Origin of the sequence: Pseudohoeflea suaedae, from assembly GCF_004354915.1 — a bacterium.
Classification (GTDB): Bacteria; Pseudomonadota; Alphaproteobacteria; order Rhizobiales; family Rhizobiaceae; genus Pseudohoeflea; species Pseudohoeflea suaedae.
Genome location: NZ_SMSI01000003.1, coordinates 245,172 through 360,514, shown reverse-complemented (window position 1 = coordinate 360,514; position 115,343 = coordinate 245,172). Strand labels below are relative to the sequence as shown.

The 115,343-nt window shown below is 61.5% G+C and carries 92 protein-coding genes, 1 tRNA gene and 2 pseudogenes (2 of these 95 cut by a window edge); 50 read left to right on the top strand and 45 right to left on the bottom strand.

From position 1 onward, the window contains the following. A protein-coding gene (locus E2A64_RS15315; protein ID WP_133285363.1) for an SGNH/GDSL hydrolase family protein crosses the window boundary here: on the top strand, positions 1–402 show its 3' end. It extends 870 nt beyond the left edge of the window; 402 of the gene's 1,272 nt are visible here — the last part of the coding sequence; its start codon lies off the left edge, out of view; it ends in the stop codon at positions 400–402. Between the two features lie 73 nt (positions 403–475). Here E2A64_RS15315 and E2A64_RS15310 read toward each other — a convergent pair whose 3' ends face one another. Continuing rightward, positions 476–1,930, bottom strand: coding sequence for a glutamate synthase subunit beta (locus E2A64_RS15310; RefSeq protein WP_133285362.1), 1,455 nt, complete (start codon positions 1,928–1,930; stop codon positions 476–478). A 17-nt stretch (positions 1,931–1,947) separates the two neighbouring features. Then, complete coding sequence (gene gltB / locus E2A64_RS15305; RefSeq protein ID WP_133285528.1) at positions 1,948–6,657, bottom strand: glutamate synthase large subunit; 4,710 nt, start codon at positions 6,655–6,657, stop codon at positions 1,948–1,950. 568 nt (positions 6,658–7,225) lie between these two features. Between gltB and E2A64_RS15300 the strand changes: the two genes are divergently transcribed. The 5 genes from E2A64_RS15300 (at position 7,226) to E2A64_RS15280 (ending at position 11,177) form a co-directional block, all read left to right on the top strand. Then, complete coding sequence (locus E2A64_RS15300; protein ID WP_133285361.1) at positions 7,226–8,272, top strand: threonine aldolase family protein; 1,047 nt, start codon at positions 7,226–7,228, stop codon at positions 8,270–8,272. A 215-nt stretch (positions 8,273–8,487) separates the two neighbouring features. Further along, positions 8,488–8,796 (top strand): BufA1 family periplasmic bufferin-type metallophore, encoded by a 309-nt coding sequence (locus E2A64_RS15295; protein ID WP_133285360.1) that lies wholly within the window; start codon positions 8,488–8,490, stop codon positions 8,794–8,796. Positions 8,797–8,848: 52 nt separating this feature from the next. Beyond that, complete coding sequence (bufB, locus tag E2A64_RS15290; protein WP_244598316.1) at positions 8,849–9,778, top strand: MNIO family bufferin maturase; 930 nt, start codon at positions 8,849–8,851, stop codon at positions 9,776–9,778. 5 nt (positions 9,779–9,783) lie between these two features. Beyond that, positions 9,784–10,578, top strand: a complete 795-nt coding sequence (locus E2A64_RS15285; protein WP_244598315.1) for an HvfC/BufC N-terminal domain-containing protein — start codon at positions 9,784–9,786, stop codon at positions 10,576–10,578. A gap of 2 nt (positions 10,579–10,580) precedes the next feature. Beyond that, positions 10,581–11,177, top strand: coding sequence for a DoxX family protein (locus E2A64_RS15280; RefSeq protein ID WP_133285358.1), 597 nt, complete (start codon positions 10,581–10,583; stop codon positions 11,175–11,177). A gap of 85 nt (positions 11,178–11,262) precedes the next feature. Here E2A64_RS15280 and E2A64_RS15275 read toward each other — a convergent pair whose 3' ends face one another. Continuing rightward, positions 11,263–11,727 carry an Hsp20 family protein gene (locus tag E2A64_RS15275; RefSeq protein WP_133285357.1) on the bottom strand — a complete coding sequence of 155 codons (465 nt, stop codon included), beginning with the start codon at positions 11,725–11,727 and terminating at the stop codon, positions 11,263–11,265. Between the two features lie 252 nt (positions 11,728–11,979). On the opposite strand from E2A64_RS15275, the gene E2A64_RS15270 reads away from it, so the two are divergent. Next, on the top strand, positions 11,980–13,047 hold the full coding sequence (locus E2A64_RS15270; protein ID WP_133285356.1) for an alpha/beta fold hydrolase: 1,068 nt from the start codon (positions 11,980–11,982) through the stop codon (positions 13,045–13,047). On the opposite strand, the gene hisN is transcribed toward E2A64_RS15270, so the two are convergent. Beyond that, positions 13,031–13,813, bottom strand: a complete 783-nt coding sequence (gene hisN / locus E2A64_RS15265; RefSeq protein ID WP_133285355.1) for a histidinol-phosphatase — start codon at positions 13,811–13,813, stop codon at positions 13,031–13,033. The two genes, E2A64_RS15270 and hisN, sit on opposite strands and share 17 nt — an antisense overlap. 309 nt (positions 13,814–14,122) lie before the next feature. Further along, a complete protein-coding gene (locus E2A64_RS15260) occupies positions 14,123–15,028 on the bottom strand; it encodes an N-formylglutamate amidohydrolase (protein WP_133285354.1) in 906 nt (301 codons plus the stop codon). Between the two features lie 215 nt (positions 15,029–15,243). Between E2A64_RS15260 and cpdR1 the strand changes: the two genes are divergently transcribed. From cpdR1 to E2A64_RS15210, 10 genes are all read left to right on the top strand, one after another. Then, the gene (gene cpdR1, locus E2A64_RS15255; RefSeq protein ID WP_133285353.1) at positions 15,244–15,609 is read left to right on the top strand and encodes a response regulator CpdR1; all 366 of its coding nucleotides are present in this window, start codon (positions 15,244–15,246) and stop codon (positions 15,607–15,609) included. Positions 15,610–15,716: 107 nt separating this feature from the next. Further along, positions 15,717–15,791 (top strand) — tRNA-Val (locus tag E2A64_RS15250). Positions 15,792–16,017: 226 nt separating this feature from the next. Next, a complete protein-coding gene (locus E2A64_RS15245) occupies positions 16,018–16,419 on the top strand; it encodes a helix-turn-helix domain-containing protein (RefSeq protein WP_133285352.1) in 402 nt (133 codons plus the stop codon). 231 nt (positions 16,420–16,650) lie between these two features. Further along, positions 16,651–17,010, top strand: a complete 360-nt coding sequence (locus E2A64_RS15240; protein ID WP_133285351.1) for a DUF2293 domain-containing protein — start codon at positions 16,651–16,653, stop codon at positions 17,008–17,010. Positions 17,011–17,161: 151 nt separating this feature from the next. Beyond that, entirely contained in the window at positions 17,162–18,184 is a 1,023-nt protein-coding gene (locus E2A64_RS15235) for a hypothetical protein (protein WP_133285350.1), read from the top strand. A 506-nt stretch (positions 18,185–18,690) separates the two neighbouring features. Continuing rightward, positions 18,691–19,527, top strand: coding sequence for a DUF429 domain-containing protein (locus E2A64_RS15230; protein WP_133285349.1), 837 nt, complete (start codon positions 18,691–18,693; stop codon positions 19,525–19,527). 218 nt (positions 19,528–19,745) lie between these two features. Next, positions 19,746–22,475, top strand: a complete 2,730-nt coding sequence (locus E2A64_RS15225) for a class I SAM-dependent DNA methyltransferase (protein WP_133285348.1) — start codon at positions 19,746–19,748, stop codon at positions 22,473–22,475. Beyond that, a complete protein-coding gene (locus E2A64_RS15220; protein ID WP_133285347.1) occupies positions 22,475–24,181 on the top strand; it encodes a DUF262 domain-containing protein in 1,707 nt (568 codons plus the stop codon). The genes E2A64_RS15225 and E2A64_RS15220 overlap by 1 nt, the downstream gene beginning before the upstream one ends. Beyond that, positions 24,178–26,238 (top strand): DEAD/DEAH box helicase, encoded by a 2,061-nt coding sequence (locus tag E2A64_RS15215; RefSeq protein ID WP_133285346.1) that lies wholly within the window; start codon positions 24,178–24,180, stop codon positions 26,236–26,238. The genes E2A64_RS15220 and E2A64_RS15215 overlap by 4 nt, the downstream gene beginning before the upstream one ends. Beyond that, positions 26,231–27,415 carry a GIY-YIG nuclease family protein gene (locus E2A64_RS15210; protein WP_133285345.1) on the top strand — a complete coding sequence of 395 codons (1,185 nt, stop codon included), beginning with the start codon at positions 26,231–26,233 and terminating at the stop codon, positions 27,413–27,415. The genes E2A64_RS15215 and E2A64_RS15210 overlap by 8 nt, the downstream gene beginning before the upstream one ends. A 174-nt stretch (positions 27,416–27,589) precedes the next feature. Here E2A64_RS15210 and E2A64_RS15205 read toward each other — a convergent pair. Beyond that, positions 27,590–28,031 (bottom strand): annotated as a pseudogene (locus E2A64_RS15205) (IS3 family transposase); the annotation flags it as partial. Between the two features lie 312 nt (positions 28,032–28,343). On the opposite strand from E2A64_RS15205, the gene zorA reads away from it, so the two are divergent. The 7 genes and pseudogenes from zorA to E2A64_RS15170 all read left to right on the top strand — a co-directional run bounded on the left by zorA (position 28,344) and on the right by E2A64_RS15170 (position 38,968). Then, a complete protein-coding gene (zorA, locus tag E2A64_RS15200; protein WP_133285344.1) occupies positions 28,344–30,506 on the top strand; it encodes an anti-phage ZorAB system protein ZorA in 2,163 nt (720 codons plus the stop codon). A 7-nt stretch (positions 30,507–30,513) separates the two neighbouring features. Next, entirely contained in the window at positions 30,514–31,422 is a 909-nt protein-coding gene (locus E2A64_RS15195; RefSeq protein WP_133285343.1) for an OmpA family protein, read from the top strand. Between the two features lie 122 nt (positions 31,423–31,544). Further along, positions 31,545–32,840: an EH signature domain-containing protein gene (locus E2A64_RS15190; protein WP_158285776.1), complete on the top strand. Its 1,296-nt coding sequence runs from the start codon at positions 31,545–31,547 to the stop codon at positions 32,838–32,840. A gap of 8 nt (positions 32,841–32,848) precedes the next feature. Further along, the gene (locus E2A64_RS15185) at positions 32,849–35,818 is read left to right on the top strand and encodes a DEAD/DEAH box helicase (protein WP_133285341.1); all 2,970 of its coding nucleotides are present in this window, start codon (positions 32,849–32,851) and stop codon (positions 35,816–35,818) included. 861 nt (positions 35,819–36,679) lie between these two features. After that, positions 36,680–36,847: pseudogene (locus E2A64_RS18200) on the top strand (helix-turn-helix domain-containing protein); the annotation flags it as partial. Positions 36,848–36,861: 14 nt separating this feature from the next. Continuing rightward, positions 36,862–37,842 carry a tyrosine-type recombinase/integrase gene (locus E2A64_RS15175; protein WP_133285340.1) on the top strand — a complete coding sequence of 327 codons (981 nt, stop codon included), beginning with the start codon at positions 36,862–36,864 and terminating at the stop codon, positions 37,840–37,842. Between the two features lie 103 nt (positions 37,843–37,945). Continuing rightward, positions 37,946–38,968 carry a nucleotidyltransferase family protein gene (locus tag E2A64_RS15170; RefSeq protein WP_133285339.1) on the top strand — a complete coding sequence of 341 codons (1,023 nt, stop codon included), beginning with the start codon at positions 37,946–37,948 and terminating at the stop codon, positions 38,966–38,968. Between the two features lie 551 nt (positions 38,969–39,519). On the opposite strand, the gene E2A64_RS15165 is transcribed toward E2A64_RS15170, so the two are convergent. From E2A64_RS15165 to dctP, 6 genes are all read right to left on the bottom strand, one after another. Beyond that, positions 39,520–40,245 (bottom strand): ribonuclease activity regulator RraA, encoded by a 726-nt coding sequence (locus E2A64_RS15165; protein WP_133285338.1) that lies wholly within the window; start codon positions 40,243–40,245, stop codon positions 39,520–39,522. An 8-nt stretch (positions 40,246–40,253) separates the two neighbouring features. Next, positions 40,254–41,981 (bottom strand): L-arabinonate dehydratase, encoded by a 1,728-nt coding sequence (gene araD / locus E2A64_RS15160; RefSeq protein WP_133285337.1) that lies wholly within the window; start codon positions 41,979–41,981, stop codon positions 40,254–40,256. A gap of 4 nt (positions 41,982–41,985) precedes the next feature. After that, complete coding sequence (locus E2A64_RS17930) at positions 41,986–42,153, bottom strand: hypothetical protein (protein WP_174235807.1); 168 nt, start codon at positions 42,151–42,153, stop codon at positions 41,986–41,988. Positions 42,154–42,167: 14 nt separating this feature from the next. Next, positions 42,168–43,484 (bottom strand): TRAP transporter large permease, encoded by a 1,317-nt coding sequence (locus tag E2A64_RS15155; protein WP_133285336.1) that lies wholly within the window; start codon positions 43,482–43,484, stop codon positions 42,168–42,170. Continuing rightward, positions 43,474–43,995: a TRAP transporter small permease subunit gene (locus E2A64_RS15150; protein ID WP_133285335.1), complete on the bottom strand. Its 522-nt coding sequence runs from the start codon at positions 43,993–43,995 to the stop codon at positions 43,474–43,476. The genes E2A64_RS15155 and E2A64_RS15150 overlap by 11 nt, the downstream gene beginning before the upstream one ends. A gap of 70 nt (positions 43,996–44,065) precedes the next feature. Further along, positions 44,066–45,091: a TRAP transporter substrate-binding protein DctP gene (gene dctP, locus E2A64_RS15145; protein ID WP_133285334.1), complete on the bottom strand. Its 1,026-nt coding sequence runs from the start codon at positions 45,089–45,091 to the stop codon at positions 44,066–44,068. Positions 45,092–45,227: 136 nt separating this feature from the next. Here dctP and E2A64_RS15140 point away from each other — a divergent pair, with 136 nt between their 5' ends. The 8 genes from E2A64_RS15140 to E2A64_RS15105 all read left to right on the top strand — a co-directional run bounded on the left by E2A64_RS15140 (position 45,228) and on the right by E2A64_RS15105 (position 57,781). Continuing rightward, on the top strand, positions 45,228–45,950 hold the full coding sequence (locus tag E2A64_RS15140; protein ID WP_244598314.1) for a GntR family transcriptional regulator: 723 nt from the start codon (positions 45,228–45,230) through the stop codon (positions 45,948–45,950). Positions 45,951–46,173: 223 nt separating this feature from the next. After that, positions 46,174–48,642, top strand: a complete 2,469-nt coding sequence (locus E2A64_RS15135; protein ID WP_133285333.1) for a glycogen/starch/alpha-glucan phosphorylase — start codon at positions 46,174–46,176, stop codon at positions 48,640–48,642. Then, positions 48,639–50,864: a 1,4-alpha-glucan branching protein GlgB gene (gene glgB, locus E2A64_RS15130; protein WP_133285332.1), complete on the top strand. Its 2,226-nt coding sequence runs from the start codon at positions 48,639–48,641 to the stop codon at positions 50,862–50,864. Before E2A64_RS15135 ends, glgB begins: the two co-directional genes overlap by 4 nt. 18 nt (positions 50,865–50,882) lie before the next feature. Next, positions 50,883–52,145 carry a glucose-1-phosphate adenylyltransferase gene (gene glgC / locus E2A64_RS15125; protein WP_133285331.1) on the top strand — a complete coding sequence of 421 codons (1,263 nt, stop codon included), beginning with the start codon at positions 50,883–50,885 and terminating at the stop codon, positions 52,143–52,145. 5 nt (positions 52,146–52,150) lie between these two features. Then, positions 52,151–53,590, top strand: coding sequence for a glycogen synthase GlgA (glgA, locus tag E2A64_RS15120; RefSeq protein WP_133285330.1), 1,440 nt, complete (start codon positions 52,151–52,153; stop codon positions 53,588–53,590). Between the two features lie 4 nt (positions 53,591–53,594). Beyond that, complete coding sequence (locus E2A64_RS15115; protein ID WP_133285329.1) at positions 53,595–55,229, top strand: alpha-D-glucose phosphate-specific phosphoglucomutase; 1,635 nt, start codon at positions 53,595–53,597, stop codon at positions 55,227–55,229. Between the two features lie 7 nt (positions 55,230–55,236). Then, complete coding sequence (gene glgX, locus E2A64_RS15110) at positions 55,237–57,207, top strand: glycogen debranching protein GlgX (protein WP_133285328.1); 1,971 nt, start codon at positions 55,237–55,239, stop codon at positions 57,205–57,207. An 85-nt stretch (positions 57,208–57,292) separates the two neighbouring features. After that, entirely contained in the window at positions 57,293–57,781 is a 489-nt protein-coding gene (locus E2A64_RS15105; RefSeq protein WP_133285327.1) for a MaoC family dehydratase, read from the top strand. 27 nt (positions 57,782–57,808) lie between these two features. Here the strand turns inward: E2A64_RS15105 and E2A64_RS15100 are convergent, their stop codons facing one another. The 4 genes from E2A64_RS15100 to E2A64_RS15085 are packed head-to-tail and all read right to left on the bottom strand — an operon-like array spanning position 57,809 to position 62,932. Beyond that, positions 57,809–58,360 (bottom strand): sarcosine oxidase subunit gamma, encoded by a 552-nt coding sequence (locus tag E2A64_RS15100; protein WP_133285326.1) that lies wholly within the window; start codon positions 58,358–58,360, stop codon positions 57,809–57,811. Next, positions 58,353–61,349, bottom strand: coding sequence for a sarcosine oxidase subunit alpha (locus E2A64_RS15095; RefSeq protein WP_133285325.1), 2,997 nt, complete (start codon positions 61,347–61,349; stop codon positions 58,353–58,355). The genes E2A64_RS15100 and E2A64_RS15095 overlap by 8 nt, the downstream gene beginning before the upstream one ends. Beyond that, positions 61,346–61,669, bottom strand: coding sequence for a sarcosine oxidase subunit delta (locus tag E2A64_RS15090; protein WP_133285324.1), 324 nt, complete (start codon positions 61,667–61,669; stop codon positions 61,346–61,348). The genes E2A64_RS15095 and E2A64_RS15090 overlap by 4 nt, the downstream gene beginning before the upstream one ends. A 9-nt stretch (positions 61,670–61,678) precedes the next feature. Continuing rightward, positions 61,679–62,932 (bottom strand): sarcosine oxidase subunit beta, encoded by a 1,254-nt coding sequence (locus E2A64_RS15085; protein WP_133285525.1) that lies wholly within the window; start codon positions 62,930–62,932, stop codon positions 61,679–61,681. A 323-nt stretch (positions 62,933–63,255) separates the two neighbouring features. On the opposite strand from E2A64_RS15085, the gene rpsU reads away from it, so the two are divergent. Together rpsU and E2A64_RS15075 are read left to right on the top strand one after the other, a co-directional pair. Further along, positions 63,256–63,480, top strand: a complete 225-nt coding sequence (gene rpsU, locus E2A64_RS15080; protein WP_133285323.1) for a 30S ribosomal protein S21 — start codon at positions 63,256–63,258, stop codon at positions 63,478–63,480. Positions 63,481–63,642: 162 nt separating this feature from the next. Then, a complete protein-coding gene (locus E2A64_RS15075) occupies positions 63,643–64,476 on the top strand; it encodes a tetratricopeptide repeat protein (protein WP_133285524.1) in 834 nt (277 codons plus the stop codon). A gap of 9 nt (positions 64,477–64,485) precedes the next feature. Here E2A64_RS15075 and E2A64_RS15070 read toward each other — a convergent pair whose 3' ends face one another. From E2A64_RS15070 to E2A64_RS15035, 8 genes are all read right to left on the bottom strand, one after another. Next, positions 64,486–65,037 (bottom strand): methylated-DNA--[protein]-cysteine S-methyltransferase, encoded by a 552-nt coding sequence (locus E2A64_RS15070; RefSeq protein ID WP_133285322.1) that lies wholly within the window; start codon positions 65,035–65,037, stop codon positions 64,486–64,488. A 101-nt stretch (positions 65,038–65,138) separates the two neighbouring features. Further along, positions 65,139–66,536, bottom strand: coding sequence for an NAD(P)(+) transhydrogenase (Re/Si-specific) subunit beta (locus E2A64_RS15065; protein WP_133285321.1), 1,398 nt, complete (start codon positions 66,534–66,536; stop codon positions 65,139–65,141). A 10-nt stretch (positions 66,537–66,546) separates the two neighbouring features. Next, the gene (locus E2A64_RS15060; protein ID WP_133285320.1) at positions 66,547–66,963 is read right to left on the bottom strand and encodes an NAD(P) transhydrogenase subunit alpha part 2; all 417 of its coding nucleotides are present in this window, start codon (positions 66,961–66,963) and stop codon (positions 66,547–66,549) included. Continuing rightward, positions 66,963–68,114 (bottom strand): Re/Si-specific NAD(P)(+) transhydrogenase subunit alpha, encoded by a 1,152-nt coding sequence (locus E2A64_RS15055; RefSeq protein WP_133285319.1) that lies wholly within the window; start codon positions 68,112–68,114, stop codon positions 66,963–66,965. The genes E2A64_RS15060 and E2A64_RS15055 overlap by 1 nt, the downstream gene beginning before the upstream one ends. A 74-nt stretch (positions 68,115–68,188) precedes the next feature. Next, positions 68,189–68,413, bottom strand: coding sequence for an aa3-type cytochrome c oxidase subunit IV (locus tag E2A64_RS15050; RefSeq protein WP_133285318.1), 225 nt, complete (start codon positions 68,411–68,413; stop codon positions 68,189–68,191). 162 nt (positions 68,414–68,575) lie between these two features. Next, positions 68,576–69,268, bottom strand: a complete 693-nt coding sequence (locus E2A64_RS15045; RefSeq protein WP_244598313.1) for an N-acyl amino acid synthase FeeM domain-containing protein — start codon at positions 69,266–69,268, stop codon at positions 68,576–68,578. Between the two features lie 227 nt (positions 69,269–69,495). Continuing rightward, entirely contained in the window at positions 69,496–71,823 is a 2,328-nt protein-coding gene (locus tag E2A64_RS15040) for a putative bifunctional diguanylate cyclase/phosphodiesterase (protein WP_133285316.1), read from the bottom strand. A 156-nt stretch (positions 71,824–71,979) separates the two neighbouring features. Further along, a complete protein-coding gene (locus E2A64_RS15035) occupies positions 71,980–75,459 on the bottom strand; it encodes an indolepyruvate ferredoxin oxidoreductase family protein (RefSeq protein ID WP_133285315.1) in 3,480 nt (1,159 codons plus the stop codon). Between the two features lie 349 nt (positions 75,460–75,808). On the opposite strand from E2A64_RS15035, the gene E2A64_RS15030 reads away from it, so the two are divergent. After that, positions 75,809–76,408 (top strand): TRAP transporter small permease subunit, encoded by a 600-nt coding sequence (locus tag E2A64_RS15030; RefSeq protein WP_133285314.1) that lies wholly within the window; start codon positions 75,809–75,811, stop codon positions 76,406–76,408. Continuing rightward, positions 76,405–78,264, top strand: a complete 1,860-nt coding sequence (locus E2A64_RS15025) for a TRAP transporter large permease (protein ID WP_133285313.1) — start codon at positions 76,405–76,407, stop codon at positions 78,262–78,264. Before E2A64_RS15030 ends, E2A64_RS15025 begins: the two co-directional genes overlap by 4 nt. A 58-nt stretch (positions 78,265–78,322) precedes the next feature. On the opposite strand, the gene E2A64_RS15020 is transcribed toward E2A64_RS15025, so the two are convergent. The 3 genes from E2A64_RS15020 to E2A64_RS15010 all read right to left on the bottom strand — a co-directional run bounded on the left by E2A64_RS15020 (position 78,323) and on the right by E2A64_RS15010 (position 81,896). Next, entirely contained in the window at positions 78,323–79,288 is a 966-nt protein-coding gene (locus E2A64_RS15020) for a zinc-dependent alcohol dehydrogenase family protein (protein WP_133285312.1), read from the bottom strand. 127 nt (positions 79,289–79,415) lie between these two features. Next, positions 79,416–80,522, bottom strand: coding sequence for a TRAP transporter substrate-binding protein (locus E2A64_RS15015; protein ID WP_133285311.1), 1,107 nt, complete (start codon positions 80,520–80,522; stop codon positions 79,416–79,418). Between the two features lie 267 nt (positions 80,523–80,789). After that, positions 80,790–81,896: a TRAP transporter substrate-binding protein gene (locus E2A64_RS15010; RefSeq protein WP_133285310.1), complete on the bottom strand. Its 1,107-nt coding sequence runs from the start codon at positions 81,894–81,896 to the stop codon at positions 80,790–80,792. Positions 81,897–82,207: 311 nt separating this feature from the next. Here E2A64_RS15010 and E2A64_RS15005 point away from each other — a divergent pair, with 311 nt between their 5' ends. After that, complete coding sequence (locus E2A64_RS15005; protein WP_133285309.1) at positions 82,208–82,975, top strand: gamma-glutamyl-gamma-aminobutyrate hydrolase family protein; 768 nt, start codon at positions 82,208–82,210, stop codon at positions 82,973–82,975. A gap of 15 nt (positions 82,976–82,990) precedes the next feature. Here E2A64_RS15005 and E2A64_RS15000 read toward each other — a convergent pair whose 3' ends face one another. The 3 genes from E2A64_RS15000 to E2A64_RS14990 form a co-directional block, all read right to left on the bottom strand. Next, a complete protein-coding gene (locus E2A64_RS15000; RefSeq protein WP_133285308.1) occupies positions 82,991–83,968 on the bottom strand; it encodes a 2-hydroxyacid dehydrogenase in 978 nt (325 codons plus the stop codon). Then, a complete protein-coding gene (locus E2A64_RS14995) occupies positions 83,961–84,992 on the bottom strand; it encodes a LacI family DNA-binding transcriptional regulator (protein ID WP_133285307.1) in 1,032 nt (343 codons plus the stop codon). Before E2A64_RS14995 ends, E2A64_RS15000 begins: the two co-directional genes overlap by 8 nt. Positions 84,993–85,100: 108 nt before the next feature. After that, positions 85,101–85,616: a MarR family winged helix-turn-helix transcriptional regulator gene (locus tag E2A64_RS14990; protein ID WP_133285306.1), complete on the bottom strand. Its 516-nt coding sequence runs from the start codon at positions 85,614–85,616 to the stop codon at positions 85,101–85,103. A 152-nt stretch (positions 85,617–85,768) separates the two neighbouring features. Between E2A64_RS14990 and E2A64_RS14985 the strand changes: the two genes are divergently transcribed. From E2A64_RS14985 to E2A64_RS14975, 3 genes are read left to right on the top strand one after another with little or no spacing between them, the layout of a single operon-like run. Further along, positions 85,769–86,860: a CobW family GTP-binding protein gene (locus E2A64_RS14985; RefSeq protein ID WP_133285305.1), complete on the top strand. Its 1,092-nt coding sequence runs from the start codon at positions 85,769–85,771 to the stop codon at positions 86,858–86,860. 21 nt (positions 86,861–86,881) lie between these two features. Beyond that, positions 86,882–87,871: a WD40 repeat domain-containing protein gene (locus tag E2A64_RS14980; protein WP_133285304.1), complete on the top strand. Its 990-nt coding sequence runs from the start codon at positions 86,882–86,884 to the stop codon at positions 87,869–87,871. Beyond that, on the top strand, positions 87,840–88,265 hold the full coding sequence (locus E2A64_RS14975; RefSeq protein ID WP_133285303.1) for a methyl-accepting chemotaxis protein: 426 nt from the start codon (positions 87,840–87,842) through the stop codon (positions 88,263–88,265). Before E2A64_RS14980 ends, E2A64_RS14975 begins: the two co-directional genes overlap by 32 nt. 37 nt (positions 88,266–88,302) lie before the next feature. Here the strand turns inward: E2A64_RS14975 and E2A64_RS14970 are convergent, their stop codons facing one another. Next, positions 88,303–89,382 carry a helix-turn-helix domain-containing protein gene (locus E2A64_RS14970; RefSeq protein WP_158285774.1) on the bottom strand — a complete coding sequence of 360 codons (1,080 nt, stop codon included), beginning with the start codon at positions 89,380–89,382 and terminating at the stop codon, positions 88,303–88,305. A 243-nt stretch (positions 89,383–89,625) separates the two neighbouring features. Here E2A64_RS14970 and E2A64_RS14965 point away from each other — a divergent pair, with 243 nt between their 5' ends. Then, complete coding sequence (locus E2A64_RS14965; protein ID WP_133285301.1) at positions 89,626–89,859, top strand: hypothetical protein; 234 nt, start codon at positions 89,626–89,628, stop codon at positions 89,857–89,859. Between the two features lie 422 nt (positions 89,860–90,281). Here the strand turns inward: E2A64_RS14965 and E2A64_RS14960 are convergent, their stop codons facing one another. Continuing rightward, the gene (locus E2A64_RS14960) at positions 90,282–90,878 is read right to left on the bottom strand and encodes a GNAT family N-acetyltransferase (protein WP_428977492.1); all 597 of its coding nucleotides are present in this window, start codon (positions 90,876–90,878) and stop codon (positions 90,282–90,284) included. A 69-nt stretch (positions 90,879–90,947) separates the two neighbouring features. Then, the gene (odc2, locus tag E2A64_RS14955) at positions 90,948–92,081 is read right to left on the bottom strand and encodes an ornithine/lysine decarboxylase (protein WP_133285299.1); all 1,134 of its coding nucleotides are present in this window, start codon (positions 92,079–92,081) and stop codon (positions 90,948–90,950) included. A gap of 564 nt (positions 92,082–92,645) precedes the next feature. Here odc2 and E2A64_RS14950 point away from each other — a divergent pair. The 3 genes from E2A64_RS14950 to E2A64_RS14940 all read left to right on the top strand — a co-directional run bounded on the left by E2A64_RS14950 (position 92,646) and on the right by E2A64_RS14940 (position 95,370). Further along, on the top strand, positions 92,646–93,545 hold the full coding sequence (locus E2A64_RS14950; protein ID WP_133285298.1) for a LysR family transcriptional regulator: 900 nt from the start codon (positions 92,646–92,648) through the stop codon (positions 93,543–93,545). Between the two features lie 95 nt (positions 93,546–93,640). Further along, positions 93,641–94,306 (top strand): DUF1007 family protein, encoded by a 666-nt coding sequence (locus E2A64_RS14945; RefSeq protein WP_133285297.1) that lies wholly within the window; start codon positions 93,641–93,643, stop codon positions 94,304–94,306. Next, the gene (locus E2A64_RS14940; protein ID WP_133285296.1) at positions 94,303–95,370 is read left to right on the top strand and encodes a nickel/cobalt transporter; all 1,068 of its coding nucleotides are present in this window, start codon (positions 94,303–94,305) and stop codon (positions 95,368–95,370) included. The genes E2A64_RS14945 and E2A64_RS14940 overlap by 4 nt, the downstream gene beginning before the upstream one ends. Here the strand turns inward: E2A64_RS14940 and E2A64_RS14935 are convergent. Both E2A64_RS14935 and E2A64_RS14930 read right to left on the bottom strand, forming a co-directional pair. Beyond that, the gene (locus E2A64_RS14935; protein ID WP_133285295.1) at positions 95,367–95,579 is read right to left on the bottom strand and encodes a hypothetical protein; all 213 of its coding nucleotides are present in this window, start codon (positions 95,577–95,579) and stop codon (positions 95,367–95,369) included. The two genes, E2A64_RS14940 and E2A64_RS14935, sit on opposite strands and share 4 nt — an antisense overlap. 17 nt (positions 95,580–95,596) lie before the next feature. Beyond that, on the bottom strand, positions 95,597–96,280 hold the full coding sequence (locus E2A64_RS14930) for a GNAT family N-acetyltransferase (RefSeq protein WP_133285294.1): 684 nt from the start codon (positions 96,278–96,280) through the stop codon (positions 95,597–95,599). Positions 96,281–96,382: 102 nt separating this feature from the next. Here E2A64_RS14930 and E2A64_RS14925 point away from each other — a divergent pair, with 102 nt between their 5' ends. Next, positions 96,383–97,564, top strand: a complete 1,182-nt coding sequence (locus tag E2A64_RS14925) for a pyridoxal phosphate-dependent aminotransferase (RefSeq protein ID WP_133285293.1) — start codon at positions 96,383–96,385, stop codon at positions 97,562–97,564. Between the two features lie 223 nt (positions 97,565–97,787). On the opposite strand, the gene E2A64_RS14920 is transcribed toward E2A64_RS14925, so the two are convergent. From E2A64_RS14920 to E2A64_RS14890, 7 genes are all read right to left on the bottom strand, one after another. Beyond that, complete coding sequence (locus E2A64_RS14920; RefSeq protein ID WP_133285292.1) at positions 97,788–99,404, bottom strand: TRAP transporter large permease; 1,617 nt, start codon at positions 99,402–99,404, stop codon at positions 97,788–97,790. 5 nt (positions 99,405–99,409) lie between these two features. After that, positions 99,410–100,090 carry a TRAP transporter small permease gene (locus E2A64_RS14915; RefSeq protein WP_133285291.1) on the bottom strand — a complete coding sequence of 227 codons (681 nt, stop codon included), beginning with the start codon at positions 100,088–100,090 and terminating at the stop codon, positions 99,410–99,412. 111 nt (positions 100,091–100,201) lie between these two features. Next, positions 100,202–101,203: a DctP family TRAP transporter solute-binding subunit gene (locus E2A64_RS14910; RefSeq protein ID WP_133285290.1), complete on the bottom strand. Its 1,002-nt coding sequence runs from the start codon at positions 101,201–101,203 to the stop codon at positions 100,202–100,204. A gap of 257 nt (positions 101,204–101,460) precedes the next feature. Beyond that, a complete protein-coding gene (locus E2A64_RS14905) occupies positions 101,461–102,825 on the bottom strand; it encodes a sigma-54-dependent transcriptional regulator (RefSeq protein ID WP_194086919.1) in 1,365 nt (454 codons plus the stop codon). Between the two features lie 53 nt (positions 102,826–102,878). Next, positions 102,879–104,603: a sensor histidine kinase gene (locus E2A64_RS14900; RefSeq protein ID WP_158285773.1), complete on the bottom strand. Its 1,725-nt coding sequence runs from the start codon at positions 104,601–104,603 to the stop codon at positions 102,879–102,881. A gap of 97 nt (positions 104,604–104,700) precedes the next feature. Next, a complete protein-coding gene (locus E2A64_RS14895) occupies positions 104,701–105,405 on the bottom strand; it encodes a tellurite resistance TerB family protein (protein ID WP_133285288.1) in 705 nt (234 codons plus the stop codon). 97 nt (positions 105,406–105,502) lie between these two features. Beyond that, the gene (locus tag E2A64_RS14890; protein ID WP_133285287.1) at positions 105,503–106,141 is read right to left on the bottom strand and encodes a 2-dehydro-3-deoxy-phosphogluconate aldolase; all 639 of its coding nucleotides are present in this window, start codon (positions 106,139–106,141) and stop codon (positions 105,503–105,505) included. 150 nt (positions 106,142–106,291) lie between these two features. Here E2A64_RS14890 and trhO point away from each other — a divergent pair, with 150 nt between their 5' ends. The 3 genes from trhO to E2A64_RS14875 are packed head-to-tail and all read left to right on the top strand — an operon-like array spanning position 106,292 to position 109,533. Beyond that, positions 106,292–107,248, top strand: coding sequence for an oxygen-dependent tRNA uridine(34) hydroxylase TrhO (gene trhO / locus E2A64_RS14885; RefSeq protein WP_133285286.1), 957 nt, complete (start codon positions 106,292–106,294; stop codon positions 107,246–107,248). Next, entirely contained in the window at positions 107,245–108,495 is a 1,251-nt protein-coding gene (locus E2A64_RS14880) for an NAD(P)/FAD-dependent oxidoreductase (RefSeq protein ID WP_133285285.1), read from the top strand. Before trhO ends, E2A64_RS14880 begins: the two co-directional genes overlap by 4 nt. 33 nt (positions 108,496–108,528) lie before the next feature. Continuing rightward, complete coding sequence (locus E2A64_RS14875; protein ID WP_133285284.1) at positions 108,529–109,533, top strand: 4-hydroxyproline epimerase; 1,005 nt, start codon at positions 108,529–108,531, stop codon at positions 109,531–109,533. Positions 109,534–109,536: 3 nt separating this feature from the next. Here the strand turns inward: E2A64_RS14875 and pcaD are convergent, their stop codons facing one another. Both pcaD and xylB read right to left on the bottom strand, forming a co-directional pair. Next, positions 109,537–110,325 carry a 3-oxoadipate enol-lactonase gene (gene pcaD / locus E2A64_RS14870; protein WP_133285283.1) on the bottom strand — a complete coding sequence of 263 codons (789 nt, stop codon included), beginning with the start codon at positions 110,323–110,325 and terminating at the stop codon, positions 109,537–109,539. Positions 110,326–110,416: 91 nt separating this feature from the next. Continuing rightward, positions 110,417–111,871 (bottom strand): xylulokinase, encoded by a 1,455-nt coding sequence (gene xylB / locus E2A64_RS14865; protein ID WP_133285282.1) that lies wholly within the window; start codon positions 111,869–111,871, stop codon positions 110,417–110,419. 233 nt (positions 111,872–112,104) lie between these two features. On the opposite strand from xylB, the gene gltX reads away from it, so the two are divergent. Further along, complete coding sequence (gltX, locus tag E2A64_RS14860; RefSeq protein ID WP_133285281.1) at positions 112,105–113,559, top strand: glutamate--tRNA ligase; 1,455 nt, start codon at positions 112,105–112,107, stop codon at positions 113,557–113,559. 34 nt (positions 113,560–113,593) lie between these two features. Next, positions 113,594–115,093 carry a lysine--tRNA ligase gene (gene lysS, locus E2A64_RS14855; RefSeq protein WP_133285280.1) on the top strand — a complete coding sequence of 500 codons (1,500 nt, stop codon included), beginning with the start codon at positions 113,594–113,596 and terminating at the stop codon, positions 115,091–115,093. Positions 115,094–115,121: 28 nt separating this feature from the next. On the opposite strand, the gene E2A64_RS14850 is transcribed toward lysS, so the two are convergent. Then, a protein-coding gene (locus tag E2A64_RS14850; protein WP_133285279.1) for a hypothetical protein crosses the window boundary here: on the bottom strand, positions 115,122–115,343 show its final stretch. The gene runs 477 nt beyond the window's last position; 222 of the gene's 699 nt are visible here — the last part of the coding sequence; its start codon lies beyond the right edge, outside the window; it ends in the stop codon at positions 115,122–115,124.

The window sequence follows — 115,343 nt, the reverse complement described above, 5'->3', positions numbered from 1 at the left end:
TTCTACGTGGAGAAGAACATTCGCCGCCTGCTCGGGAGCGCCGCGGAACCCAGCGCCGGTGTCGCCGATCTCGACGATTCCAATCTTCCCGATCTCAGCTTCCCGACTTCGCCGCTCGAAACACAGAACCCGACCCGGACCAACCCCGTGGCGCTCAACGACCCCGACCTCGACGGCGGTTCCGAACTGCTTGGCGGCACGGTGACCTCGGTGAACCTGACGCCTACCCCGCGCGACATACTGGTCAATCAGGGCATCGCCCCGGAGGCCCCGGTCGGACGCGCCGACAATTTCGCCTGGCCGAAATCGACGCCAGCGACGGTGAAACCGGACGAGAAGGTGGAAGCTGACGGCGCGGAGACGGTATCCGCCGCACCCAATTCGCAAAGCACCGCCGAATAGCTGCAACGTCATACAAGAACAAGAAAAGCCGGCGCAGGGCCGGCTTTTCAGTCGTTTCCATCGACCTTGAGGATTACAGCGGCAGGTCGGTTTCGCCCATCAGTTCGAGGTCGATCGCGCGCGCGGCCTGGCGGCCTTCGCGGATCGCCCAGACGACCAGCGACTGGCCACGGCGCACGTCACCCGCCACCCAGAACTTGTCGACGGACGTCTTGTAGTCCTTGTCGTTGGCAACCACGTTCTTCGAACCGCGCTGGTCGGTGTTGATGTTCAGCTTTTCGCCCAGATCGGCCAGCACGCCGTTTTCCATCGGACCGCGGAAACCGATCGCGACGAAGACGAGATCGGCGCGGATGACGAATTCTGATCCGGCAATCGGCTTGCGCTTCTCGTCGACCTTGCAGCACTTCACGCCACCGACAACGCCGTTGTCGCCGACGATCTCGATCGTGCCGACCTGGAACTCGCGCTTCGCACCTTCCGCCTGCGACGAGGAGGTGCGCATCTTGGTTGCCCAGTAGGGCCACACGGCGAGCTTGTCTTCCTTCTCCGGCGGCTGCGGCCGAATGTCGAGTTGGGTGACGCGAACGGCACCCTGACGGAAGGCGGTACCGACGCAGTCGGACGCGGTGTCGCCACCGCCGATGACGACGACATGCTTGCCGCCGGCAAGGATCGGAGCCGCCGGCCAGCCGGTGGAATCGATGGCTTCGCGTGCCACGCGCTTGTTCTGCTGGACGAGATAGGGCATGGCGTCGTGAACGCCCGCGAGATCGGCACCCGGAATGCCCACGTCACGCGGGTTTTCCGAACCGCCGCAATAAAGCACGGCATCGTATTCGGCGGTCAGTTCCTCGACGGTCTTGTCCACGCCCACATGCACGTTGCAGAAGAAGGTAACCCCCTCGCCTTCCATCTGCTCGATGCGGCGGTCGATGAAGTGCTTTTCCATCTTGAAGTCGGGAATGCCGTAGCGCAGCAGACCGCCGGGGCGGCTTTCGCGCTCATAGACATGGACATCGTGACCGGAGCGGCCGAGCTGCTGCGCAGCAGCCATGCCCGCAGGACCGGAGCCGATGATCGCGACGGTCCTGCCGGTCTTCTTTGCCACCGGCTGCGGCACGATGAAGCCCATTTCGTAGGCCTTGTCGGCAAGCGCCTGCTCCACCGTCTTGATCGCCACCGGCGCATCCTCGAGATTGAGCGTGCAGGCCTCCTCGCAAGGTGCGGGGCAGATCCGGCCGGTGAACTCGGGGAAGTTGTTCGTCGAGTGCAGGTTGAGGATCGCCTCTTCCCAGTTCTCGTTATAGACGAGGTCGTTCCAGTCCGGGATCTGGTTGTGGATCGGACAGCCTGTCGGACCGTGGCAATAGGGAATGCCGCAGTCCATGCAGCGCGCGGCCTGCTTCTGCACTTCCTGATCGGTCATCCGGATGGTGAATTCACGGAAGTGGCGGATACGATCCGACGCCGGCTGGTACTTTGCCGTCTGACGGTCGATTTCGAGAAAACCTGTTACCTTACCCATATCTTCGTCAGTCTCTCTTATTCCGCTGCCATGCCAAGGCGGTTGCGTTCCATCTCCTCAAGCGCGCGCCGGTATTCGACCGGCATCACCTTGCGGAATTTCGGACGGTAATCGGCCCAGTGCTCAAGGATTTCCTTGGCGCGTCCCGAACCCGTGTAGTGCATGTGGTTGGAGATCAGCTGGAACAGCCGCTCCTCGTCATGCCGGGTCATGTCGCCGGACACGTCCACGCGCCCCTTGTGCATCAGGTCGCCGCCGTGGTGGTGAAGCTTCTCGAGGATGTCGTCTTCCTCGGGGACCGGTTCCAGTTCCACCATCGCCATGTTGCAGCGCTTGGCGAAGTCACCGCTCTCGTCGAGCACATAGGCCACGCCGCCGGACATGCCGGCCGCGAAGTTGCGCCCGGTCTCGCCGATGACGACCACCAGGCCGCCGGTCATGTATTCGCAACCGTGGTCGCCCACGCCCTCGACGACCGCGATGGCGCCCGAGTTGCGAACGGCGAAACGCTCGCCGGCCACACCGCGGAAATAGCACTCGCCTTCGATCGCACCGTAGAGCACGGTATTGCCGACGATGATCGAGTGTTCCGGAACGATCTGGCTGTCAGCCGCGGGCTTGATGATGATGCGTCCGCCCGACAGGCCCTTGCCGACATAATCATTGGCATCGCCCTCGAGATCGAAGGTCACGCCATGGGCCAGGAAGGCACCGAAAGACTGGCCGGCCGTGCCCTTGAGCTTGACCGTCAGCGTGTCTTCCGGAAGACCGCGGTGATTGTGCTTGCGCGCGATCTCGCCCGAAAGCATCGCACCGGCGGAACGGTCGACGTTCTTGATTTCGGCCTCGATCGTCGTCTTGGTGCGGTCGTTGATCGCCGGTGAAGCTTCCGCGATCAGCCTGCGGTCAAGGACGTCGTCGATCGGATGTTCCTGGCGCTCGGTCCAGTGAATGGCCTGTTTCGGCGCCGAAGGCTTGTAGAAGATCTTCGAGAAATCGAGACCCTTGGCCTTCCAGTGCGCAATCAGTGCATCCTTGTCCAGGAGATCGACTTCACCGACGATCTCGTCGAGCCGGGTATAGCCCATCGAGGCGAGGATCTGACGAACCTCTTCGGCGATGAAGAAGAAGTAGTTGACCACGTGCTCCGGCGCGCCCTTGAAGCGCTTGCGCAGAACCGGGTCCTGCGTTGCCACGCCCACCGGGCAGGTGTTGAGGTGGCACTTGCGCATCATGATGCAGCCGGCTGCGATCAGCGGAGCAGTCGAGAAGCCGAACTCGTCGGCCCCCAGAAGCGCACCGATGATGACGTCGCGACCGGTCTTCAGGCCGCCATCGACCTGCAGCGCGATGCGCGAGCGCAACCCGTTGAGGACGAGCGTCTGCTGGGTCTCCGCCAGGCCCATTTCCCACGGGCTGCCGGCATGTTTCAGGGAGGTGAGCGGCGAAGCCCCCGTTCCGCCGTCGAAACCGGAGATGGTGATGTGGTCGGCACGCGCCTTGGCGACGCCGGCGGCAACGGTTCCCACACCCACCTCGGAGACCAGCTTGACCGAGATATCGGAAACCGGGCTCACATTCTTCAGGTCGAAAATCAGCTGGGCCAGATCTTCGATCGAATAGATGTCATGGTGCGGCGGCGGCGAGATCAGGCCGACACCCGGGGTCGAGTGGCGGGTCTTGGCGATCGTCGCGTCCACCTTGTGACCCGGAAGCTGGCCGCCCTCGCCGGGCTTGGCGCCCTGGGCCACCTTGATCTGGATCATGTCGGCATTGACGAGATATTCCGTCGTCACGCCGAACCGGCCAGACGCGACCTGCTTGATCGCCGAACGTTCCGGGTTGATGTCGGTCGTACCGGGGATCGGCAGATAGCGGTCGGCTTCCTCGCCGCCCTCACCGGTGTTCGATTTGCCGCCGATCTGGTTCATGGCAACGGCAAGCGTCGCATGAGCCTCGCGGCTGATCGAACCGAAGGACATGGCCCCCGTCGAGAAGCGCTTGACGATCTCCGAGGCCGGCTCGACGTCGTCGACGGAAACCGGCTTGCGGCCGATCTCCTCGGCCTTCTTGATCTTGAACAGGCCGCGGATGGTGTTCATCCGTTGCGCGTCGCTGTTCATCATCTCGGCGAATTCGCTGTAGCGGTCCTTGGCGTTGCCGCGCACGGCATGCTGCAGTTTGGCCACCGCATCCGGCGTCCAGCTGTGATGTTCGCCGCGCATGCGATAGGCATATTCGCCGCCGACTTCGAGATTGCGGGCAAGAACCGGATCGTCGCCGAACGCGGCCGCGTGACGCAGCGCGGTTTCCTGCGCGACTTCGGCAAGGCCGACACCTTCGATGGTGGTGGCGGTGCCGGTGAAGAAGTCCTTCACGAAATCCGACGACAGGCCCACGGCGTCGAAGATCTGAGCGCCGCAATAGGACTGGTAGGTCGAGATGCCCATCTTGGACATGACCTTGAGGATGCCCTTGCCGATCGCCTTGATGTAGCGGGTGACAACCTCATGGGTATCCACTTCCGGCGGAAACTCGCCGCGCGAATGCATGTCGAGAAGCGTGTCGAACGCCAGATATGGGTTGATGGCTTCGGCGCCGTAGCCGGCGAGACAGGCGAAGTGATGGACTTCGCGCGGCTCGCCCGATTCCACCACGAGGCCCACCGAGGTGCGAAGCCCCTTGCGGATGAGGTGGTGGTGCACCGCAGCGGTCGCAAGCAGAGCCGGGATCGCGATACGGTCCGGGCCGACCTGGCGGTCGGAGATGATGATGATGTTGTAGCCGCCGCGTACCGCTTCCTCTGCCCGCTCGCAGAGACGGGCGAGTGCGGCCTCCATGCCGTCAGCGCCCTTTTCGGCCGCATAGGTCACGTCGAGCGTCTTGGTGTCGAAACGATCCTCGGTGTGACCGATCGAGCGGATCTTCTCGAGATCGGCATTGGTCAGGATCGGCTGGCGCACTTCAAGCCGCTTGCGCCGCGCCGCGCCGGTGTGATCGAGAATGTTGGGACGCGGACCGATGAAGGAGACGAGGCTCATCACCAGTTCTTCGCGGATCGGGTCGATCGGCGGGTTGGTCACCTGCGCGAAGTTCTGCTTGAAATAGGTGTAAAGCATCTTCGACTTCGACGACATCGCCGAGATCGGGGTATCGGTACCCATCGAACCGATTGCTTCCTGACCGGTAGTCGCCATCGGCGCCATCAGGATGCGGGTATCCTCCATCGAGTAGCCGAATGCCTGCTGGCGGTCGAGAAGCGACACATCGCCGCGCAGCGCGCGCGGAGAGACGGGCTTCAGCTCTTCCAGGATCAGCTGCGTATTGTCGAGCCACTCGCGGTACGGATGGCGCTGGGCGATAGAGGACTTGACCTCCTCGTCGGAAATGATGCGCCCCTCTTCGGTATCGATGAGCAGCATCTTGCCCGGCTGCAGACGCCACTTGCGCAGGATGTTCTTTTCCGGAACCGGCAGCACGCCGGACTCCGAGGCCATGATCACGCGATGATCGTCGGTGACGATGTAGCGGGCCGGACGCAGGCCGTTGCGGTCGAGCGTGGCGCCGATCTGGCGGCCATCGGTGAAGGCAACCGCTGCGGGGCCGTCCCACGGCTCCATGAGGGCTGCGTGATACTCGTAGAATGCCTTGCGGTCGGGATCCATCGACAGGTTTCCGGCCCAGGCTTCCGGCACCAGTGTCATCACGGCGTGCGCCATCGAGTAGCCGCCGCGCACGAGGAATTCGAGCGCATTGTCGAAGCAGGCGGTATCCGACTGGCCTTCATAGGAGATCGGCCAGAGCTTGGAGATATCGTCGCCGAAAAGCGGAGAGGACACCGAAGCCTGACGCGCGGCCATCCAGTTGACGTTGCCGCGCAGCGTGTTGATCTCACCGTTATGCGCCACCATCCGGTAGGGGTGCGCAAGCTTCCACGACGGGAAGGTGTTGGTCGAGAACCGCTGATGGACTAGCGCGATCGCCGAGACGAAGCGCGGATCGCTCAGGTCCTTGTAATAGGCCTTCACCTGGTAGGCGAGAAACATGCCCTTGTAGACGATGGTCTGCGTGGAGAGCGAGACGAAGTAGAAGCCGTTGTCCTCGCCTTCGTTCTCGCCATAGACACGGTTCGAGATCACCTTGCGCAGGATGAAGAGGCGGCGCTCGAAATCCTCGACGTCCGTCACACCCTCGCCACGGCCGATGAAGACCTGCTCGTGATAGGGTTCGGTGGCGGCGATGTCGGGCGCCTTGGAGAGCGAGGAATTGTCGACCGGCACCTTGCGGAAACCGAGCAGCACCTGCCCCTCGGCGGCCACGACTTCGCTGATGATCTCCTTCATGTGCGCGCGCAGATCATCGTCCTGCGGCATGAAGAGGAAGCCTGCCGCGTAATGGCCCGGCTCGGGAAGGTCGATGCCTTCCTTGGCAAGCTCTTCCTTGAAGAACTGGTGCGGGATCTGTGCCGTCAGCCCGGCACCGTCACCCATCAGCGGGTCGGCACCCACCGCGCCGCGGTGGGTCAGGTTTTCAAGGATGAACAGACCATCCTCGATGATCGAGTGCGACGCTTCGCCCTTCATGTGGGCCACGAAGCCCACGCCGCAGGCATCGTGCTCGTTGCGCGGATCGTAAAGGCCCTGCGCGGTCGGGATGCCCGACGCCTTGAAAGGGGTTTCAGGGGTTTTAACGGTGACGGGTCCGGTCACTTTCGCCGCGCTTGCCATCAGCCGCGCAGTCCGAGAAGTCATCATCTCTGTCATCACCATTCTCCCTTGCCCGCCATTCGGCGACGCCTGATCGTGCCTGCCGGAAAAGGCATCGGCACTTCCTTATTCTTCGACCCTGTTTCGGCGGACCGCCCCGATAGGCTTGGCAAATTGCCAACCTTGCGGCGTTCTCCGAATTTAACACAGACCCAACCATGCGGTCACGGTGGCATTGGCTGCCCATGCCGCAGACAATGCCCGGAGGGTGCGGCATCCGCCGACGTCTCCAGGCAAATTAGGACAGGAAGGCTGTCCTATTTACTCTATGGCAGAATGCGTGACCCCATGCAAGACGTCCTGACGAATTTTAGGGCCCTTGCCGCAGCATTATGGCGCCCAAAACGGCAGCCGGGTAATAATATTGCGCAAGCCTGTTGACTAATCGCCACTTTATTCCGTTCGCCCGCTTGCGCCCTCTCAGGCGCCCATCCCGACCGGTGATTTCGCATTTACAGGCTCGGCTCCTGGCCCTAGCTATGGCGCGACCACGAACCGAGCGCGACCGCACTGCATTCCGGAGCATTTCATGATCTTCACGTCCGACAACTGGGCCGGCGCCCACCCGGCCATATCCGAAGCCCTGACCCGGCACGCAACCGGGTTCTCGGCGGCCTACGGCACCGGCGATCTCGATCGCCAGGTGGAGGCGACCTTCAACCAGATCTTCGAACGGGAGGTCGCGGTCTTCTTCGTCGGCACGGGAACCGCCGCCAATTCGATCGGCCTTGCAAGCGTCGCAAAGCCAGGCGGCGTGGCCTTCTGCCACAACCAGGCGCATGTGATCGAGGACGAGTGCGGCGCGCCCGAATTCTTTTCCCAACTGCGCCTCGCCCCCGTCGACGGGCCGGCCGGCAAGATGTCACCGGAGGCGCTGCGCGCCCAGATCGCGCGCTACCCGGCACAATTCGTCCATCACGGCCAGCCGGCTGCCGTCACCATCACACAGGCAACCGAGATCGGAACCGTTTACAGCCACGACGAGATCGAGGCGATTTCTGCGGTGGCGAAGGAAAAGAACCTGCCGCTGCACATGGACGGTGCGCGTTTTGCCAACGCCATGGTCGCACTCAACTCGACACCGGCGAAGATGACCGTCGATCGCGGCGTCGACATCGTCTCCTTCGGCGGCACCAAGAACGGCTGCTGGTGTGCGGAGGCCCTGGTCTTCTTCGATCCGGAAATGGCCCGGCAGGTTCCCTTCATCCGCAAGCGTGGTGCCCATCTCTTCTCCAAGAGCCGCTTCATCGCCGCCCAGTTCGCCGCCTATCTCGAAAACGGCCTCTGGCTCGAACTCGCGGGCCATTCCAACGCCATGGCGAGCCGCCTGCGCGAGGCGATCGCCGCCTCATCGAAGGCACGGCTTGCTTGGAATGGCCAGACAAACGAGGTCTTTGCAATTCTCAAGGCCACCACCGCCGCCGCAGCGCAGGAAAAGGGCGCACGCTTTTATGACTGGCCTGTCCCAAAAGGCATGGAGAATGGCCCCGCCCCGGACGAGACGCTGATCCGCCTCGTCACCAGCTTCGCCACCAGCGAGACCGATATCGACCGATTTGCCGATCTGCTCGGCTGATTGGCCGGATTTCCCCGGCATTCAAATATTACTCCAATATAAAGGAGTGGGCGTCGCTCACTCCTTTCTCACACCGGCGTTATTGCAAGCTGTCTCCCCCCTCACCGCAAGTTGACAGGCAATAACGCCTCGTTGATTTCCACTTTACTGCAGTTTTCTTCAGGTTCTCCTCAGCCGGCCACGCGGTGCGGCACTCAGCAAAACAGGAGAACAGCATGACCCAGAAAACATTTATCGGCGCATCGGCACTGGCTGGCGCGGTTGCCATGGCCCTTTCCGGCACGACGCTCGTCGCATCGACATCCGGCGCAAGCGCTGCCGGCAAGGAAAAGTGCTACGGCGTCTCCATGGCGGGCAAGAACGACTGCGCGGCCGGCCCCGGCACCACCTGCGCCGGCACCTCGAAGGTCGATTACCAGGGCAACGCCTGGAAGTATGTCGAGGAAGGCACCTGCGCCTCGATGGAACTGCCCGACGGCCGCATGGGCTCGCTCGAGCCGCTCACCCGCGACGTCCCGGCCTGATCGGCCCCTGCCGGACGGACCGGACACCGAAACAGCGCGAGGAGACCAGACAATGAGCGAACACTCCCCTTCGACCATGCGGCAATTGCCGGCGGCTGCATCGCGCTTCCCGAACCTGCCGCTCCCGCCACGTGCGGGGGCGGGCCTCAAGCCCGAGCATGTGGATGCCATCCTGGCGGATGATTTCCGCATCGGCTTTCTGGAAGTCCACGCCGAGAACTACATGGGCGACGGCGGCCCCGCCCATCGTGCGCTGGCGGCAATCCGCGAACGCTTTGCGCTGTCCGTCCATGGCGTCGGCCTGTCGATCGGTGCGGAACGCGGCCTCGCCCCCGCCCATCTCGAGCGCCTCGCCCGCGTCGTCGAGCGCTACGAGCCGGCAATGATCTCCGAGCATCTCGCCTGGTCCACCCATACCGATCACTATTACAACGACCTTCTGCCGCTGCCCTATAACAGGCAGACGCTCGACAGGGTCGTCGAACACATCGATCAGGTTCAGACCCGCCTCGGCCGCGCGATCCTGCTCGAAAATCCCTCGACCTATGTCGCGTTCGAACAGTCGACCATGAGCGAGACCGACTTCATTGCCGAGATTGCCCGCCGCGCCGGTTGCGGCCTGCTTCTCGACGTCAACAATGTCCTTGTCTCCGCGGTCAACCACGGCTGGAAGCCGATGTCCTATCTCAAGGATTTTCCGCTCGAGCTGGTCGAGGAAATTCATCTCGCCGGCCACGCCGAGGACACCGACGACGAGGGCGACAGGCTGCTGATCGACGCCCATGACCGCCCGGTCTGCGAGGAAGTCTGGCAGCTCTACGAAGTGGTGATAGCCCAGGCCGGACCGCTGCCGACACTGGTCGAATGGGACAATGACGTGCCGGAATGGCCGGTGCTGCGGCGCGAGGCCCATCTGGCCAACGAGATCCTCTCGCGCCACGACGCGAGCGCCTGGCTCGGCCGGCGCCACGCGGCGGAGTGAGAATGATGGTTTCCGCGCCCCAGACCGACATCAATTGGGCTTTCGGTTCCGCCCTGCTGGACCCGGATATCCCGCTGCCGGTGGGTGTGACCGGCCCGCGCGGCAAGAAGGCGGAGAAACGTTTCGCGGTCTACCGCAACAATGTCGTCGTCAGCCTGGTCAATGCACTCGGCGATATCTTCCCGGCAATCAGGACGCTCGTGGGCCGGAACAATTTCGGCCATATCGCTGGAAAATTCGTGAGAGCCTTCCCGCCCGGCTCCCCCCTTCTGTTCGAGTATGGTCGCGATTTCCCGGACTTCATTGCCGGGCTGGACCCGCTCAGGAAATATGCCTACCTGCCCGACGTGGCGCGGCTCGAGCGGGCCTGGCTGGATGCGTTTCACGCGGCAGATGCCGTTCCGCTCGGCTTCGACGCCCTGGCGGCGATCGAACCGGCGCAGCTTGGCGAGCTGGTTTTTACCGCCCACCCGGCAACGCGGATCGTTGAAAGCGACCATGCGATCGTTGCGATCACGATGCGCTCGCGTGCAGGCGCCTCTCTTGCCGGCATCAAGCCCGACACCCCGGAGACCGCCCTCGTCACGCGGCCCGACGCCGCTGTCGAGCTCCGCGCTCTGGATCGCGCTGGCGGCACATTTTTCCGCTCGCTTCTCCACGGCGAGCCACTTGGAGCAGCCGCCGGACGCGCGACCGAGGCAGACGGGCATTTCGACCTCGCGGCCGCGATTGCCGCGCTCATTGAATCGGGCGCCTTCACCGCGCTCTCGACTGCCCAAACCACAACCGGAGGAGAATGATCATGCCCCCCATCGCACGCCGGGTCCTGAGTTTGCACAACACCGTCTTCGGCACACTCGAAAGATTGACGAACGGCTGGTTTCTGGGCCTGTTCGCACGCTTCATCTTTGCTGCGGTGCTCTGGGCCTATTTTCTCAATTCGGCTTTCACCAAGGTCGGCGAGGGTTTTCTCGGCTTCTTCATGATCGCGCCTGGCGCCTACTACCAGATCGCCCTGCCCGCCGTGGAAGCCGCCGGTGGCGACATCGATCAGGTGGCCCTCTTCCCCTGGGGACTGATCGTCACCCTCGGCACCTATGCGGAATTCATTCTGCCCCTGCTCGTCGTCGCCGGATTGTTCACCCGCATGGCGGCGCTCGGCATGATGGTCTTCATCGCCGTTCAGACCCTGGTGGACATCATGGTCCACATGGTGGAGCCGGAGACTGTCGGGGCGCTGTTCGACCGTTTCCCGGATGCGCTCATTCTCGACCAGCGACTTCTGTGGCTGATGCCTCTCGCCTATCTCACCCTCAAGGGCGCGGGACTTGTCTCGATTGACGGACTGCTGGCAAGCCGCCTGCCGCTACGCACATCTGCACACCCGCAAACCGCCTAGTACGGAAACGAAAAAGGACGCCCGGCTGCCCGGACGCCCCTTCGATGGAGGTCGTTGATCCGCTCAGGCGGCTTTCACACTGGCGTCAGGCGGCAGTGGCCTCGATCTGCTTGGCCTTGGAGGCTTCCGAAGTGATCGCGATCTTCCGCGGCTTCATGGCTTCCGGGATCTCGCGCTTGAGATCGATGTGAAGCAGGCCGTTCCTCAGCGAGGCGCCATTGGCTTCCACATGCTCGGCGAGCTGGAAGCGGCGCTCGAAGGCGCGCTTGGCAATACCGCGGTACAGGAATTCGGCATCGCCATTTTCCTTCTCGTCGGCCTTCTCGCCCTTGACGGTGAGCGTGTGCTCGCGGGTTTCGATGGAAATCTCGCTTTCCTCGAAACCGGCAACCGCCATGGTGATCCGGTAGGTATTCTCGCCCGTCCGCTCGATATTATAGGGCGGATAGGACTGCGACTGGTCCGGCTGGGCCAGGCTGTCGAGCATGTTTGCAAGCCGGTCGAAACCGACGGTGGAACGATAAAGGGGTGCAAAATCGACGTGACGCATCATGGTCCTCCTTGAAGCGACTTGGTTTTCACGTTCGGCTCGTCCGGCGCCCCGATCTTCGGCGGCACCTCGAACCCGCAGACCCGTTCTGGCGCCTGCAAAAATCATGTGGGAATTCGAAATCGGCGGTTCAAGAGGTAAAAATCGGAGCCGTGAGACGCCCCGTGAAACCGCCGTTCCGCACGAATGACCGCAAGGCTTGAGGCGTCTTTTTCTTTGACCTGCGCCACCCGAGCGAATATCGATCTGTCCATGGAACCCGCCACGAAAGATCAGCCCGCAGACGACGCGAAAGAGGCCGCGCCGACCCTTCACGCGACACCGGACAACCCGGTGCCGGAGAACCATGTGGTCGGCTATTTCGAGACCCGGGACAAGCGCAGGCTGCGCTATGCCGTCTTCAAGTCGGAGACGCGGATCGCCAAGGGCACCATCGTGCTGCTTCACGGCCGCAACGAATATATCGAGAAATATTTCGAGACGATCCGGCATTTCACCGGCCTCGGCTTCTGGGTCGCCACGTTCGACTGGCGCGGCCAGGGTGGCTCCGACCGGCTGCTGAAGAGGCCGCTGCGGGGTCATGTGAATCGCTTTTCCGACTTCGAGGACGACCTGTCGATCTTCCTCGAAACCATCGTACTGCCGGAGACCCGCCTGCCCTTCCTGATGGTCGCCCATTCCATGGGCGGCCTGATCGCTCTCTCCGCCGCGCCCACACTCGCCAACCGCATCGACCGGCTGATCTGTCTGGCGCCCTTCCTCGAACTGTCGAACCAGCGCGTCGGCGTCGGCGTCATCCATTTCATGTGCCGGATGCTCACCATCCTCGGGCTCGGCTGGGTCACCTTCGAGCGCGACGCCTTTCCGCGCCCCTTCGAAGGCAATGTGCTGACCTCGGACGCCGCCCGCTTCCGCCGCAACCAGAAGATCTATGAAGCCTGGCCGGACCTGCGCGTCGGCCCGCCGACAGCGCGCTGGATCGCGGCCATGCTCTCGGCCATCAGGACGGTCGGTCGCGTGCGCCATCTCGACCGCATACAGGTGCCGACCTTGCTGATCGCCGCAGGCGCCGACACCATCGTCAGCCAGCGCGCCATAGAAACTGTCGCCAACCGCTTTCGCGCAGGTCATATGCTGACCATCGACGGCGCGCGCCACGAACTTCTGCAAGAGGCCGACCGCTACCGGATCCAGACGCTTGCCGCCATCGATGCGTTTCTGTTGCCCGACGAGGAACCGCCGCTTGAGCGCTTGCTCAGGCGAGCCTCGGACGAAGCCGAAACGGAAATCGGGCGCGAGACGGTCAGCGCGGGCGGTTGATCAGGTCCAGCGCCTCGGCGTGAAGTTCGCGCGAGCCGCAGGCAATCACATTGCCGCCCTGTTCGGGCCTGCCGCCACGCCAGTCGGTCACGATCCCGCCCGCCTGTTCGATCGGCGCAATCAGCCCTGCAATGTCGTAGGCCTGCAGGCCGGATTCCACACAGATATCGATATGGCCGGCAGCCAGCATCGCGAAAGCATAGCAATCGCAGCCATAGCGCGACAGCTTCGTGGCGGCTTCGAGCGCACGGAGAGCCGGAAAATCGGCCTCGCCATAGAGCCATGGCGATGTTGTCATCATGGTCGCGGCTTCAAGCGCCACCGACTTGCGCGTGGCAATCGGCTTGCGGTCACCGCCCCGAAAGCGTGAAAACGCTCCATCCGGCCCGCCGACATAGCGATCTCCGATATAGGGCTGGTCCATCAAGCCCATCACCGCACGTCCGTTCCGGTAGAGCCCCACCAAGGTGCCCCAGACCGGAAGCCCGGAGATGAAGGCTCGCGTGCCGTCGACCGGATCGATCACCCAGACGAATTCCCGGTCGGTGCCCTCCGCACCGTATTCCTCGCCCAGAATGCCGTGATCGGGGTAACGCGCATTGATCAGCGCGCGGATCGCCCGTTCGGCGGCCCGGTCGGCTTCGGTCACCGGATCGAAATCACCGGCCAATTTGTTGTCGACATCTATCCCCATGCGGAATCGCGGAAGCGTTTCGCGCGCCGAGGCTTCGGCGAGTTCGTCGAGAAAATCGAGGTCTGGCAGCAAGGGTCCGGTCTCCGGCTTGAATGTGCGAGGCGGTAAATTGCCAGGACCCTCGCGTCAAGGCTTACGCCCCCGAAAGCCCTGCCCATTCGTAAGGCAACACCTTCGTTCTGCGGAAAAAATTTGCAAAACCGTTTGACTATTGTGCGGCGCACAACTAAAGTACAGATACAGTCTTTGACTGTGAATGCCCTCCTTGGGCGTTTCCTCCCTAGACTTGACCGCGCTCCCGAGCGCGGTTTTTTTTGCACTTGTTCAAGGCGATGGAGTTTCGAGAAATTAGAACCTTGCTTTACCTAAGTGTCGACCGGTTCACTCGGCCGCAAGCAGGTTGTCGCCCATCTCGTCGCGCACGAATTCCATCATCTCTGCCGCGAAATGCGCGAGATCGCCCTGGAGTTGCTGATAGCCGCGCGTCGGCTCCAGGGTCTTCTCGTCGATATAGAGGCCGCGATTGATCTCGATCTGCAGGGCGTGCAGGCCGCGCGCGGGCCGCCCGTAATGTTCGGTGATGAAGCCGCCCGCATAGGGCTTGTTGCGCGCCACCTCATAGCCCAGACCCGACAGGATGCCGACCGCGGCGCGTGACAGATCATGCGCGGCGCTCGAACCGTAGCGGTCGCCGACGATGAAATCGGGCCGGACACTCGACCCGGCAGCCTTCAGTCCCGACGGCATCGAATGACAGTCGATCAGGACCGCGATCCCGAATTTCACATGGGTCTGGGCAATCAGGCGCCGCAGGCAGGCGTGATAGGGCCTGTAGATCCGCTCGATCCGCGCGAGCCCTTCGGCGACCGACAGCCGCCCACGGTAGATCTCGGTATTTTCCGCAACCAGACGCGGGATGGTGCCCAGTCCGCCGGCCACGCGCAGCGAACCGATATTGGCGTGCGCGGGAAGCGGCGAATCGAACATCCGCGGATCGAGCTCGTAGGGCTCGCGGTTGACGTCGAGCCAGGCGCGCGGAAAGTGAGCCTTCAGCATCGGCGCGCCCAGAGCGGTCACCGGCGCGTAGAGCTGATCGACATAATGGTCCTCGGAGCGCCGTATCCCCTTGCGGTCGAGCCGGGTGGCGGCGAGGAAATCATCGCTATAGAGCCGGCCGGAATGCGGCGAATTGAACACGAAGGGCTCGGTCTGGCGCGCCGGACGGATCACCTCGTAATAGGGGTGGCCGCAAGGGCTGGATGGGACCGTGGCCTCGACGTCTTTCATTCGGCACCTGCTGAAGCCGCTTCATTTACCCTGTTATGTTGCCAGTTGGGATGATCACTGTCCAGTGACTGTCCAGCCCGCTCCGGCCTGTGCTAGGGTGACGATGGTTCGCAGGCCGTTAATTCTCTCTGGTCGGTAATTCACCGTATGTTTACCAGATTCATGCACGGTTTCGCATCAAATGCATAATCAGAAGAATCAAGGGTCTCGACGGGATGCTACCGAAAATCCTTCTCGCGGAAGATGACAACGACATGCGCCGGTTTCTGGTCAAGGCACTGGAAAAGGCCGGCTACGACGTGCGCTCCTTCGACAACGGCGCCTCGGCCTATGACCGGCTGCGCGAAGAGCCGTTCACTCTGCTTCTGACCGACATCGTCATGCCCGAGATGGACGGTATCGAGCTGGCGCGCCGCGCCACCGAGCTCGACCCGGACCTCAAGGTGATGTTCATCACCGGCTTCGCGGCCGTGGCCCTCAACCCCGATTCGAAGGCACCGGCGGACGCCAAGGTTCTGTCCAAGCCCTTCCACCTCCGCGACCTCGTCAACGAGGTCAACAAGATGCTCGCGGCCGCCTGAGCCCGGGTTTGAGGGGCGTTTCGCCGGCTTGCCGCGAAGCGATGATATTTCCCCTCAATTACGTGTTGACGCGGCACCGCGATTATGGTGTATGCGCCGCATCGGATGGGCGTGTAGCTCAGCGGGAGAGCACTACGTTGACATCGTAGGGGTCACAGGTTCAATCCCTGTCACGCCCACCATCCTTTCAAAGACTTAGACCGTGTCGGCATAGTTCCCTGAAGGTTCAATGAACCTGACGCGGGATGCTCTCACGGATATCCCACTGAGCTGGTCGACCTGCTGCATACACCCGATGTGCCGAAGCAGGCTGCTTCACTTCCCAACGTCCCTCCGATAATCCCCGTCGTCTCGTCGCTATAGATCACTTAGCAGCAAGCGCGCTGCAGTTTTGCTATGGAGACGACATTGGCCATCAAGCCTTACCAGAACACCCGCCTTGCTGCATTCGTGACGAAACGCGTGCTCGAACTCCGGCATCGGAAGCTTCAGGTGCAGATCGCGCAGGAAGCAGGCTTCAACACCGCCAACATGCTGACGATGATCAAGAACGGGAGCAGCAAGCTACCTCTCGACCGAGTGCCAGCTCTCGCTGCCGCCTTGGAGTGCGACCCGGCCCTTCTTTTCCGAATGGCGCTTGAGCAGCTCGACAGCCCGACAACAGCCTCGGCGATCGATAGTATCTTCGGAGCCGTCGTCACAGAGAACGAACGCGACTGGCTCGAAGCGCTCCGCCAGGCAAGCGATCACTCGGACCCGCGCCTGACGAGCAGGGCACGTAATTCGCTAAATGCGATTTTCGGGAAATAGCGAATTCCGGTTTTAGCGAAATCGGAGTTCGGGGTCGATCTGCACTTCCTGCCTCCCAGCCGCCCAGGAACGGCTGCGTCCGCGCTGGGAAAGGCTGGACGGCGGACCCCTCAAACATTGCCACGAAACGCAAAAAGACGCACCATAAAAACGAATCAAAACAAATAGTTAAGCGCTGACTTAACTCGCCGGGACAATGTGAGATCGGCAGGCGAATATGGAGGCGGCTCGATGGCCGAAGTGCGTTTCAAGCGATCTACGATCCGGAGATTCATGGAAAAGCACTACCCCGGCTGTCCGCCAAGAAATCGGAAAGCGATCGTCTACGCAGTGGGACGGCGGCCTTGGGTCGACGCGACCATCGGCAAAGCTGTCGGCATCGTCGTCACCAACCATGTCAGGCACAAAATGACCCTCTACGAGACCTGGATGCGTGACTATGGGCTCACCCGCGAGGAAGCTCGAGCTGCGGAGGCCAGCACTGTGGGCGACATCGTGCGATCCTGGCGAGAAGCGAAGAGCCCGGCTGATGTGCCGATCACCCGGATTGTTACGATCGTTCGCCGGCCGGGGAGTAATAGTCCGGATTAGAGCCGCCTTGCTTCATCTCATCAAAAAATTTCGGACTTTCTCCGCTTCCCGTTGAAGCGATTGCTATAAATAGCGGTAGCCGTCCCATCGCCACGACTTTCCACCCACCGATCTGATCGAGTGGGGCGGCTCTTTATCACTTGGAGCCCCCATGACCGAAACCGACATCAGGACCAAGAAGCGGCTGGAAGACATCGCCTGGGCCGCAGAGAAGATCGACAGGAAGACGCTCGCGCTTGAGAGTGAGCTGGTGACCACGAAGTGGTTCGATTACCGCTTCCTTTCGCCGCAAGCCTGCACGCGATTGTTTTTGGAAACCTATCAGACAGTGTTCCGTCGTCACTTCGCCGCCGAGGTCGATCGTGATCAAGCCAAGCACGTGTTCGGCGCACATTCCCTTTCCTATCGAAACGATCCGCGGGCGAGGACGCAGATGTGGATGGCGAGGCAGAGAGCGGACGAGCTCGGCATTCCATACGACCTTTATATCCAAGCGTCTTTTGAATTTGCGGTTAAACGCAACCGCAAGCGCCTTCCTCAGCCAAACCAACTTCATCATCCCGGGTCTGCCGCCGAACTGTGGGCAAAGTTTCTAGATGAGCAGTTCAAAGAACATCTGGCAGACGGCCTTTTCACAGTCGAACATGCTTCTTTCCGCGTCGAAAACTATAAAAATCTGCCGGCACAGGACGATTACAGGTCCTTCGTCATTCGCCAGGTGAAAGCCCAGTCGATGCCTCCCCACCGAGCTATGCAGCGCTATTGCTGCGACCAGCGTCAGCTTCCGGTGGAACTGTTCAAAGATGTCATCAACGATGAGATCTACGAACAGGCTTTGACACGCCTTGAATGGGACAACCCACACTTCCCGCCTCCACCGCTTCCGGCCCCTCACCGCACGGATCAGTGGCCCTCATGCCTCGGCATACCTGGAGCGCAGGACGACAGCAGTTCGCCATGTAGCGAATGTCGTCTCGCCGACGACTGCACTCGGCTATCCAACGCAATCCTTAGGCAGGTGATGAATCGAACCGGAAGCGAAGACCCGAGGGCAGATGACAAGCGTGCCAAGGCTAGGGAGCGTCAACGTCGTCGCCGCTCCAGGCTCAATGCTGAGAAGCTGCACGCTATGCACAAACAGCCGGAAGCTGTTGAATTCCGAGCCGGGGAATAGTTCAGGGTATCTGGAACCGGAAGCCTATGGGAAGCGTGACAGAATTTTGGTGTCACGCTTTCCAAGTATTTTAAACACCTAGAAGTATGTAGTATTAGAGAAAATTGGAAAGCGTGACACGCTTCGAAGAAATTCGACGAACCCTTCCCGGTCCGGGAACCGGCAGGCATTTACAACCCTCTCCGGCGAATCTGAATTGGAGTCCGGTATAAGGAATGCCGGCACACAAGTTCCGGGAGACAGCAGCCTCGTCGGAACCTGGCAGATGCAGATTCTGCTTTCAAGCTGGCGAAGCTTCTCGGCTGCTCCCGTGTCAGGCTACGTCTCAGCACCGTCAAGTGCGTATCAGAAACTTCCAAGTAACCGAGGCGGGCGTGCGGCAGTCTTTCGCCGATAGACCAATCCGCACTCGCCACCGACGATCCTTGATCTCAAGCTCGATTGCTTGCCATTACCATGTGAAGCGACCTCCACGAGGTGCAGCAGCAGCTTGGAGAGCGTTCACGATGACCACACAATCGTTCTCGGTGATCGGCTTCGATTCCGCATGGACTGATAAGCCGGAGGCACCAGGCGCTGTCTGCGTCATCCACAGCAACGAGGCGGGAGATGTCTCATTTCGCGAGCCAGAGCTCGCATCTTTCGCTCAAGCTTTGACCGCGATCGACAGCGAAAGAAGTATCTCGCGGATGTGCCTGGTCAGCATCGATCAGCCTACCATTGTCCCGAATGTGACCAGTCTTCGTCCGGTGGACCGCGTAACCGGATCCTTGATTTCATGGATTGGAGGAGGCGTTCAGCCGGCGAACCGCTCTAAGATGGGCATGTTCGACGACGACGCACCAATTTGGAGGTTCAAAGAAAACCTGGCCGCAATCGAAAACCCGGAACAGGCGCGGCACGCCACGGATGGCACATACGTGATGGAAGTGTTTCCGGCGCTGGCTTTGGCCGGGATCAATGCTGACTACTGCGTTAGGCTTGGCGGCCCCCGCTACAACCCGGCGCGCCGGAAAACGTTCGAAATTTCTCATTGGAAGAGCGTCGTGAACCTCGTCACGGATTTTGGCGCGCGTCTGGATGTGCATGACTTGAAGAGTTGGTGCGACGAGCAACTGCAACTGGAGCGGCCAAGAAAGGCAGACCAAGACAAGCTCGACGCTGTGATCTGTGCGCTCATCGGGCTCCATTGGAAAATCGCTCCGCGCCACCAATCGGTGATGATCGGAGACCTGTCCACCGGCTACATGGTCGCTCCAGCACTGAACGGTGTGCACGAGCGATTGAAAACGAAGGGGAGAGAAACAGGAGTGCCGATTGACGGCGTCTTGCCGGCTCAATGACGGTAAGTTGCCAGTGCAGGCAGCGATTGAGTTTTTTCCCTTACAAACCTCCCAGACGAGCGAGGACGTCAAGATGCAGCCCTGACAGCGTCTCGCACGGTGGAGCAAGCCACGGCCGATCCTCGAGTCAAAGAGAACGTATCCTGTGCCACTTTTCATTTAAGCGCGCAGCCGATATTCGGTTCGAGTGTGGTTCGCGAAAGTAAGGGAGGCTGGGAATGAACGCTGTCGAGATCGAAGAAGCCGTATCCGATCTCTCCCAAGAGCCGTTCGACGCCGCCGAGTTTCCTTTCAGCTTCCTGGCCGCCTTCGGAAATAAGGAGGCAACCATAAAGCGCCTCCGGTCCGGCAATACCAACAAGTCCGACGTCGGCGGCGTCCTCCAGCGCAACAATATTCATATCGCCGTGGCGGAACCTGGTCAGACAGTCGAAACACTTGCTCGCCTCAAAGCCAGCCCGCAAACGGAACGCCAGAAGGCCAAGTTCATCCTTGCAACCGATGGCGCTCAGCTCGAGGCCGAGGAGCTCGGCTCCGGCGAGGTCCTGTCTTGCCGCTACGGGGATCTCGGAAACAATTTCGGCTTTTTCCTGCCACTAGCCGGGATATCAACCGTCGCCGAGGTCAAGAACAACCCGATCGATATCAAGGCGACCTCTCGCCTCAATCGCCTCTACGTCCAGCTTTTGAAGGACAACGCCGACTGGGGCAGCCCCGACAAGCGTGGTGACCTGAACCGCTTCATGGCGCGCATGATTTTCTGCTTCTTCGCCGAGGACACGGGCATCTTCCAAGGCGACGACCTCTTCACTTCTACGGTTCAAACGATGACCGAGGCTGATGGCTCGAACACCAGAGACGTTCTTCTGCGGCTCTTCGACGCCATGAACACGCGGGCGCCAGATGGCGCAGCCCGCCCGGGCTTCCCCTCCTGGGCCGACAGGTTCCCCTATGTGAATGGCGGCCTCTTCGCCGATGACATCGGCTGCCCCACCTTCTCGCGCACGTCCCGTGCCTATCTGCTGCGCGCAGGTGAACTCGACTGGAAGACCATCAATCCGGACATCTTCGGGTCCATGATTCAAGCCGTCGCTGACGAGGACGAGCGTGGCGAGCTGGGAATGCACTATACCTCGGTGCCGAATATCCAGAAGGTGCTGGACCCGCTTTTCCTCGACGATCTGCGTGAGCAACTCGAGCAGGCTGGCACCAACAAGCGCATGCTCTTCAACCTGCGCCAGCGCCTGTCGCGCATCCGGGTGTTCGATCCGGCCTGCGGGTCGGGGAATTTCCTCGTCATCGCCTACATTCGCATGCGCGAGATCGAGGATGAGATCATGCGCCGCCGGGGCGAGGCACTGACACGCTCGGCCATCTCCCTTACCCAGTTCTTCGGGATCGAGATCAAGAGCTTCGCGGCCGAGATCGCGCGTCTCTCGCTGCTGATCGCCGAGTTCCAGTGCGACGTGCGCTTTATCGGCCAGGCCGAGGCCCGCGCGCTGGTCCTGCCGCTTCATGCGACTGGGAACATCCGGCAGGGCAATGCGCTAAGGATCGACTGGGAGGAGGTCTGTCCGCCGGCGACGGTCTCGGCCGAGGAACGGGATCTGGGCGGGCCGACGGGGCGACTGAACTTGGAGGGCGGGAGCGAAGAGCGGGAGATCTATATTTGTGGGAACCCGCCTTACCAAGGCAGTGTGAATCAAAGCCAAGCGCAAAAAGCTGATATGGAGAGTATCTTTAAGAAATATCTTAAGACTTACAAAGATCTAGACTATGTTTCTTCGTGGTTTGTGCGGGCGGCAGAATACCTTAAAGGGCGATCTGGGGTAGCCGCCTTCGTTTCCACAAACTCAATATGCCAAGGTGAGCAAGTGGCAATGCTTTGGCCTATCCTTTTCAAACTAGGGTTAGAGATCGATTTCGCTCATACTTCTTTCTTGTGGAAGAACAATGCCTCAAACAATGCCGGCGTCACGTGTATCGTCGTCGGGATCGGCAACCTCACCCGTCAGAAACTTCTTTTTGAAGGCAGTGAAGTTCGGGCTGCACTGGGGATAACGCCTTATCTCACCATCGGCGAGCGAGTTATCGTCCGCAAGCAAACATCGCCGCTCTCACCGATTGCAAAGATGCAGTCAGGCAATAAACCGACAGACAACGGGAACTTTATTCTCGATGGCGAGGACAAGCGTTCTCTAGTTCGCTCTTTTCCCGAAACGGAACGGCTATTTCGACGGTTCGTGGGCTCACGCGAATTGACGCAAGGTGGAGATAGGTATTGCCTTTGGATTAAAGATAACGATCTCGCAGTTGCCTCGGCTAATCCGGAAATTGGTAACCGGATCAGCAACGTTCGAGCCTTCAGATTGGAGAGCCGAGGAAAACAAGCAAACGAAAACGCAGAGACCCCACATCGGTTTGTATTTTCCCCGCACACAGGAGGGAGTTGCATAGCCGTATCCAATGTATCGTCAGAAAGGCGGGAGTATTTACCGGCAAACTACTTTTCTGGCGACACTGTAGTTTCAAATCTTGCCTCAGTCGCATACGATGCGCCATTGTGGAATTTCTCAATTATAGTCTCCAAGTTGCATCTGGCTTGGATTGCGACCATTTGCGGCAAACTGAAAACGGACTATCGCTATTCCAACACCCTAGGGTGGAACACTTTCCCCGTCCCGAAGCTCACCGCGACCGACAAGGCCAGGCTCACCCGCTGCGCCGCGGACATCCTGCTCGCCCGCGAGGCGCATTTCCCCGCCACCATCGCCGAGCTCTACGACCCGGAGATGATGCCTACAGACCTCCGTGCCGCCCATGACTGCAACGACGAAACGCTCGAACGCATCTATATCGGCCGCCGCTTCCGCAACGACACGGAGCGTCTCGAAAAGCTGTTCGAAATGTATACGAAGATGACCACGAAGAAGGAGAGGGCAAACTGATGGAAGCGCGCAGCAAGACGGTCGAGCAATGGTTCTCCATGATCGAACAAGGGCAGATCGTGTTGCCGCGCTTTCAGCGCCACGAAGCCTGGCGACACGCCCAGATCATCGGATTGTTCGAGAACGTCTTCCGCAAGCCTTCCCTCCCAGTCGGCGTCTTGCTTGTGCTCGAAATCGGAAACGACGAGCCGTTCCACTCGCGTCCGATCGTCGGCGCGCCCGAACCGAAGGGCAGACCGTCCATGCACCTTCTTGACGGTCAGCAGCGTATGACCGCGCTTTGGCGCACGCTTTCGGATGACTACGAAGATTTGCAACTCTTCGTTTCGCTCGGGCCATCCGACGAAGAAGAGGATGCAAGTGCTGGAGTTACTCCGCCCGAGCTTCCGCGGATCGATCGCGAAAAGCGATGGTTTCGCAAGGACGTCCGGCAACCCGTCTGGTGCGACGATCCTGGACAAACTTTTGAACGCGATCTCATTCCAATCCGCTGCTTGCGGCCGGGCGCAGTCGGCGAACGAAATCTCGAGAGCTGGCTTGCGAAGGTCAAAGAAGCCGGGAAAGACCCGTCGCCACGCCTGGGACGCATATACGAGCTCCGTCAGAGGCTATCCAGCTACGTGATCCCCTTCCTCTCGCTCGGTGTCGAAACTAGCCGCGAGACGGCGCTGGACGTCTTCATCAAGATGAACACCTCGGCGTCTCCATTGAAGGATTTCGACATCGTCGTCGCGCAGCTCGAGGAGGCATCTGGGGAATCGCTTCATACCCTCGTGGAAGAGCTGATCGACGAGGTGCCGGCGGCGAGCGAATACGGCAAGATCGAGGATATCATTCTTTCTGTCGCTGCCTTGCTGGATGGGAAACCGCCGCTCAAGAAAACCTACTTGGAGAAGGATTTTGGCGAAGCTCTCGGTAGAAACTGGCCTCGCATTAAAAGCGGTTTTCGGCGCGGACTCTCGTTTCTGCGCAACGAGGCGATCATCAACGAGAAGTCACTGCCGAGCGATGTCGTGGTCTATCTTATTTGCGCACTCTGGGCGGATATCCCCGAACATGGCTTTGATGCCGAAGGAAATGCACGATCAATCTTGCGAAAGGTTCTGTGGCGCAGTTGCTTCACTGATCGCTACGGAAAGACGTCGGCCACCCGTTCTTACGCCGATTTTCGCACACTGAGAGAAATCCTGAACGGCGAGGCTGGCGACACACAATGCGAATTGTTCGATGAAACTTATTATCCGCTTCCCGAGCCAGGTGAATTGCTCCTGGCCGGTTGGCCCTCGCGAAAGGATCGATTGCCACGCGCAATCTTAGCCGCATCGCTTCGCGCCGGAGGATACGACTTCGCAGACGGCGCCCCGGCTCACCCGGACAATCTGGCGAAGCGCGAGTATCACCACATCTATCCGGTGGATGTGCTCGGAGGAGACAGGAGCGACGACCGGGTCAATCGCGCTCTCAACTGCGCGTTAATAAGTTGGAAGACGAACCGCAGGATTGCGGCACGAACACCGCGTGAATATGTGGAAAAGCGTGCCGAGGCCGCAAGCCTGGGCGAACCGGAAGTCAGGCAGCGTCTGGCTAGCCACCTCATACCATTCGATGAGCTCGTTGCGGGCGACTATGATGCGTTCCTGCAGAAGCGTGCCGAGATCGTCGCCGACCATTTGAGGCAACTCTGCGACGGAAGGATGCCGTCTTGACCGACCATGTCAAATCCGCGCCCTCCGTCAATGTCGCCTACGCCGCGACAGGCGCATCCAAGAAGTCGAACGAGCTCGGCATGCGCGCCATGCAGGAGCGCGCCTACAACATGCGAGGCGAACAATATCTCCTGATCAAATCGCCGCCGGCATCCGGCAAGTCGCGCGCCCTGATGTTCATCGCCCTCGACAAGATAGAGAACCAAGGCCTCAAACAGGCGCTCATCGTCGTGCCGGAGCGTTCTATCGGCGCTTCATTCAAGAATACGCCGCTTTCAAAATACGGTTTCTGGGCCGACTGGACCGTTGCTCCGCAATGGAACCTGTGCAATGCGCCAGGCGCTGACGATCCGAAGGTTGCCAAGGGCAAGGTCGATGCCGTTCGGGCGTTTCTTGCGTCGGACGAAAAGGTTCTGGTCTGCACGCATGCGACATTCCGTTTTGCCGTTGATGAGCTCGGTATCGCGGCATTCGACGACCGCCTGATTGCCATCGACGAGTTTCATCATGTCAGTGCCAATCCGGACAATAAGCTCGGGTCGCATCTACGCGCTTTCATCGAACGGGACCGTATGCATATCGTTGCAATGACCGGTTCATATTTTCGCGGTGATGCAGAGGCGGTGCTGCTGCCGGAAGACGAGGAGAGGTTCGAAAAGGTGACCTACACCTACTACGAACAGCTCAACGGCTATGATTATCTGAAGTCGCTCGACATCGGCTATTACCTCTACTCGGGGCGCTACATCGATGCTGTCGCGGAAGTCCTCGACCCGGAAAAAAAAACGATCGTTCACATTCCCAATGTGAACGCGCGTGAGAGCCTGGGCGACAAGATCAAGGAGGCGGAGGACATCATGCAGACGCTCGGCACCTGGAAAGGTGCCGATGACGCAACCGGTTTTCAACTCGTGGAACGGCCGGATGGGCAGGTCTTGAAGATCGCGGACCTCGTCGATGACGACAGCGCTCGCCGCGACCGCGTCATCGGCGCACTGAAGGATCCAAAGCATGCCGATGACCGCGATCATGTTGATATCATTATCGCGCTTGGTATGGCGAAGGAGGGATTCGACTGGATTTGGTGCGAGCATGCGTTGACGATCGGATATCGCAGTTCGCTGACCGAAGTGGTGCAGATCATCGGTCGCGCCACACGCGACGCGCCGGGCAAGACAAATGCGCGGTTTACGAACCTGATCGCGGAACCTGACGCCTCGGAGGAAACGGTCAACGAAGCGGTCAACGACACCCTGAAGGCCATCGCCGCCAGCTTGCTCATGGAACAAGTGCTCGCGCCGAAATTCACATTCACGCCGAAATCGGCCGGCGCCAAAGATGGTTTTGAATATGGCGAGGGCGGCTACCAGGAAGGCAGCACGAATGTTGGCTTCAACGAAGCGACCGGTCAATTGCATTTCGAGATTGGCGGACTTGTCGAGCCGAAAAGCGCTGAGGCGAAGCGCATCTGTCAGGAAGATATCAACGAGGTGTTGACCGCCTTCGTGCAGGACCGAACCACAGTGGAGCGGGGTGTCTTTGACGAGGAGACGCCCGCTGAAGAACTCACACAGCTGCGAATGGGAAAGATCATCGCCGAGCGTTATCCCGACCTCTCGGATGAAGATCGCGAGGCCGTTCGGCAGCATGCAATCGCAGCGGTCGCTCTGACACAACAGGCGAAAGCGCACACGGCCGCACACGAGGCCGGAGAAGAGCCACCGTCCAACACTGCTTTTGTCGATGGCGCGCGTCGCTACGTGCTTGAAGTCCGGGAACTCGAAATCGACTTGATTGACAGCATCAATCCGTTTCAGACCGCCCGCTCAATCCTTTCGAAGGCCATGGACGAACCGACGTTGCGGCAAATAGCCGAGATCATCGCAAAGAAACGGATCAGCCTCACCTACGACGAAGCACGCGTTCTTGCCGAGCGCGCAGTGCGTTTTTACAAGGAGACGGGACGACGTCCTTCACTGACCTCGACCGACGCTTGGGAGCGCCAGATGGCCGAAGGTGTTGAATTCATACGACACAGGGCGGCCACGAATGGCTGAACGAAGCGATCTCGATATTCTTGCCGATCTCGATCTTGAGCCGCTGGAAGAGAGGAAGTCGGCAATCTCCTCCCGCGATGCACGTATCATTGCTGGCTTTGAGGACATCCAGAAGTTCGTCGAGCAACATGGGCGCCCACCGCAACATGGCGAAGGAAATGATATCTTCGAGCGCATATATGCAGTGCGCCTCGATAGACTGCGCTCACAACCGGACTGCGTGAAGCTTCTCGCCGATATGGATCACCAAGGACTTCTATCCGATACAGCGATCGTCGAGAATGAGCCGGCAGAGTTGGAAGACGCCGAAATTCTTGCTGCGCTTGGCATAGTGTCGGAAGCCGAGACCGACATCACAACGCTACGCTACGTTCGTTCGGCTGCAGAAATTCAGGCTGCTGAAGAAATTGCTGAACGAACCCGTTGCGAAAACTTTGAGGATTTCGAAGAGCTCTTCAAAGTGGTGAAATCGGACTTGGACAATGGTGAGCGTCAGACCCGGCGTTTCGAGCGTAAATCCGAAATCGAGCAGGGACGCTTCTTCATTCTCGACGGTGTCACGGCCTATGTCGCCGAAGAGGGCGAGGAATTCACCAATGCCTCAGGCAACCGCGACAAGCGGCTGCGCGTAATTTACGACAACGGCACCGAGAGCAATCTTCTGGCGCGATCATTGCAGAAGGCGCTGACGCAGGATCCGGCAGGCCGCCGGATCACCGAACCGGACGCAGGCCCTTTGTTCAACAAGGATGGGCAAATTGATGGGCGCGAAACCGGGACGATATACGTTCTCCGAAGCCTGTCAGAACGTCCTGAGATCGCGGAAATGCACAACGTTCTACACAAAATCGGCGTGACTGGCGGCGACGTCGAGAAGCGCATCGTCAATGCCGCGAAAGACCCGACCTTTCTGATGGCGCCGGTCGAGATTGTAGAGACCTTCAAGCTCTATGACATCAACCGCGTTGCGCTGGAAAACTTGCTGCATCGCTTTTTGGCGACCGCCCGCCTGAACGTCAAAATCACTGACCGTCTGGGGCTGAAGATTCAGCCGCGCGAGTGGTTCGTTGTGCCATTTGACGTAATTGTGGACATTGTCGACCGCATCAAGGATGGCACTCTTCACGAATATGTCTATCGGCCGGACGAAGCTCGCCTGGTGCGATCGGTTCAATAGAACTGCGGCACCGCGACATACACAACGCAACCGGCAGCCTTTGAACCCGCCGTGATGTTAGCCTTGCACGGCGATTGACCGGAGTGACGGCTGACAATCTTCCTCGGATCAACAATACTCAACCAGGGAATCCGCCTGTGCACTATGCGGTGGCAGTGAATTGCTCCGAGTTTCCTAGACGCCATCGGTGCTCATTTCCTGCTGTCTTTCGAACTGGATGGGCGACAGCATCCCGTTCCTCACGTGCCTGCGTTCCGGGTTGTAGAACATCTTGATATATTCGAATACATCCTGCCGGGCTTTGGCTCTGGTCTTGTAGGTCCTTCGCCGTATCCGCTCCCGCTTGAGCAGATTGAAGAAGCTCTCGGCAACCACGTTGTCATGACAGTTTCGGCGTCGGCTCATCCAGTGTTTCAAATTGCAAGCCCTTAGGAAGGAGTCGCAGTCCTGCTGGTGATTGGGAACCCTGATCCGAATTGACCAACACCCGGCTCGTCGGCCTCCGTCTCCATACCGTCATCAGCAATAAATGCAGCAATACGTCCGTTGTCTGACGGCTCTGCATCGACCAGCCCACGATACGCCGCGAATAGAGATCGATGACGACGGCCAGATAAGCGAGGCGTTCCAGTCCTAATTGACCTTCGAACGAATCTCACCGTTGAGCATTGTTTTTCCTTGCAAATCACTTCTCACGCGGAGAATAGGCGCCGCCTCCGGCGCCTACAATCGAAAATCACAAATCACTGGACAATCTGGGAAATACATCCAAGGATGACAACAACTTTAAGGTGGGGATCTTAGCGCGAAATCCTGATTGCCAAGGCATTGAAGATTAGCATATGCGCAAGAGCGCGAAGGGGTCGGGGCGGCCCAACGAGACGCGCTTTGACGGGATGCGCAGAAGACGGGGGGCTTTACAGTCGGCATGAAACAGGTGCGTTTGATAGTATGGAACCCGTTCGTCCGGGCGGGCCTTTTCTGGCTTTTGTTCCTGTTGATCATGGCCGGGCTGGACGCTGTGTCTACGCGGCTCGACACAGGGCTGATCTTCGACCGATTAGGACTCGGAATTGAGCTTCTCAAAGGCAGCTTTGCGGACGCAACGGCCGCGAAGGAAGCGCTCAACCGACTGAGCGAACTGGATTTCATCTTTTCACTGGCCTACGGCATCGGCGCCGTCGCCTTGGCATTCGCTGTCTGCTTCCTGCTCTTGCATGTCGCGACAATTCTTTTCACGCTCTGGTATCTCCGCCGCAAGATCGAACGCCTAGACGGGCTAGAGACCTTCGCTGCCGAGTATGACCGATCCATCTATGACTCCTTCAAGCGGAGCCGCCTCATAGGCAATGCCTGGCGGGAGTTTGACGAAACCCTGGTCAAGCCGGTTGGCGACGAACGCCAGATCATCCGAAACACGGTCCGCCCGCAGAGCTTCCTCAATATCGGCATGGCACGGGAGCGGCTCTTCGGCCTGAAAATGATGGCCGGCATACCCGGCTACTTCGTTGCGGTAGGACTTTTACTGACCTTCATCGGCATCGTGCTGGCACTCTACAAGGCCGGCGAGGCCTCCGGCGGCCAGGATGTCAACGTGATGCAGGCGGCGATGACGGAGCTCTTGCAGATCGCCTCGTTCAAGTTTGCCACGTCGATTGCCGGCCTCGGCGCCTCGCTGTTCCTGTCGATCGTGTTCAAGGCCTATCTGATCTGGATCGAGGGCAGCTTCAGCAAATTCTGTGAGGAGCTAGAGCTGAGGCTGAAATACGTGCCGCCGCAATCGCTTGCAATCGAGATGAACGAAGCGGCCAAGGAACAGCGCGACCAGCTCAAAGAAATCAACAGCGATAAGTTCTTTGCCCAGATGGGCGCCCAGCTCGAACCGCAGATACAGTCCGCGTTCACCACGGCCATGTCACCGATCAATACCAGCATTTCGGCAGCCCTCGACCGGATCTCGGAGACCAGCCAGTCCGGCGTGTCCGACATGCTCAACCAGTTCACCAACAGCGTTCAGGGCAGCGCCGGCACGGAACTGCGCGAACTGGCCGAAACGCTCAAGGCCATGCAGGTGACGCTGGCCGAGACGCAGAACGGCGTCAAAGGCAGTGGCGAGGATTTTGCCCGACGCATGAGCGAATCCGCCGAAAACCTGAACCGTTTGGTGAGCGAAGCAGCCAGCACTCTCGGCGCCGGCGCCGACCAGAACCGCGATCAGCTGACCGAAATCATGGCCGCCATGAAGGCCACCTTCGAAAACGCCAATACTCAGATCGAAACCCAGTTGGGCAATGCCGCCGGCGGCGCTTCGAGCCGCATCGAGGAAGCGATGGGCCGCGTTCTGGAGAAGCTGGAGGGGCAGGTCGGCAACGTGTCCAACAACTTGGCATCCTTCGACACAAAACTGCGCGAAGGTTTGACCCAGACCCAGGAAGAGATCCAGAAGGCGCAACAGAGTGCGGCCGAAACGGTGGCAAGCGTTGCGCAGTCGAGTGCGGAAGCCATACGCGAGGGTCTCGCCGAGGCGATTGCATCGATCCGCGCGGAAGTAGATCGTTTCGAAGGCGCCTTGAGCAAATCCGGCTCGGCCCTGACGTCGCAGGCAAGCGCCATTGGCGACGCAACCACGCAAACGCGCCTAGTCTCCGACGCCTTCGCCAAGACGGCCAACGATGTTCGCGTTGCCGCGGCGCCACTGATCCAGTCCGGGGAAAAGATCGCGAGCGCAACGACCGACTTAGAAAAGTCACTGAAGACCGCAGTCGAGTCCCTTTCCGCAAGCGAGCACGCATCCGGCGAGCTGGCGACCTCCATTCGGGGACAGGGCGAGCAGCTCATCGAAACCTGGCGTGAGTATGAAGAACGGTTCGTCCGAATCGATGAAGCCCTTGCGAAGGCAGTCGGCGATCTGGCCGTTGCTACGGAAAGCCAGGGAGACACGCTGAGCCGCTACGCGTCAGATATCGACAAGGGGCTGGCTCAAGCCGTGACGCAACTCTCGGCGACTTTGAATGACATCCAGGAATCTGTCGAGGAGTTCGGCGAGGCGGTCACGGATCTGAAGAGCGCGATGCGAACCGCAGCGGAATAGGTGATCCATGCTGGCCTTTGACGACAACACAGGACACGAAGCCGAAGAGGCCGAGGAAAACTATTTCGTCTCCATGACCGACATGATGGTCGGCATCCTTTTCATCTTCATAATCATGCTGATGGTCTTTGCCCTGCAGTTCCAGGAGCAGACCGACACGTCCGAAACGCAGATCGAGGAGGTGCTGAAGCGTGTCGAGGAAGTGGCCAACCAACTCAAGATCTTGCGCGACGAAATCGACACCGAACTCGCCTCACTCGATCAGTCACAAAGGGAGCGGACGGAACTGCTCAACGATCTCAAGGATGAATTGAAGGAAGTGGGCCTTGAAGTGCAGATCGATCCCGAGAACGGCGTGCTGAGGCTCACGGACAACGCGATCCGCTTCGATTCGGACAGATCGAACCTGAACGCGGCCGCTGCTGCAAACGTGGCCAAGCTAGCGCAGGTCTTGCAGCGCGTTCTGCCCAGATATGTAAGCTCCTGTGATGAGCTGGAAGCACCGGAATGCGTCGGCGTCAACAAATCGACGTCAACAATCGATACTGTGTTCATTGAGGGCCATACAGACCTGACCGGGACAGATGAACGCAACTGGGCTCTCTCTACAGAGCGGGCAGTTTCGACATACCGCGAAATCACCACGGTTCAGCCGGGTCTTAGGCATCTGAAGAACCGAGGTGAAAAGGAAATCCTCTCCGTATCCGGCTATTCGTCAACTCGACCTATCCCCGCACCAGCAGGCGAAGCCGAGACCGATGACGTGCGGGGCGATCGCCTCGCCGGCAATCGCCGCATCGACATGCGTTTTGTCATGGAGGTCGACAACTCGGTCCGCCTGAATGAAGTCCTTAAGTTGACCGGCGCCATGGAGGAGCAAATCGAGATTCTTCGCAGCGAGGTCATCCCCAGATGACTGGCGTCCTACGACAGGCATGCCAAGACTCCAGCGCGCGCTTCTCCGGCGCACGCGCAGCCACAGTGCTTCCCGCGCAACCGCTAACCGCAAGGGCGGCTGCAAAGATCGGCGCGAGCGAAATGAACATCGCTGAACGTGTAGATGCGGTCTCCATGAATCAGATTGCGATGGACCTACTCAAACTGCTCCATTCCGGAGTCTCGCTGACCAGCAAGCAGCTCCGGGATGCTATATGGTGCTTGTGGGGAACAACGCCAGCACTGGCAGACCATCCGGAAGCCTTTGACGCGATCATGAACATGATCCGCTCGAGCACCAAGCGGAACCCATTTCGCAATCTAGCGGCTGTCTACCTGGTCCAGTTCTCGCCGCGACAACCAGGCTTTGTCGAAGCAAGTTCCGTCCTCCAGAACTTGGCCGTCAGATGGGGTGAGCCGTGGTCCGGCTATCAGCAGGACTACAATCTTTATGATTGTATCGAGGGCCCTCGGATGATTGCCGGAGCGGCGCTTCAACGGAACCAGTCGGCGACCCAGGCACTGCAGGCAGTTGGGCTGGGAGCACTGAATGCGCAGTCAGGCTTCGCCGAGGCGATCACGAGGGAGCTGCTCGTCGGGCTCGCCAACGGAGCGGAACCCGACCACGAGAGTAGGCTCAAGCGGGTCCAAGCCTATGCGCTGGACAGCCACGGCAAGCCGCTGTTCAACACTCTCGATCTTGAGATCGCCGAGGCGCTGATGAAGCCGTTCAACACCCGTCCCCCGGAAAAAAGCATCAAGGATCTCTTCCTCAATCTCATCCTCTCGATATTTGGCGACCCCCGCATTCGCCCGGTGAGGTGGGAGCGTTTCCCGACCATCAAGGCAATGGTGATAGCGTGGTTGACCGAGCAATCGCTCCGTCAATTCCTGGATATCGTAAGCAACTCGATGAGCAGCGAAGCGGACGAGAGAATGTGGAAATACCGACGAGCCTTTTGGGAGGCGGCGCACCACAAAGGACTCATCCGAGGCGCTTGGGTGGTGTTTGCGGAGGAAGGAGCGAAACTGGCACGACGGTCATTTGGAAAGAATTCAGGATTTGCCACGTTCAACAATCACGGCTCCCGTTATGTGCAGAAAACGCATGCCGTTTTGCTCTTAGAGGTCGGCAATGGGATTGTTGCGGACTGGAGTCACAGCGGAAAGGTGAACATCTGGAGCAATGCGCAGAACCGCACCGCCCCTAAAATGTATAAACTCTCCTACAGCTCTGATGACGTGCAGATAAGAAGCGGTAGCGGCGACATGGAAACCGGGGATTACCTGGTTAAATCCCATGTATCGCCAAGCACATACAGCTGGCAACGGGCAGTTGCCCAGCGGCTCTACCTGCTGACAAATATGCGCCTGCAGCAAACCGATTACCTCGCCTGAGAGATGATATGAACTTTTCCTGCACCCCCCTGCCCGACGGCGCCCGGATTGATCTTGAACAACGAGGGCTTCTGGGAAAGAAGCCCGTTCCATTCATCGAGTGGAAGGCAAAAGCCGGACACCTTGCTCCTGCGATACGCTTTATCGAGCACGCCTTGGCGGACGGCGACATCACCCGGGAAGGAAACGGCGTTCATGTTTCCTCTGACTGGATACTCTCTCTCCCAAGCCTGCAGTTGGAGGCTTTGAATATCCCTCCCCTTGCCGGATTGTCTGTCAACGTCTCGATGCGCGGGCGCATCGACGCCGATGACAGCATCCTCCAACTGGTTTGGCAGGATCAGAACCTGCGCGTGATCACACCGGAGATCATGGGACCTTTCATTCGCATCGCCGGAGATTGGCGTCGCCTGTCCCCGGCTCTTCATGAGATCAACATTGCCGCAAGAGCCTTCAATCAAAGCACAGGGAACAACTTTGAAACGCGCCTTCCGTTCTGGCAGGTAGTGCAGGAGATCCTTCAGCAGACGCTCGGTCACGAAATCCGGGCAGATCGGTTTGTTGAGACCTTGACCATCTATCAGGCAGGCGCCTTCGCGCTCGATGTTCGGGAAACTGCGCAGGGACCTGATTTCATACCGATACTGATGGCGAGCGGCTTACCGCCGGAGTTAGGGGAGGTCGATGACACGGCCGACGCTCCGGAGACGGACGGTGAGATTTCCCCTGAGTGGTCTGGAGATGGCAATCAGAAGAGCAATGACAGCGATGCGCTTCTCACACCGTTGCTTCAGTCACGGTTCACCGATGAAGTCTCGAACCGGCCGGGAACGGCCAAGCCGGCCTATGTGCTGGATCGAAACACCTACCTTCTCGTTGATCCGGCACTTCGCACCGCTCTAGATGTAGTGAAGCGTGTCCGCGGTTCGTCCGACGCCGAACGGAAAGCCTTTCTCAGAAATCCACGCACGCTCATCGCTGAATCCCTGGGAGACGAGGGGGATTCTATTGTCGCATCTCTCTTCGTCGAGACACAGCAATACTCGGATCGCATCGAAGGGCTTGGGCTATGGGAAAAACCCAAACTCCCCTGGATCACCCGGAAGTCGAATCAATGGCTTCCGGAACGGTTCACCGTCCAGATCGGGGCCAAAACTCTCGACGCAACACCAGAAAAGATCGAGGAACTTCATTTTCTCTGCGAGCAAGCGGAGTCGGATCTCGCGGACGACATCGCCTTCGACAACGAATTATTCGCAACTTCCGACGTCCGCAACATGCTGGATCGGCTAGAAGCTGAGGGTCCGGAGAAGAAAACCGACCGACCATCTGTCGAAAGCTCAGGACGCCCTGAGCGGGATCAGGATGTCCTTCAGATCAAGCAGAATATCGAAGAGCTCGACTATGCGTCGAACCTTGTCAAACGCGGCCATCTTGTGCCGCTCGAATTTCCGAAAGGCCAAATGAATCAAACGGTGCCGAAAGAGCACCAATTGCAGGGCTTCGAGTGGTTGTGCGAATGCTGGAAGCAAGGCTGGCCCGGCGTTCTGCTTGCGGACGACATGGGCCTGGGCAAGACTTTCCAGGCGCTCGCATTCCTTGCATGGATAAAGGCCAACCAGAGAGCTCGAAAAGGATACTACCGGCCATTGCAGGGTCCTATGTTGATCGTCGCCCCGACAGCGCTCCTGGACAACTGGAAGAAAGAGGCAGACATCCACCTCAAGCCAGACACGCTAGGCTCGCGTGTCGACGCGTTCGGACGCGATCTCAAGCATCTCAAAACCGCTAAACGAGCAGGCTGGACTGAAGAAGACGCGCTCGATGTCGAGCAGCTTCGGCATTCGGACTGGATCCTCACGACTTACGAAACTCTTGCTCTGTATCATCGGAGCTTTGCCAGGGTTGCCTACTCGGTCGCGATTTTCGACGAAATGCAGAAGGTCAAATCCCCTGATTCAATCAACAGCCATGCCGCCCGAACGATGAACATCGACTTCGTCCTTGGCATGACGGGCACACCGATCGAAAACCGCCTTGAAGATTTGTGGTGTTTGATGGATCGCATCGCACCAGGCTATCTCGGAGATCTGAAAACATTCTCGAAGACTTACGGGGAGGAAGAGCCGGGAGCTCTCAAGGAGCTCAAGTCCAAGATGGACCATCCGCAAGGCGAGGCGCCGGCAATCATGCTGCGGCGAATGAAGGATGACGTCGCAAAGGACTTGCCCCGAAAAGATATTCGCACCTATCAGGTCAAAATGCCTGGGGTGCAGGCTACAGCGTATGAGGAGGCCGTAGCGGCAGCCAAGGCCGCGAAAGCTTCTCCCAAATCCATGCTAGAAACGCTTCACCTGCTTCGCGGCATATCGCTTCACCCGCTACGATCATCGGAAATGAATGCATATGATTCCGCATGGCGCCAAAACTGGATAAACGGCTCGGCGCGCGTCCAAAAGACGTTTTCAATCCTGGAGGACATTCGAAGCCGCGGCGAGAAAGCGTTGGTCTTCCTCGAAGATCGAGCGATGCAGAAGATCTTTGCTGCTTGTGTTGCCGAGCATTTCCTTCTTCGCGCCCGGCCGCCCATAATCAATGGAGAAATGTCGGGGCGCCAGCGGCTGCAGACGGTGGATGGGTTCCAGGCAGGACCAACGGGTTTCGACCTGCTCATCCTGTCGCCAAAGGCCGCCGGCATCGGCCTCACAATTACCGCGGCAAACCATGTCGTCCATTTGAGCCGCTGGTGGAACCCGGCTGTAGAGGATCAATGCAACGACCGAGCCTTCCGAATCGGACAGACCAAGGACGTGACAATCCACTTGCCTATGGCAATCCACCCCACCTATGGCCAGGCGTCGTTCGACAACAAGTTACATTCCCTGCTGGAACGAAAACGTTCTCTGTCACGCGACATGCTCGCTCCGCCCACATCGACAGGCGACATCGATGATTTGTTCGCCGAAACGGTCAGATAGGATTTTCCATTAGGCCAATAAAGAGAGGCCTAAACGTCGCCCGATGCACCAGCCAAAGCGAAGTCCTAGACAAAATCCACATATGCCTAGGGGATGCCTTCTGGCGCCACCGAGCTTCCAATCCATATCTACCGCTCCTCATGGGAGGCTCGGAAGTTGACATTACGTCAAGTTCGCAGATGAAAACGTAAAGTTTTCGGGTCTGAAATGTCGGATTTCTTGACGGAAAAGTCGCGCGGTTCTTATTGCCGATAAGACAAACTTGACGCAAACCTTACCGAAACTTGACGCCAAACTCTGTAATTCGTCTTTTTAGGCTGGAGGTAAAGGTCTGATTGTCAAACATCGTGGTCGGGCTGAGCACCCGTGGAGTGAGGGAGGACCAACACGCATTACATCTCGCAGATTGCGGATGATATGTATCTGGCGCGCCATCCATTCCGACAATCCGCTCATCTCGAAAGAGAAGGAAAAGCCTGTCCGGCAAAGACTCCTATAGTTATGGCGATAAGGACTGAACTGTTCCTGGAAAGCACCTTCGGCTGCTCGATAGACGTTGGTCTCACAGACGAGACCACGCCAGTAAGCTCGCCCTAACAGCCCACTGCCGGCGCAAGAGCGAACGAGGACCTCATACAGCTGCCCAGGCGCAAACCTTGCTGCCGAGCTAGCCTTCGATGACCACGCTCTCACCGGCGAGGAAAACTGCTACCGCTCCCTGACAGGCAACCTCCTTAAAAAAATTTTGGGAATTTCTGCATCCCCTCCGAGCGATTGCTATATACAAAATTATCGACGAACTCAGTTGTAATCCAACAGCTTAGCCCGCCCGAGTTCTCTCTGGCGGCAGAGGAGGCTTTTGTGCAAGACCCAGGCAAACCTCAGGTTTCAAGCGAGCCTGAAATCTACACACCAGCATCGCTGGCCGAACGCTGGCAATGCTCAGAACGGCATGTCCGCAACCTTCTCACGAGCGGCGAGCTGGATGGTTTTCGCATTGGCACACCCTGGCGAATTCACCGAAGAACGATCGAGGCATATGAATGCGCGAATGGAAGTTGCAGCAGTATCGAGGCAGCTACTGCATCGTCTGGAACGACGACGGTGGACGTCGACGCTACACTCTCGGAACCGCCGATCATCGTGAAGCCGAGGCCCGCGCTCCGGCGTTCTTCGCAGAGCTTACACGCCCGCGCGGGGAGACCGTCAGAGAGCTGTGGCAAGCCTATCTCTCCGACATGAGCGGACGTGCGGTGACAGAGACCATGAAGTTTACCTGGCGAGCGGTCGAACCCGTATTCGGAACTCTGGATGGCACTGCCGTTACCATCGCTCACTGTCGCGCACATACCGAAGCGAGGCGGGCGGCCGGCATCGGTGACGGGACCATTCACACCGAACTCGGACATCTGCGTATGGTGCTTCTATGGGCGGAGAAGCGAGGTCTTGTCTCCAAGGCGCCGCACATCGAACGTCCGCCGAAGCCCGCCCCCAAGGATGCCTGGCTTACCCGAGAGGAGGCGAACAGCCTGATCAACGCCGCCAAGACGCCGCACATCAAGCTTGCGATCCGGCTGATGCTCGGAACCGCAGCTCGAAACGCCGCCGCTCTCGAGCTGACTTGGGACAGGGTTGATTTCTACCGGAGCACCTTGTCCCTGCGGGATCCTAAAGATCTTACACGGCGCAAGGGTCGGGCAACGGTCCCGCTTTCGGACGGCTTGAAGGCGGCGCTGGTGGAAGCAAAGGCCGGTGCACTCACGAACCATGTCATCGAATGGGCAGGTGCACCGGTCAAATCGATCAAGCGCGGTCTCAAGGCCGCCGGAACTGCGATTGGCAGGCCAGATGTGTCACCTCACATGCTGCGACATTCGGCGGCCGTCTGGTTGGCCGAGGACGGACATTCAATGGAAGAGATCGCCCAGTTTCTGGGACACAAGAATTCTCGTATGACCGCCAACGTCTACGCCCGGTTCTCGCCCACTCACTTGCGAAAGCTCGCCAATTCGCTCGAAATCTAGTCCCCATGCGATCTGTGTGCAGCAAATAATAGTTTGCTGCACACTTGTCATTGTGTGCAGCAAAAGATAAAACGCTGCACACAGTGACAGGAATTACAGCGATATGACTATCGTTTCTCACAGCCGTCCGGCCATCGTCGCCTACCAAGATCTGCTGCGACTGCACCTTGATGAGAGTGCTGCCCGCCTGATAGGGGCGATAGAAGAGCGGAAGCGCAATGGGCGCGTTTATCTTTACGAGAAGTTTCGCATCGGCACCGAAATGGTCAGCCGCTATCTCGGCGAGGACAAGCCAGACCTGCGCGCCCGTCTCGAGCGTGCAGAAGAGTTGAAGGCCGAAGCCGAGGACCGTCGAAAGCGGATGACCCGGCTGACACGAACGCTCCGAGCGGAAGGTTTCATCGCCGCTGACCGAGAGACGGGCTCCTTGCTTCTCGCTTTCTCTAGAGCCGGCGTGTTCCGGCTCGGCGGCACCTTGGTCGGCACGAGCGCCTACAGCCTCTACCAAGGGGAACTCGGCCTACGCATGGACTACGAGGAACTCGCTCAGACGGGAGACGTTGATTTCGCGAGCTTCGAAAGGCTGTCGGTCGCTCTCGAGGACAAAGTGGAGGAAAGCCCCCACGACATCCTCACCTCTCTCAAATTCGATCCGGTCCCTGGCGTCAACGACCGCCAGGTGTGGAAATGGCGCCAGAGCAGTTCAGAGGCGATGGTCGAATTCCTGACACCAGCCTTCGGTGACGAGATCGTCAAGCCGCTGCCGGCTCTGGGTGTAAGCGCCCAGGCACTAAACTATCTGAACTTCCTGATCGCCGATCCCATTCCCGCGGTCGCGCTCTATCGTTCCGGCGTTCTGGTTCAGATCCCACGTCCCGAACGCTTTGCGATCCACAAGCTGATTGTCGCCGACCGACGAAAGGGCGGACCGGATCAGCTCAAGGCTCGCAAGGACCGTGCCCAGGCCAAACTGCTCATCGCCGTCCTCGCAGAAGACCGCCCTGACGAACTCGTCGACGCATACGAGGATGCCATGTCGCGAGGCCCTCGCTGGCGGGAGCGGATCGAGGCAAGCCTCAAGCGCATGCCGGAGACGGCAGAGCAAATTTCGAAATTGACAGGATGACGTCCAGTCGGGTCAGGTCGTTGACGATCCAGGCTTCGGCCGACGCTACCGACAGCTCAGCAGAAATGCACTGCATACGTAGTGCCCCTAAGGTTCACTGAACCTCATTCTGCGAACGAATGCGCAACATCGTGCCGAAAACGGTGAAAAGTGCCGTTATATGTAGTTCCCCTTTCCCGGTATTCCGGGGTTTCCGGCACAGGCGCGATGTTGACATCGTAGGGGTCACAGGTTCAATCCCTGTCACGCCCACCATCCGAACTCCCTGAGATTGCTGGACTTTCTCTCGTCGCGGCGTTCGCGCGATTCCTTCCGAAAATCCTTCCGTCGCACGACTGTCGCTGCCATTCGGCAGGCAAGGCTGAGCATGTCCGCCACATGGCTTCCTCCGCAGGCGGCGCTGCCTGCAGGCCGGAACTGTCGCGATCGCCGCGCCACGGCCGTCCGCAGATCGCGCTTCGGGCGGGCTGGGCAGCGGTCAGGAAGGCAGCGCACAGAAAAGCCGCACGGACGGCGGCCCGCGCGGCTTTCGTCATTTCGTGCGGTCACGCCTACCGGCCGTTGCGCTTGCGCCAGTCCTCGTATTTCTGAAGGTTCTCGTCCTTTGTCGCCGGATAGAGGCCGATGATCGGCGCACCGTCGAGCACCTGTTCGAGGACGAATTCCTCGAAGCTTTCCATGCCGAGGCATTCATCGGCGATCTCCTCGGCGAGATGCGCCGGGATCACCATCACCCCGTCCTTGTCGCCCAGCATCACGTCGCCGGGAAAAACCGGCGCGTCCCCGCAGGCAATCGGCACGTTGATGTCGAGCGCCTCGTGGAGCGTGAGGTTGGTGGGCGCCGAGGGTTTGGCGCAATAGGACGGCATGTCGAGTTTGCCGATCCCCTCGCAATCGCGGAAGCCGCCGTCGGAGACGACACCGGCTGCACCGCGGATCGCCAGGCGCGTGATCAGGATCGAGCCGGCGGTGGCCGCACGCGCATCCTTGCGCGCGTCCATCACCAGCACATGGCCTTCCGGGCAGGTTTCCATCGCCACGCGCTGCGGATGATCGGCATTGCGGAAGACGGTGATCGGATTGCGATCCTCACGCGCCGGGATGTAGCGCAGCGTGAAGGCCTGTCCCACCATGTTCTCCGCCTTTGCAGACACGGGCACGACACCCTGAATGAACTGGTTGCGCAGGCCGCGCTTGAAGAGGGCCGTTGCGACCGATGCGGTCGAGACCTTCTTGAACTTGGCGCGGGTTTCTTCGGAAAGAACGTATTCGGTCATGGGTATCCTCAGAAAATGTCGGGTTCGCCCGGCATGCGGCCGAAATCGGATTGCAGGAAATCGAAGTCACAGCCCTGGTCGGCCTGGGTGACGTGGCGCGAGTACATCCAGCCCCAGCCGCGCTCGAAGCGGGGTTCGGGCTGCTTCCAGGCGGCACGGCGCGTCTCGAGCTCGGCCGCATCGACCAGCATGTCGAGCCTGCGGTTGGGCAGATCGAGCCGCACAGTGTCGCCGGTCTTCAGAAGCGCCAGCGGGCCGCCGACATAGCTTTCGGGCGCCACGTGCAGGACGCAGGCGCCATAGGAGGTGCCGGACATGCGGGCATCCGAGATGCGGAGCATGTCGCGGTGGCCCTGTTTCAGAAGCGCTTTCGGGATCGGCAGCATGCCCCATTCGGGCATGCCCGGCCCGCCGAGCGGACCGGCATTGCGCAGAACCATGACATGGTCCGGCGTGATGTCGAGATCCTCGTCATCGACCGCCGCCTTCATCTCCGGATAGCTGTCGAAGACCAGCGCCGGGCCTTCATGGACATAATATTTCGGATTGCAGGCCGCCGGCTTGATGATGGCTCCGTCGGGGCAGAGATTGCCGCGCAGGACGGCGAGCGATCCCTCATGATAGACCGGGTTCGACAGCGGCCGGATGACATCGTCATTGTAGACTTCGGCACCTTCGAGATTGTCGGCCAGCGTCTTTCCGGTGACGGTCATCACCGAGGTGTCGAGCCGCTCGGAGATCTGCATCATCAACGCGCGCAGACCGCCCGCATAATAGAAGTCCTCCATCAGATAGCCTTCGCCGGAAGGGCGCACATTGGCAATGAGCGGCGTGGTCCGTCCCAGCGCGTCGAGATCGTCGAGCGTGAGCCTGACCCCCGCGCGCCGCGCCATGGCGATGATGTGGACCACCGCATTGGTCGAGCAACCGGTGGCCATCGCCACGGTCGCCGCATTGCGGCAGGCCGCGTCGGTCACGATCCGGTCCGGGGTGAGATCGTCCCACACCATGCCGACGATCCGCCGGCCGCAATCGGCCGCCATCCGCACATGGTTGGAATCGACTGCCGGAATGGAGGATGCACCGGGAAGCGTCAGCCCCATCGCCTCGGCGATGCCCATCATCGTGGCAGCCGTACCCATGGTCATGCACGTGCCTGCCGAACGGGCGATACCGCCCTGAACGCCCAGCCATTCCTCGTCGGAAATGTTTCCGGCGCGGCGCTCGTCCCAGTACTTCCAGGCGTCCGAGCCCGAGCCCAGAACCTTGCCGGCGAAATTGCCGCGCAGCATGGGGCCGGCGGGCAGATAGATCATCGGCACACCCGCCGAGATCGCCCCCATGACGAGGCCCGGCGTGGTCTTGTCGCAGCCGCCCATCAGCACCACGCCGTCGAGCGGATGCGAGCGGATCATCTCCTCGGTCTCCATCGCCAGCATGTTGCGGTAGAGCATCGAGGTCGGCTTGGTGAAACTCTCGTCGACGGAGAGTGCGGGCATTTCGACCGCGAAGCCGCCCGCCTGCGCGACGCCGCGTTTGACGTCCTTCACCCGCTCGGGAAAGTGCGAGTGGCACGTGTTGAGTTCGGACCAGGTGCTCAGCACGCCGATCACCGGCTTGTCGCGGAAGTCCTCTTCCGAATAGCCGAGCTGCATCATCCGCGACCTGTGTCCGAAGCTGCGCAGGTCATCGGGCGCGAACCACCGGGCGGATCTGAGATCTTTGGGGTCTTTCATGTCATTAACCTGTGAATGCGAAGACGAGCCAGATGACGACGACGGCCAGCACCAGGCCGAAGAGTTCGGGCCAATTGCCGAAATCGTGCCTGTCGCGAACCTCTTCCTCGCCGAATTCGGCCGCAGCCAAATCCTCATCCTGCCGGGTAAGTTTGTGTTGATCGTTGGTCATTCAGCCCTCCCGGATCAATCGAGCATCGACGGCAGCCACAACGCGATCTCCGGGAAGAAGAGCACGAGGAACAGACCGATTGCCTGCAAGCCTATGAAGGGAAGCACCGCACGGAAGATCTCCTGCAATTCGATCCCCTTCGGTGCCACCGATTTGAGGAAGAAACACGCTGGCCCGAAAGGCGGTGACAGGTAGTAGATCTGGATGTTCATGGCGAAGAGCACACCGAACCAGACCGGATCGTAGCCGAGGTCGACCACCACCGGCGCGAAGATCGGAACGGTGATGAAGATGATGGCGATCCATTCCAGGAAGGTACCGAGCACCATGACGATCAGCATCATGACGACGATCACCCAGATCGGTGCGATGTCGAGCGCGGTCAGCAGGCCACGCAGGAATTCGCCGCCGCCGATGCGGTTATAGATGCCGATCAGCGAGACGGCGCCCAGCACCAGCCAGATGATCGAACCGACCGTCAGAACCGTCTGGCGCATGGCGTCGCGCGCCATCACCCAGGTGAGTTCCTTGCGCACGGCCGCCACCACGACGGCGCCGACGGCACCGAGGGCTGCGGCTTCCGTCACGGTTGCCACACCGGAATAGATGACGCCCAGAACACCCGCGATCAGCACGCCGGGCAGGATCACGCCCTTGAGGAACCTGAGCCGGCTGAAGAACGGCAGGCCGGTTTCCGGAATGTCGTAGATCGGCGCCAGGCTCGGGTTCATCCGTACGCGCACGAGGATGTAGGCTATGAACAGCGAGGCGAGCAGCAGGCCCGGCACGGCGGACGCCGCGAACAGCTTGGTGATCGAGACCTGGGCGGCAAGACCGTAGATGATGAGCACGACGGAGGGCGGGATCAGCGTCGCCAGCGCGCCGGCGGCGCAGATGATGCCGATCGACAGCTTGCGGTCGTAGCCGAGCCGCAGCATCTGCGGCAGTGCGATGAGGCCCAGCATGACGATTTCGCCGCCCATGATGCCCGACATGGCCGCCAGCACCACGGCGACCACGCAGGTTTGCACCGCGACCGAGCCGCGGAAGCGTCCGCCCATGATGGCCATGGAATCGAAGAGTGATCGCGCGATCCCCGATCGCTCGAGCACATTCGCCATGAACACGAAGAACGGCACGGCGATGAGCTCGTATTTGTGCAGCACCTCGCCGACATTGGCGGCAACCACGAAGAAGCCCGCACGCTCTCCGAAATAGAGGATCGCGGTCGCAAGCGACACGGTGAGAGTGGTGATGCCGAGCGGCACGCCCAGCGCCATCAGCGCCAGAAGCGAGACGACGATCAGCAGTGTGATGTATTCAATGCCCACCGGAGACGTCTCCTTCGGTGTTCTGCACCCAGCGCACCAGATTGGCGGAAAGCTGGAACAGGTAGAGGATGCATCCGACGACGAGCAGGACCTTGAGATAGGTCGGCTGGATCGAGTTCAGCGCCGTGCCGGACGTTTCCATGCGATTGAGCGCCTTGATGGCGGGATCCCACAGCGCCAGCGCGAGAATGAAGATCGCGCCTGCCGCGATCAGCATCTGGACGAGCCTGAGCCTGCGCCAGGTCGTCTCGCTGACGAGCATCTCGATCATCGTGATGGAGATATGCCGATGGCGTTCGGTGACATAGCCGACCGAGAGAACCCAGGCAGTCGCACAAAGCGTCATGGCAAGTTCGGTGGACCAGGACGACGGGCTGTCGAAACCGTAACGCATCACCACTTCAGCCGCGGACACCACGATGCAGGTGAAGAACAGGACGGAACAGCCCTGGCCAATGAACACGCTGATGCGGTCCATCACATCGGCGTAACCGGCAAGGAAGCGCTTCATTGGACACTCCTCATGTTGGACGGGAAGCGCCGCCCCCGCGTGGAGTGGGGGCGGCGTTCTATTTGGCCTGTCAGTTCTTGAACAGGCCGATCTCGGTCATGTACTTGATGTTGGCATCGAGGGCTTCCTTGGCGAGATCGGACTTTTCCGCATAGGCTTCCCACTGCTTGCGAGCGACCTCGCGCAGCTGGTCACGATCTTCCTGAGCCCAGTCGATGACCTCGATCTTGTCGCCGGCCGCGTCACGCTCGGCGAGCTCCTTGTCCTTCTTGTCCACCTCGGCCGCCATCGCGTACATGGCTTCGTACCACCAGTCGCGCAGCGCCTTCTGGTCGTCCTCCGACAGCTCGTCCCACTTCGCCTTGTTGATGGTGAACTGCATCGACGGCATCGAGTGGATGCCCGGATAGAGCGGATAGGGCGCCACGTCGTGGAGGCCGGTCGCGTCGTTATTCACGTAAGCCGAGGCGTCGGCCGCATCGACGATCCCCTTTTCGAGAGCGCCGAAAACCTCCGAGAACGGAATGGAGACAGGTGAAGCACCTGCGGCTTCGAAGACGGCGGCAGCCAGACCTTCAGGCGAGCGGATCTTCTTGCCCTGAAGATCCTCGAACGTACGGATGGGAACACGGGCGGGAAGCGCCTCGCGGGAATACGGGCCGCAGGCCACGACCTTGACTTCGCCGCCGGTCACGGAATCGGCAGCCTTCTGCATCATGGCCTCGCCGCCGCCATCCTTGCAGAAACCGATCATCTGCTCGGGCGTGTCGTAACCGGAAATCAGGTCGCCCATGATGGCATAGGCCGGCTCGAGACCTGCGAAATAGTTCACCGAGGTGAAGTCGCCATCGAGAACGCCGGCGGCAACCGCTTCCGGAGTTTCGCGCGACGGCACGACTGAGCCGTTCGGCGTCAGCGTGATGGAGACGCGGCCGTCGGTCATCTCCTCGATTTTCGGCAGCCAGTTCTCGGTCAGGTACTGGGTCGAGAAATCGCCGGCGTTGAACGAAGTCTGAATGCTGAGATTCTCGGCATGACTTGCTGTCGCGAGCGCCGAGACGGATGCCGCGAGAAGCGCGGTTGCTACGAGTTTCATGGGTTCTCCTCCTCTAAGAAATCCTGACGGGCCTCATCCTCCCGCAATTGATGCACTAATATATTAGTGTATCTTTTGCAAGACCAGCTTATCGTGTAGATGAAGTCACACAGAGGTGCTCCCGGGATTCGCGATGATGACGACGGACAGTATGGCTTTCATGGACGACGACCTGTTGAGCCGCGCGAGGCCCAGGCAGGGCGGCATCAAGCGCGTTTCAGCCAGCCAGCAGATCCACGATGCCTTGCGCGAGCGGATCGTCATGCTGGAATTCAAGCCAGGACAGGCCCTCTCGCGCGCCGAACTCGCCAGGGATTACGGTGTCAGCCAGACCCCCGTCCGCGACGCGATGCTGAAACTGGAGGAAGAAGGGCTTCTGCTCATCTTCCCGCAGTCGAAAACGGAAGTGTCCAAGATCGACCTCGTGCATGCGCGCGAGACGCAATTCTTGAGACTGTCGATCGAACTCGAAGTCGCTCGGAAACTGGCGATGGGCCGCAAGGAGGATATCGCCCCCGCACGCAAGATCCTGATCCGCCAGGAGATGGCGCTCGAAGAGGATAATCTGGATGTCTTCGCACGGCTCGACATGCTGTTTCACCACGCGCTTTGCGAGGCGGCAGGCGTTGCAAATCTCTGGCAGCTCGTGACCTCGCGGTCGGGCCATATCGACCGGCTGCGCAACCTCAACCTGCCGGACCCGGGCAAGCCCGCCAATATCATCCACTATCATCGCGCCATTTTGGACGCGATCGAAGATGGCGATCCGGCCGCAGCCGAAAGGGCCATTCGTGAGCACCTCACGGGCACGCTCTCCCAGGTGCGCGAGATTACCGCACGCTATCCGGAATTCTTCTGACGGCCGCAACCGGGGATACCTGTCCCCAAGCGCTTTCTGAAAAACGTCCAGCTTCCCCTTGCCGCCCTCCCGCAGCGCAACAGATTTAGTTTCGGTCCTCAAAACTTTCGTTGCATCAGCTCTTTGACCCTGATTGACTGCGAAAGGAGGAGAGTTGGACTGGCATGAGGAACAACCGACCGCACAACATGGCCCGGGCGACCGGCCGACGAGGACACTGGCTATGACCAAGCCTATTCAGACCGACGCACTGCCTCCCGAACCCCGCAATTTCACGCCCGAGGATCTCGGCGCCGAGATCGTCCGCCGCCTGACCTACTCCATCGGCAAGGACCCCTCCTCCGCCAAGCCGAACGACTGGATGAAGGCCACCGCCTATGTCATCCGCGACCACATCATCGACAAGTGGATGGAATCCACCAGGCAGACCTACGAATCGGGGGAGAAGCGGGTCTATTATCTCTCGCTTGAGTTCCTGATTGGCCGCCTGATGCGCGATGCCGTCTCCAATCTCGGACTGCTCGACGAAATCCGCGAGGCGCTCGACACGATCGGTGTCGATTTCGACGCGGTCGCATCCCTCGAACCAGACGCGGCACTCGGCAATGGTGGCCTGGGTCGCCTCGCCGCCTGCTTCATGGAATCCATGGCCACTGTCGACGTGCCGGCATACGGCTACGGCATCCGCTATGTCCACGGCCTGTTCCGCCAGCAGATGAGCGACGGCTGGCAGGTGGAATTGCCCGAAACCTGGCTCGCCCACGGAAACCCGTGGGAATTCGAGCGGCAGGAATCCTCCTATGAGGTCGGTTTCGGCGGAACCGTCGAGGCCCTCGGCGAAAATGGCGGCGAGACCCAGCGCTGCAGCTGGAAGCCGCAGGAGCGCGTGATCGCCACCGCCTTCGATACGCCCGTCGTCGGGTGGAAGGCCAAGCGCGTGAACACGCTGCGTCTGTGGACCGCGGAACCGATCGACCCCATCCTCCTCGACGCCTTCAACGCCGGCGACCACATGGGCGCCCTTCGCGAAAGCAACAAGGCCGAGACGCTCGCCCGCGTTCTCTACCCCGCCGACGGCACTCCCGCGGGCCAGGAACTGCGTCTGCGCCAGGAATATTTCTTCTCGGCCGCCTCGCTGCAGGACATTCTGCGCCGTCACATCCAGCAATATGGCGACCTGCGCTCATTGCCCGATAAGGTGGCGATCCAGCTCAACGACACCCACCCCGCCATCGCCGTTGCCGAGATGATGCGGCTCCTCATCGATATCCACGCCTTCGATTTCGACGAGGCATGGGAGATGACGCAGCAGATCTTCTCCTACACCAACCACACGCTTCTGCCCGAAGCGCTCGAAAGCTGGCCGGTACCCTTGTTCGAACGGCTCCTGCCGCGTCACATGCAGCTCGTCTATGCGATCAATGCCAAGATCCTGCGTTACGCCTGGAAAGAGAAGAGCTACAACGACGACCAGATCCGCTCGATCTCGCTGATCCAGGAAGACGGCGAGCGCCGCGTACGCATGGGCAATCTCGCCTTCTTCGGCTCGCACTCTATCAATGGTGTGTCAGCCCTTCACACCGATCTCATGAAGAGAACGGTCTTCCACGACCTGCACACGCTGTTTCCCGACCGCATCAACAACAAGACCAACGGCATCACACCGCGCCGCTGGCTGATGCAGTGCAATCCGGACCTCGTCTCGCTGTTGCGCGAAACGATCGGCGACGGTTTCATGGACGATGCCGGCAAGCTTTCCGAACTCGACAAATATGCCGATGACAGCGAATTCCAGGCCCGCTTCGCCGCGGTCAAACGCGAGAACAAGGTGCGCCTTGCCAACCTCGTCTCCCGGCGGATGGGATTGAGGGTCGATCCCTCGGCCATGTTCGACATCCAGATCAAGCGCATTCATGAATACAAGCGCCAGCTTCTCAACATCGTGGAGGCGATCGCCCATTATTCGCAGATCCGCACCCATCCCGAGCGCGACTGGGTGCCGCGGGTGAAATTCTTCGCGGGCAAGGCGGCGCCGAGCTATCACAACGCCAAGCTGATCATCAAGCTGATCAACGATGTCGCCAGGGTGATCAATAACGACCCGGCCGTCCGGGGGCTTCTGAAGATCGCCTTCGTGCCGAACTACAACGTCTCGCTTGCCGAGGTTATGGTGCCGGCCGCCGACCTCTCCGAACAGATTTCGACCGCCGGCATGGAAGCTTCCGGCACCGGCAACATGAAGTTCGCCCTCAACGGCGCGCTCACCATCGGGACGCTCGACGGCGCCAATGTCGAAATCAAGGAACATGTCGGCGACGACAATATCGTCATTTTCGGCCTGACCGCCGACGAGGTCGCCGAACGTCGCGCCAACGGGCACGACCCGCGCGCCATCATCGAATCCTCGCGCGATCTCGCCCAGGCGCTGGAAGCCATTTCCTCGGGCGTCTTCTCGCAGGACGATCCGGACCGCTTCAAGGATCTGGTCCAGGGCCTCTATGACCACGACTGGTTCATGCTGACCGCCGACTTCGATGCCTACGCGGCAGCACAGCGACGCGTTGACGAACTCTACATGGACGAAGCGGCCTGGTATCCGAAGACGATCCGCAACACGGCCCATACGGGCTGGTTCTCGTCCGACCGGACGATCCGGCAATACGCCTCGGAGATATGGAAGGCGGGTTCATGAACGAACGGGATGCCCCGAGTGCCGGAGAGCCGGTCATCCACCTGACAAGGGATGAAGCCCAGGCCATAGGCGCGGGCACGCATGGCGACCCGTTCTCCGTTCTCGGCATCCATCCCTGCGGCAAGGGCTTTCTTGCGCGTACCTTCATACCCGACGCGGCCGAGGTGGCCGCGTTTACCCTTGACGGCAAGGAGGCCGGGAAACTCGAACCCGGCTTCGCGCCGGGCCTATTCGAGGGCAAGCTCAAACTCCGCAAGAAGCAGCAGCTCGAATACCGTGCGTCCAATTCGGGCGGCGAGTGGACGATCGTCGACCCCTATTGTTTCGGCCCCGTGCTCGGGCCGATGGACGACTACTATATCGGCGAAGGCTCGCACCTCAGGCTGTTCGACAAGATGGGTGCCCATCCGATCCACCACGAGGGTGTGGACGGCACTCACTTCGCCGTCTGGGCGCCGCAGGCCAGGCGCGTGTCGGTGGTGGGCGACTTCAATGTCTGGGACGGCCGCCGCCATGCGATGCGGCGCAGGGTCGACACAGGCATCTGGGAGATATTCCTGCCCGGAGTGAGCGCAGGCCAGCCCTACAAGTTCGAAATCATCGGCGCTGCCGGCAGGAGCCTGCCGCTCAAGGCAGACCCCTTCGCCCGCCGCGCCGAACTGCGCCCTCAGACGGCCTCCATCGTCACGCCGCGGATCGACCACGAGTGGGGCGACAAGGCGCACCGCGCGCATTGGAGCTCGGTCGAGGCGCGCCGCCAGCCGATGACGATCTACGAGGTTCATCCCGGCTCCTGGCGACGCAATGACGACGGCAATTTCCTGTCATGGGACCAGCTTGCAGACGACCTCATTCCCTACTGTGTGGAAATGGGGTTCACCCATATCGAGTTCCTGCCGGTCTCCGAGCACCCCTACGACCCCTCCTGGGGCTACCAGACGACCGGACTTTACGCCCCCAGCGCCCGCTTCGGCGAACCGGAGGGCTTCGCCCGCTTCGTCGATGGCGCGCACCGCGTCGGCATCTCCGTTCTGATCGACTGGGTGCCCGCGCATTTCCCGATGGATCCGCACGGGCTGATCCGCTTCGACGGCACCGCGCTCTACGAGCATGAAGACCCGCGGCAGGGTTTCCACCCCGACTGGAACACCGCGATCTACAATTTCGGGCGCAAGGAGGTGCTCTCCTACCTCGTCAACAACGCGCTCTACTGGGCCGAGGAATTTCATGTCGATGGTCTGCGCGTGGATGCGGTGGCCTCGATGCTCTATCTCGACTATTCGCGGAAAGAGGGCGAGTGGATCCCCAACAAGGACGGCGGGCGAGAGAATCTCGAAGCCGTCCACTTCCTGCGCGAGATGAACAAGGCCGTCTACGGCAGCCACCGCGGCATAATCACCGTGGCCGAGGAATCGACCTCGTGGCCCAAGGTGTCGGCGCCCGTTCACGAGGATGGGCTCGGCTTCGGCTTCAAGTGGAACATGGGTTTCATGAACGACACGCTCGATTATTTCTCGCGTGAACCGATCCACAGGAAACACCACCACGACGCCATCACTTTCGGCCTCGTCTATGCCTTCTCCGAGAATTTCGTTCTGCCGATCTCCCATGACGAGGTCGTTCACGGCAAGGGCTCGATGCTGAACAAGATGCCCGGCGACGAATGGCAGAAATTTGCCAATCTGCGCGCCTATTACGGCTTCATGTGGGGCTATCCGGGCAAGAAACTGCTCTTCATGGGCCAGGAATTCGGCCAGCGCGGCGAGTGGGCGGAAAGCCGCCAGCTCGACTGGGACCATCTCGACGATCCGCGCCATCACGGCGTCCAGCTTCTCGTGCGCGATCTCAACCGCCTCTATACCTCGCTGCCCGCGCTCCACGCGCGCGATTGCGAGGGAGAGGGTTTCGAGTGGATCGTCGCCGACGACAAGGAAAATTCGGTCTTCGCATGGCTGCGAAAGGCGCCGGGGCAAGCACCGGTCGCAGTCATCTGCAACCTGACGCCCGTGCCCCGGTCCAACTACGAGATCAGGCTGCCGGAAGGCGGCCACTGGCGTGAAATCTTCAACTCCGATTCCACCTATTACGGCGGCTCGGGTCAGGGAAACAGCGGCCGTGTACCGGCTGAGGATATGGGCAAGACCCACGTGGCGAGAATACACCTGCCGCCGCTATCCACCCTGATGCTGACGCCGGAACAAGAGGCGGAAGACGGAGCCTGACGAAACTGGGAGGGAAAGATGGAAACGAAACGTACTCAACCGCTCGCCCGTGACGCGATGGCCTACGTGCTTGCGGGCGGACGAGGCAGCCGTCTGAAGGAGCTGACCGATACGCGCGCAAAGCCGGCGGTCTATTTCGGCGGCAAGACCCGCATCATCGACTTTGCGCTCTCCAACGCGATAAATTCCGGCATCCGTCGTATCGGGGTGGCGACGCAGTACAAGGCGCACTCGCTGATCCGCCACCTGCAGCGCGGCTGGAACTTCCTGAGGCCGGAGCGAAACGAGAGCTTCGACATTCTGCCCGCCAGCCAGCGCGTCTCCGAAACACAGTGGTATGAAGGCACCGCCGACGCGGTCTACCAGAACATCGACATCATCGAGGATTACGGGCCCGAATTCATGGTCATCCTGGCCGGGGACCACATCTACAAGATGGACTACGAACTGATGCTCCAGCAGCACGTGGATTCGGGTGCAGATGTCACTATCGGCTGTCTCGAGGTTCCGCGCATGGAAGCGACCGGCTTCGGCGTCATGCATGTCGACGACAAGGATGGCATCATCGCCTTCGTCGAAAAGCCCGCCGATCCACCCGGCATTCCCGGCTCGCCCGACAAGGCCCTGGCCTCGATGGGCATCTACGTGTTCAACACCAAGTTCCTCATGGAAGAACTCCGTCGCGATGCCGCCACGCCCCGCTCCAACCGCGATTTCGGCAAGGACATCATCCCCTACATCGTCAAGAACGGTAAGGCCCAGGCCCACCGCTTCACCGATTCCTGCGTGCGGGCATCGCTCGAATCGGAAGCCTATTGGCGGGATGTGGGAACGGTCGATGCCTATTGGCAGGCCAATGTCGATCTTACCCAGGTGGTCCCCGATCTCGACCTCTACGACCGGTCATGGCCGATCTGGACCTATGCGGAAATCAAGCCGCCTGCGAAATTCGTCCATGACGAGGAGAACCGCCGGGGTTCGGCCGTTTCCTCGCTTGTGTCGGGCGACTGCATCATCTCGGGTGCCGCTCTCATGCGCTCGCTGATCTTCACCGGCACGCGCGCCAATTCCTATTCCAGCCTCACCGATGCCGTGGTGCTTCCCGAATGTGAGATCGGGCGTCACGCGCGGCTTGAAAAGGTGGTACTGGATCGCGGCGTCATCATTCCCGAAGGCCTGGTGGTGGGCGAGGATCCCGAACTCGACGCCAAGCGGTTTCGCCGCACCGAAAACGGTGTGTGCCTGATCACCCAGGCCATGATCGATCGTCTGGAGCTCTGATACGCATGAAAGTCCTTTCCGTCGCCTCCGAGGCCTATCCGCTCATCAAGACCGGCGGACTGGCCGACGTTGCGGGCGCCCTGCCCGCGGCGCTCTCGGCCTTCGGGGTCGACATGAGGGTGCTTCTCCCCGCCTACCCGGCGGTCATGGCAAAGATCAGCAAGCCGCGCAAATCGATCCCGCTGCCGAAACTTCTCGGAGCCGAAGCGCGGCTCTGGCAGGTCAAGGCCGAGGGTATCGACTGGTTCCTGCTCGACGCGCCGGACCTCTTCAACCGTACCGGCGGGCCGTATGTCGACGCCTCCGGCCAGGATTACGGCGACAACTGGCGCCGTTTCGCGGCTTTCTCGAAGGCAGCCGCACTCATTGCGGAGGGCGCTGTCGAACAGTGGAAGCCCGACCTCGTCCACATGCACGACTGGCAGGCGGCTCTCGCGCCGCTCTATCTCGCGCAGGGACCGGCAGCCGGCATGCCGACCGTCATGACGGTTCATAACCTGGCATTCCAGGGCCAGTACGGCGCCGACATCTTCGCCGGTCTGGAACTCGACAGCTCTGCCTTCTCGCTCGACGGCCTCGAATATTACGGCGACGTCTGCTACCTCAAGGCAGGCATGCTCTGGGCCAACGCGATCACCACCGTCAGCCCCACCTATGCGCAGGAAATCCGCACGCCCGAATTCGGCATGGGCCTCGATGGCGTGGTCAACGCCCGCGCCGACGATCTCTACGGCATCGTCAACGGTATCGACACCGATGTCTGGAATCCGGCGACCGACCCGCACATCGCCGAGAATTACGACCTCTCCAGACGCACCGCACGCAAGGCCAATCGGAAGGCTCTCGTCGAGCGCTTCGAACTCGATCCCAGGCACAAGGGCCCGATCTTCACCGTCGTCAGCCGCCTGACCTGGCAAAAGGGCATGGACCTTCTGGTCGAGACCGTCGACGACATTGTCGCGATGGGCGGAAGGCTGGCCATTCTCGGCTCGGGCGACCGTGCGCTCGAAGGTGCGCTTCTGGGCGCTGCGGCGCGCCATCGCGGTCGTGTCGGCATGGTGCTCGGCTATAATGAACCGCTGTCGCACCTGATGCAGGCGGGTGGCGACGCCATACTCGTCCCCTCACGCTTCGAGCCCTGCGGACTTACCCAGCTTTACGGCCTGCGCTACGGCTGCGTCCCGGTGGTAGCCCATACCGGTGGCCTGGCAGACACGGTCATCGACGCCAACGAAGCCGCCCTCGCCGCGGGCGCGGCAACGGGTTTCCACTTCGGCCAGGTGACCGCCGATGCGCTTCGCCGCGCGGTTCACCGCACCGTCCGCGCCTTCGAAGACAAGAAGACCTGGGCGCTGATCCAGAAACAGGGCATGAAGGCGGATGTCAGCTGGGAGCGCAGCGCCCTACGTTATACCGACATCTACAAGAACCTCATCAAGAAGTAGCACCATGAGCCAGACCGAAACCGTTTCCGTCAAAGCCTTCGCCGACCAGAAGCCCGGCACGTCCGGCTTGCGCAAGAAGGTGCCCGTGTTTCAGCAGCCCGGTTATACGGAGGCCTTCATCCAGTCGATCTTCGACAGCCTCGAAAACTATGAGGGCAAGACGCTGGTGATCGGTGGCGACGGGCGCTACTACAACCGCGAGGTCATCCAGATCGCGATCCGCATGGCAGCCGCGAACGGTTTCGGCCGTGTCCTCGTCGGCCAGGGCGGCATTCTCTCGACGCCCGCCGCTTCCAACATCATCCGCAAATACAAGGCCTTTGGCGGGATCATCCTGTCCGCCAGCCATAATCCCGGTGGCCCGAACGAGGACTTCGGGATCAAGTACAACGTCTCCAACGGCGGCCCGGCGCCGGAAAAGATCACCGAGGCGATCTTCGCACGATCGAAGGAGATCGATCGCTACCTCATCGCCGATTTCGACGATGTGGATCTGGAAGAGCTCGGCACGCGGGAAGCCGGCGGCATGACGATAGAGGTCATCGACCCTGTCGCCGATTATGCCGAACTGATGGAAACGCTCTTCGATTTCGATGCCATCCGCGCGCTGATCAGGGACGGGTTCAAGGTCACTTTCGACGCCATGCATGCCGTGACCGGACCCTATGCGCGAGAAATCCTCGTCAATCGGCTCGGAGCGGACCCCAAACTCGTTCTCAACGACACACCGCTGGAAGATTTCGGCGGCCATCATCCGGATCCGAACCTCGTGCATGCCAAGGATCTTCACGACCGGATGATGAGCGACACCGCGCCCGATTTCGGCGCCGCGTCCGATGGCGACGGCGACCGCAACCTCATCATCGGCAAGGGCATCTTCGTCACGCCCTCGGATTCGCTTGCCATGCTGGCAGCCAACGCCCATCTGGCACCGGGCTACAAGGATGGCATCGCCGGCATTGCCCGCTCGATGCCGACATCCGGCGCCGCCGACCGCGTTGCCGAGAAGCTTGGCGTCGAGATGCACGAGACGCCGACCGGCTGGAAGTTCTTCGGAAACCTGCTCGATGCCGGCAAGGTGACGATCTGCGGCGAGGAAAGCGCCGGAACCGGCTCCAGCCATGTCCGCGAAAAGGACGGTCTCTGGGCCGTGCTTCTGTGGCTCAACATTCTCGCCGCCCGCCGCGAAAGCGTGAAGGAGATCGTCGAGGACCACTGGGCGACCTACGGCCGGACCTACTACTCGCGCCATGATTACGAAGGCATCGACACGGACAAGGCCAACCGGCTGATGGATGAGCTGAACGCCAAGCTTGCCACTCTGCCCGGCCAGACGGTGGCGGACATGACAGTCGTGAAGGCCGACAATTTCACCTATCACGACCCTGTCGATGGTTCGGTCAGCAAGAACCAGGGCATCCGCATCTTCTTCGAGGGTGGCGCACGCATCGTCTTCCGGCTTTCCGGAACCGGCACGTCCGGGGCGACGCTCAGGGTCTACATGGAGTTTTTCGAACCCGAGCCGTCCCGCCACGGCGCGGAGACCCAGGCCGCTCTGGCCGGCTTGATCGCAGCCGCCGACGAGGTAGCCCGTATCACGAACATCACCGGTCGCGATGGCCCGACCGTGATCACCTGACACCCGGATGGCACGCGGCGCCACCCACTCCACACCCGGCGTCCGGCTTACCTCGGGCGGCGCGCGCTTTACCGTTCGCGCCCCCGATGCGGAGGCAGTTCACGTGTGCCTCTTCGATCCGGACGACCGGGAGACCACCCGCCACCGGCTGGAGCCGCGCGGCGACGGGCTGTTCGTCTCCGAGATCGTTGGCGTCCGCGCCGGCCACCGCTATGGCCTGCGCGCCGAAGGTCCGTGGGAACCGGAAAACGGCCACCGTTTCGATTCCTCCAAGCTGCTGGTCGATCCCTATGCGATCCGGCTCGACCGGCCATTCCACTACGATCCGCGGCTCGGCGAAAGAGATGTCAACACTGCGGCCATCGTGCCGAAGGCCATCATCGAGCCACCGCAAAAACCCTTTGGCGGCAAGCCGCGTGTGCCCGCGCCAGGCGGGCTGATCTACGAGCTTCCCGTCCGCGCCTTCACGATGCTGCATCCGGACATACCGGAGGAGAAGCGCGGCACTCTGGCCGCCCTCACCCACCCGGCCGTCATCGATCACCTGAAATCGCTGCACGTCGCGGCCATCGAGTTGATGCCCATCGCCGCCTGGATCGACGAGCGCCACCTGCCGCCGCTGGGGCTCGCCAATGCCTGGGGCTACAATTCGGTCACGATGCTGGCGCTGGACCCGCGCCTGGCGCCGGGCGGCATTGCGGAACTGCGCGCGCTGACCACGGAGATGCACAGGCACGGTATCGGAGTTCTGGTCGATGTCGTCTTCAATCACACCGGGGAATCGGATCTCGACGGTCCGACCCTGTCGCTGCGCGGCCTGGGCAACCGCAACTTCTATGCCCATGACCCCAACCGTCCCGGCGAACTCGTCAACGACACGGGGTGCGGCAACACGCTTGCCTGCCACCGTCCGGAAGTCCGGGAACTGGTGATCGCCGCGATGCGGCATCTCGCTCTCCAAGGCGGGGTCGATGGGTTCCGTTTCGATCTGGCGCCAATCCTGGGCCGCGATGGCACCGGGTTCTCACGACACGCGGACATGCTCGCCGCCATGCATGCCGACCCGGCATTGTCCGGCCGCCTGCTCGTGGCCGAACCGTGGGACATCGGACCCGGCGGCTATCAGCTGGGCAATTTCCCGGACCATTGGCGTGAATGGAACGACCGCGCCCGCGACGACATCCGCAGCTTCTGGCGCGGAGATGCCGGCAAGACCGGCGATCTCGCCACCCGGCTCTCCGGCTCCTCCGACATCTTCGGACGCGATGGAGCCACCGCCACGCGAACCGTCAATTTCGTCGCTGCCCATGACGGCTTCCCGCTGGGAGACCTCGTGACCTATGCCGGAAAACACAACGAAGCCAACGGCGAAGACAATCGCGACGGCCATAACGAGAACTATTCGTGGAATTGCGGCGTCGAGGGCGAGACCGACGATCCCTCCATCCGCGCGGCCCGCGAAACCGACGCGACCGCGCTGCTGGCTACGCTTTTCGCCTCGCGCGGCACCCTGCTTCTGACCGCGGGCGACGAGTTCGGCCACAGCCAGCATGGCAACAACAATGCCTATGCGCAGGACAACGAGATCACCTGGCGCGACTGGGCAAATCTCGACGAGGACCGCCTGGCCCACGCCCGGGAGTGGGCCAGGCTCAGGGCTGAGACGCCCCTTTTCACTCGGACGGATTTCCTCGTACCCGCCGATGGGTCGGACAATCCCGACCAGGTGGAATGGCGCGCGCCCGGCGGCGAAGTCTTGGAAGGCGGGGCCTGGAACGACCCGGCCCTGCCGGGCCTCGTGATGGTTCTCGGCGCACCCGGCCAGCGTGTCATGCTGGCCTTCAACCGGAGTTACCACGCGGTAGAGATCGTCCTTCCCGACGCGCCCTCCGGCTGGCACAAGGCGCTCGGCCCCGCCACCGGCAGCAGCCTGCCCCCCAGGTCGGTCAGCTGCTTCAAGGAAAAACCGGGGACATAGCCTGTTTTCGGCGGTGTCCGCCCTGTGATTGAGCATCCAGTGTTCTAGATTGTCTGCATAACGCTGACACATCTACGGACACTCCATGCCCCGGATCATCACCCTCGCAGACATCGAAAACGAAATCGGCAGCGAATATGTCTCGCGCTGGTTTGATATGCCGCAGGAGCGCATTAACCGGTTTGCCGATGCGACCGATGACCACCAGTTCATCCATGTGGATCCGGAAGCCGCCGCCGAGACCGGTTTCGGCGGAACCATCGCGCACGGATTTCTCACACTCTCGATGCTCTCCGCCATGCACGAGGATTGCTCGCCGCGCCTGAAGACCGAGAAGATGGGCATCAATTACGGCTTCAACAAACTGCGCTTCATGAACCCGGTTCCGTCCGGCGCACGCATTCGGGGTCGCTTCCATCTCGATCAGTGCCGCCATCGCGGCCCCAATCTTCTGGGCTTCACCTACAATGTGACAGTCGATATCGAAGATGCTCCGAAACCCGCTCTCACCGCGGTCTGGCTGACACTGCTTCAATATGCGGATGAAAAAGCCCCCGCCGAAAGCGAGGGCTGAAAGCGGAAGCGCTGCTGCCGGGCCTTCTCAGGCCATGCAATCATGCGCGGCGTCGGACAGAAACTCGAAGGCATATTCCGCAAACGAGCGCCAGCATTCGATGCGATAGGCATTGGCGTCCGTGCGCATCAGCACGATCTCGATCTTGCCCATCACCGTCCGCGAGCAGGCCCCGATGGGGAAGGCATCGTCGGTAACGTCCTGCGGACAGCCGGCCTCAAGCGTGGCGCGGGCACCGCGACCAGCAACCTTGATCGCGGTATTGCGGTGAGAGACATCGACCACCGAGAAGAAGGCGTCGACACCGGCCACATCGGCCATCGGGTCGCCCTTCTCGTCGATCACCAGCCATTCGTCCGGTCCGAGCCACAGCGCCATCCGCCCGGACTTCGCCGTCACACTCTTCTTCGGCTCGGTTGGAAGATCGAGACCGAGCGCCTTGTTGAGCGCTGGGATGCCATCGGCGCCGACACGCAGCGAAATCCGGTGCGCGGGCGCCGCCTGCGCGATCGCCACACCGACGGAACCGGCGATCAGCCCGTCGAGCGGGCTGGTGCGGGTTGCTACAGCCTCAGCCATTGATCCTATCCCCTTCCTTGTCGAAGAACACGGTATCCGTCACTTCCACCTTGATGACCTCGTGGGGCATCGGCACGTAAAGCGTCTTGCCCATCAGCGCGCGGCCATCCGCGACCACGGCCATCGCGATCGAGCGACCGCAGTTTTCCGACCAGTAGGACGACGTCACGTGGCCGATCATCTTCATCGGAACCGGCTGGTTCGGGTCGGCGACGATCTGCGCCCCTTCCTCGAGCACCTGTTTCGGGTCGGCGGTGAGAAGTCCGACGAGCTGCTTGCGGCCGGAGGCGACGAGATCGGGCCGCTTCATGCCGCGAATGCCGACGAAATCGGGCTTGGATTTCGCCACCGCCCAGCTGAGGCCCGCGTCATCCGCGGTCACCGTCCCGTCGGTATCCTGACCGACGATGATGTAGCCCTTTTCTGCGCGCAGCACGTGCATCGTCTCCGTGCCATAGGTGCAGGCACCGAGGTCCTGAGCGCGCGCCCAGAGCGCATCCCACACGGCCCGGCCGTAATCGGCCGGCACGTTGACTTCGAAGCCCAGTTCACCGGTGAACGACATGCGGAAGAGCCGCGCCGGCGCACCGCAGACCGTGCCTTCACGCACGCTCATATGAGGGATGGCTTCGTTGGAGATGTCGATGCCTTCCACGAAGGGCGCGATGATCTCGCGCGCCTTCGGTCCCTGCACCGCGATCACCGACCACTGATCGGTCGTCGAGGTCAGCCAGACCCTGAGATCCGGGAACTCGGTCTGGAGGTAGTCTTCCATGTGATGGAGCACCCGCGGCGCTCCGCCTGTAGTCGTGGTGACATGGAACCGGTCCTCGGCAATGCGGCCGACGACGCCGTCATCATAGATGAAACCGTCCTCACGCAGCATGATGCCGTATTTGCAACGGCCCGGGGCGAGCTTCTGCCAGCCATTGGTGTAGATGAGATCGAGAAATTTCGCCGCGTCCGGGCCGACAACCTCGATCTTGCCCAGGGTGGAGGCATCGAAAAGGCCGGCCGTTTCGCGCACGGTCCTGCATTCGCGATCGACGGCGGCATGCATGGTTTCCCCGGCCTTCGGATAGTACCAGGGACGCTTCCACTGGCCGACGTCCTCGAACACAGCGCCGAGCGCTTCGTGGCTCTTGTGGATCGCGGTCTTGCGTGTCGGATCGAAAAGACGGTCGCGGCCGTGATTGACGATCGCGCCGAACGTGACCGGCGTGTAAGGCAGACGGAACGTCGTCAGGCCGACCTGCGGGATCGGCTTGTCGAGCATGTCCGCCGCGATTGCCAGGCCGTGGATGTTGGATGTCTTGCCCTGGTCCGTCGCCATGCCGTTTGTGGTGAAACGCTTGACGTGCTCGATCGAATGCATGCCCTCGCGCACGGCCAGACGAATGTCCTTCGCCGTCACGTCGTTCTGATAATCCACGAAGGCCTTGACCGTGGTCTCGGGCCCCGCGCCCGGCGCGGCTCCCATCAGCGCACCGCGGCGGCTCGTCAGGCTCTCGGCATCGGGCGCGCGATAGCCCGAAGCTCCGGCAAAACCTGCAAGCCGCGCAGCTTCCATACCCGCATTCGCGGCCTCTTCCAGAAGCGCGTCGAGCGCGTCCGTGCCGTTGCACGCGCCGATCGTCACCATCTCCTGCACCGCTTTGCCCGGCAGGAAGCGAGCGCTCTCCTCGTCCCAGACCACTTTCGCGCGGGACTGGGAATACAAGTGCAGCGTCGGCGTCCAGCCCGCGGACATGATCAGCGCGTCGGCCTCGACGGTTCGCGATTTGCCGCCACCGACACGCTCGATCCTGACCGACTTCAGACGGAGCCCGCCCTTGGTGTCGACCACCGCATGATCGGTGAGCACCTGGATACCGAGCGCCTCAGCCTCGGCCAGCAATCCCGCATCGACATCGGAGCGCGCATCGACGATCACCGGCACGGCTATTCCGGCCTGTTTCAGGTCGAAAGCCGCACGATAGGCGGAATCATTGGCCGTGTAGACGGCAACGTTCGACCCCACGGCCACGCCGTAATGGTTGAGGTAGGTGCGCGCGGCGGAAGCGAGCATGATGCCGGGCCGGTCGTTCTGCGCGAACACCATGTGCCGCTCGATCGCGCCGGTCGCCACGATGACCCGCCTGGCCCGCACCTGCCAGAGCCGCTCGCGCGGCACCAGCTTGTCGGGATTGGCGAAATGCTCGCTGACGCGCTCGACGAGGTCGACCATGTTCTGGGCCTGATAGGCAAAGGCCGTTGTACGGGTCAGCACCCGCACATTGTCCATGCCCGCCAGCTCACTGCCGATCTCCTGCGCCCAGACGAAACCCTCCTGCCCGTCGATACGTGTGTCGATCTCGTGATGGAGCGCGCCGCCCAGTTCCGGCTGCTCGTCGCATACAACGACGGACGCGCCGGTTTCGGCCGCCGCCCGCGCCGCTATCAGACCGGCGATACCGCCGCCGACTACCAGCACGTCGCAATGGATGAAGCGGTTGGCGTAACGGTCCGGATCGGGTTCCTTCGGCGAGACGCCGAGCCCGGCTGCCGCGCGGATGTTCGGCTCGTAGAAATGTTTCCAGGCGGCTTTCGGCCACATGAAGGTCTTGTAGTAGAAGCCGGCGGCAAAGATCGGCGAGAACAGGTTGTTGACCGCGCCGACATCGAAGCTGAGCGACGGCCAGCGATTCTGCGACTGCGCCGTCATCCCCTCGAAGACTTCCTGCACGGTCGCCCGCACATTCGGCGTATGGGTGTTGGACGAACGCGAAATATCGATGAGCGCGTTGGGCTCTTCCGGCCCGGCGGAAAGAATGCCGCGCGGACGGTGATACTTGAAGGACCGGCCGGTCAGGTGGATCCCGTTGGCGATCAATGCCGAGGCGAGCGTATCCCCCTCGACGCCGGTCAGCCGGCGTCCGTCGAACGTAAAGGAGACGGTGCGTGCCGGAACGAGCCGGCCCTTGCCCGCGATGCGGTTGGTTCCGCTCATTGGCCATCTCCCTTCACACGCGCGATGCCGTCTTCGCCGCGCTCTATCTCGACCTTCGGGTTTCCGGCCTTGTAGGTGGTGACGAACTTGTCCGAAACCGTGTCGCGCACCGCGTTGAAGAAGCGCGCGCAGCCATGCATGTGGCGCCAGCGTTCGTAGGTGAGGCCCTTCGGATTGTCGCGGATGAAGAAATAGGCCTCGAATTCCTCGTCGCTGATTTCGCTGATCGGGTCGGGACGCACGACATGCGCTTCGCCGGCATGGCGGAATTCGAGTTCCGGCCGGTCCTCTCCGCAATAGGGGCAATGGATGAGAAGCATGACTTTACCTCAGTGCGCCACGGCGGCGGCGGCCGCCTCGTCGATCAGCCGGCCGCTGCGGAACCGGTCGAGCGAGAACGGTGCGTTGATTGCGTGCGGTTCGTCCCGCGCGATGGTATGGGCGAAGACGTGCGCCGAACCGGGCGTGGCCTTGAAGCCGCCCGTTCCCCAGCCGCAATTGACGAAAAGGCCGGGAACCGGCGTCTTCGAGAGGATCGGCGAACGGTCGGGTGTCACGTCGACGATCCCGCCCCAGGATCGCAGCATCCTCATGCGCGTGAAGATCGGGAACATTTCGCAGATCGCATCGAGTGTGTGGCTCAGGATATGAAGCCCGCCCGTCTGCGAATAGGAGGTGTACTGGTCGGTACCCGCCCCGATGACGAGTTCGCCCTTGTCGGACTGCGAGATGTAGGCATGCACCGTGTTCGACATCACGACGCAGGGAAAGATCGGCTTGACCGGCTCGGAGACGAGCGCCTGCAGCGGATAGCTTTCGAGCGGCATGCGTACGCCGGCCATGTCCATGATCGTCGTCGTGTTGCCGGCGGCAACGACACCGACCTTCCTGGCGCCGATAAAGCCGCGCGACGTTTCCACGCCCTCGACCGCGCCGTTGACACCGCGGCGCACGCCGGTAACTTCGCAGTTCTGGATGATGTCGACACCGAGATCGGATGCCGCGCGGGCATAGCCCCAGGCGACCGCATCGTGCCGGGCGGTGCCGCCGCGCCGCTGCAGGGCCGCCCCCATGACCGGATAACGCGCGGTCTTGGAAATATTGAGCGGCGGGCAGTAATCCTTGGCTTCACCGGGCGTCAGCCACTCATTGTCGACACCGTTGAGCCGGTTGGCGTGAATGTGCCGCTTGAAGACCTGTACGTCATGAACATTGTGCGCAAGCATCATCACGCCGCGCGGCGAGTACATGACGTTGTAGTTGAGGTCCTGGGACAACCCGTCCCACAGCTTGACCGCATGATCGTAGAGCGCCGCACTCTCGTCATAGAGATAGTTCGAGCGGATGATGGTGGTGTTGCGGCCGGTATTGCCGCCGCCGAGCCATCCCTTCTCGATCACCGCGACATTGGTGATGCCGTGTTCCTTGGCCAGGTAGTAGGCCGTGCCGAGACCGTGCCCTCCGGCGCCCACAATGATGACGTCATAGGACTTCTTGGGCTCGGGCGAGCGCCATTGCTTGTCCCACCCGCGGTGCCCCCGCATGGCCTCGCGCGCCACAGCGAAAATCGAGTATTTGCGCATCATGTCCTCGCATCCGGATTGCGGTTACGCTTAAATCAAAAACATGCGCTCCGCACCTGTCGCATTGCGACTTCGAAAGCCGCAGACGAGGGCCCATAATGTCGCAGACGCGCCAGATTGTCATTACGGCGTCACAGCGCGACACCAGTCTGCAGAAAAGCCCACAGAACGGCGAAAAAACGCGCGAAAACCTGCTGGACTTGACTTGGGAAAACTGGTAAATGCCCCGCAATCGTGACGTCTGCCGACCGAACGGACCTGTTTTCTTTATGTCGGCCGTCTAGAAAGTTCAGGTTCAACCGCAATTAAGGATCGGGTTTAACGTGCAGGTACTTGTCCGCGACAACAATGTCGATCAGGCGCTCCGCGCTCTCAAGAAAAAGATGCAGCGCGAAGGCATCTTCCGTGAAATGAAGATGCGCGACCACTACGAAAAGCCCTCTCAGAAGCGCGCCCGCGAAAAGGCAGAAGCCGTTCGCCGCGTCCGCAAGCTGGCTCGCAAGCGCGCCCAGCGCGAAGGCCTGATCGGCGGTCGTTCGGGTCGCTGATCCCTGCCGTTTTATTGCCGATTTCGGCGTGTTAATGGAGGCGGAGACGGTATGTCGCCGCCTTTATTCTTTTCCGCACTCCGTTCCGGCATCACATTGCGGGACCATACACAGTCGTCAGAGGGGCAAATCTTGACTTCAGCATTCTCCGGACTTCAGCCGATGTCGCACATCCACGGCAAACTGCGTGGCGCCCTGATGATCGCCGCCGCAAGCGCGTGCCTGGCTGTTGCCGGATGCCAGACGACTGCCCCCATTTCCGCCATCGACATAGACCGCACCCAGGGCAGCGAAGAGAATATCGGCTCACTGACCGCCGTGATCCGCAACAATCCCTCCGACCCGGAACCCTACAACGTCCGCGGCGCGGCCTATGGTCGTGCCGGCGAGTTCCGCAAGGCCATGGATGATTTCAACAAGGCCATCCAGCTCAATCCACGCTTCTACCAGGCCTATGCCAATCGCGCGCTCATCGAGCGCAGCCAGGGCGATCTGACGGCAGCCGCCAACGACTACAACCAGGCACTGTCGCTCAACGCGAACTACGACGCTGCCTATATCGGCCGTGGCAATCTCTACCGTCAGGCTGGCCGCAACGACGAAGCCTTCCGCGACTTCAACAAGGCCATCCAGCTCGACACCACCGACCCGCGTGCCTACCACAATCGCGGCCTGATCTATCAGCTGCGTGGCGATCATGCCCGCGCCATCGACGACTTCTCGACCGCGATCTCGCTGTCGGACGCACCCGAGCCCTATAACGGTCGCGGCCTGTCCTATGTCGCCCTGAACGACGACGAGAACGCCTTTGCCGACTTCAACCACGCCATTCAGCTCGACAACACGAAGGCTGAATCCTGGGCCAACCAGGCGCTGATCTACGAGCGCCGCGGCGAGACGCAGAAGGCGATCCGCTCCTATGCGCGCGCTGCCCAGCTGGACCCGAATTACGGCCCTGCCCGCGACGGCCTCTCGCGCCTGCGCAAGGGCAGCTGATCCCGAAGGTCAGAACCCGAAACTGCGCTGCGCCAGGACAGGGCTCTTGGCGAGCGCTCCCTCGATCTCCAGCATCCTGAGTTTCGTGACCGTGCCGCCCGGCGCGGAGAAACCGCCGATCGCACCATCGGCGGCAAGCACCCTGTGACAGGGTATGATGAGCGGAACCGGATTGCGCCCGAGCGCCTGCCCCACCGCGCGGGACACCCCGACATCCCCGGTCAGCTCACGGGCAAGCACGCCGTAAGAGCTCACATCCCCCCATCCGATCCGACGGGTCGCGAGCAGTATGTCGCGCTCGAAATCCCCGAGCCCCGACAGGTCGACCGGGACATCCGCGAAATCGGTCCGTATCCCGGCGAAATAGTTCCTGACGGCCCTTGTGGATTCGACAATGAAGCGCGGCGGCTGCGATGACTGACGCATCATCCGGCTCCGGTCCATGTCCGGGTCATCGGTCGGCAGTCTGAAATCCGATATCCCGGCATCGGTCCAGCCGATTTCGCACAGGCCGAAATCGGTTTCGAAGAGATGGCGGTGGTCGGCGCTGAAGGATCGCATGGGTGTCGTCCGGGCGGAAATCTGCCGCTACAATACGCCTGCACCCCGAAATGAAAAAGGCCGCGATCGCTCGCGGCCTTCGATTGCTGACGATTTCCGGATCAGTGATCCATCGCCTTGACGATGTCATCGGTCATCTTCTTGGCGTCGCCGAGCAGCATCATCGTGCCGTCCTTGTAGAACAGCGTGTTGTCGATGCCGGCATAGCCCGAACCGAGGGAGCGCTTGACGAACAGGCAGGTCTTGGCCTTGTCCACGTCCAGGATGGGCATGCCGTAGATCGGCGAGGAGGGATCGTCGCGCGCCGCAGGGTTGGTCACGTCGTTGGCGCCGATGACATAGGCCACATCCGCCTGTGCGAACTCGGAGTTGATGTCCTCGAGTTCGAAGACCTCGTCATAGGGCACGTTGGCTTCGGCCAGCAGCACATTCATGTGGCCGGGCATGCGGCCCGCCACCGGATGAATGGCGTATTTCACCTCGACATCGTTGGCCTTGAGCTTGTCGGCGAGCTCGCGCAAGGCATGCTGGGCCTGTGCCACGGCCATGCCGTAGCCCGGCACGATGATGACCTTCGAGGCGTTCGCCATCAGGTAAGCCGCGTCTTCGGCCGAGCCCTGCTTGACGGTGCGGTCTATGTCGTCTGCCTGGCCCGCGGCCTGTTCGCCGCCGAAGCCGCCCAGAATGACCGAGATGAAGGAGCGGTTCATGCCCTTGCACATGATGTAGCTGAGGATCGCCCCCGAGGAACCGACCAGCGCACCGGTGATGATCAGTGCGAGATTGCCGAGCGTGAAGCCGATGCCGGCCGCGGCCCACCCCGAATAGGAGTTGAGCATCGAAACGACCACCGGCATGTCCGCCCCGCCGATCGGGATGATCAGCAGAACGCCCAGCAGCAGCGACAGGACGACGATGAGCCAGAAGATGAAATGGCTCTCGGTGCCGACCAGGATACCGATCAGCACGACGACGCCGATCAGCAGCGCGGCGTTCACCGCGTGCCGCATGGGCAGCATGATCGGCTTGCCCGACATGCGGCCGTCGAGCTTCAGGAAGGCGATGATCGAGCCGGTGAAGGTGATCGCGCCGATGGCGACGCCGAGCGACATCTCCACGAGCGCCTGGCCGTGGATCTGGCCGGGTTCGCCGATACCGAAGGCATGCGGCGCATAGAGTGCGGCGGCGGCCACCAGGACGGCGGCGAGGCCGACGAGCGAGTGGAAACCAGCCACGAGCTGCGGCATCGAGGTCATGGCGATGCGCCGCGCGATGAAGGCGCCGGCACCGCCACCGAGGGCGATCCCGAGCACGATCAGCACCAGCGAGCCGAAGGACGGCCTGGCGAGCAGAAGGGTCGTGAGGATGGCGATCCCCATGCCGATCATGCCGTAGAGATTGCCCTGACGACTGGTGGTCGGATGAGACAGGCCCCTGAGAGCCATGATGAACAGGACCCCGGAAACGAGGTAGGCGAAAGCCGCGAAATTCTCAGACATCAGCCGCCCCTCACTTTTCTTTTTTCTTGTACATGGCGAGCATTCTCTGGGTGACGAGGAAGCCACCGAAAATGTTCACCGATGCCAGGATCAGCGCCACGAAACCGAAGCCCGAGGCGTAACCTGAAAGCGAGGCGCCGACCGCGAGCAGCGCGCCGACCACGATCACCGAGGAAATCGCGTTGGTCACGGCCATCAGCGGCGTGTGCAGTGCCGGCGTCACGGACCAGACCACGTAATAGCCGACGAAGATCGCCAGCACAAAGATCGCGAGGCGGAAGATGAAGGGATCGATCGCCCCGCCGGATGCCGCGTGCGCCGCAGCCCCTGCGGCGTCGGCCATGTCCTGGGACGCGACGGCGGCATTGACCGCGTCGACCGCCTCGTTCAGCTTCTCAACAGCGTTATCGAGAACGGAACCGGCCATTACGCATCCCCCTTGTCGTTGGCACCGCCGAAGCCCGGATGAACGAGCTTGCCCTCATGGGTCAGCGCCGTGGCCTTGACGAGTTCGTCGTCCATGTCGACGCGGACCTCATGGGTCTCCTTGTCGATCATGGTCTGCAGAAAGGTAAGAAGGTTCTTGGCGTAGAGCAGCGATGCGCTTGCCGGGATGCGCCCGGCGAGGTTGGGGTAGCCGATCACGGTCACGCCGCCGACCTTGGCCGCCTCGCCCATCACCGAACCCTCGACATTGCCGCCACGCTCGACAGCCAGGTCAACGACCACCGAGCCCTCACGCATCGATTTCAGCATTTCCGCCGAAATCAGTCTGGGCGCCGGTCGGCCCGGAATCAGCGCGGTGGTGATCACGATGTCCTGCTTCGAGATGTGCTCGGCCACCAGTGCCGCCTGCTTGGCCTGGTATTCCTTCGACATCTCCTTGGCGTAACCGCCGGAGGTTTCCGCCGCCTTGAATTCATCGTCCTCGACGGCGATGAACTTGGCGCCGAGCGAGGCCACCTGCTCCTTGGCAGCCGGCCGGACGTCGGTGGCGGAAACAGCCGCACCGAGGCGACGCGCGGTGGCAATCGCCTGAAGTCCGGCAACACCGGCGCCCATCACGAAAGCCTTGGCGGCCGGAACCGTACCGGCGGCCGTCATCATCATCGGAAAGGCGCGCCCGAAAGAGGCCGCGGCCTCGATCACGGCCTGATAGCCCGCGAGATTGGCCTGGGAAGACAGGACGTCCATCGACTGCGCACGGGTGATGCGCGGCATCAGTTCCATGGCGAACGCAGTCACCCCGGCTTCCGCGAAGGGCTTGAGAGCCTCTTCGTTGCCATATGGATCCATTTGGGTGAGAAGAACCGCGCCGGACTTCATGATCCTGGCGTCGCCCGCCGAGGGACGGCGCACGCGCAGCACCACATCGGCCTTGGCTGCGTCTGCAGCCTTGACGATGGTTGCACCGGCCTTTTCGAAATCGCTGTCGAGAATGCGCGAGCCCGCGCCGGCGCCTTCCTCTACAGTCACGTCGCAACCGAGCGAGGTCAGCTTCTTGACGGTTTCGGGCGAGGCGGCAACGCGCGTTTCGGCTGCGTCGGTCTCCTTGCCCACAAAAATGATCGCTCCCAAGAAACCCCTCCTGTCCCTGGATACAATACGACCGGCCGGCGTATTCGACTACGCACGACCGGTCCTGAAGAAGTCTAGCGCAGCAGGACCACGCCGATTGCGCTGAGGATCACGAACAGGATCAGGCTCGAGAAGAAGCCTGCGGCCGTGAAGAAGAAGAATGCCATGGCAATCAGCAGCGTAACGATATGCAGCGTGCCATATTTGGCACCGGCGATGAACATGGCGTAGGTTTTTTCGTGTTCGCTGTAATCCATTTCGGCGCCGACTTCGGCCGGGCCTTCGACATGATCAGCCATTGGGAACTCCCTCGATTGTCTCTCCGAGCAGATCGATTACACAAACCCCCGCCTTTGTGCAAGAAAACGGCACGGCCCGATACCGCTCCTCGGCGGGAAAATCGATTTAAAACAGAAAGGCGGCCATCGACCGCCTTTCGTTTCAACCGCTGGCCGAAAGTTTCAATGAACTCTCGCCTGCGCCAGACGCGCGGTCGGCCGCACGGTAAGGACGGGCGACCCCATTTCCGAAGCCGGCGCAAACATCATGCGACGCTCGAAGGCCTCCGAGTTGAAGAACGGAAAGCGCCGGTAGATGCCTTGCAGTTCCTTGTGGGCGTCTGATCCGTAAAGCCCGACGGTGATGTCGTACGGCATGATGTGGCGCGGCTCGATCAGCGGCTTGGAATTGAAGACGCGCTGGTAGAATGCCTTGTGGTTCGGCTTGACGACCGAGAGGCAGTAATCCGCGCCGAAGAAGTCGGTCGCCATCGTCGCCACACGCAGCGTCAGATAAGGAATGCCCGGGAGCTGGCGCAGGATCTCCGGATCGGCTGCAAACCGCACGGGATCGATGAATGTCCGCCCCGCATCCAGAAGCGGGTCCATCACATCCTTGAAATAGGTCGTCGCCATACCGGTCGGATGACGCTGCGTGACGTGATGAATCCGGATCGTCGAAACCAGATTTTCCTCGTAATAGATGCCGATGACATGGGCATTCGGCGCGAAGTCGGCGTCGTCGATGAGGACGCTTCCCGTTTTCGGCGCCATGCCGATCGGATCATAGGCCTTGTAGCGAACGCGCGCGACCGCCTCCAGATCCTCGCTCGATTCCACCCGGCGATACTCGACGTTGTCCAGAAGCCGCATCATACGGCTTACAAACCCCGAAGTTCCATTCTGCTCGACTTGCATGCCGCACCCCTCGGATACCCCATTGCTTAAAAGTTTAGCTTTAACTTTTTGTTAAACAATGGCGAAGAGGCGATTCTTTGGCAATAATTCCGAAGTTGGTTAACGCGCAAACTCCGTTCTGCGAATTTGGATCGCAAAACCACAAATTTATACTGGTTATATCGAGGAAGTCAGGCGGAGCGGCGCTAGCCGCGCACCCTCCGCGCCGGCTTGCCGGCAGGCTTTGAGGGAGCTGTTTCCTGCTTTCCCGACATTCTGGCAGCCAGATCGACGAAGGAAGCGGCGGGCATGGGAGCCCCGAAAATGAATCCCTGGATCAGATCGGCACAATCGTTTTCCAGGATCACCTTGAGCTGCTCGTCGGTTTCGACACCTTCGACGACAACGGAAAGTCCGAGTTCGCGAGAAAGGTTGACGACACCGCGCAGCAGTTTGAGCTTGCGTCCGTCTTCGGTGATGTTGGCCACGAAGGCGCGGTCGATCTTCACCTTGTTGAGCGGCAGGATGTCGAGGTAGCTCAGGCTTGAATAGCCGGTACCGAAATCGTCGATGGCGACGGTGATGCCGCGCGACCGGAAAGTCTCGAGAATGCGCCGAACCGAATTGGCGTCGTCGACGAGCGCGCTTTCGGTGATTTCGAGATGCAGGCGGAGCGGCGAGAGATTGTAACGCGACAGCGCTTCATCGACCACGCGCACGATGTCGTTCGTCGCCAGATCATAGGCGGACAGGTTGACCGAGACGAACAGGTCCTCCGACCAGGAGGCACAATCGGCGACGGCCTTGTCGATCATGCAGCGGGTCAGGTCGTTGACGATACCGATCTCTTCGGCCAGCGGAATATAGACGGCCGGCGAGATCGGGCCGAGTTCCGGATGGCGCCAGCGCGACAGCGCCTCCGCACCGGCAATCCTGGTTCCGTCCGGCGTGAACATCGGCTGGTAGGCGACATTGATGGTGCCGTTGATGATCGCATCACGCAGGTCGCCCTTGAGCTTCTGGCGCGCGGAATATTTCTCGTCCATGGAATCGACGAACAGCGACCAGCGGTTCTTGTCCCGGCGCTTCGCATCGTAGAGCGCGATGTCCGCCTTGATGTGCAGATCGTCAAGCACCGTGCCGCCGGCCATTGCAATTGCCACGCCACCGCTGACGGTGACGAAGATGCGGTTATCATCGATCTGGTAGTGACCGCTCAACCCGTTGGCGATCTTGTCCATCCATTCGCCGAGCGCGGTCATGTCGGCAACATCGGGGAAGAACAGCACGAATTCATCGCCGCCGAAACGCGAACAGATGATCTGATCTCCGCAGATGTCCTTCAGGTTCGTCGCCACCGCCTGCAGCAGACGGTCACCTGCAACATGCCCCTTCGTATCGTTGACGTGCTTGAAGTCATCGAGGTCGAAGACGGCGAGCGCGACCTGCCGGTTCTTCTTCAGCTTCGCCAGGCGGGAGGTTGCGAGGTCCTGGAACCAGTTCCTGTTGGGAAGAGCCGTCAGCGAATCGAAGCGCGCCATCTGGAGGATCTTCTCCTCCTGACGGATACGTGCCGTCACATCTTCGAAAATGAGAACCACGCCGTGGTTTCCGCGCAGACGCGACGTGAATTCAAGCCATACGTCATCCGAGAAGCGGATCAGCAGACGGCGATCGCGTCCGCTCGCCAGGTTCTCGATCCGGCGCGTGATGTTCTCCAGGTCCTCAGGCGGCAGGATGCTGTTGCGCGCGGCAAGCCGCAGCGCCAGCCTCAGGGTCCGCCCGCGGAGATCGATCGTGGACTGAACGCGGAAGATCTCGCGCGCCTTGTTGTTGAGCACCTCGATCCGCCCGTCACCATCGAGCATGAACAGACCGTGGGACATGTTGTTGAGCGCGATGTCGAACCGCTCGGCAAGCTGCCCGGCCTTGCGCTCGGCCATGACCGTATTGAAAAGAAACTCGCGCACGCCGTTGGCCATCGAACGTGTCGTCATGAACAGTGGGAACAGCAGGCCAGCCAGCACGACCATGAATGGATCGCGCAAGATCAGGAAGCCCGCCGTCAGCGGCACGCAGACCGCCAGGATCATCATGTCGACGTTGAGACGCGAACCGAAATTGCGCCCGACCACCGAGATCAGGCTGGCAAGCGTAATGGAGATGGAGGCCAGTTCGGCAAACGCGTCATGGGAGACGACGAGCGCATAGGCACACATGATGCCGAGCGTGCCGGCCACCACCACCGAACCGGCAACATAATAGCGCTCCCACCGGATGGTCTGGGCGAGCGTGAATTCACCATCGTCGCGGCGGTCGAACGCCAGCATGCCGAACATGCGGACGGCCCAGATGAGCGTCAGCGCGACACCGACATAAAGATAGAACGGATCACCGGTCTTGGCGAAGATGGCCGACGCGGTGATCACATGCGCGATCAACCCGGTGAGGGGTGTGCCACGCTGAAGGTAGAGGGACCGAACAAATGACAGCCGGACCTCTGCCGCATCGTTATCCCGTTTGGTTGGCAGCATGCGTTGAACCTGTTCTAGCTTCCGCCAGTCTAACCATCCGGGATTAATAGACGGTTGAAGGAATACAATACCTCTGATTGCATAAGAAACCCTTAAAGAGTCAAAAGAATTATTCTTGATATATGGGATCGAACAAAGATAATCGTCAGAACAATATTATTCCGCAGCAAGGCTCACGGTGGTATCCGAGGAAGAATCAAGCTCCTTCATGATTTTATGCTTGTCATCGAGCCGGGAATTCAAGCTGCCCTGCTTCACATGGCCGAACCCACGAATCAATTGGGGGTACGACAAGAAATCAACGATCATTGATAGATTAGAGGCGTTCATACGGATTGCCATTTGTTCGATTTCAGCGATGTAGGTGTCGACCAATCCGCGCTCGATACGCCTCTCGGTTGTATAAGAGAATGGATCAAACCATCGGCCTCTGGCCCCCTTGGCCGCGGCAAGGATGCGAAATACGTGCCGCATATTGGAACCGAAGCGCAACTTTCGCGGGCGACCCTGCGGGTCCTTCGGCGCGAAGAGCGGCGGCGCCAGATGATACTCCACCCGCTCATACCCCTCGAACTGGGCGTCCAGCTTCTCCTTGAAGCGCCCGTCCGTGTAAAGACGCGCGACTTCATACTCGTCCTTGATGGCCATGAGCTTGAAAAGCGAGCGGGCGGCGGCGGCCGTTGCCGCACCCGGCGCCCCCGAAATACGGGTTTCGGCGGCAATCAAGGGTGCGAGCGCCTCGCGATAGCGCGCGGCATAAGCGGCATCCTGGTAAGACGCGAGATGCTTCGCCCGATGAGCGATCAGCTGCTCCGGCGTTTCAGGCGGCGCGACTTCCGCATCCTGCATTCCGCCGGCGAGTGCCAGGACGGCTTCCGGCTCGCTGATCGCACGCCGCCCCCAGCGGAAGGCGTCGATATTCATCGCCACCGCCTGGCCATTGAGCTCGATCGCCCGTTCGATCGCACCGGCTGAGACCGGCAGCGCACCGCGCTGGCAGGCAATGCCGAGCATGAACATATTGGCGGCAACCGCATTGCCGAAAAGACGGTTTGCCGTGAGCGCCGCGTCGAAGAAGGTCGTCCGTTCCGGCCCCGCCGCCTTGAGGATCGCGCGCTTGATACGCTCCGAAGGCAGCGAGAAATCCGCATCGCGGGTGAAGTCGCCCGGCATCACCTCGGCCGTGTTGACCACAAACTCCGTCTCGCCCTCGCGGACGGCAGCCAGCACCTTCGACGAGCCCGATACGACAAGATCGCAGCCCAGCACGAGGTCGGCCTTGCCGGCGGAAACGCGGATGGCGTGAATATCCTCGGGCGTTGCGGCGATCCGCACATGGCTGAAAACCGCCCCGCCTTTCTGGGCGAGCCCCGCCATGTCGATCATGCCGCAACCGCGGCCCTCGAGATGAGCGGCCATGCCGAGGATCGCGCCGATGGTGACCACACCGGTACCGCCGATCCCGTCGACAATACCCGCCCAGCCATTGTCGAGAGGATGAATGGCCGGATCGGGGACGCCTTCCAGGGGATCGCCGAGCGTACGCGCCTTGTTCGATCCCGACTTGCGGAGCCTGCCGCCATGCACGGTCACGAAGGATGGACAGAAACCGTCGAGACAGGAGAAATCCTTGTTGCAGCTCGACTGGTCGATGCGCCGCTTGCGTCCAAACTCGGTCTCCACTGGCTGGACCGAGACGCAGTTGGACTTCACCCCGCAATCACCGCAGCCTTCGCAGACGAGCTCGTTGATGAAGACGCGCTTGTCCGGATCGGGATATCCACCGCGCTTGCGGCGCCGGCGCTTCTCCGCAGCACAGGTCTGGTCGTAGAGAAGAACCGAGACGCCGGTCACTTCGCGCAGCTCGCGCTGCACCGCATCCAGTTCATCGCGATGATGGATCGTCATCCGCGACGGCCACGCGATCGTGCCGGGATAACGGTCCGGGTCGTCGGAAACGAGTGCGATACGCTCGACGCCTTCGGCGCGCACCTGCCGCGCGATCGCATCCACCGTCAGCCCGCCCTCATGCGCCTGACCGCCGGTCATCGCAACGGCATCGTTGTAGAGGATCTTGTAGGTGATGTTGGCGTTCGAAGAGAGCGCAAAGCGAATGGCCAGTGCGCCCGAGTGATTATAGGTGCCGTCGCCGAGGTTCTGGAACAAATGCGGCCGCGCGGTAAACGGTGCCTGCCCCACCCATTGCGCACCCTCGCCGCCCATCTGCGTGAAGCCCTGCGTCTGCCGATCCATCCAGAGCGCCATGTAGGAACAGCCGATCCCGGCTGCCGCGATCGAGCCCTCCGGCACATTGGTCGACGTGTTGTGCGGGCAGCCCGAGCAGAAATGCGGGGTACGCCGCGCCACATCGGACATCCCGGCGAGCATCGACTGGAACTGTCGCAAACGTTTTACCCGTCCATCGAGCTCCTCGGAATGACCGGCCACTTTCAGGATGCGCTCGCCGACGGCCACCGCGATTTCGTTCGGATCGAGCGCACCGCTGACCGGGAACAGCCAGTTATCCGTCTCGTCCTTCTTGCCGACGACAACCGGCTGGTTGGCCGTGCCGTAGAGCGCCTCGCGCAACTGGCTTTCCAGAAGAGAACGCTTTTCCTCGACCACGACGACCATGTCGAGCCCGGACGCAAACTCCACGGCATCCTCGCGATCGAACGGCCAGGGAGCGGCGACCTTGAAAAGCCGCAGGCCGATGTCTCGGGCCCGCGCTTCGTCGATCCCGAGATCGGCCAGCGCCTGACGGGTATCCAGATAGCTCTTGCCCACGGTGAGAATGCCGATCTTCGGATTCGTCCCTCCCGACCATACCGTCCGGTTGAGCCTGTTGGCCCGTATGAACAGCCCCGCGGCCTGCCGCTTGTACTCGTGCAGCCGCGTTTCCTGGCCCAGGAAGTCGAGATCGTTGGCGCGGATCGCCAACCCGCCCGGTGGCCCTTCGAACTGCGGGATCACGATATCGAGCCGGTCGAGACGACCATCCACGGAAGCGGTGGATTCGACGTTGTCCTTCACGCATTTGAGCCCCACCCAGAGGCTGGCGAAACGCGACAGCGCATAGCCGTAGAGGCCGTAATCGAGAATCTCCTGCACACCGGCGGGATTGAGGACTGGGATCATGGCGTTGACCATGTTGAACTCGGTCTGATGCGCATTCGTCGAGGATTCGGCCGTGTGGTCGTCGCCCATCAGCGCAAGCACGCCGCCATGGCGCCCCGTGCCGGCCAGGTTGGCATGCCGGAAGACATCGCCGGCCCGGTCGACGCCCGGCCCCTTTCCGTACCAGAGCGCGAACGTGCCGTCATGGAGAGACAGCGGATCGAGCCCGGTTTCCTGCGAACCCCAGCAGGCGGTGGCCGCGAGTTCCTCGTTCAGCCCGGGCTGGAAAACGATGTTGTGCGGCTCCAGCCGGCTGCGGGCCTGAAAAAACTGTTGATCGAGACCGCCGAGAGGAGAGCCGCGATACCCGGACACGAAGCCGGCCGTGTTCAATCCCGCCCGCCGATCCAGCTCCTGCTGCATCATCATCAGGCGAATGACGGCTTGCGCGCCCGTGACGAAAATCCTGTCCTTCGACAGGTCGTATTTGTCGTTCAGGCTCACATCATGCAGCGTCATGGATACTCACTCCCTGACGCCGGAACCGGGTGTCTCCTCGCCACGGCAAACGGCGTCGATTTCCTCGAAGACGAGTGTTCAACGCAAACGCGCTGCGGTCAATCGCTGTTCTGGGATAGAATGCCTGCCGCACTCGGCGGATTGCCTGTGACCGGCCTCGATCGTGATCCCGGTCCTGTTGCGTTGCTGTGAATGCCGCGACGGTCCAATCCCACGTTACCCCCAAGGGCGCATTCGTGCGTTGCTTCTCATGCGTGTATGCTGATAAGGGAAGCAAGAAAAAGGTCGCCGCACTGCGGCCTATAATGGGGACCCCCCGGGCAAAGTCGTCCGGTAATGGGAGGAACGTATGAGTGTTTTGCTGGCCCTCAGCCGGGCCATTGATCGTGTCAACGAGTTCATCGGACGCAACGTCGCCTGGCTCATCCTGGCCTCCGTGCTCATTTCAGCCGGGAATGCCATCTTCCGCAAAGCTTTCGACATGTCGTCCAACGCCTGGCTCGAGGTACAGTGGTACCTTTACGGCACGGCATTTCTTCTCGCCGCGGCCTATACGCTCAAGCGCAACGAGCACGTTCGCATCGACTTCATCTCCAACATGCTGACGAAGCGCACGCGCGACTGGATCGATCTGATTTGTCACGTGATCTTCCTGATGCCGTTCGCCGTGCTGATCTTCTATCTATCGCTGCCCTGGGTCTACAAATCGATCAACTCGGGAGAGATCTCCGCCAATGCCGGCGGCCTCATCCTCTGGCCCGCCAAGATCATGGTGACCATCGGCTTCGGGCTTCTGATCCTTCAGACCATCTCCGAAATCATCAAGCGCTACGCCATCATCATCGGCGCCATTCCTGACGAGACGGAAATCCACGATCTGCCGCCGGAAGTCGAGGAAATGATTGCCGGCGCTGGCCGCGTCGATGGCAAGGGGGGAGCCGGCAAATGATGGACTTTATCGCCCACAATCTTGCGCCGATCATGTTCATCTCCGTGATGGCCATGCTTCTGCTCGGCTACCCGGTCGCCTTCACGCTTGCCGCGGGCGGCCTCGCCTATTTCGTGATCGGTGTCGAGGTCTCGCATCTTTCCTCGGAGATCCGCCTGTTCTGGAACCTGCTGCAGGCGCATCCGGACCGGATCTACGGCATCATGTACAATGATACATTGCTGGCCATTCCGTTCTTCACCTTCATGGGCCTGATACTCGAGCGATCCCGCATGGCGGAAGACCTCCTCGATACCATCGGACAGCTTTTCGGCCCGATCCGGGGTGGCCTTGCCTACGCGGTCATCCTCGTGGGCGCGCTGCTGGCGGCAACCACCGGCGTGGTCGCCGCATCCGTGATCGCCATGGGGCTGATCTCGCTGCCGATCATGATGCGCTACGGCTACAACCAGTCCGTGGCCACCGGCACGATCGCAGCCTCGGGCACACTCGCGCAGATCGTGCCGCCGTCTCTGGTCCTCATCGTCATGGCCGACCAGCTCGGCCGCTCGGTGGGCGACATGTATATCGGCGCGCTCTATCCGGCGTTGATCATCATCGCGATCTATTGCGGCTACATCCTGCTTCTCACCCTCTTCCGACCGGAATGGGTGCCTTCCCTGCCGAAGGAAGCAAGGACCCTGGGCAGCGGCGTAACCTCGCTGATCGTCGTCATCGCCGCGGCGATCGCGATCAACTACATCGCCTACTATTTCGTGTTCGAGAGCCTGCGCTACGAAGTCCGCTTCGTCTGGTCCGCGGTTGCCGCGGCAGCTTGCGCGCTCATCTTCAGCCTTGCCAACCGCAAGTTCGGCTGGGGACTGATGTCACGTCTGGCCGAAGAGGTCGTCATCGTCCTCATTCCGCCGCTCGCGCTCATCTTCCTCGTGCTCGGCACCATCTTCCTAGGCATCGCGACGCCGACCGAAGGTGGCGCGATGGGGGCTGTGGGCGCGCTCGTGCTCGCCCTCATCAAGCGGCGGCTTGACCTCAAGAGCGTCAAGCAGGCGCTCGATTCGACGACCCGCCTGTCGGCCTTCGTGATGTTCATCCTGATCGGAGCCCGCGTCTTCGGCCTGACCTTTTACGGCATCAACGGCAACGTCTGGATCGAGGATCTTCTGCTCGCCCTGCCGGGCGGCGAATTCGGCTTCCTGCTGGTCGTCACCATCATCATCTTCATTCTCGGCTGCTTCCTCGATTTCTTCGAGATCGCCTTCATCATGGTGCCGCTTCTGGCTCCCGTTGCCGAGAAGCTGGGTATCGACCTGATCTGGTTCGGCATCATTCTCGGCATCAACCTGCAGACCTCGTTCCTGACGCCGCCATTCGGCTTCTCGCTCTTCTATCTGCGCTCGATCGCGCCGACGAAGGATTGGACCGACACCGCGACAGGGGGAACCCTTCCGGGGATCAAGACGACAGCGATCTACAAGGGGGCTCTGCCGTTCATCATACTGCAGTTCATGATGATTCTCCTGGTCATCCTGTTCCCGCAGCTCGTGATGCACTACAAGGACGAGCACACGGGCATCGATCCGGCCGATGTGAAGATCGAGCTGCCGGGCTTCGGCGGACAGGACGGCGGTCTGGGCTTTTCGCCCTTCGGCGCACCTTCCGGCGGAGAAAGCGGATCGGACGGGTCTTCAGGCAGCAGTGGCGGCTTGTCTCTGCCCGGCATGGACGGCCTGCCCGGCGCACCGTCATTCGGCGGGGAAGCAGACAACGGCAACGGCGCTTCCGGCGGCAATGCGCCTGCGGAGGATGCCGCGCCCGCGCCAAACACGGACCTGAGCGCGCCCCCGTCATTCAATTGACGGCAATGAACTGATCAAAGCGAAAGGGGCCGGCGACGGCCCCTTTTTTGATCGGCGATCAGTCTGAGGTAAAATCGATCAAAGGCTTCGGGCCTCCCGGCCTCCCCGCTTCGGCGATCGCCGATCGCCACTCGGAGAGCGGATAGATGCGAACGTCCGGCAAGTCGGCATGCCGCAAGCGCGGCCATAGTTCAGCAAAGCCTGATTGCCACTCATCTGCCGAAAGTGCGGCAAGATGATCGCGCAGATGAAAGCGTTTGAATTGGGCCTTCATACCAGCTGGGGCGAGAACCGGTTGACCGCTCAACAGTCCGTAGCCGATGAAAGTTGCCCCCGCTCCCATTTGCGCGAGGATGCGTGTGGCCACAGATCCTCCCAAAGCATCAAAGGTCACATCTGCGGCCTTTGCTACCGCTTCGATCCGCGACTGATCCGACAGGTGGATAGGCTCGATCCCAAGTACCTTCAGCCCCTCGATCCGGCTCTCGGAGCGATAGACACCCTTGACGCTCGCGGCGCCCATCTCCAACGCCCAGCGACCGATGTAACTTGCACAGCTGGATCCCGCGCCTGTCAGCAAGACGTGCCGCCCGTGCACCGGCCATCTCTTGAGCATGATCAGCGCTGTAAAGGGGTTGATATAGGCCCGCGCGGCTACGTCGGCCAGAATGTCGTCAGGGACCGGAACGGCATATCGCGCCTCACAGTCAACCATCGTCTGCCATGTTCCCTCACCCCTCAGCGGCAGAACCCGCCGGCCGATCAAGACAGAACAATTCGCTTCCGCCGCAACCACACGACCGACACCCTCGTAACCGGCTATACCGGGAAGTGTTATTCGATGACGATAGGCACCACTGACCGGGATCAGGTCTGACGGGTTGACCGGAACCAGAGACATGGACACCCGCAGCCTGCCCTCCGCCAATTCCGGCATAGGGCGCTCGGCGAGACTGAGCACATCCAGCGGCGGGCCGAAACGGTCGTAGACGAAAGCGCGGCGTGTGAGGACAGGATCTCGCATGCTTCCCGCTATCGTCTCGGCCGCCTGCACACAACAGCAGGGAAGCCGCGCGGAGCACATGCGGCAAAGAAAAACCCCGGAGCGGTGACCGCCCCGGGGTTTTCGATTTCAGCCTGCGTTGACGCGATCAGAGATTGCCCGCGCGCTGCTGGAGCATCATGTAGGTGTCGAAAGTGTATTCCGAAAGCTGCTGCCAGAGATAGCCGTCCTTGGCGTAGGCGAGCTGCGATTCATAGACCTTCTTGAAGTTCGGGTTGGCTGCCGATTCCGCCTCGAAGACTTCGCGAGCCGCCTTGTAGCAGGCATCGAGAACTTCCTGGTTGAACGGACGCAGCACCGCGCCGTCGGCCACGAGCTGGCGAACCGCAACCGGGTTCTTCAAATCGTAATTGCCGAGGGTTTCGGCGTTGGACGCCGAGTTGGCGTCCGCGAGGATCGCCTGGTAGTGCTTCGGCAGGCCGTTGAACTTGTCGAGATTGATGAAGGTGTGCAGCGCTGCGCCACCTTCCCACCAGCCCGGGTAGTAGTAGAACTTGGCCACCTTGTTGAAGCCGAGCTTCTGATCGTCATAGGGACCGACCCACTCGGTGGCGTCGATCGTGCCCTTTTCGAGCGCCGGATAGATATCACCACCCGCAATCAGCTGCGGCGAGACGCCGAGCTTGGCGAGAATCTTGCCGGCGAAGCCACCGATACGCATCTTCAGGCCGTCAAGGTCCTGAACGGTATTGATTTCCTTGCGGAACCAGCCGCCCATCTGGGCGCCCGTATTGCCGCACGGGAAACCGTGAACGCCCTGCGTGTTGTAGAACTCGTTGAGCATGTCGGTGCCGCCACCGGCGGTGAACCATGCGTTCTGCATGCGGGCGTTCAGGGTGAACGGGGTCGCCGTGCCGAGCTGGAACGTGGTGTCCTTGCCCCAGAAGTAATAGGAGCAGGTGTGCGCCATTTCGACGGTTGCTTCGGAAACGGCATCGAGCGCCTGCAGGCCCGGGACGATCTCACCGGCAGCAAACACCTGGATGGTGAACTTGCCGTCGGTGGCTTCCTTCACGTGGTCTGCCATCTTTTCGGCCGCGCCGTAGATGGTGTCGAGCGACTTCGGAAACGACGACGTCAGGCGCCAGGTGATTTCCGGGCTTTCCTGTGCGATGGCCGGAGCCGCGAGCGTGGTCGCTGCGGCAGCACCTGCACCGGTCGCACCGGCCTTTTTGATGAATGAACGACGATCCATGAATCTCCTCCTTAGAAATCATCTGCTCGGCGCCCTCTCGAACTCTCTCGCGCCGGTCGTGGCGACCTAATCAGTTAGGAGCGGAGCTTTCAAGGCAAAAGCGCAGGGATCTCGCCTAAAAGTTTATTGATATCAAAATGTTAAAGATCGTTTATGATTCAGTAAAGATTGACTCTATACTAGAGCGCCATTATGACATTGATAAGAACAAGGGACGGAAACTTGTTCCGGCCCTTGTATTTATACGTATACCCGAAGCTGCAGGCGTCAGAGCTTGCCCGCGCGCTGCAGCAGCATCATGTAGGTGTCGAAGGTGTATTCCGACAACTGCTGCCACAGATAGGCTTCCTTGGCGAAGGCCAGCTGGGAGTCGTAGATCTTCTTGAACATCTCGTTCTCGGCGCTGGTTTCCGCAAAAACCTCGAGGGCCTTCTCATGACATGCATCGAGAACCGTCTGGTTGAACGGACGCAGCACGGCGCCGTCGGCAACCAGCTGCTTGAGCGCGCCCGGGTTCTTCACGTCGTAACGTGCCAACATGGACGCATTGGCGAAATATGACGCATCGGTAAGTATGGCCTGATAGTGCTTCGGCAGACCGTTGAACTTCTCGAGATTGGTGAAGCTGTGCAGCGCTGCACCGCCTTCCCACCAGCCCGGATAGTAGTAGTACTTGGCGACCTTGTTGAAGCCGAGCTTCTGGTCGTCATAGGGGCCGACCCACTCGGTCGCGTCGATCGTGCCCTTCTCGAGCGCCGGGTAGATGTCGCCGCCCGCGATCTGCTGCGGCGCCACGCCAAGCTTGGCGAGGATCTTGCCCGCGAAGCCGCCGATGCGCATCTTCAGGCCGTCAAGGTCCTCGACCGTGTTGATCTCCTTGCGGAACCAGCCGCCCATCTGGGCGCCGGTGTTACCACAGGGAATGCCGTGAACGCCCTGGGAGTGATAGAACTCGTTGAGCATGTCCGTGCCGCCGCCCTCGATGAACCAGGCATTCTGCATACGGGCGTTCAGCGTGAACGGGGTCGCGGTTCCAAGCTGGAAGGTCGCGTCCTTGCCCCAGTAGTAATAGGAAGCGGTATGGCACATCTCGACGGTGCCGTCGGTGGCCGCATCGACTGCCTGCAGGCCGGGAACGATTTCCCCCGCCGCGAAGACCTGGATTTCGAAGGCGCCGTCGGTGGCAGCCTTCACGCGCTCGGCCATCGTCTCGGCCGCGCCGTAGATCGTGTCGAGAGACTTCGGGAACGATGACGTCAGGCGCCATGTAATTTTAGGGTTTTCTTGTGCAATGGCCGGAGCGGCCAAAGTAGTGGCGACAGCAGCGCCCGCACCGGCTGTACCGGCTTTCTTGATAAAAGAACGACGATCCAAAACAAACCTCCCTAGTAAGAATTACCTACACTGCAATTGGGCCCTCCCAGACCATGTATTCATGCAGCACGACTTGAGCTAACCATGATGTTTTGCGCCTTTCAAGCGCGCCCCATTGGTTTTCGCGTCAATTGGTCAACTTTTCTTGCCAGCTTCGGACCAATGTATGAGTCATCGGCATTCCCTCCGTTTTGCGGGATGGAAAACAGAGCGGAACTGCTCTAATTTCGGGCAAAATCCCGCCTTGGACGAAAACGCCCCGGGCGCGCCTTGCCGCCGGCAGACGCCTCAGAATGAATACAGGAACGCACATGGAAAACGGTATCGTCGTCATTCCGGCCGACATCAGGGAATTCGATGGCTATGTCTGGCATGCTTCCCCCACGCAATATGTGAACGCGGCGATCAAGGGCTCTCATGTCCAGCCGCTGATCGTTCCCGCCTTGGAGAGCGGTTTCGATGCGGATCGCGTGCTCGACCGGGTGGACGGCGTGCTCGTCAGCGGCTCGCGCACCAATGTGCATCCGAGCCTATACGGCGCCGAGGCGACGGAGAGCCACGGCCCCTTCGACCCGGCCCGTGATGCCACCAGCATGCCGCTGATCATCCGGGCGATCGAGCGCGGCATTCCGTTGCTGGCCATCTGCCGCGGCATCCAGGAACTCAACGTCGCCCTGGGCGGAACCCTCGCCACCGAAATTCAGGACCTGCCCGGTCGTATGGACCACCGGAAACCGGAAGATCCGGACCGGGACAAGGCATTCGCTATCCGCCACTCGATCAATGTGAGGAAGAACGGCTGCCTCTCGGCCATCCTCGGCAGCCAGGAGCCACGGGTGAACTCGCTTCACCGGCAGGCGATCTCGGATCTCGCCCCCCGCCTCGCCGTCGAGGCCGAGGCCGAAGACGGCACGGTGGAAGCGGTGAGCGTCATCGACGCCCCCGGCTTTGCCGTCGGCGTCCAGTGGCACCCGGAATACTGGGTGGGATCGGATGAGATATCCGACCGCATCTTCGCCGCCTTCGGTGAAGCCGTCAGCGCCTACCGCACGAGCGCCACCCGGCAGGCTGCGGAATAGCTCCCGACGGCAATTTCAGTCGTCGTGATTGAGCGAGCGGGCTTCCGACACCGGCGTCAGAGCCGGATTGCCGGAAAGCCAGGCCGCCAGATTGTCGACGACGAGATTGGCCATCTTGTTGCGGGTGTCGATCGAGGCGGACGCCACATGCGGTAGTACGCAGACATTCGGCAGATCGAGCAGTGCCTGCGGCACGTTCGGCTCGTCCGCGAAGACGTCCAGACCGGCAGCGGCGATCTTTCCAGACGACAGAGCTTCGATCATGGCCTCCTCATCGACCGTCGAGCCGCGCCCGACATTGATGAACACCCCATTGGGGCCGAGCGCCTCGAAGACCTCGGCGTTGACCACCTTTTCGGTCCCCTCGCCTCCCGGCACGACGCAGATCAGCAGATCCACCGCATCGGCGAGTTCGACGAGGCTTTCCTCGTAGCGATAGGGAAAGCTGATGTCCTGACGCTTGGAGCGATTGTGATAGCGGATCGGGATATCGAAGCCGTCGAGCCGCCGCGCGATTGCCAGACCGATGCGACCGAGACCGAAGATGCCCGCGGTCCGGCCGCGAAGCGTCAGCGAGGTAAGCGGGTAATTGCCCTGGCTCGCCCATTTGCCCACGCGCAGATACGCCTCGGCCTTGGGAAATTCCCGCAGCGTGTTGAGAATGAGCGCGATCGTGGTGTCCGCCACCTCGTCGGTCAGCACATCCGGCGTGTTGGTGACCATGACGTTGCGGAGCGCCGCGTGAACCGCGTCGATGCCGTCATATCCGACGCCGAAGTTGGAAATGATCGACAGGTTCTCGAACGCATTGATGAATGCCGCGTCGATCACTGTCATCGAGGCGATCGCACGGACCTCCGAACGCCTGTGTTCGGGTACCAGCGAGGCATCCGCCCGCTCGATTTCAAGACAGTCGAATTCCGCTTTGACGCGCTCGCGTACGCGGTCGTTGATCTTGCCCGGTATCAAGACGAGAGGCTTGGGATTATCCATTCTCGGAAACCTTCTTCAGTGGCGCTGTCGATTGCCGTATACGCATCTCGGGCTTCACCAGATGAAGACCGTCAGCGGCGCTCGATCCGTTGAGCTTGTCGAGGAGCGCGCGCGCCGCCGAGCGGCCCACATCGGCCTGCCCGTTGTAAACCGTCGTCAAGGCGGGCGTCGCGATGGCCGCTTCCTCGAGGTCGTCATACCCCGTAACCGAGATATCGACCCCGACGGTCAGGCCGGCGCGCGAAATGCCGTTCATCAACCCGATGGCGACGAGATCGTTCCAGCAGACCGCCGCCGTGGGCTTTTGCGGCATGGACAGGAAGTTGACCGCCGCCTCGAACCCACCCTGCTTGGTGCGGGGCCCCGGAATGCGCAGGCCCGGATCGACCTCGATCCCGGCCTTCTTCAGGGCGTCCACATAGCCCTTGTAGCGCTCGCGGCCCGTCGACGTCTGATCGGTCCCGCCGACCATCGCGATGTTGCGGTGCCCGAGGCTGATCAGATGATTGGTGGCGAGCGCGATACCGTACGCATCGTCGCCGCGGAAGGTAGGCACGTCTGCTCCGGCCACCTGGCGGGCGATCAGGATCGCAGGCATGCCGTTGTCCTCGGCCAGCTTGATGTCGTTGACCGGCGTTCCGATCGCCGGCGACATGATCACGCCGTCGCCGCCGAGCTGCAGCAGCGTCTCGATGAAATTGCGCTGCTTTTCGACCGAATCGTAGTGGTTGGAGAGAATGAAGGTCTGACGGCTGCGGTCGAGTTCGGATTCGATGGCGCGCAGGATTTCCGCATAGAACGGGTTCATGATGTCGTGCACCACGACACCGATGATACCCGAGCGCGACGTGCGAAGGCTGGCGGCCCGGCGATTGTAGATGTAGCCGAGCTCGATCGCCTTTTCCTTGATCCGCTCGCGGGTGGAATCCGCCACCAGCGGGCTGTCACGCAGCGCCAGCGATACGGTTGCCGTCGACAGGCCGAGTTCTTCGGCAATCGTCGAGAGTTTTACTTTCTGGGCCAAATGATCGACGTCTCCCCCGTCTCCGGTCCGCCCGACCGGAATTCAACTGCTTAAACACATCTAAAAGTTTGAAACCGGGGTGGCAACGCCGCAATTCCCATTAGCTCATCATTCGCCTGCATCGACGGCATCGTCAGCTGCCGGTTCGGCCTCCGCCTTCTGCTTGGTGCCGGGTGCCGCGAAATTGGTTTCCACCGCTTCGAGCAAGGCCATCAGCTGCTTTATCTCCTTGTTCTTGAAGCCCGCGAGCGCCTGTTTCTCCGTCGCCTTCTGGGCCTTGGAGATCGCCTTGATCTTGTCGCGGCCGAGATCCGTGAGATAGACGAGCGACTGGCGGCGGTCGTCGGACGAATTCTGCCTGTGCACCAGCCCTTGCGCCGCGAGCCGCGAGATCGAGCGGGTGATCGTCGGCGCCTTCACGCCAAGCTCGGTGGCAATCGCGCCGGGTGTCAGACCGTCCTGACGGTCGAGCACCAGCATCAAGCCGTCCTGGCCCGCGTAAAGCCCGATATCGAGGAGATTGCGGCTCAGCAGCGTCCGCGAGGAACGTGCCACCTGATTGACCGCGGCAAGCAGTTCGCCGCTTGGCCTGACCTTGCCCTTGTTCTTTTTCTTCCCCGCCATTCTCGACCTTTCATACTCGATACCTGCAACAAGCCACCCGCGAACGCGGCCATCGGGGGACGAAAGCAATTCATCTTCCCCGCGAGGTGGCGAAAGCTCGTGCGACCTATTATATGAGACGGACGAAAGTTCCCATACAATCGAGGCATCCAATGAGCGAAGCGCCCGCATCCGTTCCAGTAACAGTGTTGACCGGCTATCTCGGCGCCGGCAAGACCACGCTGCTCAACCGTATTCTCTCCGAGGCCCACGGTAAACGCTATGCCGTCATCGTCAACGAGTTCGGCGAAATCGGCATCGACAATGACCTGATCGTGGAATCCGACGAGGAAATCTACGAGATGAACAATGGTTGCGTCTGCTGCACCGTGCGCGGCGATCTGGTCCGGGTCGTCGAAAGCCTGATGCGCAGGCCTGGCCGCTTCGATGCCATTGTGGTCGAAACCACGGGCCTGGCCGATCCGGCCCCGGTCGCCCAGACCTTCTTCATGGACGAGGAAGTGCGCGCCAAGACCAGGCTCGATGCCGTCGTGGCCCTCGTCGACGCCCGTCACCTGCCGCAGCGCCTGAAGGACAGCCGCGAGGCCGAGGACCAGATCGCATTCGCCGACGTCATCGTTCTCAACAAGACCGATCTCGTCAACGACGAAGAGCTGAACCAGGTGGAGGCGACGGTTCGCGCCATCAATCCGTCGGCCCGCATCCATCGCACGTCACGTGCCGAGGTCCCCCTCGATGCCGTGCTCGACCGGGGCGCCTTCGACCTGTCGCGGGCGCTCGAGAACGACCCGCATTTCCTCGATCACGATCATCCGGACCATGTCTGCGGCCCGAACTGCGACCATGACCACGACCATGACCACCATCATCACGGTCATGACCACCATCATCACGACCATGATCACGATCACCACCACCATCACCATGACGCCCCGTCGGCGATCCATGATGTGACCGTGAAGTCGATCAGCCTGCGTGGCGGACCGATGGACCCGAAGAAGTTCTTTCCGTGGGTCAACAAGATCACCCAGATGGACGGTCCGAACATTCTGCGCCTCAAGGGCATCATCGCCTTCGAGGGCGATGCCGACCGCTACGTCATCCAGGGCGTGCACATGATCGTCGAGGGCGACCACCAGCGCGCCTGGCGCGACGACGAGAAGCGTGAAAGCCGCCTCGTCTTCATCGGCCGCGATCTCGATGCCGAAAAGCTCGAACGCACCTTCAAGGCCTGCGAAGCCTGACGCTCTGACACGGATACCGTAATGCCCACTGTTGCGCCCCTCGATCTCGACGGTCACTGCCTTGCCGCCGTCTTCCTCGGAGACATCCCGCTTTTCGGCCTCGCTTCGGGCGAGGTCGTGCGGCTCGATCACGGCACCCAACGCCATGAGCTGCATGACGGGCTTCTCTGCACGGCAAAAGGCCTCGACGGACGCTCCCTGGTCACAGGCGGGGAAGACGGCAAGGTTCTGCAGATTTCCGCTGACGGGACGATTGCGGAAATCCGCGGCGCGGCCCGCAAATGGGTCAATGCGGTCGCCTGCGGTCCGCAGGGCGCAATTGCCTGGGCGGAAGGCAGGACCGCGCATGTCCGGACCGCCGATGGCAACACGCGCGAATTCTCCGAGCAGCGCACGATCGAAGGCATCGCCTTCGCTCCCAAGGGATTGCGCGTCGCCTTCGCGCGCTACAACGGCGTGTCTCTCGGCTTCGTGGCCGGTACCGCCGCACCGCTGGATCTCGAATGGAAGGGCGCGCACCAGGACGTCGCGTTCAGTCCCGATGGACGCTTCATCGTGACCACGATGCAGGAAAACGCACTTCACGGCTGGCGGATCGACACCAAGCCCAACCAGGAATTCAAACATATGCGGATGACGGGCTATCCGGCCAAGATCCGCTCGACCTCGTGGTCGAGAAAGGGTGCCTGGCTGGTGACCTCGGGCGCGCCATCGGCCATTGCCTGGCCTTTTCAGGGCAAGGACGGCCCCATGGGCAAGGCGCCGAAAGAGCTCGGACTGCGGGGCGATACGATGGTGACCTGCGTCGCATGCCACCCGATCGAGGATATGGTCGCCATCGGTTATGCGGACGGCATGGTGCTCGCCGTACGCCTGGAGGATTCCAGGGAAGCGCTCCTGCGACGCCCGGGCAAGGGCGCTATCACCGCAATGGACTGGAACGCAGCAGGCCGCATGCTCGCCTTCGGCTCCGACCAGGGTGAATGCGGGGTCATCGACATCGCGGCCTGACCGGCCACACCGCAGGCGTCTGCCACCGGAACATTTTGGCACGAGCAGCAAGACGCTCATCACCACCTCGACATCGGAAGTGGAGAACGGGGTCGGCCTCGTTCGCTCTACCGGCGATGCCCTCGAGGACATCGAAATGAAGGTGATCCAGGTCAACGAACTGGTCGAGACCATCGCCACAGCCGCCCGCGAACAGGCGACCGGCCTGCAGGAAGTCAATTCCGCCATCAACCAGATGGATCAGATGACCCGGCAGAATGCGGCAATGGCCGAGGAAACAGCCGCGACGGGCTCCATGCTCGCAGGCGAGGCCAGCAATCTTCAGGGCCAGCTGTCCCGCCTTCGTCTGGCGCCCCGGGACCATCGGACGGTGCAAACGCGCAGCGCGGCCTGATCCGAACCGCATACACTCGACGTGTTGCACGGCGAGCCTATGCCGGGCTCGCCCCGCTTATCGCATCCGCCAGGGCCTGCTCGCGATATTCCGACGGACTGATGCCGACCCTCTCGCGGAAGGCGCGGTTGAAGGGCGCCAGCGACGCGTAGCCGAGATTGAAGGCGTGGGTGACGATCTGCTCTCGCGCCATATCGGGATCGGCAAGACGCCGCTTGGCTTCCTCGATCCGGTAATCATTCATGAACGCCGCGAAGTTGCGATATCCGAGGCCCTTGTTGATCAGCCGGCGCAACCGGTGTTCCGGAATATTGAGAAGATCGCCCAGGCCGCCGATGGTCAGGCCCGGCTCCAGGTAAAGACCGCCATCGACCGCCTTGACCACCCTGTCGAGTTCGATCCGGTCGGCCGATGTCAGTTCCGCCTCCTGCGCCACCCGCGGCTCGCCCGGCTCGGGACGGACGAGCAACTGCTTTTTCGCGCTCGTCATCCAGAAACCGAAACCTATGGCCATCATGAAATACACCGCCGAATAGACGGTGCAGAGGATCGCCTCTACCTGCCCCTCGCGCTCGAACATCGTCGTCAGGAACACGATGAGTGAGAATGGCGGCACCGAGAAGGTGAGCGCACGGCGGAAAGTGCGCCGTTCCCTGACGAGATCGGAGGCCTCGTCATCCAGCGCCCAGCGGATGAGGACGAAGAAAAGCCCGGCATCATAGGCGACAAGCAGACCGCGGAAGATCGCGCTTCCGGTTCCGTCAAGCAATCCGGCACCGAGCGTCAGCGGCACGGCAAATAGCACGGGAATGAAGCAGCCGCCGCCCCACACGAACCGGTCGTCGAACAGCGCCTTGACGAAGATGAAGAGCGCGATGAAGTGGATCTGCTGAAGCGCCATGAAGGTGAGGTCGGACAGATCGAGATCGACGACCGCCGGCGAGACGTTGATGACCGCTTCCACGATACCCGAGAGGCAGAAGGCGAGCCCGGCGACAATCACCGGCCCCTTGCCGAGACGGAAGAGGAGATGGGCCACCAGGAGAAGCAGGATCGCAACCGTCCCTCCCCTGAGCGCGATATCGGCCAGGCCGAGCCAGCCAGCTTGCTCGATCATTCGAACCATCCTCGAAACTTGTGCCGACGAGATAGCGATTACTGGCCGCCATTTCCAATCGAAACCGAAAAAGGCCCATCGATTCCGTAAAAAATGCCGTCAATTCCAAAACTGACGAGAGAGCGGACCCGGCTTTTCCTACATCGGCGTCATCGAAGTTCACGAACCGCCCCACGGGACGGATCACCTGACCGGAAGGCCGATAGCGGCCGAAGGCCAGCACGCAAAGGAAAGGCAAGTCAGATGAAAAACATTATCGCCGCCATGATCGCCACTCTCACGATCGCCACCGCCGCAGCTCCCGCGGTTGCCGCTGAAACCAAGGCTCCTGCCACCGCCGCATGCGAACAGGTCGCCAAGGGTCAGACCGCCGATGTGGACTGCACCGTGACGAACACCATCGCCCGCGACCCGGCCGACCAGGGCAGCGCGTATCCGTCCGCGCCGACCAGCATCGGCGGCGGCGTCTGGCTCTGATCGATGAACGACCAAATCGGCTCGGACAGTCGGTATGCGAGATGGCATGAAAACGCCGGAGCGTGCCCCCCAAAGGCCGCTCCGGCGTTATGATATCGGACTACCGGGCAAGCCCTGATAGCCGATACACTCCGACCGAAGCAGAAGCACCTTCGTCCTCCATCGACCAACACCGCGCCGCCGCCCAGAGGCGCGGCATCAGGTGGTCCGGACGATGATGGCAACCGGCCACGACCGAATGCAAGGAACATAACGCGAGGCAGCGTCGATTGTTCCGCCTCGCCACGCAACAAGAACGTTTATTCGTCTGAGTTATTACAGCCAGGACGCGAAACAAGCTGTAACGAAAGGCTCAAGAGGCGCCGGGCGGTCAGTCCCCTTGACCATCCCCCTCACTGTGGAGTGCCCGGCGCCTCCGGATGTCAGGCAGCCCGGCGAAAATCCCGGCGTTCCAACACCCGCCGTCCAGTGGCCACGAGCACACCCGCCGCACCCGCCAGATGATTGTCGACGAGCTCGAGCGCCAGAAAGCGCGATCTGTCGACCGGGCCGGGCATGGCCAGGGCGCCGGCTGGACCGGACGAGAAACCGAAACGTTCGTAATAGGGCGCGTCGCCGACGAGCAGGATTGCTCCGTGACCAAGATCACGCGCCCTTGCGATCGCCGCGCGCATCAATCGCGAGCCGATCCCCATTCCCTCGGCAGACGCATCGACGGCCAGCGGACCGAGAAGCAGGGCCGGAATGGCCTTGCCGTCCGCATCAACGCCCGCCGCGATGTTCCAGAGCCGAACGGTACCCACGAGCTTGCCCTCGCCATCGACGGCGGACAGGGCGAGACCTTCGGCGGGCCGCCGGCTGCGGCGCAGCTTCTCCGACGATTTCAGGCGCCGCTTCGGGCCCATCTGGCGGTCGAGAAGCATTTCACGGGCGACCACGTGCTCCGCGGTCTCCACGGTGATTTCAAAGGCGGAAGCCGGGGCAAGCACGCAGCGATCTGCAACGAAGACGGTCATCAAACCCTCCACGAGACGGAATTTCAGGATAAGGAGATGGCCGGCCCGGATCAGTCTCCAGGCCGGAAGACGTCAGATGACGTATGACTTCAGCGGATCGAACCCGTTGAACGCCACCGCCGAATAGGTGGTGGTGTAGGCGCCGGTGCCTTCGATCAGGATCTCGTCACCGATGGTCAGCGAAACCGGCATCGGATACGGGGTCTTCTCGTACAGCACGTCTGCGGAATCGCAGGTCGGGCCGGCCAGCACGCAGGGCTCCGTTTCATCGCCGTCACGCGGGGTGAGGATCGAGTAGCGGATCGCCTCGTCCATGGTTTCGGCCAGGCCGCCGAACTTGCCGATATCGAGATAGACCCAGCGGACGTCGTCATTGTCGGACTTGCGCGAGGTCAGCACGACTTCAGCCTTGATCACGCCCGCATTGCCGACCATGCCGCGGCCCGGCTCGATGATGGTTTCCGGGATATTGTTGCCGAAGTGGTTGCGAAGAGCGGCAAAGATCGCCTGGCCATAGGCCTGCGCGGTCGGGATGTCCTTGAGGTAACGGGTCGGAAAACCGCCGCCCATGTTGACCATCTTGAGCACGATGCCCTGCTTTTCGAGCTTGTCGAACACGCGCTTGGCGTCCGCTAGCGCTGCATCCCATGCGTCGAGCTTGGTCATCTGCGAGCCGACATGGAAGGACACGCCGTGCGAGACGAGACCGAGCTGGTGAGCGTAGACGAGAACGTCCACGGCCATTGCCGGAACACAGCCGAATTTGCGCGACAGCGGCCATTCGGCGCCTTCACCGTCGGTCAGCACGCGGCAGAACACACGAGTGCCGGGAGCGGCACGGGCGATCTTCTCGACTTCCTCGTGGCTGTCGACGGCAAAAAGGTTCACACCGAGCGCGAAGGCACGCGCGATGTCGCGCTCCTTCTTGATGGTGTTGCCGTAGGAGATGCGCGAAGCCGACGCGCCGGCCTTCAGGGCCATTTCGATTTCGGCCACCGAGGCGCAATCGAAATTCGAACCCAGGCCTGCGAGAAGGCGCAGGATTTCCGGAGCCGGGTTGGCCTTGACGGCATAATAGATCGAGCTGTCGGGCAGCGCCTGGCGGAAAGACTGGAAATTGTCACGGACGACATCGAGGTCCACCACGACGCAGGGACCATCGGGACGTCGGGTGCGAAGGAATTCGAGAATACGTGCGGTCGTCATCGGTTTTCTCCGTTCCGCCCTGTCTTGAGGGCACTTGAAGACAGTGCACCATGCAGCCACGCCTTCTCCCGGCCTTTGGATCGACCGCGAAACGGATTGTGGACGCTGGATGCGTCGATAAACCAGCGCTCGACGAGCGATGGTTCGGCTCTGTCTGCCTTGGTTTGGAGGGAGATCCCGACCGCACTTCCGGCAATGAAGGTGTGCCTCTTCAGTAACCCCGGCTGTTGGAAAGCCGGCAGACACCAGAAAGGCCCGCACCGTCGTTGCTTCAAGATGTCCTCGCTTGTCCGGTTGGCCGGAAAACGACTGGAGGGGTTAGTTCCAGGTACCTTACCGTGACCTCGCCATTTCGAGGACCGGCGGACACCCACAGGCACGTGCGACTTTGGGCAGCCCGGAAATATGTTTATTCGCCCTGTGAATCAAGAGATTTTTTGGATCGGGGCGGAAAAAATCATATGTTGAACGACAGTCGATTTGCGTTCACAAAACACGAACTCTATCGCAGCGTTTCGCGACCTCATCTCGCTAGCCGCCGTAACGGCGAAGGACACCGCCCCCATGGATAGCCTCACCCGAATCCGTGCCTTTATCGATGTCGTTGAAGCCGAAGGATTTTCAGCCGCCGCCCGCAAGGCGGGCCGCTCCAAGGCACTGTTGTCGAAATATGTGCGTGAACTCGAGGATGAACTCGGCTCGCTGCTTCTCAACCGCACCACCCGGCAGTTTTCACTGACCGAGACGGGCCGGACCTACTATCGCAGCGCCAGCGAGATCCTCCGCCAGATCGACGATCTGGCCGACCAGGTGCGCGAATCGTCTTCCCATGTGAAAGGCAATGTCAGGGTCACCGCGCCGCGCACATTCGCCGACGCGGCGGTCGGCCAGTCGCTCATCGACTTCTCGCTCGCCTATCCGGATATCACGCTGGAAATCGTGCTCGACGACCGCATGGTGGATCTCGTCGACGAAGGGTTCGATCTCGGCATCCGCATCACCCGGCTTCAGGACAGCGGCATGATCGCCCGCAAGCTCGCGCCCTTCTCGATAATGCCGGTTGCCTCACCCGATTTTCTGAAAAAGCACGGACCGATCCGCAACCCCAACGACCTGACCAAGGTGCCCTGCCTCGTCGACACCAACAACCGTTCGAAGAACAACTGGAGGTTCCAGACGTCCGATGGCGACCTGATCAGCGTCGCGGTGAAGGGACGGCTCGAGGTCAACAGCCCGCTGTCGACCATGCGCGCCGCCGAATCCGGCCTCGGTGTCGCCCTTCTGCCGGACTTCATCGCACAGGAGAGGATCGAGACGGGCACGCTCATGCCCATCCTGGCGAACTGGATTCCGACCGACGCGGGCATCTATGCCATCTACCCGGAGCGGCGTTACCTGCCGGCCAAGGTCCGCACCCTGGTCGACTTCCTCTCGCAATGGTTCAAGGACAACCGCGGCGCCTGAGAGCTGCAACGAAACGAAACGAATTTTTTCTTGCCGAATTTCAGTCCATATTGGGTGACAAGAGAAAACCCATATTCGGCCACACGGGACAGGTCATGACACCAACTGCCAGGACATTTGCGCTGCGCGCTTGCACTGCGGCTGCCTTCCTCGCGATCTGCACGCCCTCCGCCTCGGCACATCCGCACATTTTTGCCGATGCCCGCCTCGAGATCGAGACGGACGCCAAAGGCAATATCGCCGAACTGCGCAATGTCTGGCGCTTCGACGAGGTCTTCTCCTCGAGCGTGGTGATGGATTTCGACACAAACAAGAATGCGACGATGGACCCCGACGAGTTGCATCGCGTTGCCCAGGTGGTCACGGAATCGCTGGCCGATTTCAATTATTTCGTAAGCCTCACCGACAATGGCAAGGACATCAAGGTCGCCCCGCCAAAGGCCATGGTCGCCAATTACGACGACGGCCAGCTGCTGCTGATTTTCGCGGTGGAGCCGGCACAGACCGTCAAGCTCGGAGGCATGGTGAAGGTGGGTATTTACGATCCCACCATGTATACGGCGATCGATTTCATGAATGATGGCGATCTCGTCGTCACCGGCCCCGATGCTGCGAAATGCGGGACGCAGGTCGTGCGGCCGGACCCGGACGAAGTGCTCGAGCAGAACCAGGCGTCGCTGACCGAGGCCTTCTTCAACGACCCGGCGGGAACCGATCTCTCCAAGCTGTTCGCCACCCGTATCGAATTGGACTGCAAATGATGCGCAAATGCGTGGCTGCCTTCGCGGCCGCTTTTGTTCTCTTTCTTCTCGCCGCAAACTTCGCCCACGCCCAATCGCCGCTCGGTATCGGCGCCGCCGAGCCGTCGGTCATGCCGTCGGGTCTCGGCTGGCAGTTTCTGGCCTTCGTCAACGAGAAGCAGCAGGAATTCTACAGGTTGTTGACCGGTGCGCTCAAGGCGATGCGCGAGGACCCAGCCAAGCTTTCCCTTCTCGTCGGGCTCTCTTTTGCCTACGGCATTTTTCATGCCGCCGGCCCCGGTCACGGCAAGGCGGTGATCTCGTCCTACATGATCGCCAACGAGGTGGCGCTGCGCCGCGGCGTCCTGCTGTCCTTCATGTCGTCCTTCGCGCAAGGCATCACGGCCATCGCCGTGGTCGGCGCGGCTTACCTGCTCCTGCGCGGCACCACCATCTCGATGACCGACGCCACCCATTACATGGAGCTCGCGAGCTATCTCCTGATCGCCCTCTTCGGCGCCTGGCTCCTGTGGCGAAAGCTCGGCGCCCGCTTCTTCCCCAGGCTTGCGACCGCTCATTCGCATGGGCACTCGGATGCTCATGCGCACAGCCCCGACCATCATCACGGCCATCATCATGATCATCATGCGCATGATCACGGCCACGATCATCACGGGCACAATCACGGGCACGACCATCACCATCACGCGGGCGAGGTCTGCGCCACCTGCGGCCATTCGCACGCCCCCGATCCGGCGATGATCTCGGGCAAGGACTTCTCGGCACGCGAAGCCTGGTCCGCCGTCATGGCTGTCGGCCTGCGGCCCTGTTCCGGTTCGCTCCTGGTATTGTCGTTCTCGCTGTTGAACGGCCTTCTGCTGGGTGGCGTGCTCTCCGTCTTCGCCATCTCCCTCGGCACCGCGATCACCGTTTCCGCACTTGCCGTCATGGCCGTTCTCGCCAAGGACGCGGCGCTGAAATTCGCCGGCGACAAGCGCGCCGATACCGTCGGCTTCATCATCGAGATCGCCGGCGCCAGCCTTGTGCTGTTTCTGGGCGCGGTCCTGTTTCTCGCAGCGCTTTAGCGCTGTTCGCCGCCCTGCTTCGCCTTGTAGCGGGCGCGCAGCCAGAAGACGGCGAAGAACGCGCCCACCGCGATCAGTCCGAGCGCGACGGCAAGCCAGGGCGACACCTCGCCCGCGGCGAGCATGATGTTCGGCATGAAGACAAAGAGCAGGAACGTACCCGCCAGGATGAGACCTGCGGCAATGGCCGCCGAGCGATCTTTGGACATGATGTCTTCCTTGTCGTTCAACCGGCGCCCTGCGACGCGCGGATGGCCTCCAGACGCTCGATCTGGCGTCCTTCGGCATCGAAATTCGCCGGCGCAAGCCAGTCTTCGAAAGCCGTTTTCAGTGACGGCCATTCGCCGTCGATGATCGAATACCACGCCGTGTCCCGATTTGCGCCCTTCGAGACGAGATGCTGGCGAAAAATTCCCTCGAATGTGAAACCCAGCCGTTCGGCGGTGCGCTTGGAGGCCGCGTTCTCGTTGTGGCACTTCCACTCGTAGCGGCGATAGCCGAGATCTTCGAAGACGTGCCTTGCCAGGAGATAGTGCACTTCGGTCGAGATCGGCGAGCGCTGCATGAGGGGTGAATGGGCGACGGAACCGACCTCGACGACACCGTTCGCAGGATCCGGCCGCATGTAGGACGCCATGCCGAGGATGTTGCCCGTTCGCCGCCCGCGGATGACATTGACCACCGCGCCGCCCTTCTGGAAGCCGACAATCCACTCGCCCATCTGATCCGCGTTCTCGTAGGGACCGTTGGGAAAGTAACGCAGAAGTTCGTTGCTGGCGCTACCACCGAGCGCGTCCCAGAGCGCGTTCAGATGGACGCCGCACCTGTAGGGCTCGATCATTGCGTAACGTCCGGTCAAGGCGACCGGTGCGGGCGCTGGTCGCGCTTGCCAGTTTGACAGATCCGACATTGGGTATTCCCGATTTGAATTTTGCGGGCGGATAGGACATGAATCCGCGCAAAATCACAACACCGCCGGATCATCATTCCGGCATCGGGAGGAACTGGACCAATGATCGCACCCGTCGCCGCCTTCGACCGCATGGGCGAGGAAAATGCCTTCGCCGTTCTCGCCCGGGCCACCGCGCTCGCTTCCGCGGGTCGCGACATCATCAATCTCGGCATCGGCCAACCGGACTTCAAGACGCCCCAACACGTGGTCGAAGCCGCGGTGAAGGCGTTGCGCGACGGACATCACGGCTATACGTACGCCAACGGCATCGTCGAGGTGCGCGAGGCGGTTTGCCGCCGGACAAGAGACATGACGGGTCAGGAGGTTTCTCCGGACCGGGTGATGATCACGCCGGGTGGCAAGCCGGCCATGTATGCCGCGATCATGATGCTGGGCGAACCCGGTGCGGAAATTCTCTATCCTGATCCGGGCTTCCCGATCTATCGCTCGATGATCGACTTCACCGGCGCGAAGGCCATTCCCGTGCCGCTGCGAGAGGATAACGACTTCGCGTTCTCCGCAGAGGAAACGCTGTCGCTCATCACCGACAGGACGAAACTGCTCATCCTCAATTCACCGTCCAATCCGACGGGCGGGGTGACCCCGCGTGCCGAGATCGAGAAGCTGGTGCACGGCCTCGCCGCCTGGCCTGACCTGGCGATCCTGTCGGACGAGATCTATGACGTCATGACCTATGACGGAGAGAAGCACGTCTCGCTGCTGGAGTTTCCCGACATCCGCGACCGGCTGATCGTTCTCAACGGCTGGTCCAAGACCTGGGCCATGACGGGATGGCGCCTCGGCTGGTCGATCTGGCCGGACGGGCTTTATGACGGCGTTCGCAAGCTCGCGGTCAATTCATGGTCTTGCGTCAACGCGCCCGCGCAATGGGCGGGCGTCGCCGCCATCGACGGGCCGCAGGACCAGGTTCATGAGATGCTCGCGGCCTTCGACCGCCGTCGCAAGCTCGTGGCGGAACTTGCAAACGGTCTCGACAATGTCACCTGCCGCACACCGAAGGGCGCCTTCTATGCCTTCCCCAACATCAAGGCGACGGGCTGGCGCTCCAAGCCGCTCGCGAAGGCGCTGCTGGAAGACGCGGGCGTAGCTCTCATCGGCGGACCCGATTTCGGCGGATATGGCGAGGGCTACATGCGGGTGTCCTGCGCAAGTTCGGATGACAGCATCCGCGCCGCCTTCGAGCGGATCGGCACTTTCCTCGCCGACAACAGGCCGGAATAGCCGTCATACGACCAGGACGATCCGGTGCGCAAAAAAAGGGCGGCTCTTGCCGCCCTCAAGGATCATGCCGCTTGGGAGGAGTGGAATGGCATGTGCGGATTATGATGCGCCGCAAGCGTTAACGCGGTGTTAACGATTTGGCCGCCGATCCTGACCTGTCCCATTCCGGGTCTGCCAACAGGCCAAAATTGGCCTGTCGGCGTTTCCATCCTGAACTCTCCTGCTATCGCGATGTGGTCAATTCGGGCCCCATCAGGCTGTAGGGAAGCCAGGTCGACATCACCGGAACATAGGTGACCAGGATCAGGAACAGGAACAGCACCGCCACGAACGGCATGGCTGCCTTGACCACCCGCACCAGGCTCATGCCCGTGATCCCGGAGGTCACGAACAGATTGAGCCCGATGGGCGGCGTGATCATTCCGATCTCCATGTTCACCACCATGATGATACCCAGATGGACCGGATCGACGCCGAGTTCCATCGCGATCGGGAACACCACCGGCGCGACGATCAGCAGGAGACCGGAAGGCTCCATGAACTGGCCGCCGATCAGAAGCAGGACGTTGACTGCGATCAGGAAGGTGAACCAGTTGAAGCCGTAGCCGAGCATCAGTTCGGTGATCGCATCGGGAATGCGCTCGGACGTCAGCACATGGGCGAACAGGAGCGCGTTGACGATGATGAACATCAGCATGACGGTGGTCTTCGACGCGTCCACCAGCACCTTGCGGGTATCCTCGTTGAAGAAGGCGGCAAATGAATTCCGCCCCATCAGCGACAGGTTGCGCCCCCAGATCGGAAGCCCGGCAAGAAGCGCTCCGGGAATTCCGGCCACGCTGTTGCCGCGCCAGCCCGCGTAGGCCAGTCCGAGCGCGACCGCCAGGATACCGCCGAGCTGCGCCCGGCCGGCCAGCGTGATGCCTTCCCAGTCGGACGTGGCGAAGAAGGACAGGATCATCCAGACGAAGAAGAAGGCGAGCGCATAGACGGTTGCCGAGAAGCCGATACGCGCAGGTTTCCCGTCATCCTCCGAAACCCAGGCTATTCCTGTCATCGGCCCCATGTCGCGATAGATGAAGACCGCCACGAAGAAGGAATATACCGCGGCCACCGCGGCGGCTTCCGTCGGCGTGAAGACGCCGCCATAGATGCCGCCGATGATGATGACGATGAGGAACAGGCCCCACCCCGATTCCTTGCCGCCGGCGATGATCTCGCCAAAGCCCTTCCAGGGTTCGGCCGGCAGGTTCTTCCAGCGCGCGACGATGTAGATCGCGATCATCAGCATCAGGCCGGCGACGATGCCCGGTATGACGCCGGCAAGAAACAGGCGCCCGACGGAAACGTCCGTCGCGGCCGCATAGACGACCATGACGATCGATGGCGGAATGAGAATGCCGAGCGTCCCGGCATTGGCGATGATGCCTGCGGCGAACTCCTTGGAGTAGCCGACCTGCCGCATGCCCGCGATGGCAATGGTGCCGATCGCGACCACGGTCGCGGGCGACGAGCCGGACAGCGCGGCAAACAGCATGCAGGCGAGCACGCTCGCCATCGCCAGACCGCCACGGAAATGCCCGACCGCCGAGATGGCAAAGCGGATGATGCGCTTGGCCACGCCACCGGTCGACATGAAGGCCGACGCCAGCACGAAGAAGGGAATGGCGAGCAGCGTATAGTTCTGCGACGCGGTAAACAGCTGGATAGCGACCGATGACATCGAATCCGCCGAGAAGAACGCGATGATCAGGATCGATGACAGGCCGAGCGAAATCGCGACGGGGACGCCGAGAAACAGAAAGCCGATGACGAAGATAAAGAGAATGATGGGTTCCATGTCGCTCAATCCTTCAGCACGTCACGGTTTTCGGCAACGAGCTCTTCGGCTTCGTGCCCGGCGATCACCATTTCGCGTTCGCCGCGCCAGATCGCGATCATCGCCTGGATGGCGCGGAAGGCGAAAAGGCCGAGCCCGATCGGAAGGATGAGATAGGCGATCCAGCGCTGGACGCGCTCCTTCAGCCCGAACGTGTCCTGCATCCAGTCGGGATAGCGCAGATCGTCGAGCCCGATTCCGACCTTGAACATGGTCTGCCAGTAGGTCATCGCGCCGCCTTTGGTGTCGGCGCCGAAAACAGCGAGCCAGCCGGAAGACAGAAGGATGATCGCGTAGAGAAGACAGCAGAACGCCCCGAAGATCGCGAAAAACTTGAACAGTTTCTGCGGAAACAGCCTGAGCAGCGCATCCACCCCGAGATGCATGCCCGTCTTCAGCCCGTAGCTCATGCCGAACAGGATCATCCAGGCAAACAGGATGCGGGTGAATTCGAGAGCGCCGCCCCAGCCGCTGTTGAACCCGTAGCGCGCGATGACCTGGGAAAACGAGACGAGCGTGATCAGCGCCAGAAGCGTTGCCAGCACATTTTCCTCAAACCGCGTGACACCTTCGGGCCAGCGCCGTTCGGCCAGAAAGAAAATCCCGATGATGACGAGAATACCCACATAGGGCCAATACGCGGCCATGACGTTCCCCTTTTTCACGTTCCCCGCGGGCGCAAGGTGACGTTACGCCCCGCAAATCGAAGAACCGCGCCCGGACAACCCGGACGCGGCATCTTGTTTCGGATGATGTATTTACGAGCCGTTGGAGGCTGCCGCGGCGTCGATCAGGTCCTTGCCGATGTCGCCTTCGAACTGGGCCCAGACCGGCTTCATCGTATCGACCCACTGCTTGCGCTGTTCCGCAGACAGCTCGCGGATGGTGCCGCCGGCGTCGATGATGTTCTGACGGTTCTTGGCTTCCGTCTCGGCAACCGCCGCATTTGCTTCCTTGGTCACTTCGTCAACGATGGAGACGAACTGCGTGCGGATGTCCTCATCCAGACCGTTGAGCCATTCCGTCGAGGTCACGAGCAGATAGGCGAGAAGCTGGTGGTTGGTTTCGGTGACGCCGTCCTGCACCTCGAAGAACTTCTGCGTGTAGATGTTCGACCAGGTGTTTTCCTGGCCGTCCACGACGCCTGTCTGCAGCGCACCATAGACTTCCTTGAAGGCGAGCTTCTGGGCCGATGCGCCCATCGCCTCGATCATGGCGACTGCCACGTCGGACGTCTGGACGCGGAACTTCAGGCCGTTGGCATCGGACGGAACGAGCAGCGGCTTGTTGGCCGAGAACTGCTTGAGACCCGACGACCAGTAGCCCAGGCCGGTGTAACCCACATCTTCCATCACGGTGAGCAGGCCACGGCCTTCGTCCGAATTGATGAACGTGTCCACGGCCTGCAGGCTCGAGAACAGGAACGGCAGATCGAAGAGGCGATATTTCAGCGTGTAGGCCTCGAACTTCGACAGCGACGGAGCCGCCAGCTGAACGTCGCCGATCAGCAACGCTTCAAGCACCTTGTCGTCATCGAAGAGTGTCGAGTTCGGGAAGACCTCCATGCAGGCCTTGCCGTCCATTTCCTTGTTCACCCGCTCTGCCAGCATTGTGGCGGCATCGCCCTTGGGGTGGCCGGTGGCGGCAACCACGTGGCTGAACTTGATGACCATTTCGCCATCGTCGCACTGGGCATGGGCCTGCTGTGCGCCAAGGGTGAGAGCTGCAGCCGATACGGCGCCGAGAAGAAGCTTTTTCATTGTTCTGTCCTCCACAGCCGGACGGGATGTCCGGTTTTCGATATTCGAGCGGCACACAGGGGAGAACATGCGCAGGGCGCCGCGTGACATGCGGCCCCGCGAGACGGCCTCCCACCATCGCGCCTGGCCCAGCATTGCAAAGCCCATGCCATATTGGCAAATCGCGGAATTTATCGGGGTTTGCACCGGCGAACCGGGCAAATCAGGCGGAACGTGGGAAGGAGTCCACCCATCGACCGGTCTTCATGGGTAGAAATCTACACATCGGACGCGGCGTCCGTGGAGATATCGAGCCGCCTTATCTTGTCGTAGAGACCCTTGCGTGAAATCCCCAACGCCTCGTAGGTCGGCTTCAACGAACCGCCGTTGCGCGAGAGTTCGGCGATGATCACCGAGCGTTCGAACGCGTCGACCCGCTCACCGAGATTGCCGGAACCGCCCGATACCGACTGGCCCCTTACTTCGAATCCCTGCCACATGCCGAGAACGAAACGATCGGCGACGTTGCGGAGTTCTCGCACATTGCCGGGCCAGTCATGCGCCATCAGCCCGGCTTCAAGCGCCGGCGTCACCTCCGGGATCTCGCGACGGTAACGCGCTCGCGCTTCCCGCGCCATCTGGAAGAACAGCAGCGGAATATCGTCCTTGCGCTCGCGCAATGCCGGGATCGCCAGCGTGATCACATTCAGCCTGTAATAGAGGTCGCTCCGAAATTTCGCCGGATCGGCGGAAAGATCGGATTTCGTCGCGGCAACGAAACGCACGTCGAGCGGCACCTGCTTGTTCGACCCCAGCCGCTCGATGGCTCGCCCCTCGATCGCCCGCAGGAGCTTGGCCTGAAGATCGAGCGGCATGGATTCGATCTCGTCGAGAAACACTGTTCCGCCATTGGCATGCTCGAGCTTGCCGATCCGCAGTTTCTGCGCACCCGTGAAGGCTCCCGCCTCGTGGCCGAAGAGCTCGCTTTCGAAGATCTCGGCCGGCACTGCCGCACAGTTGATGGCAACGAAATTGCCGCGCGACCGCGGCCCGAAATCATGAAGCGCCCGGGCCACCACTTCCTTGCCGGTGCCGGTTTCGCCGGTGATCAGCACATCCGCATCCGTATCGGCCAGCGCCGAAATCTGCGCGCGCAGATGCTGGATGGCCGGATTGCGCCCGACCAGCCGGGAGGAGAGATCGTCGGCGCCTTCGAGCGCATTGCGCAGCACCCGGTTCTCGAGCACCAGCCGGCGCTTCTCGATGGCACGTTCGACCACGGAGAAGAGCCTGTTGGCCGGAAACGGCTTTTCGATGAAATCATAGGCCCCGGCGCGCATCGCCTCGACCGCCATTTGCACGTCGCCATGTCCGGTAATCAGGATCACAGGCATGGTGGGATCGATGGCGAGCACGCGCTTGAGTATCTCCAGCCCGTCCTGCCCCGGCATGCGGATATCGCAGACGATGACGCCGTAGAGTTCGCGCAGCGGCAGGTCCGGGATTTCGGCCGCATCGTTGTGGGCAACGACAGTCAGCCCCTCGAGTTCAAGAGACTGGGTGAGCGCATGCCGGAGATCCGCGTCGTCGTCGACGAGATGAACGACCCGGTCCTCGTTGCTCAGTGTCTTGCCGTCAGCCAATCGAATGTCCCCTTTTTCGCTTCAACACCATCTGAAGCGCCAAAAGTCCAGCCTTACGCATCAGCCTTCGCCCCGATCTCGGCTTCCAGCAGTTCGACGCGGAATACCGCGCCGCCCGTCTCGCCATTGCGCGCGCTGACCTTCCCGCCGAAATCGCGCACGATATTGTCGACGATCGATAGCCCGATCCCGATCCCCTCGCCGGTCGCCTTGGTGGTGAAGAACGGATCGAAAATATGCTGCAACGTCGCTTCAGGAATACCGGGACCATTGTCTGAAACCTCGACTATGACAACGCCCTCGTCGCGCCTTGCCCTTATCTCCACGAGCCCGCCATCCCGCTCGCCGATGGCATCGACCGCATTGTTGACGAGATTGACGAACACCTGCCCCAGCCGCACCCGCCCGCCTGAGACCATCATCGTATCGATATCGCCCAGAAGCCTGACCTCCACACCGGCCTTCCGGGCACGCGGACGGGCCAGCAGCAGCGCCTCTTCGATGACCGTCCCCAGATGCACGGACCCGAGCGTCTGGCCCGGCTTGCGCGCGAAAGACAACAGCGCGCGGGAGAGCTCCGCCATCCGGTCGACCAGACCGTTGATGCGACCGAGATTTTCGCGGGCACTGTCCGCTCGCCCCCTGTCGATGAATTTCTGCCCGTTGTCGGCATAGGACCGGATGGCCGCCAGCGGCTGGTTGAATTCGTGGCTGATGGCTGCCGACATCTGCCCGAGTGCCGCGAGCTTGGCGGCCTGAATGAGTTCGGCCTGGGCGGCGCGCAGACGCATTTCGGCCTCGCGCCGCGTTTCCACTTCGCGCGAGAGCGAGCGGTTGCTCTCCGAGAGCGCTTCCGTCCGGTCGCGCACCACACGCTCCAGGCGCAAGGCCGTCGCCCGGTCGGACCGCGCTTGCAGGAGTGCCGTCTCGTTCCGCCTGAGCACGATAAGCGCCACCAGTCCCGCCAGCAGACAGGCAAGCGTCGCGATCGCGCCCGCGGAAACCTTGGCACTGGCGGCGGGCGAAGGATCGGCAAGCACATGCAGGGTCCAGCCGAGAACCGGCATGTAGCGGCTCATGTCGAGATAGGTGCGAACGGACCCGTCATCCGGCACCGCCACCCGATCGCCGCGCTCCATGAGCACATCCTCTGCCTCGCGCATCCGCCAGTTCGGGATGTTGGCCAGAATGATGGTGCCGTCGGCTTCGGTGACGTAGATCGGCCGGTTGGACAGCGCCCAGGCTGCTTCGACCCGAAAGAAATCGACATAGACCACGACGATACCGACCAGCTTGCCGTTACGCCGGACGCCCGAGGAAAAGGCATAGGAGCGCTGCTCCGGCCCGAGTGCCAGCATGGCGCGGCCCAGCCGGCCCTGCGACGCGTCGCGGATGAGACCGTCGAGGCCCGCCCGCGTTTCGACGAAGGGTCCGTTCGCATGGCCGAGCAGCGTGCCGTCGGGAAAGAAGAAGGCAACGTCCTCGGCCGCCGACATGCCGGTCAGCGCACCGGCCATTCCCCTCGCGGCCACCGCCTGCGGCGCGCCATCCGCATTGAGGATGAACAGCGAGGCGACGGAGGACTGCCGCGCCAGAAGCGGCGCCATCAGCCGGTACTTGTCGAGCACGCCCGACAGCGTTTCGCTCTGCACCGAGAGGGTCTCGCCGGCCTCGGCGAGAATGTCGCCCTCGGCGTTCCGGCCGGCCACATGGACGGTGTAGAAAACGATTGCGAGAGTGAAGACGGCCCACACCGAGATCAACACGGTGCGGGCCATCCGGAAACGTTTTTCTATATGCGATCGCGAATGCATGGGCGGACTGTACCGCCTTTGGCCGTCCGGGCAAGCCGGTCGGCGATGCAATCGGCGCGCGTCAGGCCTTGGCGGCGGAAACGGTCGCCTCGATGTGATCGACGAGATCGTCGGGCAGGCCGAGACGTCCGGCCAGAAGATCGAGATAGCCCCGTTCGGCACGTGTATCGGGCTCGATAGCCAGACGCGCAGCGGTGAACATTTCGACCTTCTGCTCGTCGGTCTTTGCCGCGCCGACCAGCGCGTCGATATCGACCGGCCGAGAGAGTTCGTCCTCGAGGAAGCGGACCGCCTCCGATCCGAGCCCCGCGACTTCGAGCTTGTCGTGAATACGCTGCCGCTCGGCATCGTCAATATGCCCATCCGCGCGCGCCGCCCCGATCATCACGCGGACGAGTGCGAGGGCAAATGTCTCGTCGATCTGCGACGGGTCGCTCGTAAAGCCTGAATCGGCGGGCGGCGTGATATCGCCGGGCAGTGCCGGCGGCAGGGTGGCAGTGTCGACCGGCTTGCCTCCGGACTTGTAATTCTTCCATGCCTGGTAGCCCAGACCGGCGACGGCTGCGACGCCACCGACACGCAGCGCACCGCCAGCCAGCGCGCGGCCCGGTCCGGTGCCGAGGAGAACAGCCGCGAGCAGGCCCGTCGCCACCGGATTGTCCTTGGCGAGCTGACCGGCCTTCTGGGCGGTCTGGCTCACGGAGTTCGAGGTGCCTGGCACCTTGGAGCCCAGAAACTGGTCCAGAATGGTTTTCGGGTCGATCATTCGTGTCTCCTCATTTTCCCTCATGCGCTTGCAGGCGCCTGCGGACTAAATGGGTGCGACAGTGATCGGTTGCAACGAAAAGCCCTGCGGCAAACCGTCAGCGGGCGAGCTTGCAGGCTTCCTCTGCAAGGCGCGTGATCCCGTCCCAGTCGCCGGCGGCGACGAGGTCCTTCGGGGCGACCCACGAACCGCCGACACAGACCACGTTGGGCAGCGAGAGATAGTCTTTCGCGTTTTCCGGCGACACCCCGCCGGTCGGGCAGAACAGCGTGCCGGCGAGCGGCGAGGAAAGCGACTTGAGATAGGACGCCCCGCCCGCCTGTTCGGCCGGGAAGAACTTCATGACGTCATAACCTTCCTCGCGCAGGCTCATCACCTCGGAAGGCGTCGCAGCGCCAGGCAGCATGGGCACCTTCGATTTCCGCGCGGCCTCGAGGAGCTCAAGCGTCGCACCGGGCGAGACGATGAACTGCGAGCCGGCATCCTCGGCTTTGTTGTAATCCTGCTTGTTCAGCACGGTACCGGCGCCGGGCACGGCACCTTCGACCTCGTTGGCCACCGCGCGGATCGCATCGAGGGCGACGGGCGTACGCAGCGTGATCTCGATCGCCTTCAACCCGCCCTTGACCAGCGCGCGCGCCAGCGGCACGGCATGCTCGACCTGGTCGATGACCAGAACCGGCACGACCGGCTGCAGTTTCAGGATTTCGAGGAGACCGGCGGTCTTGTCACGCATGGGTAGCCCTTTCACGCTTATTTTCACTGCCTCGTTACCCCCTCGGCTTCGCCTTGTCCATGCAACGCAGCCATGCAGGCATTCTTGCGCACGGCCTGCACCACCTATCGCGATTGCCACGAAAACCAAGACAGGATATTGGCGGGTATCATGTCTGCACAGCCTTCCAAGATGCTTTCGAACCATCCCGTCATTGTGGCCGCACTCTACCACTTTGCGCGCCTTGATCACCATGTCGCCCTGCAGGGCCCCCTTCAGGCCCTGTGCGACGCCAATGGCGTGAAAGGCTCGTTGCTTCTCGCCGCGGAAGGGATCAACGGCACCATCGCCGGCAGCCGCGACGGTATCGACGCGGTGCTTGCCCATATCCGCGCGATTCCCGGACTTGCGGAAACCGTTCACAAGGAAAGCGGCGCCGAGACCATGCCCTTCCGCCGTATGAAGGTACGGCTCAAGAAGGAGATCGTCACCATGGGCGTTGAGGGCATCGATCCGCTCAAGATCGTCGGCACCTATGTGGAGCCGAGGGACTGGAACGCGCTGATCGCCGATCCCGACACCATCATCATCGACACGCGCAACGACTACGAAGTCGCGATCGGTACCTTCAGGAATGCGATCAATCCCGAAACGGACACGTTCCGCGAATTCCCGGACTGGGTGGAAAGCGCGGACATTCTCGAAGATCCGGAGGCGATCAAGGACAAGAAGATCGCCATGTTCTGCACCGGCGGCATACGCTGCGAGAAGGCCACCGCCTTCATGAAGGAAAAGGGCTTCGACAACGTCTTCCACCTCAAGGGCGGCATCCTGAAATATCTCGAGGATGTGCCTCAGGAAGAGAGCCTCTGGGAAGGCAACTGTTTCGTCTTCGACGAGCGGGTCTCGGTCGGCCATGGACTTCGCATCGGAGACGAAACGCTCTGCCGCGCCTGCCGCCTGCCGCTGACGCCGGAAGATCGCGCCTCGCCGCTCTACGAGGAAGGCGTTTCCTGCCCGCACTGCTATCATGAGCGCAGCGAGGACGACCGCGAACGCTATCGCGCGCGTCACCGCCAGATGTTGAAGGCCAGTCAAAAGGCCGTCCGGGAAAGCGTCGGCAAATGAGCGCGCCATCCCGCGATGTCATCGTGATCGGCGCGGGGATTGTTGGCGTCAATATCGCCGCCATGCTGAGCGAGAACGGACATCGTGTCAGGGTCGTCGATCCCGAGGGTGTCGCCGAGATGACCAGCCGTGGCAATGCCGCCGCCCTCGCCTTTTCCGACATCATGCCGCTCGCCTCGCCGAAAATCATGTGGAAGGCACCGCGCTGGCTCTTCGATCCGCTCGGCCCGCTCTCGATCCGGCCCTCCTACCTGCCCAGGCTCGTGCCGTGGCTCACGCGTTTTGCTCTCTCGAGCACACCCGATCGCGTCGAGGCTTCGATCGCCGCCCAATCGGCAATGATGGACCTTGCGGCGCGCGAGACCTTCGCGCTGGCCGAGCGCGCGGATATCGCAGACCTCATCCGGCACGACGGATCGCTTGAACTCTACGAGAGCGAAGGCGAGTTCAGGGCAAGCCTGCCGGGCTGGGACCGGCGCGAGGCGTCAGGGATCGAGTTCCGCCATGTCCGCGGCGGTGATCTGGCTGATCTGCAGCCGGGACTGGCCGGGCGTTTCGTCGCCGGCACCTTCGTCCCCGGCTGGAAGACGGTGTCCGATCCGCGCGACTATGCACTCGCCGTCTGGAAACATGCGGAGAAATTCGGCGCGAAACTCGAGCGCAGAAAGGTCACGCGTCTCGAGCTTTCCGGCGCGAAACCGGTCGCTGTCCTCGAGGACCGGACGGAGCTGAGTGCCGAGCGCATCGTGATTGCTGCCGGCGCCTGGTCGACCCGCATTCTCAAGGGCACGTCCGCAGCCCGCATCCCGCTCGATACCGAGCGCGGCTACAACACGACCCTGCCCAGGGGCGCGTTCGATCTCAAGCGGCAATTGATCTTCTCAGGCCACGCCTTCGTCGTCACCCCGCTCGAAAACGGCGTGCGCGTCGGCGGCGCGGTTGAATTCGCCGGCCTCGATGCCGCACCGAACTATGCCCGATCGAAGATCATGCTCGACAAGGCCAGGGACTTTCTGCCCGGTCTCGACCCGAGCGGCGGCGTGGAATGGATGGGCTTCCGCCCCTCCCTGCCCGACAGCCTGCCGGTGCTTTCGCCGCTTCGCGAACGCGGTGACATTCTGCTCGCCTTCGGCAACGGTCATTTGGGGCTGACCCAATCGGCGGCCATGGGACGGATCGTCACCGACCTCGTCAGCGAGAAAACCCCCTCCATCGATCTCGCCCCCTTCCGGGCAGATCGTTTCTAGGTCCTGACCCCGACGCGATTTCCGGAGTTTCCCATGGCACGCAATACCTTCTTCTGCATCGACGGACATACCTGCGGCAATCCGGTTCGTCTCGTGGCCGGCGGCGGGCCGCTGCTGGAGGGCGCGACCATGCTCGAACGCCGCTCCCACTTCCTCGCCGAGTATGACTGGATCCGCACCGGACTGATGTTCGAGCCGCGTGGCCACGACATGATGTCCGGTTCGATCCTCTATCCCCCGACCCGCGAGGACTGCGACATCGCCATCCTCTTCATCGAGACGTCGGGCTGCCTGCCCATGTGCGGCCACGGCACCATCGGCACCGTCACCATGGCCATCGAGAACGGTCTGATCGCGCCGAAGCAGGATGGCGTCGTCAATCTCGACACGCCGGCCGGCAAGGTGGTCGCACGATACGAGCGCAAAGGCCGCAAGGTCACGGAAGTCAGGCTGACCAATGTGCCGGCCTATCTCCATGCCGAAAATCTCTCTGCGCAATGCCCGGGTCTTGGCGAGGTGAAGGTCGATGTGGCCTATGGCGGCAATTTCTATGCGATCGTCGAGCCGCAGGCGAATTTCCGCGACATGGCGGATTTCACCGCCGGCGATCTCGTGCGCATGAGCCCCGCGCTGCGCGCCGCACTGAACGAGAAATACGAGTTCGTGCACCCGGAAAAATCCGACATTCGCGGGCTGAGCCATATTCTCTGGACCGGCGTTCCGACAGTGGAAGGCGCCACCGCGCGCAATGCCGTCTTCTACGGCGACAAGGCGATCGACCGGTCGCCCTGCGGCACCGGCACCTCGGCGCGCATGGCCCATTGGGCGGCCAGGGGCAAGCTGGCGGTCGGCGACGACTTCATCCATGAATCCGTCATCGGATCGCTGTTCAAGGGACGTGTCGAAGCGGAAGCCAAAGTCGGCGACCGCACGGGCATCATCCCCTCGGTCGCCGGGTGGGCCGTTGAGACGGGACACAACTCGATCGTCATCGACGACGAGGAAGACCCCTTCGCCCACGGCTTCGTGGTACGCTGACCCTCAGGCGAGCTGGGCGATGAAGGCGCGGATGATTTCCGACGTCTCGACCGGCTTTTCGATGCAGGGCAGATGCGCGGCACCTGGAATTTCCTGGTAACGCGCCCCGGGAATGAGCTTGGCCATCTCGCCCACGAGTTCCGGCGGCGTCGAGCCGTCTTCGCGACCGACCACGCAGATCGCCGGAACGGTCAGCGTCTTGGCGATATCGGTGTAGTCCGTCATCCCGATCGCCGCGCAGGTGGCCATGTAGCCTTCCTCCGGCGTCCGTTCGAGCATGTTGCGGTAGCCGGTGAATTCGGGGTTTTCCGGCGACCGGAATTCCTGCGTGAACCACCGCTCGAGGATCGTGTCGGAGATCGAGGTGATCCCTTCCTCCTCGACGGCGGCGATCCGTGCGGCCCACATGTCGGGCGTGCCGATCTTGTGCGCGGTGTCGCAGAGGATGAGCGCCCGCACCAGATCGGGGCGCTTCTTCGACAGGCCGAGCGCGATCATGCCGCCGACCGAAAGGCCGCAGACGATGACGTTCTTGGCGTCGTAGTGGTCGATCACGGCCGCCAGGTCGTCGACATGGTCGTCCATCGTGCAGGTCTCGCCAACGTCGGAGAGACCGTGACCGCGCTTGTCATAGGTGATGAGGCCGTATTCGCCGACGAGGCGGACGATCACGTCGCGCCAGATCCGGAAATCCGTTCCCAGCGAATTGACGAAGATGATGGTGGGCTTGTCGGGGCTCGCGCCGATCACCTGATGGTGCAGCGTCACGCCGTTGAGGCGGGCAAATTGCATGTCGTTCTCCTGTCGGGCGGCAGCCTCTGCGAGGACCTGATTGCCGCCGTCATGTGGGCCGCGCTCCCGGCAGGGGAAGGCGGCGTTCCTGTCAGGCCATGGCCTGCTTCAGCGCGGGATAGAGCGCGCGGTAGCGGCCATAGGCCTCCTCGAATGCGCCCGAAAGCGCGGAATCGGGTTCGATCGTTTCGGCGGTGGCGGGTGCGGTGCAGACCTGGGCCGGATCGACCTTCTCGGCAGCAATCAGGCCAAGCCGTGCGGCACCGAAGGCGGCACCGAAATCGCCGTCGGCCGGAAGATCGACCGGCATGCCGAGAACGGTGGCCAGGACCTCCAGCCAGTAGCGGGACTGGGATCCGCCGCCGGTGGCGGTGACGCGATCGAGCCTGGTCCCTGCCTGGCCGAGCGCCTCGAGACTGTCGCGGAAGGCGAATGCCACGCCTTCGAGCACGGCGCGCGTCATCGCGTTCTGGTCCGCCTCGTGACCCAGCCCGGCAAAGGCACCGCGGATCTGCGCATCATTATGCGGCGTCCGCTCGCCGGAGAGATAGGGCAGGAAGGTGACCGATCCCGGCGCCTTCACGTTTGTGCCGAGCGGCGACGTGAGTTCCGACGGACGTTTGCCGGTGATGCCGGCCAGCCAGTTGAGCGAATCCGTCGCCGACAGGATGACACCCATCTGGTGCCAGGTCTGCGGCAGAGCGTGGCAGAAGGCATGAACAGCACTTTCCGGGTTCGGCCGGTAGGCATCATTGGCGGCAAACAATACGCCGGAGGTGCCGAGCGAGGCGAAGGCCGCGCCATCGGTCACCGTACCCATGCCGCAGGCGGCCGCGGCATTGTCGCCGGCGCCACCCGCCACCGGTACGCCCGCAGGCAGCCCGAGTTCGCTTGCGACCTCCGGGCGCAATGTGCCGCCCACTTCCGTGCCTTCGATCAGCGACGGCATCTGCTCGCGCTTCATGCCCGTCGCAGACAGAAGCGCGTCATCCCAGGCGCGCTTGCCGGTGTCGAGCCAGGCGGTACCGGCGGAATCCGACATTTCCGAAATGGTCTCGCCCGTCAGCCAGAAACGCAGATAATCCTTAGGCAGCAGCACCTTCGCGATGCGCTTGAAATTCTCCGCCTCGTTGCGCGCCATCCAGACGAGCTTCGGCGCGGTGAAGCCGGGGAAGACGATATTGCCGGTGACCTTGCGGAAACGCGGATCGGCATCGAGCTCGGCAGCTTCCTTGTGGCTGCGCGTATCGTTCCAGAGGATGCAGGGCCGGATCACGCGGCCCGAGGCGTCGATCGTCGTCGCTCCGTGCATGTGACCCGACAATCCGACGCCCTTGATGGCGGCGACCTCGGACTTGTGCGCGGCGGACAATTGCGACACTGCGGCACGCACTGCGGAAATCCAGTTTGCCGGATCCTGCTCCGACCATCCCGGGTGCGGGCGCTCGACGCTGAGCGCGGCCGTCGCCGAGCCTATGACGGATTGGTTGTCATCCATCAGGAGCGCCTTGACCGACGAGGTACCGAGATCGAGTCCGAGATACATGCATTCCCCCTACGTGTTTGTGCCTGCTGGCGATATCAGGAGCCGTGCGCGAGGTAAATAGAAGCGAGCCTCCCGCAACCGGGCCGAATACTTGACGTGCGCATGGCAATGTGGCCTAAGGCGGACCGAATTTCCCTGTTCCGGCCCGCTTTCCAAAGACCTTCATTTCCAAGGTCCGGTCGCCGGGGCAGCCGCGCTGGACGCGGCCACACCGAGACCGAGTGACGATTACCATGGCACAGACCAAACCCCGGGTGCGCATTGCCCCCTCTCCCACCGGCGAACCCCATGTCGGCACCGCCTATATTGCGCTGTTCAACTATCTCTTCGCCCGCAAGAACGAAGGCACGTTCGTGCTGCGCATTGAGGATACCGATGCGACCCGTTCGACCCGCGAATACGAGGAGAAGGTCCTCGACGCGCTGAAATGGTGCGGACTGGAATGGGACGAGGGCCCCGATGTCGGTGGCGAATACGGTCCCTACCGCCAGTCCGAACGCAAGGACATCTACCGTCCCTATGTCGACAGGATCGTGGAAGCCGGTCACGGCTTCAAGTGCTTCTGCACGCCCGAGCGTCTCGACGAGATGCGCGCCGCCCAGCGCGCCGCGGGCAAGCCGCCGAAATATGACGGTCACTGCCTTCACCTGTCCGCCGAGGAAGTGACGAGCCGCGTCGATGCCGGCGAGCCGCATGTCGTGCGCATGAAGATCCCCGAGGAAGGCGTCTGCAAGTTCACCGACGCCGTCTATGGCGAAGTCGAGATTCCGTGGGACGCCGTCGACATGCAGGTCCTGCTCAAGGCCGACGGCATGCCGACCTACCACATGGCCAATGTCGTCGACGACCACCTGATGAAGATCACCCACGTCGCCCGCGGCGAGGAATGGCTCGCCTCGGTGCCGAAGCACATTCTGATCTACCGGTATCTCGGCCTCGAGCCGCCGGTCTTCATGCACCTGTCGCTGATGCGCAATGCCGACAAGTCGAAGCTGTCCAAGCGCAAGAACCCGACCTCGATCCCGTTCTATGCGGGCCTCGGCTATCTGCCGGAAGCGCTGATGAACTTCCTCGGCCTGTTCTTCATCCAGATCGCCGAGGGTGAGGAACTCCTCGACATGGACGAACTGATCGCCCGTTTCGACACCGGGAACCTGTCCAAGGCCGGCGCGATCTTCGATATCCAGAAGCTCGACTGGCTCAACGGCCGCTGGCTGCGCGAGAAGCTTTCGGAAGACGATTTCCTCGCCCGCGTCCGTGACTGGGCAATGCACGGCGACCGCCTGACCCAGGGCCTGCGCCTGGCGCAGTCGCGCGTCCAGAAATTCGGCGAACTGCCGGACCTGACAGGATTTCTGCTGAAATCCGATCTCGGCCTGACCCCGGCGCATTTCGAGGGTCTCAAGAAGATCGAACTGGCCGATTGCGTCGAAATCATCACGGAAGTCGCGCCGGCGCTCGAAGCCCTGACGGAATGGAACGCCGAGACGATCGAGGCGGAACTGCGCGCGGTCTCCGACAAGATGGACCGCAAGCTGCGCGTCTTCCTGCCGCCCCTCTTCGTCGCCATGAGCGGTTCGGCCCGTTCGCTGCCGCTATTCGATTCCATGGCGATCCTTGGCCGCGCCGCCGTTCGCCAGCGGCTCAAGGATGCGCGCGAGGTCCTGCAAGCCTCGCTTGCCGCCTGACCCCGAATTACCAGACCGGAAACGGAAAACGCCCATGACCGACAAAGCTCAGGAAACCGGCCTCTCGTCGAACGCCACCGAAGTGCGCGCCCAGAAGCTGGCGCAATTGCGCGAGAAGCTCGACACCGTCTATCCGGCCCATTTTCACCGGACCATCACCAACCAGGAACTGGCCGAGAAATACGCCGACATCGAGCCCGACACCGAGACCGGTGACATCGTCACCATCGCGGGCCGGATCTATTCGTCGCGCAATTCCGGCATGTTCATGGATCTGCATGACGCATCGGGCAAGATCCAGGTGTTCACCCACAAGGATTATGCGAGCGAGGAGACCCGCGAGCTTCTTCCCTTCCTCGATCTCGGCGACATCATCGGCGTGACGGGCATGGTCCGCCGCACCAAGCGCGGCGAACTGACGGTCAACGCCCACGAGATCACCATGCTGACGAAGTCGCTGCTGCCGATGCCCGAAAAGTGGCATGGGCTTGCCGACATCGAACAGCGCTATCGCAAGCGTCACCTCGACATCATCGCCAACGAGGAGTCCAAGCTCCGCTTCCAGCAGCGCTCCAGGATCGTCTCCGGCATCCGCCGTTTCATGGAAGATGACGGCTTCATGGAAGTCGAGACGCCGATGCTGCATTCGGTCTATGGCGGTGCGACAGCCGATCCGTTCCGCACCCACCACAACACGCTGAAACTCGACATGTATCTGCGTATCGCGCCGGAGCTTTTCCTCAAGCGTACGCTGGTTTCGGGCCTCTCCGACAAGGTGTTCGAAATCAACCGCAACTTCCGCAACGAAGGTGTTTCCACCCGGCACAATCCCGAGTTCACCATGCTCGAGTGCTATTGGGCCTACGCCGATTACGAAGACATCATGAAACTCGTCGAACGGATGTTCGAGGCGCTCGCGCTGTCGATCCACGGCTCCACGGAATTCACCTATGGCGACAAGGAAATCTCCTTCAAGGGTCCCTTCCGCCGCGTGCCGATGCCGGATGCCGTCAAGGAAGTCACCGGCATCGACTTCCTCGCCATGACCACCGACGAGGAAGCCCGTGCGGCCAGCAAGGCGGCCGGCTTCTCGGAAGTCGAGGATGACTGGACCTGGGGCGAGTGCCTGGCCTTCATCTTCGAGGAGAAGGTGGAAGCGACGCTGATCCAGCCGTCCCACGTCACCCACTTCCCCAAGGACATTTCGCCGTTTGCCAAGGAAGTACCGGGCGAACCGCGCCTGGTCGAGCGCTTCGAGACCTATTGCAACGCCTGGGAAATCGGCAACGCCTTCTCCGAGCTCAACGATCCGGAAGAACAGCGCGCCCGCATGGTCGAGCAGCTCGAGCAGGCCCATGCCCGCGGCGAGACGGCCAAGCAGCTCGACGAGGAGTTTCTCGATGCGATCGATCAGGGCATGCCGCCGGCTGGCGGTCTCGGCATCGGCGTCGATCGCCTGACGATGCTTTTGACCAACGCCCCCTCGATCCGCGACGTGATCCTCTTCCCGGCACGCAAGTCGCGCAGCGAGTAGGATCTCCGTTCAGAACCGGATTTCGGTTTTAGTGACCTGAGGAGCCGTGGCCGTCGTCGGCCGCGGCTTTTTCGTCGCCGTGACCCGCGACGTCCTCGGCATGTCCGGAACTTTCGCCGTGACCGCTGTCGAGCGCTGCAGTTTCCACGAGATCGCCGTCACAGCCGTGAAACGGCTCGACCTCGCGCAGCACCGTCTCGATCTCGTCTTCCGGCAGGCTGATCTTCTGCCCGAAATAATAGCCCATCCT

Coding starts and splice junctions, on each gene's coding strand:
- E2A64_RS15310 (WP_133285362.1), bottom strand. CDS start 1,930: ATGGGTAAGGTAACAGGTTTTCTCGAAATCGACCGTCAGACGGCAAAG.
- gltB (WP_133285528.1), bottom strand. CDS start 6,657: ATGGCAAGCGCGGCGAAAGTGACCGGACCCGTCACCGTTAAAACCCCT.
- E2A64_RS15300 (WP_133285361.1), top strand. CDS start 7,226: ATGATCTTCACGTCCGACAACTGGGCCGGCGCCCACCCGGCCATATCC.
- E2A64_RS15295 (WP_133285360.1), top strand. CDS start 8,488: ATGACCCAGAAAACATTTATCGGCGCATCGGCACTGGCTGGCGCGGTT.
- bufB (WP_244598316.1), top strand. CDS start 8,849: ATGAGCGAACACTCCCCTTCGACCATGCGGCAATTGCCGGCGGCTGCA.
- E2A64_RS15285 (WP_244598315.1), top strand. CDS start 9,784: ATGGTTTCCGCGCCCCAGACCGACATCAATTGGGCTTTCGGTTCCGCC.
- E2A64_RS15280 (WP_133285358.1), top strand. CDS start 10,581: ATGCCCCCCATCGCACGCCGGGTCCTGAGTTTGCACAACACCGTCTTC.
- E2A64_RS15275 (WP_133285357.1), bottom strand. CDS start 11,727: ATGCGTCACGTCGATTTTGCACCCCTTTATCGTTCCACCGTCGGTTTC.
- E2A64_RS15270 (WP_133285356.1), top strand. CDS start 11,980: ATGGAACCCGCCACGAAAGATCAGCCCGCAGACGACGCGAAAGAGGCC.
- E2A64_RS15260 (WP_133285354.1), bottom strand. CDS start 15,028: ATGAAAGACGTCGAGGCCACGGTCCCATCCAGCCCTTGCGGCCACCCC.
- cpdR1 (WP_133285353.1), top strand. CDS start 15,244: ATGCTACCGAAAATCCTTCTCGCGGAAGATGACAACGACATGCGCCGG.
- E2A64_RS15240 (WP_133285351.1), top strand. CDS start 16,651: ATGGCCGAAGTGCGTTTCAAGCGATCTACGATCCGGAGATTCATGGAA.
- E2A64_RS15235 (WP_133285350.1), top strand. CDS start 17,162: ATGACCGAAACCGACATCAGGACCAAGAAGCGGCTGGAAGACATCGCC.
- E2A64_RS15230 (WP_133285349.1), top strand. CDS start 18,691: ATGACCACACAATCGTTCTCGGTGATCGGCTTCGATTCCGCATGGACT.
- E2A64_RS15225 (WP_133285348.1), top strand. CDS start 19,746: ATGAACGCTGTCGAGATCGAAGAAGCCGTATCCGATCTCTCCCAAGAG.
- E2A64_RS15220 (WP_133285347.1), top strand. CDS start 22,475: ATGGAAGCGCGCAGCAAGACGGTCGAGCAATGGTTCTCCATGATCGAA.
- E2A64_RS15210 (WP_133285345.1), top strand. CDS start 26,231: ATGGCTGAACGAAGCGATCTCGATATTCTTGCCGATCTCGATCTTGAG.
- zorA (WP_133285344.1), top strand. CDS start 28,344: ATGAAACAGGTGCGTTTGATAGTATGGAACCCGTTCGTCCGGGCGGGC.
- E2A64_RS15195 (WP_133285343.1), top strand. CDS start 30,514: ATGCTGGCCTTTGACGACAACACAGGACACGAAGCCGAAGAGGCCGAG.
- E2A64_RS15190 (WP_158285776.1), top strand. CDS start 31,545: ATGAACATCGCTGAACGTGTAGATGCGGTCTCCATGAATCAGATTGCG.
- E2A64_RS15185 (WP_133285341.1), top strand. CDS start 32,849: ATGAACTTTTCCTGCACCCCCCTGCCCGACGGCGCCCGGATTGATCTT.
- E2A64_RS15175 (WP_133285340.1), top strand. CDS start 36,862: ATGCGCGAATGGAAGTTGCAGCAGTATCGAGGCAGCTACTGCATCGTC.
- E2A64_RS15170 (WP_133285339.1), top strand. CDS start 37,946: ATGACTATCGTTTCTCACAGCCGTCCGGCCATCGTCGCCTACCAAGAT.
- E2A64_RS15165 (WP_133285338.1), bottom strand. CDS start 40,245: ATGACCGAATACGTTCTTTCCGAAGAAACCCGCGCCAAGTTCAAGAAG.
- araD (WP_133285337.1), bottom strand. CDS start 41,981: ATGAAAGACCCCAAAGATCTCAGATCCGCCCGGTGGTTCGCGCCCGAT.
- E2A64_RS17930 (WP_174235807.1), bottom strand. CDS start 42,153: ATGACCAACGATCAACACAAACTTACCCGGCAGGATGAGGATTTGGCT.
- E2A64_RS15150 (WP_133285335.1), bottom strand. CDS start 43,995: ATGAAGCGCTTCCTTGCCGGTTACGCCGATGTGATGGACCGCATCAGC.
- dctP (WP_133285334.1), bottom strand. CDS start 45,091: ATGAAACTCGTAGCAACCGCGCTTCTCGCGGCATCCGTCTCGGCGCTC.
- E2A64_RS15140 (WP_244598314.1), top strand. CDS start 45,228: ATGACGACGGACAGTATGGCTTTCATGGACGACGACCTGTTGAGCCGC.
- E2A64_RS15135 (WP_133285333.1), top strand. CDS start 46,174: ATGACCAAGCCTATTCAGACCGACGCACTGCCTCCCGAACCCCGCAAT.
- glgB (WP_133285332.1), top strand. CDS start 48,639: ATGAACGAACGGGATGCCCCGAGTGCCGGAGAGCCGGTCATCCACCTG.
- glgC (WP_133285331.1), top strand. CDS start 50,883: ATGGAAACGAAACGTACTCAACCGCTCGCCCGTGACGCGATGGCCTAC.
- glgA (WP_133285330.1), top strand. CDS start 52,151: ATGAAAGTCCTTTCCGTCGCCTCCGAGGCCTATCCGCTCATCAAGACC.
- E2A64_RS15115 (WP_133285329.1), top strand. CDS start 53,595: ATGAGCCAGACCGAAACCGTTTCCGTCAAAGCCTTCGCCGACCAGAAG.
- glgX (WP_133285328.1), top strand. CDS start 55,237: ATGGCACGCGGCGCCACCCACTCCACACCCGGCGTCCGGCTTACCTCG.
- E2A64_RS15105 (WP_133285327.1), top strand. CDS start 57,293: ATGCCCCGGATCATCACCCTCGCAGACATCGAAAACGAAATCGGCAGC.
- E2A64_RS15100 (WP_133285326.1), bottom strand. CDS start 58,360: ATGGCTGAGGCTGTAGCAACCCGCACCAGCCCGCTCGACGGGCTGATC.
- E2A64_RS15095 (WP_133285325.1), bottom strand. CDS start 61,349: ATGAGCGGAACCAACCGCATCGCGGGCAAGGGCCGGCTCGTTCCGGCA.
- E2A64_RS15090 (WP_133285324.1), bottom strand. CDS start 61,669: ATGCTTCTCATCCATTGCCCCTATTGCGGAGAGGACCGGCCGGAACTC.
- E2A64_RS15085 (WP_133285525.1), bottom strand. CDS start 62,932: ATGCGCAAATACTCGATTTTCGCTGTGGCGCGCGAGGCCATGCGGGGG.
- E2A64_RS15075 (WP_133285524.1), top strand. CDS start 63,643: ATGTCGCACATCCACGGCAAACTGCGTGGCGCCCTGATGATCGCCGCC.
- E2A64_RS15070 (WP_133285322.1), bottom strand. CDS start 65,037: ATGCGATCCTTCAGCGCCGACCACCGCCATCTCTTCGAAACCGATTTC.
- E2A64_RS15065 (WP_133285321.1), bottom strand. CDS start 66,536: ATGTCTGAGAATTTCGCGGCTTTCGCCTACCTCGTTTCCGGGGTCCTG.
- E2A64_RS15060 (WP_133285320.1), bottom strand. CDS start 66,963: ATGGCCGGTTCCGTTCTCGATAACGCTGTTGAGAAGCTGAACGAGGCG.
- E2A64_RS15050 (WP_133285318.1), bottom strand. CDS start 68,413: ATGGCTGATCATGTCGAAGGCCCGGCCGAAGTCGGCGCCGAAATGGAT.
- E2A64_RS15045 (WP_244598313.1), bottom strand. CDS start 69,268: ATGATGCGGCTTCTGGACAACGTCGAGTATCGCCGGGTGGAATCGAGC.
- E2A64_RS15040 (WP_133285316.1), bottom strand. CDS start 71,823: ATGCTGCCAACCAAACGGGATAACGATGCGGCAGAGGTCCGGCTGTCA.
- E2A64_RS15035 (WP_133285315.1), bottom strand. CDS start 75,459: ATGACGCTGCATGATGTGAGCCTGAACGACAAATACGACCTGTCGAAG.
- E2A64_RS15030 (WP_133285314.1), top strand. CDS start 75,809: ATGAGTGTTTTGCTGGCCCTCAGCCGGGCCATTGATCGTGTCAACGAG.
- E2A64_RS15025 (WP_133285313.1), top strand. CDS start 76,405: ATGATGGACTTTATCGCCCACAATCTTGCGCCGATCATGTTCATCTCC.
- E2A64_RS15020 (WP_133285312.1), bottom strand. CDS start 79,288: ATGCGAGATCCTGTCCTCACACGCCGCGCTTTCGTCTACGACCGTTTC.
- E2A64_RS15015 (WP_133285311.1), bottom strand. CDS start 80,522: ATGGATCGTCGTTCATTCATCAAAAAGGCCGGTGCGACCGGTGCAGGT.
- E2A64_RS15005 (WP_133285309.1), top strand. CDS start 82,208: ATGGAAAACGGTATCGTCGTCATTCCGGCCGACATCAGGGAATTCGAT.
- E2A64_RS15000 (WP_133285308.1), bottom strand. CDS start 83,968: ATGGATAATCCCAAGCCTCTCGTCTTGATACCGGGCAAGATCAACGAC.
- E2A64_RS14990 (WP_133285306.1), bottom strand. CDS start 85,616: ATGGCGGGGAAGAAAAAGAACAAGGGCAAGGTCAGGCCAAGCGGCGAA.
- E2A64_RS14985 (WP_133285305.1), top strand. CDS start 85,769: ATGAGCGAAGCGCCCGCATCCGTTCCAGTAACAGTGTTGACCGGCTAT.
- E2A64_RS14980 (WP_133285304.1), top strand. CDS start 86,882: ATGCCCACTGTTGCGCCCCTCGATCTCGACGGTCACTGCCTTGCCGCC.
- E2A64_RS14970 (WP_158285774.1), bottom strand. CDS start 89,382: ATGATCGAGCAAGCTGGCTGGCTCGGCCTGGCCGATATCGCGCTCAGG.
- E2A64_RS14965 (WP_133285301.1), top strand. CDS start 89,626: ATGAAAAACATTATCGCCGCCATGATCGCCACTCTCACGATCGCCACC.
- odc2 (WP_133285299.1), bottom strand. CDS start 92,081: ATGACGACCGCACGTATTCTCGAATTCCTTCGCACCCGACGTCCCGAT.
- E2A64_RS14950 (WP_133285298.1), top strand. CDS start 92,646: ATGGATAGCCTCACCCGAATCCGTGCCTTTATCGATGTCGTTGAAGCC.
- E2A64_RS14945 (WP_133285297.1), top strand. CDS start 93,641: ATGACACCAACTGCCAGGACATTTGCGCTGCGCGCTTGCACTGCGGCT.
- E2A64_RS14940 (WP_133285296.1), top strand. CDS start 94,303: ATGATGCGCAAATGCGTGGCTGCCTTCGCGGCCGCTTTTGTTCTCTTT.
- E2A64_RS14935 (WP_133285295.1), bottom strand. CDS start 95,579: ATGTCCAAAGATCGCTCGGCGGCCATTGCCGCAGGTCTCATCCTGGCG.
- E2A64_RS14930 (WP_133285294.1), bottom strand. CDS start 96,280: ATGTCGGATCTGTCAAACTGGCAAGCGCGACCAGCGCCCGCACCGGTC.
- E2A64_RS14925 (WP_133285293.1), top strand. CDS start 96,383: ATGATCGCACCCGTCGCCGCCTTCGACCGCATGGGCGAGGAAAATGCC.
- E2A64_RS14920 (WP_133285292.1), bottom strand. CDS start 99,404: ATGGAACCCATCATTCTCTTTATCTTCGTCATCGGCTTTCTGTTTCTC.
- E2A64_RS14915 (WP_133285291.1), bottom strand. CDS start 100,090: ATGGCCGCGTATTGGCCCTATGTGGGTATTCTCGTCATCATCGGGATT.
- E2A64_RS14910 (WP_133285290.1), bottom strand. CDS start 101,203: ATGAAAAAGCTTCTTCTCGGCGCCGTATCGGCTGCAGCTCTCACCCTT.
- E2A64_RS14900 (WP_158285773.1), bottom strand. CDS start 104,603: ATGGCCCGCACCGTGTTGATCTCGGTGTGGGCCGTCTTCACTCTCGCA.
- E2A64_RS14895 (WP_133285288.1), bottom strand. CDS start 105,405: ATGATCGACCCGAAAACCATTCTGGACCAGTTTCTGGGCTCCAAGGTG.
- E2A64_RS14890 (WP_133285287.1), bottom strand. CDS start 106,141: ATGCGTGACAAGACCGCCGGTCTCCTCGAAATCCTGAAACTGCAGCCG.
- trhO (WP_133285286.1), top strand. CDS start 106,292: ATGTCTGCACAGCCTTCCAAGATGCTTTCGAACCATCCCGTCATTGTG.
- E2A64_RS14880 (WP_133285285.1), top strand. CDS start 107,245: ATGAGCGCGCCATCCCGCGATGTCATCGTGATCGGCGCGGGGATTGTT.
- E2A64_RS14875 (WP_133285284.1), top strand. CDS start 108,529: ATGGCACGCAATACCTTCTTCTGCATCGACGGACATACCTGCGGCAAT.
- pcaD (WP_133285283.1), bottom strand. CDS start 110,325: ATGCAATTTGCCCGCCTCAACGGCGTGACGCTGCACCATCAGGTGATC.
- xylB (WP_133285282.1), bottom strand. CDS start 111,871: ATGTATCTCGGACTCGATCTCGGTACCTCGTCGGTCAAGGCGCTCCTG.
- gltX (WP_133285281.1), top strand. CDS start 112,105: ATGGCACAGACCAAACCCCGGGTGCGCATTGCCCCCTCTCCCACCGGC.
- lysS (WP_133285280.1), top strand. CDS start 113,594: ATGACCGACAAAGCTCAGGAAACCGGCCTCTCGTCGAACGCCACCGAA.